We start from the raw sequence: 115,343 nt of genomic DNA on the forward strand, positions 1-115,343 counted from the left end.
CGACGAAGGACACCGACTCGCCATACTTCTGAGGGTCTTTCAGTGTCACCGAAAAATCCCGTTGAAGCCGGTCTTTCACATCGCTGTAAGGGGGGATGTCAGTCAGCGTGAAGGGATCAAAAAAGATGGGAATAGACATGCTGGCACGGGCAAAATCTGCAACGGGCGCATCGTTTTCCGGGCGGTAGAATAAATCGGCGTCTTTAGGAAAGGTCACCTCAACACCCACGGCCATACAACTGGCTTTTACTGCCAGTCCGCCGAACGGGGCGGATTTATCATATGCGAACCGCGGCGGATGGTTCAGAGTAACCGTTTCCGGCAGTGTCCATTTGGATGCCAGACCGGTGAGATGAGCCGCGCCGAAAGGCTTCAACACTTTTCGTTCCATCCAGTCGTAAAAGGTTTGACTGGGGTTTAACCCCCGCTTTGCTGTCAGCCGTTTGTAACCGGAAATCACACCCTTCGTCCAGCGCCAGCCTTTGCTGAACATGTTACCGCCACCGGGATTCTGCACCACATCCCTGACGGCATTAGGTCCGTCGACAAAACTGAAAAATGCCACTTCATCCAGCACATCTGCAATCGCCATGGTTTTAGGCTGATCAGGCGTACCGGCTGCACTCAGCCCTATCGCATTGATTGCACCGGCAGACGTGCCGGCTATTTTACGAAAACGGATATTGCACTGTTCAAGCACGTAGGTATAACCCACGAGACCAAGCCCGAGCATGCCGCCGCCTTCCATCACAAGGTCGACGAAATAGTACTTTTCACCGTCTTTTTCGAAATATACATCTGACCAGGCTTTGCTTTTCAACTCAGCCGGGATTGAATAGGCCGACAATATGTCCTTCACAGACTTAGCCGGTATAGTTTGCGCGTTCATTACAGCCTCCCTGTCCATAATTTGTTCAACATGCTAACGCAGGGTAGGATTAATGCAATGGTCATTCTGTACTAAGCCAATACCATTTATGAATAAAACCGTCTCTGAGATTGAATTAAGACACAGAACCCTGCGTTTACCCCACGGTGAAGATGCGCCACTGATTGGTTCAAAGCAGCACTACCGCGAAGAACTGAAAAAGTGGCAGAAAAAACTGCTGCATGTTCAGCAGGCCATTTATCACCAGAAAAAACGGGCAATTGTGGTTTTCGAGGGCTGGGATGCATCCGGTAAGGGCGGCGCCATCAGGCGTCTGACCGGCCATCTGGACCCCAGAGGGTTTGCCGTGCACCCCATTGCAGCGCCCACCGCTGAAGAACAGGGACGACACTATTTATACCGGTTTCAGACAAGGTTACCCAAGCCCGGCCGTATCGCCATTTTTGACCGTTCCTGGTATGGCCGGGTACTGGTAGAAAGAGTGGAGCAACTGACACCGGATGATGCCTGGCAACGGGCCTACCGGGAAATCAATGAGTTTGAACGGATGTTGTCTGATGACGGTGTCCGCATCATTAAGCTGTTTTTACACATCTCACCCGACGAGCAGTTACGCCGGTTCGAAGAGCGGCTGCATAACCCCTACAAACGCTGGAAGCTCACAGAGGAAGATATACGCAACCGCAGTAAGTGGTCTGATTACGCATCAGCCACCGAAGACATGTTTGATGAAACGGATACCCGCCCGGCTCCCTGGCATCTGATACAGGCAGAACACAAATGGTATGCGCGGGTGGAAGTTTTAAAGAAGGTTGTGAAGGCATTGCGAAAAGGCACCGACATTACACCACCGCCACCGGATGAGAAACTCATCCGTCTGGCAGAGCAAAAATTGGGGATAAGCGTGCCGGATACAGTCACGCCGGAGCCGCAACAGTCAGAGCAGGATAACTAAAACGTCAGCTTGTATTTCTCAAGCTGGTAATAGTAAGGAAGCGCTTGCTCACAAACTTCCTGTAATGTCTCTGAAAGTACCGGTACGGGTTTCCGTGCCGCGGCTTTAAGCCCGGTACTTGCCCACACCGCATTGTACCAGTGCTCTGCCCAGACACCGTCAGCTTTGTTGCCGCCAGCCGGCCAGCTGAGCATGCCCGCATCGTAAGGTATGCCGATGGCTTCACACAGCGCCTGCAGCCCCGTAGCCGGGTCGGTCAGCAAATCGTCACTGTCAATCACCACCGGCGGTTCGCCGTTCAGCGTCATCTGGCGGTTAAATAACTCCGCCTGCTGACGGATGCCGATATCATCCAGTACCGGCTTTTCCCGTTTTTCATTGTAACTGGCAATCACCCTTGCCGGATGACGTAGCAGAAACACGTTAATCACATCATCTGTCCAGGCCAGCGGAAATGCGGGTAACATGTGATGTGACATGTGTTTCTGATAGAAAATATCTTTACCGTCAGGGACCGGACCCAGACATTGCGCAATAACCTCAGAAGCACTCTGTGGTTGCGATGCCAGTATCGCTTCCTGCATCGGGTGCACTTCCCCGCTTTCCTTCAGATACGCCGCGTAAAAGGGCTCGTCAACTACCGCGCAGTCGCTGCGGGCGGCAAACGCATACATCATCGCTGTCGATAAGTTTCTGGGGCCGGACCACATAGCAATACGCATCAGTGTGTCTCCTTAACCAGTTGATAATATGCCTCTCTTATCTGCTGCGTGACCGGTCCCGGGTGCACATCGCCAATTGCTCTGCCATCAATGTGGGATACCGGCGTCTGTGAGCCAAACGTGCCGGTAAGGAAGGCCTCGTCAGCACCATAGGTTTCAACCAGCGAGTAATTACGCTGATGCACCTTCAGTCCAATCCGCTCACACACGTCTATCACTTTCTGCCGGGTGATACCGTTCATGCAGTAATCGCCGGTAGAGGTCCAGACCTCGCCTTTTCGTACAATAAAGAAATTACAGGCGTTGGTGGTGTTTATAAACCCGTTTACATCCAGCATCAGCGCTTCATCGGCACCGGCTTTTTCGGCGGCAATACAGGCCAGTATACAATTGAGCTTGGAGTGAGAGTTGAGTTTAGGATCCTGCGTCATGGGCAGGCCACGCATATGCGGTACAGTAGCCAGCTTGATTGGCCGCGCAATGGACGCTTTGGAGTGCTCACATATGATAACCAGCGTAGGACCGTGCACAGAAAGCGCCGGATGCTGAAACGGCTTTTTCTTTTTGCCCCGGGTGAACATCAGCCTTGCATGTACATCGGTGTGCATGTTATTGGCTTTACGGGTGGCTTCCAGCGCCTCTGTAACCTGCGCCCTGGTCATGCCTAAATCCATGTCGACCACTTTTGCTGCTTCAAAAAGCCGGTCCATATGCTCATCCAGAAAAGCCCATTTGCCGTCGTATAACCGCAAGCCTTCCCAGATGCCATCACCTAACATAAAGCCACTGTCGTATACCGACACTTTGGCTTCGTCGCGGTGAACAATGTCACCGTTCACATAAATGAGAATATCATCATTACGCGCATCTTCCGCTGCGGTGTGGGTAGAGACATCCGCCATACTCATTGATTGTTTTTCCTTTTTTTGTACAGCCAGAAAAACAAAAATACCGGCTGACGACCCGTAAAGTAAAGTCGTACCGCCGGTATTTGCGATGATATTAAGCGATGATTAGTTAAACAGATCTTTCAGCTTGTCTTTGCCTTTCTCCATTAACTTCTCTTTTTCTTCATCGATTTTTTCCTGCACTTTCTCTTTGGCTTTTTCTGCCAGCACTTTTTTCGCTTCTGCTTTTGCCTGCTTGATGGCGTTATCCAGCATCTGATTTACGATAGCCGCACCGACCTGATCAGCCGGTAAACCGTCAGGCTGACCAATGGCACCGGCACTGAACGTTGGCAGAGTGACTTCATACGCTTTCTTATCAATTTTGAAATCACCGGTTTCCAGGTTTTCAAAATTCAGTTTCAGCTTCGCGTTACTCACCGTTACCGCATCCACAATCAGTTTTGGCGCCGGAGCGGAAGATGGGTCTGCAGGCTGGCTGTCGCCCTGAGGCAGGTTAGCCATCAAATTCTTTTTAATGACCATCAGGTTGCCCTGTCCGGATGCGTCTACTTCGTAAAGGATTTCCGGACCGTCTACAGTCACTTCCTGGATGCGGTAAGGCTCTTCGGTAGCCCCGGCGAGATCTAATGTCACACCATCCAGACTGAATGCGTCTTCTTCACTGAATCCGTCAGGGTTTTCTACATCAATGTCAGTGATAGTCAGACGTCCGTCACTGAAAGACAAATCCACAGCCGACACGGTAACCGGCGTAGCCAGATATTTTGTGCCCTGTGTTTCAATTTGTTCGCGGATAAAGTCATTGGCACCACTGGCCAGATAAACCACACCGCCGGCAATCACCACAATAACCAGCAATAAAATAACCAGAACTTTCTTCATTACTTCTCCCTGCATAAATGAGATTAAATACCGCACGGTTCACGGCATTTGCGCGTATTTCCTGTATCAGTGTTTGAACGACTGCTTTACACGGTTTACGGCGTTTAGGTTTTCCATACGACCACTGCCTGTTATTGTGATCACAACACTGCATCAGACAACGTCTTTTTGCAGTCACAAGACTAATTTGAAGAGTAAAGGAAAGCAATGAATAAACTCTCATGGGTGCTGGCATCAGCACCGCTGTTATTTGCTTGCTCCCAGCCGGCAGACAACACCACAACGACAGAATCAAAACCAGCCAGGGCACAACACACTGAGCACCAATCCACGATGGCATCAGGTACGGATTATCACTCATTTTCGAACCCTGACGCGGTGCAGGTAACACATTTGGATCTGGATTTAACCGCAAACTTCGACAACCGTGAACTTACCGGTTCAGTGACGCTGGATTTCGACCGTATTCAACCGGATGCGGACACGTTAATTGTTGATACCCGCGCACTGGATATCAAACAGGTAACCGCAAATGGTAAAGCCGTTGAGTTTACCCTGGGTGAAGAGGACGAAAATCTGGGTTCTCCCCTGTCGATAGCCTTACCTGCATCGGCCAGTGCTGTCACTATCGACTATGTGACATCACCGGAAGCATCCGGCGTGCAGTGGCTTACTCCGGCACAGACTCAGGGCAAAGAACATCCGTTCCTGTTCACTCAGGCTCAGGCCATTCATGCGCGCAGTTTCATTCCGCTGCAGGATTCCCCTCAGGTCAGAGTCACTTACGACGCCCGTATTCATACTCCGGCAAATTTGCTGGCAGTCATGAGTGCGTCGAATGACCCTGATACGCCCCGTGACGGCGATTACAGCTTTACCATGCCTCAGCCTGTACCGTCTTACCTGATTGCCCTGGCCATAGGTCATCTTGAGTTCAAGCCTATGGGTGAACGTACCGGCGTGTACGCCGAGCCTGAAATTCTCGATGCCGCCGCCGCCGAGTTTGAAGACACGGAAAGCATGCTGGAGCTGACAGAAAAAACCTACGGCCCCTACAGCTGGGACCGTTATGACCTGCTGATCCTGCCACCCTCCTTTCCTTTTGGTGGTATGGAAAACCCCCGTCTGTCATTCATCACCCCTACGGTGATTGCCGGCGACAAAAGTCTGGTTTCCCTGATTGCCCATGAGCTGGCGCACAGCTGGTCGGGTAATACTGTGACCAACGCCACCTGGCGGGATTTGTGGCTGAATGAGGGTTTTACCACTTATCTGACTTACCGCATCATGGAAATGTTGTATGGCACAGACCGCTTTAACATGGAAGCGGTTCTGGGCTATCAAAGCCTTGAAGCAGATATCGCTGCACTGCCGGCCAATGATGAAATACTTGCCGTAGATTTACGCGGGCGCAACCCTGACGATGTATTTTCGGATATCCCTTACGAGAAAGGCGCGCTGTTTCTCCGGGAACTGGAGCAAAAGGTGGGGCGCGACAACTTCGACGCTTTCCTGATGCAATACTTTAAGCATTTTGCTTTCCAAAGTATCACCACCGACACCTTCATGGCGTATCTGGAAGATACCCTGCTGAAACAACATGCTGACAAGCTCGACAAGCAGCGTATTGAAGAATGGGTGTTTAAGCCGGGCATTCCTGATGGAGCACCTGTGCCGGCGTCTGATGCCTTTGATAAGGTGGACAGTCAGCGCACTGCCTGGTTAAATGGCGATAAGCCTGCTGCAGACATCAAAACAGCAAACTGGACAACCCACGAATGGCTGTATTTCCTGAATAACATGCCTTCTTCACTGTCAGCTGCGCAGTTAAAAGATCTGGATTCTGCCTTTGATCTTACCAACAGCCATAATAACGAAATTGCGCACAGCTGGCTGATGATTGCCGTACAGAATGAATACAAGCCGGCCTGGCCCCGTTTGCATGATTACCTGGTTGAAATAGGCCGGAATAAGCTGGTGAAACCGCTCTACCGGGCGCTGTCGCAAACACCGGAAGGGAAAGCGTTTGCGAAAAAGGCATTTGAAGAAGCCAAACCCGGCTATCACCCGCTGACGGTACATGCGAATGAAGGCTTCGTAGAGGACTGACATCCTTATTTAGCATTAAATAAATGTCAGAAGGCCGTATCAGCGTAACGTGATACGGCTTTTTTTATCACTTTTGTTCTGAAAACGCCGCCCGTCAGACTTCTTTATAACCAAAGCGAACAAAAACCTTCCCCGATAAAATGTTAAAAACTATAGCCATATGTTTATTTTATGTTAATACTAAGAGTGTACGTTCTTTGACCAGCAGGAGTGTTGACTATGAGCAATCACATATGGGGACTGATCCATCATCCCGATAAAGAATGGCGTTCCATTAATGAAGAACATGAAACGGTCAGCCATTTATATACCCACCATGTACTTTGGTACGCGCTTATCCCCGTGGTTTGTTCCTTCATCGGCACCACACAGTTTGGCTGGACTTTTGGCGGTGAGGAAGTCTTTCAGGTTTCTGTCGCCAGCGGACTGGTGCTGGGCGCCGCATTCTATGCATTGATTTTATTAGCCGTAGCTGCGGTTGGCAGTATTATTCACTGGATGGCAAGACGATTCCCTGAACGCCCGTCACGGGCAGAATGCATCGTATTTGCCGGCTACACAGCAACCCCGTTATTCATGAGCGGCGTATTTGCTATTTACCCTGTGTTCTGGCTTTGTGTTGCAGCGGTGGCAGCGGGTCTGGTGTACACGGCTTATCTGCTTTATGCGGGTACGCCAAGCTTCCTGGGTATCAGCCATAAAGAGGGCTTTATCCTGTCCACGTCGACGCTTTGTATGGGTGTGCTGGTACTGGAAGCCTTAATGATAGTGGCCGTTGCTCTGTGGAGCATGGGCTCGGAGCACAGCATTATGTGGTACTTCTTCCACTAGCATTAAGTGCATTATTCATCACGGATTGAAAAATAGTTTCATTCCTCTGTTACTGCGGGCCCCGGGCCCGCTTTTTTTGTTTCGAATCTTCTCCGGCGGCTGGCCCGGAACCGCTTCTGCCATTACCACACTTTCTTTATTGCAACACCGCGCAGCCCCCGAAAGAAGACATCGATATCAATAAAATGTAAATTTTTTGTTTACAACTGGTCCATTGCGGTTAAATAATAACCTCACGCACACTTCAGGAGGATACTATGAAATTTAAATATTCATTGATCGCAGCAGCAGGGTTGTTTTGCACAACAGCTACGGCAGATGATCTGCAAGGCACTGTGAGCAAAAATGACATCGATGTCAAAATTTCAAAAAATATATACGGACAATTCGCAGAGCATCTGGGCAATAGCATTTATGAAGGTATCTGGGTGGGGAAAGATTCAGATATCCCTAATACCCGCGGGATCCGTAGCGATGTGGTAGCGGCGCTTAAGGAAATCAAAGTGCCTGTTGTACGCTGGCCGGGCGGTTGCTTCGCCGATGAGTACGACTGGCGTGATGGAATTGGCGATCCCCAAACCCGTCCCATGCGCAAAAACAACTGGTGGGGTGGCACACCGGAACCGAACAGTTTTGGTACACACGAATTTTTCGATTTTGCAGAGCAAATCGGCGCAGACGCTTACGTATCGGTTAACGTTGCCTCTTCAACACCTATGGCCATGCGGGAATGGATTGAATACATGACCTCCACCGGCAACGATGATCTTGCACAGGAGCGCAGGAAAAACGGACGTGATGAACCTTTCGACCTTAAATTTGTAGGCATTGGCAATGAAAGCTGGGGCTGCGGTGGTTTCATGACACCGGAATACTATGCCAACCGGTATCGTCGTTTTGCGTCGTTCTTTCATAAGAATGGTAGTAACTTCCATATGAATAACGACAACAAAGCGGTAAGGGTGGCCTCCGGCGCGAATAACCTTGATACCAACTGGACAGATACGGTAATGACCAGCGCGGGCAGTGTGATGGATGCCATTTCTCTGCATTTCTACACTCTGCATAAAGGAAACTGGCCTGAGCGGGATAAAGCTGCAGCAACAGGATTCAATGAGACGCAGTGGAACGGCATTCTTTATCAGGCATCCCGTATGGAAGATGTCCTTAATCAGCATGAGGCAGTGATGGACCGTATCGATCCTGAAAAGCGCATCAGCTTATACGTAGACGAATGGGGTACCTGGTACGCGCCTGAAAAAGGCACCAACCCCGCATTTCTTTATCAGCAGAATACGCTGCGTGATGCGCTGGTCGCCGGGATTACATTTAATATTTTCCACCAGCATGCAGATCGTGTGGGCATGGCGAACATTGCTCAGGCTGTCAATGTGTTGCAGGCCATGATCCTCACAGATGGTGCTGACATGGCAAAAACCCCTACTTTCTATGCCTTCAGAATGTTTACACCCTTTCAGGAATCGACGCGTCTGGACACCCGCTTTACCTCACCGGTGATCAGCAGCGAAGAGGGGGACTATCCTGCTGCGACCTTATCTGCCGCGACGACAAAACAAAATGAAACGGTGATTGGGCTGACCAATGCGTCACTCTCTGAGTCCCATACCATCACATTGTCGCTTAAAGACATTAAAGGCAGTTCGGTAAGTGGCGAAATTCTCACTCATAGCGTACCGGACGCTCATAACGTACCGGGTGAGCAGGAACAGGTAGCACCAGCTCCGTTTAACGGCACAAAGATTAAAGGAGACCAGCTCACTATTGAATTGCCGGCAAAATCAGTGGTGGTGCTTAAAGTGAAATAGTAAAGCGGGTGCCCGACCGACGTTGCTGATGCCTTGTCAGCAACGTTTTCTCCGGTCAGGCACAACTAAATATAACGGTTACCCGCCGAACACCTGGTCAGTCAGCGCCAGCGCGGCTTCTACGGTATCATCCATATCGTAGTATCTGTAGTCTGCCAGCCGCCCGCCGAAGAGGTACTTAGCTGCATTTTCAGGCTTTGCCGCCAGCGCTTTATATTCAGCCAGCATGGCGTTATTTCTGGCATCGTTGATGGGGTAGTAAGGTTCGTTATCTTTGCTGAATTCATGTGGAAACTCCCGCGTTATCACGGTTTTTTCCTGTTTACAGAATTCAAAATGCTTGTGTTCAATAATGCGTGTCCATGGCACTTCAGCTTCTGTGTAGTTAATTACCGCGTTACCCTGATAATTCTCGCAGTCCAGTACTTCGGTTTCAAAATGCAGGCTGCGGTATTCCAACTCCCCTAAGCACTTATCAAAAAATTCATCAATTTTGCCGGTATAGAGCACTTTACCGGCCAGCGCTTCCCAATCCTCACGATTTTCAAAGAAGTTCACACCGGTTCTCACTTCTATGCCTTCGAGCAGCCCGTCAATCAGCGCGTTGTAGCCACCATGAGGGATCCCCTGATAAAGGTCGTCAAAGTAGTTATTGTCGAAAGTAAACCGGAATGGCAAACGTTTAATGATGAAGGACGGGATCTGCGTCGCCGGTCGCCCCCATTGCTTTTCCGTATAGCCTTTAATGAGTGTTTCGTACAAATCTTTGCCACCGAGATATAACGCCTGCTCTTCCAGATTTTGGGGCTCAGTTTGACGGTAAGGGGCACGTTGCTCTTCAATTTTTGCCTTTGCCTCTGCAGGGGTAGTGACCCCCCACAACTGGTAAAAGGTATTCATATTAAATGGCAGGTTATAAAGCTTGTTGCGGTAATTGGCGACAGGAGAATTTACATAGCGGTTGAAACTGACAAACTGATTCACATAATCCCATACCCGCTGATTACTGGTGTGAAAGATATGTGCGCCGTACTTGTGCACATTGATGCCTGCCACGTTTTCACAATAAATATTACCGCCTTTGTGATCACGCTTATCAATGATCAGAACGGACTTTCCGGCAAGGCGCGCTTCTCTGGCAAACACGGCACCGAACAGGCCCGCTCCGACAATCAGAAAATCATATTGTTGTTTTGTCATCAGACAATCCGCTGTTTTGTATATCCGTTAACAGTATATACCCAAAGTTGTTGAAAAGACTGCGCTATCAGGCAAACAGCCCTTTCATAAAATCATAAAAGGCTTCGGTTTTGCGTGTGGTTAAGCTGTTCTGCGGCTTGAGAAACCATACCGGCGCGTCATTATCTGCCAGTGCTTCGGGTAATACTTCCACCAGTTGCCCGCGGGCTAATTCATCTTTAACGGCAATATAAGATTTGATCCCCAAACCGTGACCGGCCAGCACAGCCTGCGTCATGTTGTCGGAGTTCGACACAGTAAACCGCGCGTTCACATTCAGCGTCCGGCTGTGTTCGCCTTCCTGTATTTTCAACTGGCGCTGCCAGGGAAGTACAACCCAGCGATGCGCTGCCAAATCATCAATACTGCGGGGATGGCCGGCCCGGGCCAGATATTCAGGTGCAGCGCACAACAAACGGGAATTGTTTGCCAGTTTCCGGGCAAGTAAGCCTGAGTCAGCCAGTTTGCCTACCCTGATGGCAACATCCTGCTTATCTTCAACCACATTGACGAACTGGTCGTTGATCAGAAAATCCAGCTTAAGATCCGGATACGCCTGCTCAAATTCCATAAGTTTTGGCATTACAAATTTTGAAAATACCCAGGGCGGCATGGTAACCCGCAGAATGCCACTGACAGACGAGCCCCTGGCACCAATCTGATATTCCGCATCCCGTAATGCTTCCAGAATGTCTCCCACCCGTTGGTAAAACACCTCACCTGCCGGCGACAAACCAAACTTTCTGCTGTCACGAAAGACCAACACCGTGGATAGTGCCTTTTCAAGTTTACTCAACCGCAGGCTCACCGTGGCAGGTGACACTTGCTGTACAGACGCAGCAGCGTGAATCCCCTTGTTTTCCACAATGGCGATGAAGGTTTCAAGTTCATTCAGGCTATACATACTTTAAATATCTTAAACACAGGTTTCGATTTACAGGGCTTCTTTTAAGAAATTAAAACATTAAAATCGTTATGTACACCACCATCACAGGAACAACATACATTGAGACATATTCTTTTTATTGCCGTCACCTTACTGGTAACGGTTATGAACAATGCGGAGGCTGACACCATGCCATCACAACCCAAAGTGATCATTTTTGACGTTAACGAAACCCTTCTGGATATGGAAGCAATGCGTGAATCAGTAGGCAAGGCCCTCAATGGTCAGCAATCATTGCTTCCCCTGTGGTTCTCAACCATGTTGCACCACTCACTGGTATCAACCGTGTCAGGGGAATATCAGGACTTCGGGAAAATTGGCGTAGCAGCATTAATGATGGTGGCAGAAACCAATGGCATAGACATCACGGAAGAAGAAGCCAAAACAAGCATTGTGACGCCACTGCTCAGCTTGCCACCGCACCCGGACGTAAAATCAGGGCTGAAAGATTTAAAAGCACGGGGCTATAAGATTGTCAGTTTAACCAACTCGTCCAACTACGGTGTGAAAACCCAGTTTGAAAATGCCGGCCTGACAGACTTTTTTGATGCCCGTTACAGCATTGAAGATATTCAGATTTACAAGCCTGATCTCCGCGCCTATGCCTGGGCACTGAAGCAACTGGGTGTTAAACCGGAAGATGCCCTGATGGTAGCGGCTCACGGCTGGGATATTGCCGGAGCGAAAGCTGCAGGTATGCAGGCCGCTTTTGTAACCCGTCCGGGTAAAGCCATGTATCCTCTGGCTCAGAAGCCCGATTATGTGGTTAACGATCTGCGCGAATTAACAGATATTCTCGACAAGCAGTACGGCCGGTAATCAGAAACATAACGCTTAAAACATCAGGCCCAGGCTCACCACGAACCTTCGGCCTGATTCTCCAATCTTCATCAACGCCGATGCCTCTCCGGTATCAACACTCCGCTTTACCGTTTCGTTGGTGGCATTGTAAATGTCCATACGCAATGTCGCATTGGCCGAAAATAACCAGTTCAGACTGAGATCCACGCCGGTATAGTCTTCCACATAAACATCTGCATTATTGGTTAAATCCCGCTGTTCGGGGAAGCGACTGCGGTAGTTAATGTTTATTGCAGCCTGCCAGGCTTGCCAGCCGGATAACAGTCGTATATTTCCCGTCCAGTCAGAGACACCTTCTGCACGCCAGTGCGCGGCGGCATCTCCCTCAGATTGCAATGATATTTGCGCTTTGGTGACACGGGTTATCGTGGCAGACAGACGGTGACGGAGATACTGAATGTCCGGTTGTCCGAAAGCAATTTCAGCCCCCGCCTGTACACCGGTTATCCGCCCTTCACTGTTATTGGTTCGCTGCAGAGTTTCATATTCTGTGCCCCGATAATTAAGAGTAAGCGCTTGCTCCGATATGTAATCAGTGAGGTGGTGGGAGAATGCCAGCAATTCAGCATCTATGCTTTCACTGTTTACGTTCACAGATGTGGTGAAAGTATCAGCCACAACAGGTTTAAGCAGAGGGTTTCCTGCTTCGGCATAAGGCAGCCCGCCTGAGTTTACATGGATTTTCGGGTTTAAATCTGAATAGTTCGGTCTGTTGAGTGAGCGGGTGTATCCGGCACGCCATTGCCAGAGCGGCGTAAATTGCCACTTCACGGCAACAGAGGGCAACCAGGCGCTGTCGGTACGGGCAAAATGCTGTGCGATAACACTTCCCCCGCTGTTGATACCGGACCCGGTTGTCTCACTTTCAGTGTGAGTGTACCGCATGCCGCTTTCAATCATGAGATCCGGCCCGCTATTATTGGCCCCGAATGGACGCCAGACAGCCGATAAATACGCTTCCATGGCGTTAAACGTAACCGCATAGCTATTCAGCAAATCATTTACTGATGCCTGACCATCAGCAGGAAACGACAACGCGATATCGTACAACTGAAATAAATCGCTTTTTGGGATCAACCACCCGGCCTGCCCGTAAGTAAAAAAGTCCGCTTCAAATCCGTTGGGGAGTGGCATCAGCCATCTGCCATCTAAATCCGGCAACGATGCCAGCGCGGACTCACTTAACTGAATGTCCCGGCGTGTGTAATGATGCACCTGCGTGGCATGCAACCACCCGGCTTCTACATTTGACAAAGGGCCCTCACCCGGCAGCGTAAACGCTACGTCGCCGCCCCACTCTGTCGCAGAATTCTCAACACTAATCCGTCGCTTACTCATTTGAGTGATATGGGAATAGCTGCTGACAAGGCCGGTATTTTCATCAACAACAAACTGATTGAGTTGATGATCTGACACATCCACATCCACCCCGGCAGGTTGCATTGCCACATGCACCCGTGAAATGGGGTCCCGGGTCACACTGTCCGCTCTGCTCTGGCTGTAAAATGGCGTAACGGTAAGGGGCAGCCTGTCACTTTTCCATTCTGCCGACGCCTGAAAGGTATCTGTGGCATAGTCGAGTGTTGACTCCTCGCGGGTAGATTTCATCTCTGCGCGACTGAAATGAAGAGCAGAAATGCTGTTGTTCTGTCCCGTCACGGCAGTTGCCTGCTCATTCACAGGGCTCACCGACAGCCGGTGTTCATCGAAGGAAAAACCGGTATCCGAGCGCAGCCATAAAAGTGATGTTCGCAATGCGTCCACAGGCTGCCAGACCACGTTGGCGTAGTAAGTTGCCCGGGTACGGTCTTCGTTTTCGATAGTCAGTGCCAGACCGTCTGTGGGGACCAGTGTATTGTCTGCCAGCCCCTGCCACTGAAACTGTTCCGGAGCGCCACCGTTTTCGCCCCAGTGCCAGGTTTCAAATTGATACTGGCGCTGCAAACGGTTCTCGTAATTCATCCGGAATACCGCACCCAGCGTGCCGCTGTGGTTACGCAGGTTACCGATTGCGGCAAAGCCAGGCTGATAATTAATACCGGCCTCCGGTGATGCTGCGGTAAGGCGGACCTGCGCACTGTTAAATTCATAAGCCAGGGGATCATCACTCAATAAATCCACCGTTGCACCAGCCGCACCGGCAGGCTGAGCGGTTGCGGCAGTTTTGAACATGGTCACCTGATTAAACAATCCGGCGCTTAACGTATCAAAACGATATTGCTGACCGTATTGGTTGGAATTGCGGATATTCTCTGTATTCGCCAGACGGTGCCCGTTTAGCAGTGTCATCTGATATTCCGCACTTAAGCCCATCGCATTGATGTTAAGTGCTTCACCGCGATCACGGGTGATACTCAGTCCGGGCAAGGCCTGCAGCGCCTCGGCTAAATTTCCTGCTGGCAGGCGGTTGAGCATTGCCCCGACCAGTACCGCTTTCTCGCCTGCCGCCTCAGACTTGATTTGTCTGGCATACCTGGTGGCATTGTCATAATGCTGATTGTAAGCCTCAGGCGAGGTCGTCGACATGTGCCCGGTCACCATCACCTCTTCCAGGGCAATACTGTCTTCACCTGACTGCGCATTGCGGTTTGCAGGTGTCTCAGCGGGCTTGATGATGATGCCTGACTCAGTATTTTGCCATACGAGGCCCACCGGATGCAGGCAGGCAGAAAGCTGTATCTGTAAAGGCTGCGACGTGTCGTAACAGCGCTGAAACTCGCTGTCTGAAAGCGCATTGAAAGCGCTGTTACTTACGGTATTAGCAGAGTAAATGACAGGAACAGAAAACTGCTCAGACAGTGCGGTAAGTCTGGCTGGCAGACTGACCGGGCTAGTGATGGTTGGTGACGGAGCAAGAAATTCAGTAACGGAACCGGCGGCAAACAATAAACGGGGCAGCAAGGCCATCGATATTGCTGTCAGTCCTGCCCTTACCCACATGAATCCTAATCACTCTTAATGCTTAGCTTATTAATCCAAAACAGTGTGAAGTGATTAAATGAAAGATTTATGACAACAGCCGGAGCTGCTGCCATCAACCGTACTGAATACGCTCAATTGCGGCTATTTGCCGTTTTCCGGCTTCGCCAGCACAATGCTGTCCTCGTATTCATGCATCGCCAGACCGTTCATTTGTGCTAACAACCTGGCGGAACCGGCAATGTCAGCGGCTTTAAAGCGGCCACTGATAGGTGCGGCGTTATCATCAACGTGCTGCAAAACAACGGGTTTGTTGCTATAGCGGTTCAGTTGATAAAGCGCATCATTTAACGACACATTGTTCAGGTCAATCCAGCCTGCCTGCCAGTCAGGTTCTGTGGCCGCAAAGGCTAACACGGTAATGCCCCGGGCCGTCACGCTGGCACGCTGTCCTTTAATCAGTTCCACACGGTCACTGCCGTCTGGCATAGACACAGCGACTTTACCGTGAAAAACGTCAATTTGAGTTTGCGAGAGTGATTTGTCCACATTAAACGCCGTACCTAACACCTGAATATTGGCGTTACCTGTTTCTATAGTAAATGGTCTGGCTTCGTCTCTGGCTACTTCAAAGTACGCCTCACCTTTGGTTAACTTTGCCTGCCGGTTTCTGGCCGACTCCGAAAAGTGCAAGCTGGCCCCGCGGTTCATGGCAACCTCAGAGCCGTCAGACAGTTTTACATCTTGTGCATCAACGCTGCTGAATGTCTGCGGTGACGCATAGGCCACTTTCACCGGCAGCTCATCAGGGAATGATTGTTCCTGAATAACGTACCAGCCAATAACGCCCGCACAAAAGCATGCTGCCATTCCGCCCAACCATGCCCACCGTGTTGTATTGCGCGACGTCGTGTGAGACTGATGGTCAGTCAGCGCCTCCAGTAAGGCGGGATCGTCCCAGATAGCTTGTTTAATCGCATCGTTTCCGGCGTCATGGTTTTTATTTATTTCTGTCATAGTAATTTAACCTGCTATCGTACTGTAACGACGACTCAAATGCCGGAACGGGGACGGGGCTTATCGGAAAAACGCGCCTCTATGGCAATTTTTAATGCATCCATTGCACGGGTAATGTGTTTCTTCACCGTTTCTTCATTGAGTCCCAGGGTGGTTGCGATATCTTGTCTGCTTTCATTATGCAGTCTGCGACGGATAAAAATATCCCGGCGCAGCGGCGACATTTCACTTAATACCTGCTTGTAAAGGGCAACACGTTGCTGATTATCCAGCATGGTTTCCAGTGACACTGCTTCGCATTGCGGCTCATGCTCAAGCTCTGCCGGAGCACGTTGTTGTTCCCGGTGATGATCGATAACCAGATGCTGCGCCATGCGATAGCCGTAGGCCAGCGGGTTATCCAGATGTTCATGAAAACTGGTATTCATAGCCTTCACAAGTAATTTCTGAAACAGATCTTCTGCGTCAGCACGTTGCCCTACCGCTTTTATCAGATAGTTTTTCATAGCGTCCTGATTTGCCATCAGGCATTGCAGCAGAACACGATTCTGCTTTGCACAATGCTCAGGCATGTTCATATTCGCAGCCTGCAGATGCGCAGGTTCATTGCTGTCAGTGGTTTTGGCCAGTGCCATAGTTACCCGGTTCTCAGTGGAGTTCAGACAAGACGGTTCACGTTTAAGACGAGCATAATACGTGATCGGGGACAGCTTATTATATGACATTTCAATGACATATTTATGAAGCCCGTGTCTTTAAACTGACATAAAAACTTCACCATAAAATTCGTCCCCGCGGCGTTTTTCCTGTCGTCATGGTTGGCGAATTTCAAAAATTAGTCGCAAAGACATTTACAGGAAAACACACTCATGAAAAAACGCTTATTCCCGTTGTCGCCACTTGCTCTGGCACTGAGCACCCTGATCACCGGCACTGTTGTTGCGCAGGAAAAGGACGATAGTGTTGAGAAAATCGAGGTAACAGGCAGCTACGTGAAGAGCCTTGAAAAGGCGATTGATATCAAACGTACCACGGTTGGTTTTTCTGACTCGATTGTGGCTTCTGATATCGCAGACTTCCCCGAGCAAAACCTGGCCGAAGCGTTACAACGTATGCCCGGTGTCACCATTGAGCGAAACAAGGGTTTAGGTCAGCGCGTTAATGTACGCAGCCTGCCTACCGAATTTACTTTTGTGTCTATCAACAACCTTGCTACTGCCTCAGGCAGCGGTGGCCGCGACGTTGAATTCGACAGTTTTGCTTCTGAAATTATTCAAAGTGTTACCGTTAAGAAATCACCGACGGCTGCGGATGAAGAAGGTGGTATCGCCGGTTCTGTCGCTATCAGTACTGCCCGCCCGTTTGACTATGACGGCCGCCAGATTGTTGCGTCCGTTGAAGGCGCATATAACGATATTTCTGAAGAAACAGATCCTAAGTTCTCTTTCCTGGCCAGCGACACCATGGGCGACTGGGGCGCGTTAGTGTCTTTTGCCTATTCAGAACGTACTAACCGCACAGACAGCAACTCAGGCATTAATTTCCGTCCGCTTTCACGCTTTTTAGAAAAATCAGGCTCATCACAGTGGCAATCAGACCAGGCTGCTGATGTACTGGCCCGTGATACCGGCATTACGATTGCCGACCGCTTCGACAGCGACGAAACCAGCCGTGTTGTATTTATTGATAAAGTGGGTGACCGCTCTTACCTGAGCGAGCAGGAAAAATGGGGCGCCACGGCTTCTGTTCAGTATAAGCCTTCCAGGGATTTCAGCTTAACCTTCGACAGCATGTGGAGCACCTTCGACAACCACGAAGACGAATATGATGCGGCAGCGTATTCCGCTTCAAGTATCAGTTCGTTAGAGCGCATCAATGTTTACGACAGCACGACATTAGCAGATTACGGAATGACGGTTCTGACTGATGTAGATTATGCTGCCACACAGCACGAATTTCTGAGTAAAGAGTACAGCCGTACTACGGATTATCAGCAATACAGCCTGACTATGGACTGGCAGTTTGGTGAGTGGGATGTTTACGGCGTTGTGGGCTACAGTGGTGCTGAGAAAACCGAGGAATCCACCAACCTGAAGCATACGGCTTATCGCCCTACCCGTACCCGTTACACCAGCACAGGCGGTGAAACCATTGCCAGCGATAACCCTGAATCCTTCGATATGTACAACGCGCCGGAAGCGTACACTTTCGATTACTACGAAGTGAATCTTGAAGACATTTCAGACGACAAGTACGCCGCCCAGCTGGATTTCACCCGTAATATGGATTTAAGTTTCTTCCCTGCACTGGCAAAAGTGCAGTTTGGCGGACGCTATACAGATAAATCGAAAACCCGTGATTACGGTACAAACCGCGTAACCGGCCCGGCTGAAGGTGACTCGTCATGGGTAGGTACCCGCACACTCGCTGACAGCGACTTAACCACCATTTCTGACTTAGTTTCAGGCGGTGAGTATTTACCGGAAGTGGCCTCAAAATCAGACTGGGCACAAATTTCAAATGCCTACGCCCGTAGCGAAATGCGTTACGACGGCTTTGCTGTGGATTTTGAGCCGGATCAATTCTACGAAGTAGAAGAAAAGGCAACGGCACTGTACGTGATGGCCGACTTCGAGTTTGATATTGGCAACATGCCGGCCTCACTGAACACGGGTTTGCGTTACATTGACACTGACGTAAATTCATCAGGCTACCACCAGGTACAGAATGACGATGGCTCAACCGGCTATACCTCTGCGCCAGTCTCCAAATCCGGTAATTACAAAGAAACCCTGCCAAGTGTGAACTTCACACTGGATATTACCGATGAGTTATTATTCCGTGCCGCTGCGTCAGAAACCTTCATCCGCCCGGCACTGACTGACATCGCTTACAAACGTACCGTGAGCTTAAATGAATTTAAGTACCGCGACGGTAACCCGGATCTGAAACCTACCTATGCCGATCAGTGGGAAGTGGGTCTGGAATATTATCTGGAAGAAGGCGGTTTACTGGCCGTGTCTTACTTTGAAAAAGAAATCGAAGGCGTTGTGCGTGAATCACTCACCGGTGTGGTGACAGGTGTGACCAAGTACAACGACAACGGCACTGTTGACGGTGTTTACGACTTTGACGTATACCAGAAAGTTAACGCAGAAGGCTCCTATGATGTCAGCGGCCTGGAATTTATCGTTCAGGTGCCTTTCGCCCGCTTCCATGACTTGCTCGACGGATTTGGTGTGAATGCCAACTACACAACACTGGATAACTCTTTAACAGGCGCTTCTGATTTAGGTATTCCTACGCCGCCGGAAGGACTGGCTGACGAAACCTACAACGTAACGTTCTACTACGAAGACGACGTATTTGATGCCCGCGTGTCTTACAACTACAAAGACAAGTACGTGGAATATATCGAGCGTGACATGTATCCGGTATACCGCGATGCTTACGGCCAGTACGATGTGTCTTTAGGCTACCGCATTAACGAAACTTTCAAAGTAACGCTGGAAGGCATCAACATTACCGACGAAGCCACCAAAGGTTACACTATGGACCCGGCCTTCCCGACCATGTATGAGTTCTCCGGTCGCCGCGTCTCTCTCGGCCTGCGGGGTAACTTCTAAGTTTACTGCGTGTTTCTTCCCTGACTGTTAGCCGGGTAATGCCCGGCTTTTTATTCCACATTACCGACCTTTAGGTTCAAAAATCCCCGATAGCCTTTCCGTGAACTCAACGGGATTCTGTAAACACCATTAATTTGTTCAATCAATGTCCCGAGAGCATCACTCCATCTGTCATCTTCCAAATAACGGAGATTCCAGCCATCTGAAGTTTTGGTGGCTTTGATTGTGATTTTACGATCATAAAGATAATCACCATCAATATTCTGATTCCAGAATTTGCCCGCTATTGAGTAGCCTGTCGAAGAAACGGCAACGGAAACCTTAAACACAATAGTTCTGCCATGTTCGATTTTCCGGGTATCAAGAAAGGTTGAGAATAGAACGGGACTTCGTCCGGCTGAGCCGTCTCCCGGGAACAACTGCTCGTATTTTCTAAAAATTGCGCTAAATGTGTCTTTTCTGCGTTCGGTCAACGCAACGCCTCGTAAACCTCGTGTAACGACAGTAGTTTCAAAATAGTAGGAAGCCCGAACTTCTTTTCCATTATCTTTGGCTTTCTGAACTGAAGGAGGTAATGGAAGATTTTCGGATTCAATTACTCCATGTACATAAAAATCACCGAACAAAAACCTGACGAGGTTCTGATATCCTTCCTCAGAATTCACCACTCCGTAGTGCCCACTATGACTCCGGTAGGCAAAAGCTCGCGGTGCGCCTTGCACCGTAGCATTTTCGATTCTTACCAGGCCATCACTCATTTCGCCGGCAAGCTTGCTGGAAATACCGCTGGCTACATCGTAATCCTTGCTATTTGTACCAACAAAGCAGAACACCTTTTCAGGATCAAATTTACCATTTAGTGAATCTACCCGCTTTACCCCCTCTGGCAGGTCCAGATATTTAATCATTTTATCGCGGTTAAAATTGTTTAAATCCCATAATCCGAGGAAGCCCGGCACATTGAATCCGGCCATTTCAATTCCGTTATGGGGTGTGGCATAGGTAAAAAGCTTATCGACAAGCGCCCTGTCACTCTCGTCGCTGATATCGTCATTCTGTAGAAATGCCCGACAAACAAGGCCTCCCATTGAATGCGCGACAAGATGAACTTTAAAGTCATCATGATTTCCGTGTTCAATGCAGACCTGATTTTTAACATCGTGAATTAACTTCTTAAGCCCTCTGGCCGCTTCAATTATTGACTGGACTTTGCCATTTCCAAGATCCTTATCGGCAATCTCGTAATACCGATAGATGATGACACTTCTGGGAGGTATAGCTGTCGTTATTTCAGCACCTTCAGAATATATATCCTGATATTGGTAGTCTTTGATAAGTCGAAGTAGCGGAGATTCAAATATATGCCTGTAAACTTCCCCATCCCACTTCTTCCTTAATTTTGTAGAGCCAAGATTGAAGCCCATATATGGCTTTGAGACGGTTTCATTAATCTCAGATTGTGTCATGGCATAGCCACGAACATAAATGATGGGGTAAAACGGAGATGTTAGCTTTTCCATACCAGGTCCTTGGCTTGAAAATCAGATAGTGTCTTTACTGTTAGTATCAGCCTAACTATTCATCCTTCTGGTTATTAATTCAACAGTAAAATACCCGGTCATTAAAAATTGCAAAAAGAATATTATTCTTACCCGAGTTAATGATTAGTAATTAACTCTCCTAATATTCATTCGTTACCGCGAAGCATTTTATAAAAAATAACCCCCGGCAGTACTCCCGCTGCCGGGGTTTATTTCAGTGCAGTTTAACCCGGCGATCAGAAATCGAAACGGGCACCTGCCTGAACTTGCGTAAAGCTTTCACCCGACGCAGTGGTCGGTTTGCGACCTTCGTCGTTATCAAACGTTTCTATTGCAGTCCACAGGCGGAACCGTTGACACCGGCATCGGACTGGCTGTGGTGTCGGCGCACATTGAGAAAATCACCGATGACATGCTGCTAACCGCAGAAGATACGCTGGCCGAGTGGTCGACGCCTTAATATTCTCCTGGTTCACAGTCAATGTGTGAGCTGCAGCCCAAACCCTCAGCTCACACATTCTCTAACTACCTCTAACGTGCTATTAAATCCTTTATGTCCCTGCTGAATTGCGCAAGGTTTTCCTCAAAGGTATAGGCCATGTGCCCGCCAAAATAAGTGCGCTGCATAACCCGATCTTTTGGCCAGTCAGCATGCCTCAACAGATAATCTGTCGCGCCCGTTGTGGTCAGCGTGTCATAATGTCCCGCTCCTACCATCACGGTCAGATTTGGGTAATATATCATCGCATCTGCAATTCCGTTCGCGTAAGGAAAATTAGCAAACGGACCTGCTTTGGAACCCCAGTCCCAGTCAGCAAGGCTGGTAACAGGCGAAGAGACCGTATAATTGTCTGTTACTGTAAGGCCCAGTAGATTTTTAGCCACTGTGTCAAAAGACTCAAAGACACGCGGATAAATATCAGAAACACCATCTGGTAACGGCGCATCCTCAACCGGTGCCCGCAAGTATCGCCCGTCATTCGCACCGGCCACCAGCCCTTCATATTTCATCAACTCACCGCGAAACTGATTTTTACTGATACGAAGGTCATAGTTAAGATGACTATTCGCATCCAGGCCGGTCAACACTGCCAAACGCTCGGCAATACGCTGCTTTTCTGATTGCGTCGCCTGATTACCTTTCAACAAAACACTGAGATAATCACCATAAGCAAAATCATTCACCTGTGTCATCAGGCTCTCGAAATCCGGCTTTTTACCCGGCAGTTTTTCATGGTACCAACCCAACGCCGCCAGCGTAGGCAAAGACACTACATAGGTCATCACATTGTCATGCCGCTGCGCGGTTTCTATTAAGTTCAATGCCTGCCCGACCAAAAATATGCCACTAAGCTGAACAGAAGATTTTGTCTCACTGAGTTGCTTTGCAATAGCCGCAGCCCGCATGGTGCCGTAGCTTTCACCGAGAATATAAACCGGCGCTTCACTGCGACCATGGCGTTTCAACCAGGCTTCCATAAAAGAAACGAATTCTGCTGCATCGCTGCTGTTGCCAAAATAAGTCTCTGGCGCGGTGTTTTCTCCAAAGCGGCTGAAGCCTGTCCCGGCAGGGTCGAAAAACACAATGTCAGCTTTATCGAGGGGAGAATATTCGTTAGGTACAACGGGAAATAATGACGGATCAGCATTCAGATCATCGCTCACTGCCAGTCGCCATGGTCCCAGTGCCAGCATATGAAGATAGACTGACGGTGATATAGGCCCACCATTAAAAGCAAACAGTACAGGCTTATCGCTTTCTTCAGGTTGCTGAACGTAACTCATACTGACCACTTCCAGTGGTGCCGACGTTAACGGCTCCAGAATGAAACGCTCGACAATTGAATTGAATTCAATGGTTTCGCCGGCAAATTGCCCTTCATGAGTTTTAACCGTGTTTTCCGGCAACTGAGAAGCTGAAGCGCTTTGCAAAATGCCCACTGCCAGAACAGCACTTGTAACGATCATTTTAATATTACTGTTTATCATCAGATGTCGCACTCCCCCAGAGATGAATCATATTCCCAGTGCCATCCGGGCACCGCTTCACGGCGGGGTAAAAAACTCACATCCAGGGTGTTGCTACCTCGCTGAATCTTCATTTTAGTGAGATTTCCCGGCGCATTTTTCATTTCCTCCACGGTATTGATTGAGAGAATCTTATCTCCCTCCATCAAGCCTGCTTTTTCTGCATTACTACCACTGCGGAGTTGAGTAACTTTACCAAGGCGCATAGGATCGAACCCCAGTTCGAAAGGTGCAACTTCATAAGGGGTAGACTTTAAACATCCGAACACGCTCTCTTCGGGCATAATCACTGCACCATTTGTCATTGCAGTAAACGCAGCGACACCATCTTCTCCAAGATATTCGTTTAATATCGCTTTCCAGCTTTCAAGGCCAATGGTCTCGCCAGACTGCTGGCTGTGATAGATATCTAACACCAACGTATCGAGTTTTACCTTGCCCCCTGACGTATTCTTCAGTTGTTGATTCAGCTTCACCAGATAGGTTAATCCACGACCGTAAGGCACTCTCTGCGCCTCATGCTCCTTCCAGAAAAGATCTCCGGCTTCTTTATTTGATAGCTTCAGATACCGGCTGCCATAATAGTTGTCCATTCGTTGATTGAGCTGGCGAATGAACTCATCCCGGTCGATCGCGCCGGAACGTTTAAGCATAACCAGAGAATAAAATTCAGCAGTACCTTCTGTGTACCAGGCAGTAAGCGCATGAGGCTCGTCGCCATTCAACCTTGGCCAGGTATGCGCCAGTTCATGGGCCAAAAGTGTTTGGGTGCCGCCGTCGGTTGTTTCTCCATTTTTGCCGTAACCAAACATAAATGAATGGGCCAGACCTGTACCGCCCCCCGCAGGATAGGGATTAGCACGCCCGAACACTTTGAAAGCACTTTCATCACCATAAAAGTTAGCCATGTACTCAAATAAAGTACGGGTTTGCAGAGCAAGCGCCTCCATGTCGAATGGCGCATCATTTAACCAATACTGTGTGTACTGAGACTCTTGTTCAGGAAGTTGTTTCAACAAACCAGCTGCATAATAGGAAAATCGAACTAACTCAGCAGGGCCAACCTTATGTTGTTTACCTTCACCGGCAGACCATACACCTTTCGAACCCGCAGGCATGTTTGCAAGATCCCAGTCAAGCGTAATGTCGTATGGCGTGGTCGTTGCCGGCAATACCATAAAGTACACGCCCGCTCCCATAACACCGCCATCCTGACTGCGTAAATCAAAAAGCGGGCCGTTACGGGTAGATGAATCCACATTTCTGGGACTAAAACGGTAGCTAACCGTAATGGTACCGGATGTGTCCCTTTCAGGAACAAATTCACGATACTGCCCACTGGGATCCGGATCAGCCTCACGATCAATGAGTGTAAGCACTCCCTTACTATCTGTAACTTTTAGATCAGAAGCATGAAGATTAGCTGAAGGAGTAGCAACCAGTGTGACTGGCATGCTAAGCAGTGTATCGCCCGCATTAACCCCGTCACTTTCGAAACTGATAGTCATTTGAATATCATCAACCATCAGATTACTCATAGCCGGAGCAATCGTGATATTCATATCAGGAAAGTCCGGCTGCTGTGCATGCGTATTCATCGTCAGTGACATCGCTACTGCACATACCACACTAGAGAAAAAACGTTTTTTTAACTGCATTATTCTGCTCCTTCCCCAACGTAAGCCATACACTCAAGCTCTGCTACGGCTCCCATAGCAAGACCGTCAGCACCGAAAGCACTGCGGGCCGGTAGCCTTTCAGGTTCGAAGTAGCTCACGTAAATACTGTTGAACGCAGGCCATTTAGACATTTCATCAATCATTACGGTACATTTGAACACATCGGCAGTGGTCAGGTTGAAGGAAGCTAACGTTGACTTCAGGTTCTCCATCAACTGGGTAATCTGAGTATCAAAATCATCGGAAAGCCCTTTTTTCCCTGCCCCAATAATACCGGACAAATACAGTGTGTTTTCGACCCTCACAGCCTTTGAGAAAGGTGCACCGGCTGATGACGGGTAATAGGTAACGTCATTCGCATCTGCAGTAACCGAAACGCCGGAAAGCCACAGTGTTGCTAAAATTGTTTGAATTTTTAATTTCATGAAAGTGCCCTGATTAACGTTTCAACATCTTCCATCGTGTTGTAAAAAGACGGAGAAATCCGGAACCGGTTTTTATAAACCGTGACTTCCACACCCGCTTTTTGCAGTTTTTCGTAAACCATTTTCCCTTTATCCACACACTCGAATGTAATAATCGGCGAACGGGAGTCTGCTGGTGTCATTGTCTTGTATCCCAGCTTTGGTATTTCCTGATGCAGAGTTTGCAGGAATGGCTGTCGCCAGTTCTCTATCTCCTGAATGCCGAGGTTTTTAAGGTATTCCAGTGAATAAGCCAGGCTCGCGACCCCGGCGCTACCCATCGTCCCGATTTCTACCAGTCCGGCCAGACCACTGCGAGGTTCCGTTTCGATAATCTGATCACCGGCCGGATCACCCGGCAGAAAATGTGTAACGACTTTACCTTCCTGTCTGTAACCAAACTGACTACGTTGCAATCGTTGCTGACTCTCGCGGCGGGCATACATAATGCCAATACCAAAGTCACCCATCAGCCACTTGTAAGTAGAACAGGCAGCAAAATCCACCCCGGAACTATGCAAATCAACAGGTGTAGCACCGGCGCACTGGATGATGTCGGCGTACACCATGGCCCCCTTCGCGTGAGCGATATCGCAGACCGCTTTTAAATCGTGTTGAAAGCCACCGATATTCGATACCAGGGTCAATGCAACCAGCTTCGTCCCGGGTGTGATAGCCTTTTCCAAATCATCAAGCTGAATTTTGTTATCTCTTGCTTCAACGATATGCAGATCCAGCCCTTTTTTAGCCATTTCGTTGTACATAAAGAGTGAGCCGGTAAAGTGATATACATCGGTGACCACCCGTCCGCCCTGATGCAAACCTAATCCTGCAACAACATGATTTTCACCGTGCATCGTGCTGGGTATCCATGCCAGCTCATCTTCACGCGCATTAAATAACTCAGCAAAGAGATCCATTGCTTTAGTGCGATCGCCTGAAAAGCTGACGGAACCTTTATCTGCATCCATCACCCGTCCACTCAGATAATGCTGCACTGCTTTTGCTGCTCCCCGACTGACGGGATGTGTGTAGGCGCCGTTGATGTAGGTTGTCGCCATGGCAAAGTCACGGCGGCTGTTCTTCAAACCGCCCTGCCCTTCAGCGGCATAAGCCGGTGACACCGAAAGCGCAGAAAGACTGGCAGCTACAGGGGCAGCAGCAGCCAGCCCGGATAACAATTTCCGGCGGGAGGCATTTACATTGTTAACGGAAGTCAAAATACTGTCTTTGTTGTTCATAGTGTTACCTCTGCATTGGTCACCGGTGATGCGGGAATACCTGATTCCGGATAAAGGAAAACTTCTCCTTCTATCTCAACCGGAATACTGAAAGGCAGGGTAGCCATGCCCACAGCGCTTCTGCTGTGCTGCCCGCGTTCTTCTCCATATAATTCGATTATGAGATCAGAAAAGCCGTTGATAACGTTAGGGTGTTCTTTAAAATCAGGTGCGGCAGCAACCATTCCGAAAATTTTGCCCCAGCAGGCTATCCGATCCAAACTTCCCAGTGAACGTTTTAAGCTGCCAAGAATGGAAAGCGCCGTTAGCTGAGCAGCACGGTAACCATCCTGTACTGTCAATGTGTCGCCAACTATGCCGGTCATAGCAGTAGGCGTTCCGTCCGGAGCCTGAGGGCCATGACCGGAAATTAACGCACGGTCTCCCACTATTCTTACCATGCTAAAAGGCAGCTTCACGCCAGCCGGCGCTTTCATGGCCGGTGGCAATGTATACCCAAGTGCACGTAAGCGTTGTTCAATATTATCCATAGTGTTGTTATTACTTACCTGTAGAGCTGACAAACGAGATACGTTTCGCGAAGGGCTTTACCCCGAGAGCAGTATAAATTTCTGCTGGCGAATACACCTGATCATCTTTCACCACAAGACGGGGACGCCGGACAGCTGAGATGTCTTCCAGAGGGTTACCATCAAGAATGACTAAATCGGCTTGTTTTCCCGCTTCAATACTACCCACCCAGCTTTCCTGCTCCATGTACTGTGCACACCCAAGTGTGCCGGCAATCAACGCTTCAGCAGGCGAAAGACCGGCTTTTACATAGAGTTCAAGCTCGCGGTGAACAGTGAAGCCGCTGGTATCATCTGTACCGGGCAATAACTGAATTCCGCGTTCGTGTAATCTTTTAAGGACTTGAAGTAATTTGCTAAAGCTCTCCCGGTAGGCGGTATCTACTTCCGGCGTCAGACCAGGTACAAAAGTACGCTTGCGGTAACGCTGATAACCAATGGGCATATGAGACAAGTACGGAGCGTCCGCTTCACTGACTTCTCCGGCGCGGCTTAACATCAGACGCTCCAGAATCACCGCGGTAGGGTCCAGAGGAACACCTTCTTTTTCCATATGATCCATGGTGCGCTGGACAGGCTTGCTATCGAGGTCCAGATTCGCAGCCCTCTGCATTGCGGTTAAGCGCAGTGGCGTGCGTGTATCCTCTTCAGGCGTCAGCAACCAGCCCAGCATAAGCTGGTTGATATGGGTTATTTCGTCATAACCACTGCTGATCATGGCATCAGGGTTTGTGAACGCCGGAATATGCCCGGTAACCCCCATGCCCAGTTTATGTGCTTCAGTGGTAATAGCCGGTACCCAGTCAGGATCCATGGAATTGTAGATTTTTATCTGCCAGAAACCGTTTTCATGGTACCAACGCACCTTCTCAAGTGCTTCTTTTTCGCTGTCTACCACAAAGCCTAGTCGCGCAGAATAAGGACTTCGCCCTTCCAGAAAACCATTCTTTACAATGCGCGGACCCGCCAGGGTTTTCTCATCCATTTGCTTAATCAGATCCAGCAGAAAAGGGTTGTTATTGCCCATGTCTCTGGTGTTCGTCACTCCGGCCGCCAGATACCACAGCCCGCTGTCTAACGTGGTGTGAGAGTGCATGTCGTTAAGACCGGGGATAACGGTTCCACCTTCTGCATCGTAGTAAGGTAAATTCTGCATATTGGTGCTCTTACTGCCGGTATCTAAGATTGCACTGATTTTTCCGCCATCAACTACAATGTTCACCGGCCCTTTGCGGGTGCCTGATTTCGCATCGAAATACCAGGCATTACGCACAACGTATTTCCCTTCATGCCTGTGCGCCAGCTGCTTTTGCAATGCCTGAACACGCTGCATTTCAAGCTCACCGTATAAGTCTGACAAGCGGGTAAGCTCACTTTCCAGCCCTTCACGGATTGAGAGTTGGTTCGTACCCAGCACCGCTACCGGTAACATATCGTCGTCCAGTAGCACATAGTCAGGCGTTAGCCCTCTGCCTGTCATACGATAAACAGTAGCGTGAAAATTACCGGGTAACTGAACGTTCTGCAGTTTAGCCACCGTTAACTCACCGGCAGGTAACACCGCAAGACGGTGCTCCGGTGCTGCCCATACGGTTTTTACATATTGCGTAGTCTCCCAGGGTGTACTGTCATTAGTGATATACAGTACTGGTTCCGTTGCGGAAACCTGGCCGCTGTCGGCCTGGCTTTGCCAGATTGCACTGCCGGCATCCCAGCGATAACTTTCCGTAACCTGTCCTCCCATGAGAGAACGCCCGCTGATTTCCCAGTTAACCGGAATACCCTCTCCGCTGAGACTCACTTCAGCATGCAGTTTGGGCCCGCGTCCATTGTTATCTACATGGTAGTCAACAGACACCGAATTCTCTTTTTCATCGAATTTGACAAACCCTACTTTCTCACCGTTTGCCATTACCGTCAGGGTTGTAGCACTAGCCAGCGCAGAGGTTGAAAACAGTCCGGCCATAACAGGGAACAAAAGAGCAGTTCGAAGCCTGCGGTTTATTGTGAATTTAACTGTCATGGTTTCAGAAACTCCTCCATGATATTTTCCAGTCTGGGCAGTTCAGCGTCTTCGGCAAAAACGGAATGCCCGCTGGCAATAATTTCGTAAGTCACCTGCTCAGGTTTAAGTCCGCTGTGCATCAATGCATACCATGGCGACAAAGCAGGCACCGCAAGGTCGTAATAACCTGTCACCACGAGTACTTTCATATCGGGGTTATTCTCCACCTGAGAGGCAATGTTAGGGGTAGGATTGAAATAGAAATTGGGCTCTGTCCATGGCGAATCAGAGTTGCCGTATCTCCACTGGCCATTTACTTCCAGGGAAAGTGATACATAGGGCAGGTCATTTTCTATGCCCACTTCCCGTTTCAGATATTGCTTAATTGGATCAGACTGGATGATCAGCGAGTTACCGAGTCCCAGAGACGGATCATTCATCGCCGATACCCTGCCGTTGTCTTCTTCAGGCAGTGGCGCAATCATCCGGGCATCGAGCCGGCCAAATTGCTTGCCCTCAGGCTTGAGCAGGTTCATTCTGAAAAACTCACCATCAATTTTCAGATCATGGTCCAATATCACATCACGACTTAAACCCAGAAAGTTAGCCATTTTTCCGGCTATTTCATAAGCGTCTTTGTCTGTCAGCTCTCCACCTTTCAATAAGGCATCTACATAGTCTGTCATTGCGAAGGATTTTGCTGCAGTGTAAACAGCTTCGTGATCCATGCCCTTCATGCTACCCATACCATGCTCAGCCGCTGCCACAGCAAAGGTAGGTAAACTGAACAGATAGGGCATGATGTTTCCCTGTACCCCTTCGTTGCCACTGGCATCCAGAAGGGGTGAAACCAACAACACGCCGCCCAGTTTAAAATCAAAAGGCTGCCCTAACATTTGTGCCAGGCGGTAACCACCGTAGCTTTCCCCGGCCAGAAATACGGTGGCATCTTCGCGGCCATGTTTTTTCAGCCAGTGTTCAATGTATTCATTAAACACCTGCGCATCGCCTTTCGGTGTCCAGAAATCTGCCGGGCTTTCCGCTTTCATCGACGGTTTGCTGAAGCCGGTTCCCGGCGGGTCAATGAACACAAGGTCTGCAAACTTCAGTGAGGTCGACGGATTCAGTATAAATTCATCCTCACCGTCGCTGTTTTTTACCTTACTCCATGGTCCGACACCGCTGAACTGCAACGTAGATGCAGATGAACCGGGACCACCATTGAAGGCAAACAAGACTGGTCGTTCCTGTTTTGAATCGACGATATAAGCGGTAGAACTGATTGAAGTATTTTCATTAATGGCCATTTCATTGAACACCGCTTTATAACGGTAGTCCTCACCGTCAATGGTGTACTGCTGCGTTTGACGGGTATCAATCCAGTTTGTTTGTGCCTGCACCGCGCTGGTAATCAACGCTGCACCTGCAAGACAAAAAAATGTGCGTTTTAAAAACATGAAATATCCTCATTGCTACCGGTGAATGTCCATTCGTAGCTGGTTGTCAGCGGGCCGGCAGGAATAAATGAAATGACCTTATCGCCACCTGATCGCTTGACGGTCAATGTTATGGGTGAGTGCGGCGTGGACTGCTGTGCATCGAGGCTGATGGTATTAAGGACAACATCTCCTTCCTCCAATCCCGCTATGGCAGCCGGCGACTGTAAATTTAGTCCGTGGATTATCCGCGGTGCCTGCATCAAACTACCAATATCGAACCCCAGTTCAAATAGAGGTGTACTGGATTTGTGTAACGTGAAGCACTGCCCCTGCGAGGCATTGTTTGGTACCAGCAACATGCCGTTTTGCATGGCATCAAAGTCCTGCCTTGCGTATTTACCGGTTATGCTGGTCAGGAGGTTGATCCAATCTTCCTCTTCCACCGGTTCACCGGCTCTGAACATAGCAAGAAATTGATTGAGCACGGTATCCAGCGATTGTGACCCTCCGGTGGCTTCGCGAATACGCCCGTCAGTAATAAAAAAGTACATTGCCCCACGGTTGTATGGTTGCAAGCGGGCCCGCGCATCCGTCCAGAAAGCAGCGGTTGCATCGGCCATTGTCATGTCTTTTTTAACGTTGCTGTAGTATGTGAGCAAGGTTTCATTCATCCGCGACGTATATTCCTGCGGACTCAGCATTCCAAGTAAGTACGCTGCACGGTCCTGATAATAGATTGCCAGTCCTTCCTGAAACCAGGCTTCATCTGCAAGACCATGAAGGAAAACGTGAACCATTTCATGCATCAGAATTTGCTTTAGCTGCTGCTCTGAGTTTTCTTTTTTTGCCGCGACCATCAGGGCTTCCGGCAAAGCAGTCCCACTTTGCATGATCAAGGGGTTATTGCGGAACAAAACCGTAAACGGCTGCAAACCCGGCGTATCATAGAATTCACTCAGCTTTTTGTAGGTAGCTGATGACCACTCAAGCAATTCGCCGGTTCCGATAGCATCAAAATGCTGCAAGGATGCAGCGTTAAAGGGCGAGTCACTCTCCGGCAGGCTTGTCAGGTCACCGGCCATAAAATAAGTCACTAATAACCTGTTCAGAGGAAAGTTCTCACCTTCAGGTAAGCTGTTAATTTGTGTAGAAGGCCATGGAAACGCTGCTAAATCCCAGTTCACTGTTGTATTAAACAGACGGTCATCTTCAGCCAGAATCAAAAAGGTAATTCCGGCTCCACTTATACCCTTTTCATCAGTCCGTAATTCCCAGGTCGGACCGGTGTTACGCTCTTGCGACACCGCAACAGAAAAGCTCAGTATGGCGGTACCGTTTATAACCCGGTTACTTCTCCAGCTAACTGGATCGCTCACTTTTAATGTCGCGGGTTTAGTCTCTTCTTCGACCAGGGGGATAACACCTTCGCTGTCGGTGAGAGTCAGCTCTGTGATTCTGTTAGCAACATTCTTAAGAGGCCCCACTGTTCGCGAGACTGAGAATACCGGCGCAGAACCTTCCAGACCGCTATAAACTTCAGTGACCTGTATCCCTTTTAGTTTGGTATCACTAAACTCCGGGGTCAGAGTTATGCTGAGCGAGGGTACTTCTGCCCTGCAGGACAAGCTGGTGAGCAGGACGATTAACAGAGAGATAATTTTTCGCATAATGGACTTACCAGAAATAAAAGAAAGAAAAATCAAAATAGCCGGCCGGATAACCGGCCGGTTTATTTTTCTTAAAACTGATAAGCCAGAGTTGCACCAACAGTGCGAGGCTGAATCAATGTGGGACCGTAAGTAACATCAGTCCCCAAAGCAGCAGAAGAACGGCGGTTTGCAGTGACATAGCCTACTTCGTCAGTGACGTTATTAACGTAAAGTGTGACTTTCCAGTCATCTTTGGAGAAGTTAGCACTCAGATCAGCCGTGGTATAGCCGGGCAGTTGGATACGGGGCAGTTCAGCAGATTGCGTAAACTCCATCTGACGGTCATCGGTATACCGCAGTTTCGCTTCAAGCGAGAGGCTGACACCATTATTCAGCTCTATGAAATGCGAAACAGCCATGGTACCGCCATGTTTACCGGTGAACGGCAGCTGATCACCGTCCAGTCCATACGCCGTAGAACCTTCAACGAAACCCGGAATATCTTCAGCCAGTTTGGCATCAGTAAAAGAATAATTAACAGCAAACAACCAGTCTTCAGCGAAGTCATAATCAAGGCTCAACTCAATACCCTGACTCACGGCTTTACCCGCGTTCGCTGTATAGGTTGAACCGTATTCCAAATCAAGCTGAGTTAACTGTAAGTCACTCCAGTCGATGTAGAACAAGGCGGAATCCATTCGCAGATCGTTATCAAGGAAACTACCCTTAAAGCCGAGTTCGTAGCTGACCAGTTCATCAGACGTGTAGCTTTCCGGTGCATTGGCCAGAAGATTACTGTTACTTCCGCCTGCACGGTAGCCTGATGCAATACGAATATAACCCATCATATCTTTTTCAAATTTATAACGGGTGGACAGCAAGTAGGTAAAAACACTGTCGTCACTTTTATTGGTCGTTGTTGATGCAGAAGAAAGCATGCCGCCCGCTTCACCAAAGCCAGACAGTTCGTTCTCTGCGTAGCGCCCGCCTGCAGTCACATCAAGTTTATCAGTAATCGCGTAAGTGACGTTCGCAAAGACAGCTGACTCCTCGTACTCGTTATCACCAAGAGAAATCAGCAGCGGCACACCGGTAAATACTTCTCCGGAGTCATTGTCCCCAAGATAGAAATTTTGTGTGCTGTTTACATCCTCTTTGGTATAGAACAATCCAACTTGCCACATCAGTTGTTGTTCCGGAGAAGATAAGCGCAACTCTTCGCTGATTTTATCAACATTGTACCGGTTATCGATTTGAGCCCCGGGGTTCTCAAACGTTAGCCCCAACATACCCGCAAATACCGGCGCCAAATCCCCTATTGTTGTATAACCGACATCTTGCTTTGCTGCTGACCGGTGCTCGCTGTAGCCGGTTATGGAGTCAAATGTCGCCCACCCCAAATCCGCATTCAAACGCGCGGAATAGAATCTTGTGGTGCCTTCGAATTTGTCTGCACCCACCATTCTTGTATGAGAATACTGTCCCTGCTCTGGCGTTAAATCGTAGCTTGAATCGATGGTTGCTGACTGGCCCTGACCATTATTTTGAATCATGGCTGAACCGCGGAACGATACCTTATCTGTGATCTGCCACAACGCAGCAAAGCGGCCGCCTTCAGCAGTCGTAGAATTATCTGCGCCGTCACGGGTGTTGGTAACGAAGTAAGGATCTTCACGTTTAAATACGCTGGCACGAACAGCAAACTCATCAGTTACCGGAGTACTTCCCGATAAGCGCAGGCTGTATCCATCGCCGCCGTGAGCTGCCGTAGCACCGCCTAATTCCATCCGGCCTTCGCTGTAAGTTAGATCCGGGTCGCGGGTAATATATTTAAGCAAACCACCCATTGAACTTGCACCGTAAAGTGTACCCTGAGGACCGCGCAAAACTTCAATTTGTTGTAAATCGGAAGGGTCCAGATCAGGAGATACTCCGGTATTTGTGGCGGACCCGTATGGCACATCATCAATGGTAGTGCCGGCTGTGGGGCGAATACTGATACCCGCATCGGTTCCGATACCACGCATGATAATAGCACTGCTCATCTGACTTTGGATGTAACTCAGCCCCGGGATCTCAGTGTAAAAATCTGCCAGCTTTGCTTTGCCGGATTCGGCCAACTTTGAAGCATTAAGTACATCAATTGAAATAGGTACATCCTGCAGGCGCTCTGAACGTTTCTGTGCTGTAACGACAATGTTCTCAACTGCATCATCATCCGTGGTCTGCTCAGATGTCTGTGCATAAGCCGGAGTTGCGGTCATGACTATCGTTGCAGCGCCTGCAGCAGCAATAATAGAGCGCGTAATCGCATTTAGCTCAACGCTTTCGATAATTTGTTTAAACATGTTTTCCTCAGATTTAACACAATGTTGAATTTTTATTACTAAAGCTAATAGTAATTCTGTCTGTCGCTATAATTGCTCCAGCAGGCAACAAAGCTGATATTTTTCTATTTTAGGAGTTATTTCATGTTCAACCTTTCATTATTAATTTAGTAAAAGTGTTGAATCATTTTTAATCAGCTTCATTAAAATTACACATAATGTTGAAACAATCAAAGGTTTTATTGTTGAAATAAACAAATTGTTTAAAGTGAAATTCCAGGTACACTATTATGTGTAATTTTTGGTATTTTCCGGAGGAGCCATGGACAAAGTAAATCAAAGTAAGGCATCCGTGGTGCGATCACAGTTCTGTGATATGGAGCGTCAGCTGGTCATGTCTACATTGCAAACTGTGGTGTCAGTACTCGAAGAAGTACTCTACGAAAATATCGAAGTGGTATTGCACGATCTGACTCAACCGGAGAGATCCGTAGTAGCGATTGCAAACGGACATGTCACAAACCGTTCGATCGGCGATTCAATACTGGCAGGCCCGAAAGATGACAAAGGCTTTGAAGATGCAAAAGAGAGGGCATCATCAACAGGTCAGCAAAATAGTATTATTTCAGACTACCGCACGGTGAACAGCGAAGGTGTCGAACTTCACTCTGCTACGGCTATATTCCGGGACAGCGACGGCATTCCGTTTGCCGGCTTATGTTTCAATTCAGATACTACGGTACCGGAAATGGCCCAACGCTGGTTAAACGCAATAGTAAATAAAACACCGCGTTCATCACCCCCGCCAAAACCCGCTGAAAAAGTAGAAAAACTGATGGACGACATTATTACGTCTAATATTCAGCGATACGGAAAATCGGTAGAAGAAATGAACCGCGAACAAAAGCTGAGCGCAGTAGACGCGATGCAGAAAGGTGGACTCTTTTTCGTTCGGGGTGGTGTGAACAGGGCAGCCAAAGCACTCGGCGTGACCCGGTTCACTATTTACAATTATCTTGAAGAATTGAAGAACCGGGCCGGCGAGAAGTAATACTCCTCAATCAGGCATCATTAAATCTTCATCCCAACCGTAGTCGTATATGTGGATAGACTGGCCCACCAGCTTCCACTCATTATCGAAGCGCTCCAGTAAACGGATTTCATAGGAATAGGTTTTATCGCCATCAGCGGCGGTGGCAACTTCGTGGTGGCTTACCCAGGCCGAATCACCCACAACACTGAAGCGATAGTCAGTATGTTCGAAGGTGCCGCCCTGTCCGGCAGAGCCCGGAGGGGGTGCAACAATGACTTGCGGGGGAATGTCCATCACGCTGCCATTAGCGTTAGACACTAAAATCCGGCTGTAAGGCTGGATGTTCCAGCAACTGGCGTGGGCTTCAAGATCACCGGAGCGCCATGTTGCCGATTTCTTTTCCAACAACGCGATAATCTCTGCTTCATCCGTGGTGTAGCTGGCGAATGCGGTTGTGCTTACCAGCAAAAGTCCTGCAATCAAAAACTTCATTGTTCGTCCTGTTTTTATCCGTTTTTTTAAGAACATAACGGCATTAACAGATGATGTCACGGTGAATTTGTGCGTTTTTACTGCACAAACAGTGCAAAAATTCTTCCGGCTGAGCCCTTTTTGCCACAAGGATTATTGTAAGCGAAGAGAAAATAGCTGTTCAGCTACTTTGAAATTACGCCCCGGCGAGTTTTGCAAACTCATGCAAACCGGTAACGTGATAGTCTGCCGAAGCATGCCTCTCAACACCGGCACGTAAAATCTGTACTGTCTTCATCCCCAAAGCATTTCCTGCTGCGATTTCAGACTCTGCACTGTCTCCGATCACCCAGACATCTTTAGGGTCGACCCCGTACTTATCGTAGGCGAGCGCAAAATAATGCCCTTTTCCTTTACGTGGAGGCTCTCCCGGGTCGTCAAAATATATATCGCTGAAAGCCGCTTCCACGCCCAGCCCTTCAATTTTAGAGCGTTGAAACTTTTCAAAGCCCGATGTCACCAGAATTTTCGTGCCCCCATCTCATTAACGAACAATGTATCTTCATACCCCGACATTGACCCCGTTAATTCCAACTGCCTGAAATAGTCGAAACTGCGCTGCTCAGCCTCCTCAGAAAAAGAATAGGCAGAAGCAATCTTATCCAGTGGCTTGCGCCAGAAATCGAATTTCATCGAGGAAAATTCTTCACCGGATAAATGATGTTTTTCCAGTCTTTCCAGCTCGTCAAACAAAGGAGCGAGCAAGTTTTCCCCCACCGCATTACCGGGAGCGAGACAGTTGTCGAAGTCAAAAATGATAAATGGGCGGGATATCGTCATAAAACCTCATTAAATCTGTGTAACTGCGGTAAGCCGGGCTTATGTTTCCGGCACGCAGGCCGTTATAGGAATGAAGCACTTAGCTGCAAAACTTAGTCTCAGCGGCTTAAAGGCAACGTGCATAGGTATATTTACAGATAACCCTCTACGCCGGATTCTGCTCTACCATAAACAAGTAGTATTACGGTGTATTTAAATTATCGACTGACAGGGTAAGAAATCGGGCAGGCCAATGCGTTATCAGGTATCCAGACAATCCGGATTCACGCTTATTGAACTGATCATCGTCATCATTATGCTTGGCGTATTATCGGTCACGGCATTCCCGCGCTTTGTGAACCTGTCATCTGAAGCCAATGCTGCTGTTATTAATACCCTTGCCGGCGCACTGAAATCCACCGCGAACATTGCTCACACTAAAGCCATCATCGCCAAACGGAACGGCGGATTTAATAATGGTTTTGATTTTGATGGTGTCTATTTCGACAAAGGCTATCCGCTGGCGCTTTCGTTCGGTGACAGTGACGGCATTCCGGAAATCATGGAACTGATGAGTTTTGGTGCCGATGATTTTACCTGGGCCGATAATTTCAACGGCCAGTCTGCCAGCGGCGATCTCACCCGTGAAATTTACATCACCGTTCGCAGTAAAATTAGCCAGGGTGTGGGGCATAACGAAGTGGTTGCCACGGCCTGCTATGTTTCCTACGAAACTTTTGTTAACACTTACCAGCCACCTGAAATTATTGTTGATGTTTCAGGGTGTTAACCTCCCACTACCTTCTTTCAAAATAGTCAGGCCTCCCTGCTGACATATTACTTCTAAGCCAGAATCGTTAATCCGAACGTTCGTTTAAAGGAAAGAACTTGTAACGGCATGAAAAGTCGTTTGTTATTTCTTACGTGTGAAAAGAAAAGGCAAGCAAACTGAAATAAGCGGGATAAGAATTAAAAGCGGGAAATTGTGCAGAAGAACGTTCGGCTAAGCGCTGACTGGCAATTTTATCCATTGATTTAGTCAAACTGACTGGTTACTATCCCTCTGACTTATTAACAATATTATTACAAGAGTCATGTCAGAGAATCATGGATAAAACCCTCTTCAACTTACATGATTTGGTTCTCCTTCTTATCGCTTTTGAATGTCTGGTAGTAGCTATTTACATTGGCTTTAACCGGTCCGGAAGAAGTTTTCCAACCAGCCTGCTTATCGCTTTTTTTGTAGTGCACGCGTGTATTGCAGTGCATGAGCTGGTGTTATGGGGAAGCACTTTCCGCTACTGGGTACTGGAGTCATCGCCCAACTACTTTTTCACTTTGAATTTTGCCTACTGGCTGGACGGTCCGCTGCTGTTTTTGTTTGCCTGCGCGGTGACACAGCAGGATTTTGCACTGAAGCGGTGGCACGGCTTTTTTTTACTGCCCTTGCTGGTGTTTGGCGTTTTCATTTACCAGCATTTTTATGCGCTACCCTACGATGTCAGGGTGACATTGATTAAAAACTACAGCTTCGCCGACTTTGACTATGTGTTTATGGATTTGTTGGCAAAGCTTATCCGGGTAGCCTTTGCTGTCTATGCCGTGCTGCTGATTTTAAAGAGCGACAGCCAGATAAAGGAAAAATACAACGTACCGGCCTGGCTGCCGAAAGTATTGATGGTGCTGACAGGGATCCTGGCATGGGAAACCATGCTGAGCGCCATCAAAGTGTACCATTCACTGTACGGCTTCCCGTATTACGAAGTCGTTGAGTTGATAGGACTGGCGTCCTATTACATGCAATTCGGGCTGCTGAATGTTGTTATTTTTATGGCTGCATCCCACTTTTTGCGGGCTCAACCGGTGAAAGCCAAAACTGTTCAGCGGGAGCCGGTCAGCGAAGCACTTATCGGCCGGCTTGAAAGTACCATGGAAAGCGAGAGACCTTATTTAAATCAGAATTTATCGTTTGAACGCCTGGCTGAGAAACTGGACATCCCGGTCAAAGAATTATCAAACGCCATTAACCGGCATTATGAAGTGAACTTTTACGAGTTTATTAATAATTACCGGATACAGGAAGCCAGGCAAATGCTGGAAGACCCGGCACACAATGACAAGAGCATCACCAACATATTTTACGATGCCGGATTCAACAGCAAGTCTGTGTATAACACGCTGTTTAAGAAAAAATTCAATAAAACGCCCAGCCAGTACCGTAACGATTTTAAAAATAAACAGGCCAGGCAAAGCGCGTAGTTAAGCGTTATGTAGTGAGCCAGTCATTTCATGTCGCTTCTTCATGCGCATCAGTGCAAAAGGAGTAACATGAAGGACACGCAACAACTTACCTCGGTGGTCATTGCAGGCGGTGGTACTGCAGGCTGGCTCACAGCCTGTATCCTGGCCGCTAAGCACCGGCCGGGTAACTTATCAATCACAGTGATTGAATCACCGGACATCCCTACCCTCGGGGTTGGAGAAGGCACCTGGCCTACCATGCGTGGCACGCTGCAAAAAATCGGCATTGATGAAGCGACATTTCTCAGCGCTTGCCACGGTTCGTTCAAACAGGGCACATCCTTTCACCAATGGCGTAAGCCGGAGGCATCGCCTCATCAGTATTACCATCCTTTTTCCTTGCCGTTTAATTACTTTGACACCGATTGTGCGGCATGGTGGCAGCGGTATCAGCCTCAAATGGATTTTGCCAGTGTAGCCACATCGCAGGGAGCCATTTGCGATCGTAACCTTGCCCCTAAGCAAGCAGAAACGCCACCGTTCGCCGGAGTAGTGAATTACGGCTACCACCTCGATGCGGTTAAATTTGCCGGTCTGTTAAAGAACCACGCCACGTCAGAATCGTGTGTTACCCATATTACCGGTCACATCAGCTCAGTCATCCCGTCCGAAGACGGCGGTATTCACAGTATGGTGCTGGATAAGACCGGCAGGGAGATAGAAGGTGACATATTTATTGATTGCACCGGGTTTTCTGCCCGTCTCATCGGAGAACACTGCGGTGAGCCACTCATTTCCTGCAAACATATACTCGCTAATGACAGTGCTGTAGCCGTGCAGTGCCAATACGCTGCAGATGATACACCTGTGGCATCAGTTACCCGCTCTGTTGCGCAGTCAAAAGGCTGGATATGGGATATTGCCCTGCCGGAGCGAAGGGGAGCGGGCTACGTGTACAGTTCACAGCACTGCACTGCTGAAGAAGCGATCCGGACGCTTCATCGTTATGCCGGCAGCGACAAATCACTGCGGGATGTTTCTTTCGGTGAGTTTTCTGGCAAAGCAAAATATTTTAACTTTGAGCCAGGCTACCGGCGTTCGCCGTGGCAGAAAAATTGCGTAGCCATAGGCACTTCGGCAGGCTTTCTGGAACCACTCGAAGCATCTGCGCTGGTTATGATCGAACTGGCTGCTACTTTGTTATCTGAACAACTCCCGCGGTATACAAATCAGATAGCGCCGGTCGCCAGACAGTTCAACCAGCAGCTCGCAGGAAAATGGTCGCGGATTGTTGATTTTCTCAAGCTGCACTATGTGCTCAGCGACAGAGATGATTCTGCCTACTGGCAGGAAATGCGTAAACTGTCTTCCTGTTCTGAGCAACTTCAGGACTGGTTAAGTATGTGGTCGACCCGCAGCCCAAACGCCTCAGACTTTAATTTACGCGATGAGATATTCCCCGCTGCCAGTTATTTGTATGTGTTATATGGCATGGATTTCAACACCGCCTTTCTGCCCGGTTCCGCTGATCATGATTCTTCAGGACATCAGCATGCCTGGCACAAACAACAGCAATTAACCCGTCAGCATCTTGCCGGTCTTCCCGCGAACCGCGCACTCTTAAATCAGCTTACCGGCGCCCGTAAATATCAGGTGAACAGATGAATAATAAAAAACAACGCGTTGTCATTGCAGGTGGCGGCACCGCAGGCTGGATGGCTGCCGCTGCGCTAACCCGTTTATTGCATAACCGCGTAGACGTAACGTTGATCGAAAGCAGCGATATCGGCACTGTCGGTGTGGGAGAAGCGACTATACCGACACTGGTGTTCTTCCATCAATTACTGAAAATTGATGAGAAGGCATTTATGGCGGCAACAAATGCGACCTTCAAACTGGGCATTAACTTTGAAAACTGGCGGACCACACAGGACAGCTACCTTCACGCTTTCGGTGCTACCGGAGAGGATTGTTGGGCTGCAGGCTTTCAGCACTTCTGGACCAGAGGGAGACAACTGGGCCTGAGCGGAGATTTTGGTCAGTATTGCCTCGAACGGGTAGCCGCCGAAGCGCACAAGTTTGCTCACCTTCCCAAAAATGGATTGAATTATGCGTTCCATATCGACGCAGGCCGTTACGCCGGGTTCCTGCGTCAACTCGCTGAACAGGCTGGCCTGAAACGTATTGATGCCAGAATAGAAAAGGTGGTTACCTGTCCCGCTGACGGCTTTATCACTCAGCTTCAACTGGATAATGGTGACCGGATAGATGGTGATTTGTTTATCGACTGCACCGGATTTCGCGGCGTATTAATTGAAGAGACACTGCATACCGGCTACACAGACTGGTCGCACTGGCTGTTGTGCGACAGCGCCGTAGCCGTTCAGACAGAGAGTCATGCACCACCTCTGCCGTATACCCGGTGTATTGCCCATGAGGAAGGCTGGCAATGGCGGATCCCTCTGCAAAACCGCACAGGCAATGGTCTTGTATTCTGCAGCAAATATTTGTCTGATGATGCAGCGACTCAACGGTTAACCGGCAATATTGAAGGCGCTGCGCTGAACGACCCGAAGGTCATTAAATTTCGCCCCGGCCGCAGGGTGAAACAGTGGAACCGGAACTGCGTCTCATTAGGGCTGGCAAGCGGCTTCATTGAGCCTCTTGAATCCACCAGCATCCATTTAATTCAGCAGGGTATTGTCAGACTACTGCGCATGTTCCCCCACGGAGAAGTGCAGCAGTCCGTTGTTGACGAATTTAACCGCCAGAGTGTGGATGAGATTGAACATATCCGCGATTTTATTATTTTGCATTATCATGTGACAGAGCGCACCGACTCAGCCTTCTGGCGTCACTGTAAGCAAATGGACGTGCCTGATTCACTGGCGCGGCGTTTAACCATTTTCAGAGAATCGGGTCAGATCCACCGCAAAAATAACGAACTGTTTGATGATTCCTGGCAGCAGGTGATGATAGGTCAGGGACTTTTGCCTGAAGCCTACCACCCTATCGCCGATATGATGAGTGAACAGGAATTACAGAATTTCCTTACTCATATCAAAAGCAATATCGACCGCACAGTTGCCGGCTTACCCACTCACAGTCAATACCTGAATTCATTGTTTAACCGGACATGAATACCGCCCAGAAGTATTAACATCAAAGCGGACGCTGAGGACTTTGCCCCGTGCAGACAGCTCAGCGCTCCCTGATTTCTTGTGTTTCCCCACATAAATCCAAGGTTTTACTCACTTTACCACACCCAATCAAACTATTGATTTTTAACAAATCTTATTTAAAAGAACGTTCGTTTCGTGAATCAGAACGTTCGAATTCACGGTTTTAGCGCCATTAAAACGACTTATTTTTTGTGCAGGCGTAATCTCCCCATGCTTTTCAAAATTGTTAATGAAAAGTTTAAAAAATGCGTGCAAAACGGGCACAACTCAAAAGCTATCGCAGGGAGAAAATAATGAAAACTCGCCCCTTTAATAAGAACAGGATTGCCTTATCGGTTTCTCTTGTTTTGGGTTCGGCGATGATCACCAGCACACAGGCTCAGGAAGCAGCGGCTGACGATAATGTAGAAGTTATCGAAGTTAGCGGTATCCGTGGCAGTATGATTCGCGCCATGGATTTAAAGCGCTCGGGTGAGGGTATCGTCGAAGCTATTTCTGCAGAAGATATCGGTAAATTCCCGGACACCAACCTGGCTGAGTCACTTCAACGGATCACTGGTGTATCAATTGACCGCTCAGACGGCGAAGGCAGCCGGGTCACTATCCGTGGCTTTGGCGCTGACCGGAACCTGGTACTGTTAAATGGCCGGCAGATGCCAACGCCGACCCGCTCTTTTGACTTCGCTGATCTGGCTTCAGAAGGGGTGAGTACAGTTGAAGTTTACAAAACCGGGCGGGCTTCCATCGCCACCGGTGGTCTGGGTGGTACAGTAAACATTATCACTCCCCGTCCGCTGGCGAACCCGGGTCGTCAGGCCACTTTTGGCTTTAAAGCAGTGAATGACGATTCAACACAAAAAGGTGATAAGTGGACGCCTGAATTCTCGGGCCTTTACTCAGAAACCTTTATGGATGACAAGTTCGGTATTGCGCTGACAGGCAGTTACCAGAAGCGTGACAGCGGTAACAGCAACGCTTCTGTGGCATCCGGATGGCGCTCGTTTATTTCCGGTCAGGATGAAGGTGGCTGGGGTAATTTGCCGGCAGAAGATCCTGACAACTCATACCTGAATAAACCGGCTGACGGTGTCACCTATGCTGTCCCTCAAAACCTGGTGTATCAATTTAATGAAGCTTACCGCACCCGTATTAATGGCCAGCTAACGCTGGAATATCAGGCTACGGATAAACTGAAAACCAGGCTGGATTATACCTACTCTGAACGCAGTATTGACCGCGAACTGACCGATATGTCGACCTGGTTCTCGTTCAACTACAATAACGCCACAATGGTCTGGTCTGAGCCCAATGAAGAAGGGATTTCTTACCCCATCCAATATCAGGATACAGACAACTACAGCGCGGACGCAGCCAGAGGTACAGGTACCGGCATCAATTCCGGACGGGGATTTTCAGCAACCAAAAATACCAATAACTCTATTGGCTTAAATTTAGAGTATCAGGTCAACGACAACCTGGTGGTGGAGCTGGATTATCACGACGCCTCTGCTAAGCACGAACCCAACAGCCCTTACGGCAGCTGGGGCTCACTGGCAATGATTTCAAATAACCGTATCCGCACCACGGTAGATTTTTCTCAGGTACTGCCTGTACTGAGCATTGAATACCCTGAAGGTGTTGACGGTTTCGAGCCGGAAGACATGATTGGTGCAGGCAGTAACTTTGGTAATAACCACGAGCGTACTGATCTGGAGCAAATTCAGGCCAGCGGTAAATATTATTTTGATGCCGGCATCATCGAAAGTATTGATTTTGGTATCGCTCAGACAGAAACCAATAACCACTCAAAATATGCCAGTGCTACCCGCGGTACATGGAGTGGCGTAGGTGAGCCGGAAGACTGGGAAGACAGCTGGTTTACCCAGCGTTCTTTAGGCGACATGTTCGACAACATTGCAGGTCATGCCGACCCGGATCTGGAACCCTATTATATCGACTGGGATTTTGAGCAGATTGCCGAATATACCGCGGCCACGTTCTACAACGAGAATGACACGGAGTGGCCTTGTGGTCCGCGTTTCTGCGGTGGCACGAATTACACAACAGATCGCTATACCGATGAAAAAATGCAGGCGGTTTATGTGCAGGCAAATCTGGTATTCGACATAGGCGATATGCCGGCAGAAATTATCACCGGTGTGCGCTACGAGAAAACAGAAACCCGCGCGTCTGCGCTGGTACCAAGCTACGACGGTATCTCCTGGAGCAGTACCAACGAGCTGGTATTGCAACCCACCGGCGAATCCGTCTTTACTGATGAGTCAGGGGAATACGATAACTGGCTGCCCAGCATCGATTTCAAAGTCGATCTGACCGACGATGTGGTCGCCCGCGCGTCTTTCAGTAAGACGATTTCAAGGCCTGGTTACGGTGACATGCAGGGAGGTAAAACCCTTGGTGGCCAGATCACCACCATTCAGGGTTCAGGTTCCCGCGGTAACCCGGCACTGCTGCCTCTGGAATCCACTAACTACGACTTATCGCTGGAGTGGTATTACGATGAGGCCAGCTATGCTGCAGCAGGCTGGTTCAATAAAGACGTAACCAACTTTGTGGGCAGACGCACTATTACAGAAACTGCGTTTGACTTACGTAACCCCGCACAGGGCCCGCGGGCAGATGCCGCAAGGGCAGCCGGTTTCACCGGTAACGCTGAAATTCGTCAGTACATTCTGGAAAACTATTTAGACAGCGATCCGAATGTGTATCTGAACGAGCACGGAGATGTGGTTATTGATGCCAGCCCTGAAGATGACCTGGCACAATTTGAAATTAATATCCCCTTCAACCAGCGCGATAACAATGTAAATGGCTGGGAAGTCGCCATACAGCATATGTTCTGGGACAGCGGCTTCGGCGTAAACGTGAACGGTACGATGGTAGACGGCGATCTCTACTACGATAACGCGTCTATGGAGCCGCAATATGCCCTGACCGGCTTAAGCGATTCAGCAAACTTTATCGCATTTTATGAAAACGATAAGTTGTCTGTACGTGTTGCTTATAACTGGCGGGACAAGTTTCTTGCATGGATTGGCGACGGCTCCGGGGATAACCCGGTTTACACTGAAGCCTACGGCCAGTGGGACGTTAACATGAGCTACGACGTAACCGGAAACCTCACCGTATTTGTGGAAGGCATCAACCTGACTAACGAATATCAGCGTCAGCACGGTCGTCATGAACAAATGTTGATCAACCTGAGACAGTCGTCACCGCGTTATAACTTAGGTATGCGGTATACCTTTTAAATAATAATAACAACGCCCTGCGCTGCATGAAGAGCATCCCCCAACCACATTGCTCTTCGTGCAGCTTTTTGCGTTTAACAGCAAAGTAAAAGGAGGCACTATGGCCACGCCCGTTGCTTTAAACAATGTCACCCACAAACACTTACGTGTTATCCCTTCCCATTCAACAAAAACCAATGAATCCACCATGATTGCCCGTGTGCAGCCTTTCGAATTCAGAAGTTTGCAGCACGAATATCCCATTGTTTTTTACAAAGACGAACAGCAAAGCTTTCATGCAGTTGTCCTTTTGGGTCTGGAGCAAAATGAAAACTTATATCTCAGCGATACCGGCTGGGACGCTAAAACCATTCCCCTGATGATAGAACGGCAACCATTTTTAATCGGGCAGCGCCCTGCCGGTGAAAACGCAGAGCGACAAACGGTTCTGCTGGTCGATCCCGACAGCCCTAAACTCAGTGAAACAGAAGGAGAACCCTTATTCTTAGATCACGGAGGGCACAGCGAATATTTGCAACGCATGACTGACATTCTTTGTGCGATTCAGGAGAAGGAGGAAGAGACGCAGTATTTTATCAACACGCTTGAGCGTCACGAATTACTCGAAAGCTTTTTCCTTGATGTGTCACTGGCGAACGGCGAAAAACACCGGCTGACAGGTTACTACACCATCAATGAAGATAAATTACGGGAACTGGCAGAAGATGTGGTCGTAGATTTACACAAAGCAGGAAGACTTCAGCTGATTCATTTCGTGATTGCCAGTCAGGCGAACTTTGCTGATCTCATCGACAGAAAGCAGGCCCGTGAGATTGAATAGTTCACCGGCGTTACCTCACTGCGAGACTGTCACACTGCCTCCCGGCAGTCCGCTTCCGGACTGGTTATTAAACCGCAGCGTTCCGGTTAAATTAGATAACTACATTAAACACTGGCCGGCTGTTGAACATAGCCGGAACAGTGACCGGTCGCTGTGCGGGCATCTTTTACAGTTTTACACCGGCGAACCCATGGGGTTTTTCTTCGCTGACCCCCGCGCCAGGGGACGTTTCTTTTACAATGATGACATGACGGGATTTAACTTTGAAAAGGTGGCTGCTGATCTGGGCCTGTTTTTAAAAAAGTTGCTTGAATCAACTGAACTGAATGCGCCTCCCGGCATGTATATCGGCGGCACGCATTTACCGCACTATTTGCCGGGCTTTTGTGCGCAAAACCCGCCGGTTCCCGTTCCATCCGGCAATGTCAGAAACGGACTGTGGGTCGGAAACCGTACACGTGTAGCGATTCATCAGGACTTACCGCTGAATATTGCCTGCTGTGTGGCCGGGCGGCGTAAATTTACGTTATTTCCGCCGTCGCAAACACCACATTTATACATTGGTCCCCTCGATTTCACCCCTTCCGGACAGCCGGTAAGTCTGGTTGACCTGCATAACATCGATCATGACCGCTACCCGCTTTTTAAGCAGGCATTACAACATGGGCTTGTCGCAGAACTCAGCCCGGGTGATGCCCTGTTTATTCCGTCAATGTGGTGGCATGAAGTGGAAGCTCTGGCTCCGTTTAATGTGCTGGTAAACTACTGGTGGCGTACCACACCTGCATATGCAGACGCCCCCGTTCATGCTCTCCATCATGCACTGCTCAGCATTGCCGGTTTACCTGCCGGTGAAAAGCAAATCTGGCAGGACGTATTTAACCACTATGTCTTCAATGATGACGCCAACGCCTTCGATCACATCCCGCCTTCAGCCAGAGGCATACTGGGTGACATGGATGAAGATCGCGCCCGCCAGTTAAGAAGTTTATTGTTGCAATCATTACAGCGTTAACACTGAATTCCCCAGATCTACACCGCCTCAGAGAATATGCACAGGTTTGCGTATTTTCACGCCTGTAAGAGCGTTCTGACCTTAATCCGAACGTTCTGATTGGCATTTTCGCGCCCATGCGGAATCTTCTTAAAGCGGATTTTGGTTAACTCCTTGTTGCAAACTTGTTGAATCAAGCGCATCGACAAACCCAATGGAGCAACTCGGAGAGAACCGGTGAAAACAACAAATAAACAGAATAAGTTTACGCTTACCAAACTTGCACAGCTTATTGCCTTAAGCGGACTGGCACTGAACATGGCAGGCTGTGGCGGCCTGGATGAAGCCAGCGGCGCTGATGACCATAATGGTGAAACCGTTTATGACTTTGCCCCACCTCAACCTTCAACAGGTGATGAGCAGTACAGTCTGTTGAAACAAGATCGCGAACGGTGGATGAATGCACAGGGCGAAATCGTCTCTCTCCGGGGTGTTAACCTGGGCAATTGGTTAATGATGGAAATGTGGATGCTCGACAGTGGCGAGAATCCTGTGGGTGAAGGCATTGAAGATCAGTGTACTTTTGAAGCAACCCTGGATGCCCGCTTCGGGCAGGAAGAAAAAGCCCGTCTTATGGATGTATACCGCGATAATTACATCACAGAGCGGGACTGGGACATCATGCAGGACGCGGGATTCAATTTAATTCGTTTACCCTTCCCCTATCAACTTATCGAAGACGACGCGAACCCTATGACACTGCGGGATGACGCCTGGCAATATCTCGATTATGCCATCGCTGAAGCAAAGTCGCGGAATATGTGGGTTGTCCTTGATTTACACGGCGCGGCAGGTGCACAGGGATGGGAGCACCACAGTGGCTGCGCCGGTAAAAATGAATACTGGGAAGGCGACAACGTTGAGGAAAACCAGGCCCGTACCCGCTGGCTCTGGAAGCAAATCGCTACCCGTTATAAAGATGAACCGGCTGTTGCGGGTTACGGCGTATTAAACGAGCCATGGGGAACTGACGCAGAAACCCTGGCTACCAATGTGACAGAGCTTTACAACGCCATCCGTGAAGTCGACCAGACCCATGTTGTCATTCTACCGGGTCACAACAGCGGCATTGATGCCTATGGCGACCCGGAAGCAGCGGGAATGACAAATGTCGCTTTTGAAATGCATTTTTATCCCGGCATCTTTGGCTGGGGAGAAATTGGCTACGACGTACACCGCGACTGGCTTACATGCGGACAAAACGGTACAACCGGCGTATGCGAGTGGGATGAGAAAATCCGTCAGCTCGACACCCCGTTTCTGATTGGTGAAATGCAGCCCTGGGCCGGCCTTGGCGAACTGGGTGGTCCGGTAACCCGGGCCACATTCGACCGGTATAACTCCCTTAGCTGGGCGGCGACAGCCTGGTCTTACAAAGTACTCAGCACAAATGGCGGTCAGGGTAACGGTACCTGGGGTTATGTGACCAATAAAGGCGAACGCCTGCTTGCCAAAGCGACCACCTGGACGTGCGACGACTGGAATTCCACGCTGGCTGAAGCATGTGAGACACCGGCGAAAATAGTGACGCCCACAGATACCGATCAGACGTTCTACCTGATCATTAAATCAGGTGCGCTGGGCGGACAACATGATGTGCAGTTCGATAATCTGGAGTTAATTGCTCAGTCTGATGGTGAAGATGTACTTTCAAACGGAGCCTTTGACACTGCCGCAGACTGGATAGAATGGAGCGGCACCAATACAAGTCCTCAGGATGATAACCTCAGCGTTGAAGTAGGATATGCCAGTGGTGATGACAACGTACTGCGCCTTTCTGCCACAGAGGGTTTCTCAAATGGCGGTGTCTACCAGGCCGTTGAATTAAAAGGTGGTGAATCGTACCTGTTAAGCGGAACCTTTGCCGATGTGAATTCTGCTGATATGTGGGCTGAGATCTATCTTTTACCCGCACCGCCTGAAAATGGCGAAGATATCAGCGCCGCCGCCATGACTAAAATCGATCTGAATAACGATTCAAAAGAAGCCATTGAAGCTTATTTTGAAGAGATGTCCACAATCGAATACGAGATAAACCAGAGCGTATACGATGCACTCACGGCCAGTGAACCGGCCAGTATTTTCAATTTTCCTGATGCCCCGCAGTCACTGACTCTGGAGAAAACGGAAGCCGGAATGAGTCTGGTCTGGATGAATGTGAGTGATGCAACTTACAACGTTTACCGCACAACCTCCTCTGGCAGCAACTATCAATTGATTGCTGAAGATTTGGATACAGAAATGTATCTGGATGACATCACCGCAGAAGGAGTGACTTACTACTACATCGTTACCGCCGGTAACGGCGAGGAAAGTTACCCGTCAAACGAAGTCGCCACTGAAATTTTCTATGCAGATATCCCCGGCCGTATTGAAGCCGAGCACTTCAGCGGACAATCAGGCTTCCAGGTTGAAGATACGCAGGATGAAGGAGGCGGCCAGAACCTGGGCTACACCGATGCCGGTGATACCCTGACTTACAACGTTAATGTGACACAGGCTGGCGAGTACACACTTACTTTGCGTGTAGCAAGCTCAGGAGGCTCTGAAGGCATTGCATTCACAATGAATGGAAACAGCGTTGGCAGCATAGCCGTTTCAGACACCGGAGACTGGCAGAACTGGGCGACTATATCGACCACCGTCACACTGGAAGCCGGTGAACAGGAACTTCAGCTTACCGCACTTGGCGGTGCCTGGAACCTGAACTGGATGGAGTTTACAGCAAACTAAGCCCTTAGTTTGACCCTGTTGCCGGTAAGCTCCGCGCGCTTACCGGCTTTTTATTTAACCGGGATTTTTTATTACTATGCATCGATTGCTTCTCTTCATAGCTGTAGCAGGTTTTTTAGTCAGCTGCGGAAATACTTCAAACCACTCAGCACCTCAGGCCGTTGTTTCCACTGAGTGGCATCCTAACGACAAGCAGTGGTACAGCGAGCCCTGGCCGGAAGAGGCGGTGCCCCGCCGTCTTGAAAATTTACCGGTGCAGGCTGTAAGCCGCACGGATGCCGAAGACCTTATCGTGCTGGACCCTGAACAGCAATATCAGCGCATTTTGGGCATTGGCGCATCGCTGGAGCATTCCACCGTTTATGCAATCCGCAAAAATAAGACACGGGCAGAGCAGAAGGCACTGCTTGCTGCACTCATCGACCCGGTGAATGGCATTGGTCTGAATCTGTTCAGGATCAGCATAGGAACATCAGACTTCTCAGACGGCACTTATGCTGAAACCTCACCGGACAATGAGAAAGGCTGGTACAGTTTTCAGGATACACCGGAGAGTGCGTTCTCTATTCAACGCAATATTGAGCTTGGCATTACAGACACGCTTCAGATGGCCATAGAAACCGGAAATGAAACGCATAATCCGGTGAAACTGGTGGCCAGCCCGTGGAGCCCGCCCCGCTGGATGCGGGAGCGCAATGATATGGTACAGGGCGGTACGCTGAAACCTGAGTTTTACGAAGCTTACGCCCAATATCTGCGAGAGTTTATCGAAGCTTATGCGGCTGAAGGGATACCGGTTTATGCCCTGACCTTGCAGAACGAACGGCAATTTGAACCACCCGCCTATCCGGGCATGGTACTGTCCTGGCAGCAGGAGCGGGACTTGTTAATTGCTGTGTATCACAACTTCCACAATGTAAATCAACACCATGGTGCTGAACTGAACGTGAAACTGTGGACGCTTGACCATAATTTTGACTACTGGCAGCAAGCGGTTACCCAGCTTGATGACTTCCTTGAAAAAGGGCTCTATCACTACATCGACGGCACGGCATTTCACCATTACGCCGGAGATTCATCGGCCATGGCCAGTGTCCATCAGGCGCATCCGCAAAAAGACGTTATTTTCACGGAAGGCAGTGTATGGGGTGTGGGGGATGACAATCTGAACAGGGGCTTTCAGTCAGTTATCAGGCATTTCCGGCACTGGTCTACAGCGTACATTTCCTGGGTAACCATGCTGCCGCAAAATGTGGATGAAGCTAATCAGGGTCCCTACAATAAGCCGGGGGTCGTAGGTCCCACAATGCTCATCCAGGAAAAAGGTGACAGCAATAACTGGTACAAAACGCCTGAATACTGGCTCACCGGACAGTTTTCTAAGTTCATCCGGCGGGGTGCCGTCCGCATAGGCTCATCACCGGAAACCATCAACCATATGGAAAACGTCGCGTTTCAGAATCCCGACGGCTCTGTGGTAGCCATTGCCACCAATCCCAATGATACAGAGCAAACTTTGTCCTTCGCATTACATGAAAAGGTATGGCAAATCATTGTGCCGGCGAACAGCATAGCGACAGTGAAGTGGTAGGTTTACCTGTGCAAAATCATCGTCTGCAGCTTAATCATAGGGCTAAGTGTCATATCCTGAAAATTGGTCACGAGAAAACCCGTGTTGTGCTGATAGACGATGCTTTCTCAGAGCTTGCTCCCGTGCAGGACATGGCAGCAGCATTAACCTACGAACAGGAAAGCGCCACCTGGTATCCCGGCGTCCGTGCACGTTGTCCTGATGTGTTGAGGGAAGCGTTACTGCAAATGACCACAGGGTTGATTAAGCAGGCATATCACCTTGCTGATCATGAAAAGCTGGCTGACCAGGGTTCCTGGATAAGCATTGCCAGTACGCCTGCTAAGGAACTGCATCCTTTGCAATGTGTGCCTCACTTCGACTCACAACATAAAACCGACTTCGCCATTATGCTGTATGCAGGCCGGCGCAGCTTTCAGGGAACAGGATTTTACCGGCATAATCCAACCGGTTTTGAAAATATTACGCCGGACAGATGGCCGGACTTTGAAGCAGCAAGGACTACTTATACGCCCGAAACCGGTCACCGGAAGCAGGACTATTTTCACCATTCAAACGATGAGTATACGTTGATGGGAAAAATAGACTACCGCCCGAACCGCTTACTCATTTATCCCGGTACATTGCTGCACTCAGGATTGATCGACGCCGGCGCTGACCTGGACACTTCCCCGCTTTCCGGACGCTTAACCGTTAATATTTTCGCCGGAGCAAACTGAGCACTTATCAGGGCCCGCGTATTGTCCGGCAGGCCCCGATAATCATACTGCTATTGTACCGGAGAGAACCACCAGGACTGACTGTCTCCGCCCGTTGCAGCGGCAGTTCTTATATTTGCGCCGTTACCTGTTCCCTGAGCCTCCAGTGCTGACTGACCGGCAACAGAACATACCCTGAACGAACCGTTTGGTAACGATTGCAGCGCCCAGCGCTGATTATCACTTCCGAAACACGACCACTGATGCACGTTATCCGAGCCGTTATCTGCATCTAAGCAAGAACCACTGTTCTGACTGATAAATTCATACACGTTACTGCCAACTTCTACGGCCTGCCAGCGCTGGTTCGCAGCGTTTAAGTTATCCCACACCTGAATATTAGCGCCGTCTGCAACAGAGACATTTGCCACATCCATGGCACGGCCACTGGCAACATTGCTGATAATGTACGTTCCGTTTGCCAAAGCGCCGCTGCCACTGCTGTTACAACTTGTGGTGGTCACATCAGGTTTTACTCCGTCGTAAAAATCCTGATGCCACGTGTGACTGGCATGCCCGTTACGCACATTGTTTTGTGCAAAGTCGAGCATTGCGTCATACAGATGGACAGGTGGCGTGCCACCGTTGTTGATATAGGCTTTCACCTGCTCATAAGCATTATTCGTGGGGATGGTCCACAAAGTGCGGTCGTGGGACATTTTCTTAAATGACCATGGGAAATAACCCGCCAGATTTTGCTTTGCCCAGTTGGTGATGGCCAGCAAGTTACCGTTATCTGTTTCCCCGTATTCTCCGATAATAAGAGGAATATTCAGATTATTTGTAATGTTCTCACGTCCCTGTGTATCGGCGAGCGGGCCGTAATGATGGATCTGGTAAACCAGCTTATCGTCCCATTTGTAGTTAATGCCGGTACGCGCCTGCGTATCACCGTTACTCCAGTCAATTTTTGAAAGATCAGACCCCCACCAGCTACCCTCAGCAACAATGATATGGTTGTTGTCCACTTCTCTTATGGCGTTTCGCATTGTGATAAACGAAGGAAGCAGTTCGTACTCCCGCCCGTCCTGCGGCACCGGCTCGTTAATCAGATCATACCCCCACACCACAGGTTCATCTTTATACCTGTTCGCAATATGACGCCAGATGGTGGCTGCAATCTGCACGTTATTGCCATCCCAGAACGTCACGGAATCGCGGGGCTGACTGGCATTGGAGTTAACATTGTCAGCATGATCACCCGGATTCTGATAGCCGGGAGCGCCGTGCATGTCGAGCAACACATACATGTCGTATTTTCTGCACCATTCAATTAACCGGTCAAAATACTCAAAGCCATTGTCACGGAGCTGATTATTCCACCAGAACAGGTTGTAATTAAACGGAACCCGTACTGAATTAAATCCCAGGCCTTTCAAATCGGCTATCGCCTGTTCATCCACGTAATTCAGGCGCCATTGATACTCAAACTCTGCAGCTTTATCAGAACTGCCCAGCGCGCCGGCAAGTTCATTGAAAAACTGTGTATGAGTACGGTAATTGAAGTCGCCCATCATCAGATAGCCTTCCCAAACCAGCCAGTTCCCCAGGTTGATACCACTCAGAAACAGTTCGTTACCCTGCTCATCAACAATTTTATTACCCTGAGTGCTGACAAAATTCGCATAGGCCATATGCGTGCTACTCAATGCGATAACCGCACCGCAGGCGGCGTGCTGTACAAATTTCTTCAGTTTGCGGGGGAAAGCCGCTGTCAGTAATGACGGACCGGATTCATGTAAAGTTGTTATTTTCATTGGATATCCTGCTTTTTATATTATCGGGATTAACCTGCGCCAGTGCAGGCATTATGAAATTAACAACTTAGTTACAAGCATGCGTTCGACAGGGCAGCAAAATATACAATCCGAACGTTCTGATTGCGGTTTGCTTTCAGGCAAACGTTTAATCGCAGACACAAAAAAGGGCGCTGAGCGCCCTTTTGAATTTACCGAAAGCCGCGTTTAGTTGCGACCTTGAAGGCGTGTCCAGCACAATCCTGCCAGCATCATCAGTGCAACAACAAACGTGGACGGCTCTGAAACAGTGGTGGTCACTGCGTCTGCATTCAGCGTGTAACTGAATGAACCAAAGCTGAAACCTTCATTCCCACCTACAGCCAGCGTGTACCAGCCACTTGTAAGTAATCCCGCATCGAGGTCATTAGTCCCTGCCGCAGGTACGAAAGCGTCGGTACCAGTGATATACGTTAAACTGCTACCCCAGAAATCAGAGAAGTCACCAGCATTGTCAAACAGGAAACCGGGATCCGTCGCCAGTTCGCCTGAATACAGGCTCATACCCATTGATGTAAGAAGTGTATCCAGTGAGAAACTCAGTTCAGTGTCAGCAGATAATTCGAACGTGTAAAAATCAATTGCTGAAGTATCACCGTTTAACCAACCGCTTTCGTCACTCAGAGAGCCGCTTGCAGTGCCCGGAATGCTCAGGTTCATAATGGCTGCATTCGCCTGAACAGCAAGTAACATTGATGCTAAAAATACCAGTGCTTTCATGTTTATTCCTTAAAGTCTGAAAAGGGGCAGCAACGTGCCCCCGTATTGTTTTATTAAATTTTTATGCTTATTCCGGCTTACAGCGCGCCGTTTTCCCACGGGCCGGTAATCGCGAACGTGACACCCGGAGACTGGATATTCACGAATAACCAGCGGCCATAGAAACATGCACCACACCACTCACGACTGGTAAAGCTGCGGCGGGCAGAACCATCTGTGCTGGTGCCCACGCTGTCGGTAAAGTTGGCTGAAACGCCGGGGTAAATGTTGTCGATAACAGCAAGATCACCCTGATCCAGCTCCATGCGGTTTTCACAGAACGTGAAGGTTTCGCCGCTTTGCGTTAAACCCACCAGACGCTTGGGATCAGAGCCACCGTCTTCACACATCAGGATGCTGCCACGGGGACTGACAGCAATATTGTCAGGACCATCGACTTCTGACGTGCTGGTAGATTCAAATACAACCGTGAGTTGCTGACGACGAGGGTCGAAACAGAAAATTTGTCCCAGACCGGCTGCGCCGCCGGAAGTAGAAACGAAGTAGATTTTACCGTCGTCATACCAGCAACCTTCACCGCGAAGAATGATGGCAGCGTCGCTGGCCTGACTGAAACAGGACTCACTGAACGCGTCAGGATCAGGGATTTCCTGCCAGCTTACGTTGTAGGTTGAGCCTTCAACCAGTCCGCCACGCAGGTCAACACGTGATGTGTTATCCAACACCATTGCGTAAAGCGTACCGCCAGATTTCAAATCTCCCCACTGGCCTGCCGGTTCGAATTTATAAAATGCAGAGGTGCCCGTGTCTTCCGTCATGTAAACAAAGCTTGTTGCCGGGTCCACTGCCACAGCTTCGTGGGTGAAGCGACCCATCTCACGGATTGGCTGACCGTCTGATACACCAAAACCCGGAACTTCGAAGATATAACCGTGATAGATACCCTGAGCAACCTGGAAGGTCTCTTCACAGGATAACCACGAACCCCATGGTGTAGAACCACCGGCACAGTTACGGATTGTGCCGCCAAGACTGTTGTAGGAAGACAGGAACTTACCATTTACTACATCAAACATCAGGTTGGTAGTACCGCCATATTGCGCAGGATTGTAGATACCACGGCCGCCCACAGGGTCACACTTATGGCCTTCGCCCTCACTTAATTCATGGTTGCGCACAAGACACACTATATTTTGCTTTGCAGCAACCACTGCCATACCGTCATGGTCGGTTGGTGTCGGGTTACGGTCAGACTGGATCTGACCTGTCCAGCCGTAGGAGGTATATTCAAAGCCGTCCGGTAAAGCCAGCAACTCCAGACCTGTTGCTTTACAGGCTTTCATGCTCAGTGGGCCGTAAGAAGAAGAAAATGGCAGAGTCGCAGCCTTGGCAGACAGCGATGCCAGTGCTGTACTGGCAGCAACAACAGAACCACCTTTTACAAAATCACGACGGTTAACCGTCGCTTCGGACAGAATCATCCCGGTTGTATCTTTAGACATTTTTTTGCACCTGTTCGATTGGTTTTAGAAGTAGGAACCCCGACCTCTGAAAGGGGACAACATCCGGTCTTGCAGGGAACCAATCTACGGAGCAAAAATGACACTCAGACGCCATTTTCTTGACGAGCAGGCTACATGTTCGTGACAGATTTTTTTAAACTATATTTCAGCAGCTTCCTGCGCCGCCTGTGCCCGCCGCTCTGTCATAGCAACAAGGTAAACAGATACTTCATAAAGCAACACTATGGGCGTACCCAGTGCTATCTGGGAAATTAAATCAGGTGGGGTAATTAAGGCAGCGACAAGGAATATCAGCACAATAGCGTGGCGCCGGTAGTGTCTTAGTGTTTCTGCCGTTACCATGCCGGTTTTAGCCAGGATAAGCAGAAATACCGGTAGCTCAAAACTCAGTCCGAATGCCAGAATGAGCTTAATCACCAGCGACAGATATTCACTGACTTTTGCTTCCAGTTCGACTCTGATGGCCTCATTGCCACCTGCGGTTTCGAAACTCATAAAAAACTGCCATGCCATCGGCATCACTACATAAAACGCAAGCGCAGCGCCGGTAATAAACAAAACCGGGGTCATAATAAACAGCGGCAAAAAACCTTTTCTTTCGTGCTGATACATACCCGGAGCAAGAAAGCGCCAGACCTGGATCAGAATAAGCGGCACCGAGAAAAACAGAGCAGTAAAAAATGCCAGCTTCAGGTAAGTAAAGAATGCCTCCTGCAAGCCGGTATAAATCATTCTCCGCTCACTGCCTTCTCCGAATTGTTCAAGCAATGGCTGTTGCAGGAAATGATATATGTCAGCGGAGAAATAGTAGCCGGCGCCGAACATCACCATAAAAAACGCCAGGCAGTAAAGCAGTCGGGTACGAAGCTCAATAAGGTGAGTAAGTAAAGGCGCGGTGGACTTATTGATCTGTTCGTCATTCATTGCGCTGCTCCTTCGCCTTACGCGCTTCATCAGCCTGGTTGCGCGCCTCGTCAATTTTGCTCCGGCGCTCAGCATGTTGCTCTGCAGACATTGAGCCCGGCGTAAAATCTGCCGGCAGATTTCTGATATCTTCAGGCAAAAACGCTTTCCAGCTTTCGTCACCCGGTTGCGCTTTGCCGTTCACAATATTCACTTCTTTCGTAAGCTGATTCATGCTGCCCTGCATGCCGGCATACATGCGCTTCAGCTTTGCGGTAAAGCGTCCGAAAATTTGAAACAGCTCAGGTAAATCTTTCGGGCCGATGATAATGAGGGCCAGCACACCCACGAAAAAAAGCTCAGTCCAGCTAAGATCAAGCATGGGGTTGACCGGCTTTCACCGGTTGCTCTGATCCACGTTTGGATTGCGTGGATTCTGACTCTGTCTGACCGGCAGGCGCTGCTGCATCCAACTTTTGTTCTTCCTCCTGCAAACCCTGTTTGAAACTGCGGATACCGGAGGCAATATCGCCCATCAAGGCAGGAATACGACCACGACCGAACAGTAGTACTACGATTAGCAGTACCAGTAAAATCTGCCACAGATTCAATCCCATTACCCGTCTCCTTTGTCAGTGTGAAAGTCCATGCTGTCCGGGAACTGTGACTGCCACGTGACGAAATGATGAAGATATGATGAGAGCGGATTTTTAGTTAATTCAGGACAAATCTTAATGACTAGCTCATATTATTTATTGAATTAATTCACCAAGTAAATTAACTTATTTATCACAATTCCAGTGTTGTGATGAATAAGGATCCTGTCATTGAAACGGTTTACTTCTGTTGTATCGAAAAGCAGTCTGGCGCTGCTGGTTTTTGCGAGCTCTCATGCACTCAGTAACACACCGCCGCCGGTGGATGAATTTACCGGCAAGCCCAGAGTGTTTGTTTTCACTGATATGGGCAACGAGCCGGACGATCAGATGTCCATGGTGCGCCTGCTGACCTATTCCAATGAACTGGACCTTGAGGGCCTTATTGCAACTACATCTACCTGGCAGAAAGAAAAGCGGGAAACAGACACCATAGCCGGTATTATTTCCGCTTACGGCGAAGTACGCAGCAACCTGATGAAACATGCTGACAGCTGGCCGGAAGCAGCGTATCTGCAAAGTCTGGTTAATGTAGGCCAGCCTGGTTACGGCATGGCCAGTACAGGCAAAGGGCAATCGTCCCCGGGTTCTGAAGCGCTGATTGCCGCCGTTGATAAAAACGATCCGCGACCGGTTTGGGTAACAGTGTGGGGTGGCGCAAATACGCTGGCGCAGGCACTGATGGATGTGAAAGCGAACCGCTCAGAGTCAGAACTTAAAGCGTTTGAGAGGAAGCTCCGCGTTTATTCTATTTCTGATCAGGATGATGCCGGCCCGTGGATCCGTAAGCACTTTCCGGATGTCAGCTATATCGTAAAACCTTCGTCACCCGATGGCGGTGAATATGCTTACGCTACCTGGACAGGCATCGCCGGTGATGAATACTATCAAAACGGCAAAGGTGCTGACTTCACCACCGTATCGAATGAATGGCTGGAAGAAAACATCCGTAAAAAAGGCCCGCTGGGCAAGCATTACCTGAGATATGCATTCATTATGGAAGGTGACACTCCGGCCTTTCTGGGATTAACCGCTAACGGACTGAACAGTTTCCGCAGCCCGTCCTGGGGCGGCTGGGGAGGACGCTATGTTTACCGTCAACCCTACGGAGAAACACATTCAATCTGGACTCAGGGCGGTGACTGGTTCCCCCGTGTCACGTCTGCCGATACGGTTACAGGCAAAGACGGTGAAACTGTAGCCTCTGATCATGCGACCATCTGGCGCTGGCGTGAGCAGTTTCAGCATGATTTTGCAGCCCGCATGGACTGGACTATCAAGCCCTATGAGGAAGCAAACCACCATCCCGTCGTATCGGTTAACGGAAACACCGGTACAGAGGTCATTTACGCTGATGTAAAACAGGGTGAAACGCTGGTCCTGGATGCCTCTGCCACAGAAGATCCTGACGGAAATAAACTGTCCTGGCACTGGTTCCATTATGAAGAAGCAGGCTACAGCGGCATGCCGGGCACCCCGGCGCTGGCGGCACTTTCACTGAAAAATACCGGCAGCAAAAGCGAAGTTACCGTGACTAAAGCATGCAGAGAGATGTGGCACGATACGCCGGTACCCTGTGATAACGGCGGTGAAGCTCACGTTATTCTCGCAGTAACAGATAACGGCACACCGGCACTGACCAGCTACCGGCGAATCATCATTAAAACCAGAGAATAATAATTCTGCAACGTGGCCGCAGCTAAACTAAAAAGCTGCGGTTGGTCAATTCCAGTAAGCCCCGCGTGGCAACGTCAGTATCCGGCTCATAAGTGATAGCAAGGCGGGATGCAATGGCCTGGGTACTGCCATGACGCTCAAGCGCTTCTTTAATGGCGGTCCCCAGGTACTCGTGCAGGATGGCCGTTTCACCGTTTAAGTAGATGTGCCGCACATCCAGCATGGCCATCAGCTGCACAGCAACATGCCCGAGGACATCTCCTGCCTGATTAATGATGGCCTGCATGGCCGGATTGCCTGCATTGAGCAGTTCACTGATATGGTGCAGCTTTTCAACAGGCGTTGCGCCTTTCAGCGTAATACCGGCCTGCTCAGCCTGCTCGAAAATCGCGTTGTAGGTGACGTACTGCTCTGCGCAGCCACGGGCACCGCAGTAGCACACAGGGCCATGTTTATCGTAAGTCAGATGGCTCACTTCCGGAGCAAGACCATCCGGTCCGGCAATTAACCTGCCATCAACGCATATACCGGTACCCAGACCATAACCCAGAAGCAAAGCAATGTAATTGTCTTCAAACTGATTAAAGGCGTTAAAATAGAACGTCGAGCACCAGGCAATATTATACACATGCACAGGCACACCCAACGCTTCTTCTAACATAGATGCCAGCGGCACGTTTTGTTCATCCAGTAATTGCGACTGATAAATAATGCCGGTGTGCTGCGCTATTTTTCCCTGAGTAGCAATACATACCGACTTAAGTACATTTACTTCAATACCATGGCCGGCGCATAGTGAACTAACCAGCGCCTGCAGCTTTGCGGAGAATACGGACGGGGAAAACAGGTTTCCTTCCTTGAAGGATACCTGCCATGGCTGATTCAAAGAACGGTGAACTTTGCCTGAAACATCCTGCAAGTAAGCACTTACACCTTCAATCGAAACGTACATTGCAACACTGAAGTAATGTCCCTCATTCAGTGCCAGCTCTGTTGCCGGCCTGCCTGTACGATCTGAGGAGTCAGTGTCAGCCCCCGGGTTCTCACGAATAAGACCCTCTTCAGCCAGCATTCTGGTTACTTTAGTCAACGCCGGTTTACCCAAACCGGTAGCCTGCGCCAGCGCTACCCGCGAGTACGGTTGTTGACGAAGTAGTGCGACGACTTTATTTTTTCCGTTCAAAAGCTGATATTTCGATAGTGTCTATAGTTAAAACAAGGCCGTTTTCACAAACCACGCAACAGGCGAAAAACCTGCGTAAGCCTAGAATACCTTATCCGCCGCTTTTCAAAACCGGAAATTCATATTCAGTTCATCTGATCTACGATGGCGCTGAGCATCTGTGTCTGTTTTCCCGATAAGCGGCGTACTATGATTCACATCACATAAACCGGCAATCTCTCTGTTCAAAACCGTAAAGGAATTCCATGAAAAAGCGTATATCGGCTTTGCAAATTGGCACTAAACCGCAGGGTACTCAGGCAACATTAGAGGCCATCCTCAGTTTTGAAAGCGCTATTAAAGAAGCACAAACCGATTTAGTGGTGATGCCCGAGGCTTTGCTGGGTGGCTATCCTAAAGGAGAAATCTTCGGCACCCGTCTTGGCTACCGTTTACCGAAAGGCAGAGAATCCTTTAAGCAGTATTTTGATGAAGCCATCGCCGTCCCGGGACCGGAAACCCGTGAACTGGCTGATTTGGCGGCTCGCCTGAATACGAACCTGGTCATTGGCGGTATCGAAAAGCAGGGCTCGACGCTTTACTGTACTTCTCTTTATTTCACGCCGGAAGATGGCCTGGCAGCAAAGCACCGCAAACTCATGCCCACCGGCACTGAACGCCTGATTTGGGGGCAGGGTGACGGCTCTACCCTGCCCGCCATCAATACCTCAGCCGGGCGGATATCCGGTGCAATCTGCTGGGAAAATCACATGCCTCTGCTTCGTATGGCACTTTATGGCAAGGGTGTCGATATCTGGTGTGCGCCCACCGTGGACGAGCGGGAGATATGGCAATGTTCCATGCGCCATATCGCTCACGAAGGCAGAATGTTTCTGGTCAGTGCCTGTCAGGTGCAACCGTCTCCGGACGCATTAGGCATCAAGGTCGAAAACTGGGACGAACAACGCCCGTTAATTGCCGGCGGCAGTGTTATTGTCAGCCCCATGGGCGACATTCTGGCAGGGCCGCTTAAAAACGAAGAAGGTCTCATCACCGCAGACATTGACCTTGAAGATTTAAAACGCGCCCGCTACGACTTCGACGTAAACGGCCATTACGCCAGACCAGATGTCTTCAGCCTGCACGTAGATGAATCTGAGAAAAGGTCGGTGGTATACTCTGGGTAAGAAGCACTAATCAGGCAACCAGTTACACGAAAAAGCACCGCAGTAATTCTCTATCAGCGGATAAATCAGGATCTGCATCGTGGGGATAAACGCCTATGATGTTTTTTCCGATAGCGTCCCATGCTGTTGCTTTCCTCTGCCCGGAAAATACCGGATGAATGACTAATTCATCATTCTCGCACAAATCCAGACTACCGGGCATGGAGTACTCAAACTCTGCGTTTATATAGCCGATATCATTTCCTGAAGGTTTACTTATAACTCTTCCTATAATTCCGGTCTCTAATAAACATCTTTCAAATCTGTCAGGAGATACTTCGACTTCTCCTTTCATACCCTGCAGAACTGACTTGCCGGTGTTAAGAAACTCCCTGCTGTCATAAAATTTTCGTAAATCCTTATACGTAAAAAGCAGGGGAATATTAGGCAATACCTTTTTCCTTATCGAAGAGGCTTCAGGAAACATTTTACTGTAGGCGACAATAATTTCTTCGGCCATCAGAGCTTCTTTACGTCTTACCGCTCCGAGTACAATCTGTGCATCCAGGTTGGTAATAGATTTATTGTTTCTTATCGACATAGCTAGAATTTCGTTAAATACGTCGACAATTTGTCTTGGCAGAACTTGAAAGTGTCTTAAGAAATAAGCTTTAGTACTTTCTTCAAGACCCCTGCCGTTCTTTATTTTAGTAGGTAAAATTTTGTCGAAAAATTCCAAAGCCCCCTTCCGGGTGTAAATTGGAAACTGTATTAACTCGTCGTATGGTCCACCCAGAATTGGCTTCTCGTCTTTCCAAACATGCAAGTGAAGTAAAAAGCGATGCGCAACTAAAGAAAGTAGTTCCCCTACAGTCCAATGTAGTAGATGTAAGCGACCGAAATCTTTGACGGGGTTCTTTGCCAACTCCTTAAACGCGAAGAACTGTTCCGCAGGAATGCAGTATCTAAGCTGCACATTTATCGCGCCTTCATTTATCCTTCCAGCTAAATTTAGAAGGCCCTTAATCGCGATTGCCTTAGCAATCTGCAGGTTTGGAGCGTTCTCAATATTAATGTCATCTAAGACATCTTCTTCATTATCAAAGAGAATAATAGCTGTCAGATTATGCTCTCCCAGAGTATTCGAGAGCTTCATTTCTAAATCATCAATTGCCTGTGTTTTATCTTCCAGTAACCATGCTACTGACGATAATTCTGCGTGTTCCGCGCCCAAATTATTCGTTACGAGCTTCGAAAGCTTATTCTTTGCAAAAGAAGTAACAGCAGAAATACCAATGTCTTTAAATTCTTTAACTGGGAGTAGTTGGTAGAAGTCTTTTAGAGTTTTATCGGAAAATAGGGTTTCACCACACTTTAGAATGACGGCGGAGAGAAAGATCCATTGCCAGATATATGATGCTCTTTCAGCCCTTATATCAATTCCGTTATCCAACAGGTTTGATATAATTTGCTGGACTTCGCCAATAGCTTGCCACTGTCTGATAGGTAGAGCTGTCACACCACTTTTAAAAGATAAATTATTCAAATAAGTTGTTTTTCCGGCTCCTTTTCGCCCTACAATGATTGAAGGACGCTCTCCCTTCTGTTCGTAAATAAATCTCGAATGGCCATCAAATAAGTATTGATAAAGCTCTTTATCTTGATTCCCATGTAGCTCGAGCACCGAACCGCCAATTGGCTTTTCTGACGTAAGAACTTCATCTCTGAGCCTTACTTTTATATTATTTTCAATAGAAGTTGTCGCATATCTGAATCGTTCTTTGTTCATATCAACGTCCTTGTCATAAACAACTGTCATCAAATCAAAATAGATTAAATTTTAGACTACATCCTGTTAATGAAATGATCAAATATCAGTTCTTTGTATATACGTGGAAGGCAATGAAACACAGCTAAAACTAAACTCACGCCGGCAAAGTTCACAAGTATTAGAGGACAGCTAGCTATTTCACTTTGTTTTTTCGCAAAAAAAAGCAGGTCTTCAATTCAAGACCTGCTTCCGGATATAAAAGTATTTTCTATATTTGTCTAAATTAGAGATTTTTGCATTTTCCTGATCCTCTACTCCACTGTTACCGACTTCGCCAGGTTACGGGGCTGGTCCACGTCAGTGCCTTTGATCAGCGCTACGTAGTATGACAGCAGCTGCAGCGGCAGGGTGTAGACGATAGGTGCGATGGGGGCTTCGCAGTGCGGAACATTGATTACCCGCATGGTTTCGTCGCTGGCAAAGTGTGCATCTTTATCTGCGAATACATACATGATGCCGCCGCGCGCACGTACTTCTTCTACGTTGGATTTCAGTTTTTCCAGCAGCTCGTTGTTGGGCGCTACTACGATGACAGGCATTTCTTCGTCAATCAGTGCCAGCGGGCCGTGTTTCAGTTCTCCTGAGGCGTAAGCTTCTGCGTGAATGTAAGAAATCTCTTTCAGCTTCAACGCGCCTTCCATAGCAATGGGATACTGGTCGCCACGGCCCAGGAATAATGAATGGTTCTTGTCGGCAAACTCTTCCGCTAAATCTTCAATACCTTTGGTAATCGCCAGGGTTTCTTCCAGCTTGGCTGGCAAACTGTGAAGAGCACTGACGATGCTGCCATGATCTTTGTCTGACATGCCATTGTGCTTACCCAGTGCCAGTGTAAGCATGAGAAAAGCGGTTAGCTGAGTCGTGAAAGCCTTGGTCGAGGCAACGCCAATTTCTGCGCCTGCGCGGGTCATAAAGGCAAGATCGGATTCCCGTACCAGCGATGAGCCGGGTACGTTACAGATGGTCAGGCTGGCCATATAGCCGAGATCTTTGGCCAGACGCAGAGCGGCCAGCGTGTCGGCTGTTTCACCGGACTGGGAAATAGTCACCAGCAGGCTGTTTTCATGTACTACCGATTTGCGGTAACGGAATTCAGAAGCGATTTCGATACCACAGGATACATTCGCGTACTGTTCCAGCCAGTAGCGGGCAGTCATACCGGCATGGTAACTGGTACCACAGGCGATGATCTGAACGTGTTTAACCTTTGAGAAAATCTCATCGGCACCGTTGCCGAAAATGTCCGGTAACAGCCCTTTTTCGTCCACCCGCTGTTGCAGCGTGTTACGCACAACCGTTGGCTGCTCATGGATCTCTTTGAGCATGTAATGACGGTAACCCGCTTTATCACCTGCATCGTGTTCGATATTAGATTCAATGACTTCACGCTCAACCGGATTGCCGTTAACGTCAAAAATGCTGACTTCCCGACGGGTAATTTCAGCGACATCACCTTCCTCAAGGAAGATAAAGCGGCGAGTCACCGGCAGCAGCGCCATCTGGTCTGAGGCAATAAAGTTCTCGCCCAGGCCAAGACCAATCACCAGCGGGCTACCGGAGCGTGCCACAACTACCCGTGACGGGTCTTCACTGTCCATAATTACCGTACCGTAAGCACCGTGGAACTGCTTCACACTGTTTTGTACTGCTTCAAGCAGGCTCACACCTTTTTGCATTTCAGCATGTACCGTGTGTGCAATGGTTTCTGTGTCGGTGTCACTGGTGAAGGTATAACCTTGAGCTTTCAGTGATTCACGCAAGGCTTCGTAGTTTTCAATGATACCGTTGTGTACAACGGAGATACGCTCTCCGGAGCAATGAGGGTGCGCGTTACGTTCGGTTACGCCGCCATGGGTTGCCCAGCGGGTATGCGCGATACCGGTAGATCCCAACGCTTCACCGTTCGCCACAGCATCTGCCAGTTCCTGTACCTTGCCGGTACGACGGATGCGGGTAAGTTCACCGCCTGATTGTAATAACGCCACACCGGCGGAATCATAACCACGGTACTCAAGGCGCTTTAAGCCTTCCAGTAAGATTTCGACTACATTACGCTCTGCTACAGCGCCGACTATTCCACACATGGTTATTCTCCGTTTGCCGGGGCAATCATTACGGTGACGCCCTGCTGTTCAATTTGTTGTTTAATTGGTTCGCTGATGTGCTCATCGGTTATGAGTACATCAATGTCTTCCCACGCCAGTTCAAGGTTAGGCATGCGGAAGGTAAATTTCTCTGACTCAGCCAGTACCACGACTTTTGCCGCAACACCGGCCATGGCTTTGGAAAGCCCGGTCAGTTCGTTAAACGTGGTACTGCCTCTTTCGACATCCAGCCCGGACGCACCGATGAAGGCCAAATCAAAGCTGTAGGCACTGATCATTTTCTCCGCCATATTGCCCTGAAACGCCTGCGAGTGTGCATCCCACGTTCCGCCGGTCATGAGTACGGTGGGTTCGTTATCTGCGATCGTTAATGCGTTGGCAGCACGCAAAGAATTGGTCATGACAACCAGCTTTTTGTGGTTAAGAAAAGGCACGACAGAAGCGGTAGTGTTACCGCTGTCGAGGATCACTTTCGCGCCGTCTGTCACGAGCGAAGCAGCTTTAAGACCAATGGCTGTTTTCGCTGAAGCCGGTGTGGCTGAGGTTTCGCTGTCAGATCCTGAATCTGCCCCGGAAGACGGAAAAGGCGCAGCACCGCCAAATTCACGCAGCACTCGCTTCCCGCCGGCAAGCACGGCAAGATCTTTACGGATAGTCACCTGTGAGGTATTGAATCTGGCGGCCATCTCATCCACATGGACATGGCCGGCCTGATTCACCCATTCAACGATTTCATCGCGTCGTTGGCGGGTATTTCGCTTTTGCATTTCGAAACTTATAAATTACGACTTGAAACTAATAAAGCAGTTAAGGTTTCGACTTGCAAGATATTTTAGTTATTTCCTTTCATATTTACGTATACAGGCATGACTTTGCCCGTTTCCGCACTTTCGATGGCCAGTTCAATAAGTTTGATCACCGGTATGACCGTCTCCCCGTCTGCAGGCAATGTGGCACCGTTACTGACAGCTTCACCCAGTTGGCGGTAGAAAGTGACATATTCACCGGCGAGTGTAGGAACAATATTCGCTCCCTGCGCCGTAGCCAGTTCACCGAAGGCCTCTTCCGGCTCACGGGCCCATTGCCCGTTATCGAAAGTGAGCCCTTGCTTTAACTGATCTTCCTGAGGATCCAACCAGAATTTCCGGAAACTTCCTTCCGTACCCTGTAATTCAAAACGTAAGGTACGGTTGGCCTGAAATGGCGAACTGCCCAGCTGTACAGTCAGGTTGTTGTAAAACAGAGTGAGGTCGAAGCTGTCGTCACTTTGTCCGCCTTCACGGGCAATCTGAATAACACCGTGGATCTGTTCCGGCACACCGAACAGTTGCAGCGCCTGGTCGATAAGATGCGGACCTAAGTCCCAGAAGATGCCTGCACCCGGGCCGGCGTTTTCCCGCCAGCGGTCCCGTGGTTGCGGGCGGAACCGGTCAAACCGGGAAACCAGACGCTTAACGTCGCCCACACTGCCGTCGCTGATCAGTTTTTTCAGCGTAAGAAAGTCACCGTCAAAACGACGGTTATGAAACACGCAGAGTTTTTTCTGTTTCTGCGCTGCCAGTGCAACCAGCGCTTCCGCCTCATCACCGGATAGGGTAAAGGGCTTTTCCACCAGCACATGGCAGTCGTTCATCAGCGCCTGCCGGCTTTGCACTTCGTGATAGGAATTCGGTGTGGTGATGACAGCCAGGTCAAAGCGCTGATCAGCGAACGCCTTTCCCATTGAGGCATACACCGGCACGCCCGGTAACACGGCAGCAACGTCGTCCGGACGGGATGACACTACGCCGCTTACGGTAAATTCAGATAACTGATTTAAAAAAGGGAGATGAAATGTAGTGGCGGAAAAACCGAAGCCCACCAGAAGAGTGCGGATCATGAAAAGTCCTGTGAATCTGTCAGTGGAAGCACCTTACCTTAATCAGCCCGAAGCCACAAAGCACAATGCCCGATGGCGGTAACAGTAAACAGCGTTTCATCGATAAACACCGTAGTTACGTAACAAAAAATGATGACAAGCGTTGAAAAACAAGGCAATAGTAAAAAGCTAATAAATAGAAAAGAACAGGCAGACGGATTGATACCGTCCTGAGGAGAAGTAGATGGCAAGCAGCAGAGAAGTAACCTTACGTTTTCTGGCAGAACCGGGTGATCAGAATTTTGGCGGAAAAGTACACGGTGGCGCAGTTATGCGCTGGATTGACCTTGCGGCCTACGCCTGCGCGGCAGGCTGGAGTGGAAAATACTGTATTACTGCTTATGTCGGCGGGATCCGGTTTGTAAAACCTATCCTTGTCGGCAGCCTGGTAGAAGTGACAGCGAAGATTATCTATACCGGCACCACGTCAATGCATCTTTCCATTGATGTCAGCGCGAGAGATCCCAAAGAACAGGATAACGCGAAGACGACACACTGTATTGTGATTATGGTGGCCGTCGATGAAAACGGAAAACCGGCTCCGGTCCCGGAATGGAAACCGGAAACGGAACGGGATATTTATCTGCGGGATTACGCTATCCGTCTTGCCAAAATGCGTACTGACATTCACGAGGAAATGTCGAATACGCTGGCTACTTTGGAATGATATGGCGATGTAATGACCTGGCAGACGGAAGATATTGATAAATCAGCCTGCCAGTTCAGTAAGCACTTACTTTTTTACTGGTCTGGGCCAGTTGGCAATCACACGTTGCTTGCTGCGTGCAATTGCCAGCGCCTTATCTTCTACGTTTGATGTGATGGTTGAACCGGCACCTACCGTTGCTCCCTCGCCAATCGTAACCGGCGCCACCAGCGCTGAATTAGAGCCGATAAAAGCATTTTCACCGATGATCGTTTTGGATTTATTTACCCCGTCGTAGTTACAGGTAATCGTACCTGCACCGATATTCGCACCGGCTCCCACTTCAGCATCGCCAAGGTAAGTCAGGTGATTAGCTTTCGCACCTTCTCCTAACACGGCTTTCTTCATTTCCACAAAGTTACCTACTTTGGCGTTAGCTTTCATCACTGCCCCCGGGCGTAAACGGCCGAAAGGCCCTACAGTACAATTCTCGCCTACTTCCGCTTCTTCAATGATTGAATTGGCTTCAATTACCGCACCGTCAGCTACCGAACAATTCCGTAAAATACAATTCGCACCGATTTTTACGTTGCAGCCAAGCGTTACCTTGCCTTCGAAAATTACGTTAACGTCTACCGCCACATCATTGCCGGTAATCACTTCGCCGCGAATATCGACACGTGCAGGATCGGCCAGCGTTACACCATCCATCATCAGCGCATGTGTCTGACGGGCCTGTAAGGCTCTTTCCAGAGCTGCCAGTTGTGCACGGTTATTTACGCCTTCCACTTCTTCAACAGCATCCGGTTGGGCAGACTGAATTTGTTTGCCTTCCGCTGCTGCCATGGCAATAACGTCTGTAAGATAATATTCGCCCTGAGCATTATTGTTGCTCAGATTACCCAGCCAGCGTTTTAAATCACTGGCCGCCATCATCATCATGCCGGTATTGATTTCTTTAATTTCACGCTGGGCATCAGTGGCATCTTTGTGCTCAACTATCGCAGTGATGTTGTTGTTCTCGCGAACAATACGCCCCATACCTGTAGGGTCGTCGAGTTCAACGGTCAGCAAGGCAAGATCGCATTCTGCTTTCACCGCAGCCAGCCGCTCCAGCGTCGCTTTCTGAATTAACGGCGCATCACCTACCAGCACCAGCACATCTTCGTCGTCTTTGATGTGAGGCACAGCCTGCTGAACCGCATGACCTGTACCCAGTTGCTCTGCCTGCAGGCACCAGTTCAGATTGTTGCCCGTTACCGCTGCCTGAAGCTGATCGCCGCCATGTCCGTAAACCAGATGCACCGCACTGGCATTAAGCGCCTCAACCGTATTGATTATACGCTGAACCATCGGGATCCCACCGACAGGATGGAGAACTTTAGGTAATGAGGACTTCATACGGGTGCCTTTACCGGCGGCGAGGACGACTACAGAAAAAGCCATGGATTATCCTTAAAACAATGCTGCACATAAAATTGACGGCCTAGTGTAACCACATGCAGGTGACAAGTCAGCGACATCATCAGCTATTTTCGCAGGGGAAGCGTTATTCTTTAGTATCGGGCAGCCCGGAATCGACGAATCCGGGTAGTAGTTTCATTGGTGAAAAGGTATACTGCGCGCTCATATCTTAGTCATCTATCTATACAGAAACAGGCCAGGGAGAGCAGGTAGTCTGTGAAAACGTTCAGGACACTTCACCGCAGTATTTTACTGTTATTTGCAGTGGTGGTGATAGCCATCGTGACGCTCGTTCACTTCAGTGTAAATAAAATTGTGGCGGAACAAAGCCGTGCGCAACAGCAATCGTTGTCGCCCGCAATTTCTCTTATCGTCAATCAGTTACTTAAACCCCTTCATGTGTCTGAAGCTCTGGGCCATTCACGTGAACTGGTAGATTTGATGGATAAAGATCAGGTAAACGAAGAAGACATTTTCACAGCGCTCTCCCGCCTGGAGGAAGAGTTCGGCCTGTACTTCTTTATCGCCAGCGAAAAAGCCCGCATGCAGTACAACTCAGACGGCTCCACCATTCCTCTGGTGAAAGGTGAAGTAAGCTGGTATTTCAAATACAAAGAACGTCCGGAAGACCGTGTGGCGGATATCGGTAAGTGGGAAGACACCCATTTTTATATCGATATTAAAATTTACAACGAGAAGAAAGAGTTTCTCGGCTTCTTTGGTGTAGGGAAAAGCCTGAAAAGCTTTATCAGCATCTTCGATTCCTACAAACAGCAGTATGGCTACGACTTTCTGTTTGTGGATGAAAAAGGCGATATCATGTTGTCGTCAGATGCCAACCTGATGGCTGAATATTCCGATTTTACCAACCTGAATGAACTGACCTGGTACGCCAGTCTGCCTGTTGATGTAAAAGATCAGCGCGCATTGAATAACCGGCTGGTGACAATCAATCAGCAGGAGTATCTGATTGCAGAGGTAAAACTCAACCAGTTCAACTGGACCGTGTTCCTGCTGAGTCCGCTGAATAAACGCCAGGCGGATATTTCACAAGCATTTGTCATCAGCGTAGTGACCCTGCTGGTTGTGGTGTTCTCACTGTTTTTGATGATTTATCACCTGCTGTATTATTTCCGCAAAGACATGCAGCCGGATATGGTCATTCGTAACACCCAGCGCCTGCCGGATCGTCAGAAAATGGAGGCGGAGTACCGTACCCTCCTCGACAATCACTCATCTGTCAGCGTCATCATAGTGGGCGTGGATAACTTCCCGACAATCAACGATACCTACGGCCGTAATACCGGTGATGAGGTGTTGGACAAAGTGTCAGGCCATCTGCTGACCAGTATCCGCACAAAAGACATTCTGGGCCGCTGGAGCAGCGAAGAGTTTATTATTCTGCTACCGGAAACCGGCCCCCACGAAGCCATGGATATTGCTGAATCCTTACGTTCGGGTATTGCCAGTATGGACACCAGCGACATGCAACCGCAAATTCAGCTGACCGGTTCATTTGGCGTGTCCTTCTCGGCATCCAGTAAGCCGCTGAACGAATTAACGGCCAACGCAGAGGATGCCTTATATCAGGCCCGGCGCGACGGCAGTAACCGCGTGTGTAAGCAGTTAATCAGTTAATGATGTAAGGCTCAGGAATGCCTGTCACCGGGACGGAGTAGATAAATAGACTTCCGCTCCCGGGCCAGTTATTTAAGTCATCAGATGACAACCCCTTGCGGGCGCTCGTTACGGCAATATGCTTCATATCCGGTCCCGCAAATGCCACCGACGTGACTTTAGGTACGTCGATGCTCAGTTTTTCCAGAAGCCTGCCCTGCTGACTAAATTTAAAAACACCAAATCCATCCCAGCCCGCAACCCAGATATTATTCTCCGCGTCCACAGTAATGCCGTCAGGAAAGCCATTTTCTTCGGTAAACCTGATAAATATTTCAGCCTCACTGTAATTTCCCGAAGCATTGAGCTTCAGACGGTAAATTGTTCTTGCAGCAGAAGAAACGGAGTACATAAATTGTCCGCAGGGGCTGAAAGCGGGACCATTCGATACAACAAAATCCTGTTGCACAGTCTTCACCCCGCCGTCACTGCCAAGAGCAAACAACTGCCCGACCGGTGAAACTTCCAGATCGTCCATTGTGCCAAAGAACAATCGACCGGTGCGGTCCACTTTAGCGTCATTTAGCCTGATATTTTTTGCATTAGCGGGCAGTGTCCAGAGTACAGTTTTTGTTAAGAATGCCGGGGTCAGCAGGCAGATCTTGTCTTCAAAGCCGGCTATAAAGTTGCCATTCTCACACTCTTTCAACCAACATATTCTGGAAGCGGTGTTGTACGTTTGATGTTTGCGGGTTTGCCAGTGAAGCGTGTGAATTTTGCAGCCCTGAATATCTACCCAGATAATCTCCTGCCGGCCAGCGGAATAAAAAACACCTTCGCCCAATATGCACCGGCAGTCGACGACATCAACCAGCTGTGCTCCCTGCATGTTTAATTTACCTGTAGAAGATTTACGGAACTAACTGTCAAAAACGATAAGAAGGAGGGCTGAAAGAGTTGCTATCATCAATATCAACAAACGAATGACTTTCTCATTGAGCTTCTTGCTTATGAAAAAAGATAAAGCCCATCCTGCAATCAAAGCCGGCGCGCACTTCAGAAACAATTCCAGATCGTCATGCCCTGCCTTACCGTTCCACCATAACACGCTTATGCCGAAAAAATTGATATAAACGAAAAAGATACTCAGATTGGCCTTAATGGTTTCAGGATCTTTAGACTGATAAAGCAAGCCCATCGGCGCTCCGCCGGCCGACGTAGTGGTGCCCATAAAGCCAGAGAACATGGCTGCGATAAGATTCGAAAACATAGACACTTTCGGCATGATTCCAATAGCCGACAGCGCAACAGCAATGAGAATAGATATGCCAAAGAGGAGTTGGTATTCGTGAGCATCGATAAGCGTAAGAACACTGCCTGCGATTAATACACCAGCTGTTCCGCCGGCGATAGAATAGCCGGTCATACGCAAATCGATTTCTCCCCGGTGTTTGACCGAAAGCAGGGATGTCAGCAACAACGCATTTAAAATCATAGGCCCGGGAACCAGTTCAGGCATGAGGAAGTAAACCAGCGGCGCTGACAATAAACCGAGCCCAAACCCTATAACGCTTTGCAAACAGGAGCCAACGATTAATATCAGATAAACAAGGAAAAACTCGGTCAAAGCAACTAAAAACCTATAATTATTTACGACAAAATAAACTGATATTTACTTTTTAATATTATATTACTTTTTATGAGAATTGCAGTTTACCGTCAACAACCTTTTTTAAATAATTAATATTGAATTATTTAAATCAGGTCCAACCAGCGTCAACAGTAAGAGTTTGCGCCGTCATCATCCGGCTTTGATCTGACGCGAGGAACAACGCGGCGTCAGCAATGTGAGAGGGGCGTAGCGTTTCGTGCAGGCACTGCTCTTTTTTAACTTCTTCTACAATATCAGGATCGGCCCAGTGACTCATCTGACGTTCAGTCATAACCCAACCGGGAATGAGGGTGTTTACACGAATGTTATCACCACCCAGAGCACCGGCCAGACTGCGCGTTAAGCCTTCAATAGCAGCCTTGGCTGTAGTGTAAGCGGGCATGCAGCTTTGTTTCATGCGCCAGCTTGCCGAACCCATATTTATAATGGCTCCGCCACCCAGTTGCTTCATTTGCGGCGCCACGCTTTGAGCGGCAAAAAATGACGGGCGAAGATTTACAGCAAAGCGGTCATCCCAGTATTCAACCGATAATTCTTCTACAGAATGGCGGGTATCGTCAGCAGCGTTATTGATAAGTACAGAGATATAACCAATCTCATCACCCGTTCTGGTAATAATCGCCTTCAGCCGTGCAATATCACGAATATCACAATGAAAAAAAGTCACATCATGCTGATACTGACCCGCGAGTTCGCTTACCAGGGCTTCACTCTTTTCCTTTGCCATATCAACGAATACAACTTTTGCATTCTGCGCTGCAAATTGTCTGACAATAACTTCGCCGATCCCCGTACCGCCGCCGGTAATGAATACGACTTTATCCGCTAAACCGGGATAAATGGCTTGTTGCTCGCGAGAATGATTCATAGCCAACCTGACAGGTTAATTTCGAGACATCAATGAAATACAACATTCGCTTTCAAGCGTGTTGCCTACGCGCTTTTCGACTGGGCAATCTCAGTTTCAATAAAGGTCATGGCTTCATCAATAAGGTAGGCCATCATATTTTTTGCACGCTCGGGTTCACCTGCAACGATGGCAGCGTAAACTTTTTCATGCTCTTCTACGATGGTTTGTTTATTACCTTTTGCCGGTGTAGTGTGCTGAATACTGACATTCAGAGCCGTGGTTATGAATTCACGGAGCTGATAAAAGAAGCGGTTGCGTGACGCAAACAAGATAGCGGTATGAAAAGCAAGATCGCCTTCATGCAAACTACCTTCCTGCTCATTCACTGCTTTTCTCATTGTGTTTAACGCATCATTGATTTTAGCGATGGCGTCTTTGTCACCCTGACGGGCTGCAAGTGCTGCCGCCTGAGGTTCAATTGCCATGCGCATTTGAAGAAACTCTTTCAAAACCAGCAATGAAGGGCTACTTTCCAGCATCCAGCGCAAGACACTGGTATCATAAAGATTCCAGTTTGACGCGGACTCGACCCGAATCCCCTGACGGGGCCGAGAAGAAATCAAACCTTTGGCCGCCAGCATTTTAACCGCCTCACGCACAGCAGTACGACTGATGCCATACTCTTCACACAGCTGTGCTTCAGTTGGCAGGCCGGTACTGGCATTGTATGAACCACCAATAATAGCCTTGCCCAACTCATTAGTAACACGTTGAGACAAATTAAGATTTTCAATGCGTGCCATGCGGATTCCTTCTAAATCTGAAGCCCTATAATACTACGATAATACCTGGTCGTCATTGTTCTCAGACCAGTCATCTGTTTTTACTTATCAGTAACTCCCCTGCGGCCAAAAATTTCATATATCACATTTACTTGCTGCCAACCTTAACCTTTATTTTACAAGCTCTTCCCATTCAATTAATTATCATATAATATTTCTATATCTCAATTTGCACCTGTCCGTCAGGGATGTCATATGGATATAAAATGGTAGAACTTAGTACTCTCGACTGGTTAGTCCTCGCTGGATTTTTCGTTCTTCTGCTCGGCGTGGTTATCATGTCTATGCGCCAGAAAGAAGAAGATACCGCCGACTATTTCCTCGCAGGAAGAAACGCAAGCTGGATAGTGATCGGCGCGTCTATTTTTGCCTCCAACATTGGTTCAGAACATCTGGTGGGTTTGTCAGGTTCCGGCGCGCAATCAGGCATGGCTCTCGCGCATTGGGAATTACAATCGTGGATCATCATTTTATTGGGCTGGATTTTTGTGCCGTTCTACTGGAGCAGTAAGGTATACACCATGCCTGAATTCCTCGAACGCCGGTTTAACGCTTCCTCACGCACATTTTTATCTGTTATCTCGCTGGTAAGTTACGTACTGACCAAAGTGGCAGTAACAGTCTATGCAGGCGGTATCGCGTTTAAAACTATTCTGGGTATAGAAAGTATCTGGGGCATAGATTTCTTTTGGATTTCAGCACTGGGCCTGGTCATCATCACCGGTATCTATACCGTTCTGGGCGGCATGAAAGCCATCATGTGGACTTCAGTATTACAAACACCGGTACTGATTATCGGGTCGGTTGTTATTCTGTGGGTGGGTCTTGATAAAGTCGGTGGCTGGGCTGAAGTTGAGCGCCTGAATGCTGAGCAGATGCACCTGATCCGTTCCGCTTCAGATCCTGATTTCCCCTGGCCGGGCATCATATTTGGTTCATTTATTATCGGTTTCTGGTACTGGTGTACAGATCAGTACATTGTACAACGTGTGTTGTCAGCCAAAGGAATTAAAGAAGCCCGTCGCGGTACTATGTTCGCCGGTTATCTGAAATTGCTGCCAGTCTTCATCTTTCTGGTTCCCGGCATGATTGCATACGCACTGAATGCGAAAGGCATTATAACTTACGAAAGCGCAGACCAGGCGTTTCCGACTCTTGTGTCGGAGCTGTTGCCTGCTGGTGTTAAAGGCATCGTTATCGGTGGTCTGGTAGCGGCTTTGATGAGTTCGCTGGCGTCACTGTTTAACTCGTCTGCAACGCTGTTTACCATCGACTTCTACAAGAAGTTCAAACCCGAGTCGAGCGAAAAACACTTGCTCCGTGTAGGACGCCTGGCCACCATCGTAATCGTTTTCCTGGGCATTCTTTGGATCCCGGTGATGAGCCTGATTGCCGATGTTCTTTATGAGTATCTGCAAAGCGTACAATCGTTAATAGCACCGGGTATCGCGGCGGTATTCCTGCTCGGATTAATCAGTACCCGTGTCACACCCACCGCCGGATTTGTCGGATTAGTATCGGGCTTTGTACTGGGTATGATACGTCTTGTTATGCTGCCATTCCGTGACAGCCTGGCGGGCACATCCGTAGAATGGGTAGTTACGATGAACTGGCTGTACTACTGCATACTGCTGTTCGTTGTAGTGGTGGGCATTATCATTGTTACCAGCATATTTACTAAGCCTGCAGATAAAGAAAAGTTGGCAGGTCTGACATTCTCGACGCTAGGAAAAGGTACCTATAAAGAAGTTATCGACAGCATCGATAAATGGGATTATATCCATACCGCAGGTATCATCGGAATCACCGCCTTTATCTATATTCGTTTCTGGTAAGACATTTATCGTAAGACGTTTACCGTAAGACATATAAGCCCCGAGAACTTCGGGGCTTATTCATTTCCCACCGCACACTTCATATCACCGCTCCGTGAAACCCTAGCGGCATGTAACTGTCCAGTTTGGCAGTGGCTACCGGGCCGTCCTGAATATGTTGGGCATTAAATACCGTGCAGTAAGTCGCGCCTTCGGCAAAGTTTAATGCCGTATTTACCAGATAGCCTTCACCATATTTTGTCCCTGAAGGTATAAATAATGGCTCTTCGACAATAACATTGTTGCCGAAGCTGTAACGATCCAGCGCGCCTGTTTCGGTATTGATACTGGCAATACTGTTGTATTCGCCGTGGGGTAAACCTGCCGTCGCATGCACGCCGTATTGTATTGCAGTTTTACGCCCGGTAAACCGGCTGTCGAACTGCACAAATTCCATATCGGTTGACGTTTTGTTCAGCGTGGCATTTTTGCTGTTCAAATCAATGACAATTTGTGCAGCGGTGCTGCGGCGATGCCGGGTTGCTGAATCAGCTATAACCTCTATAACACCGTTTAACATGACATCGGCATTTTCGTACCAGCAGGCATTAACAACAAGGGTATTACCCTGCTGCCAGGCGTTGCCAAAATGGAAAACGAAGCCTGCATCGAAGGGGAGTTGCAGGGTTGGTGTCAGCGTATTTTTATCCACTACCAGCAGTTGCCCGTGTTGTTCGCCCTGCCATTGCATACTATCAATCAGTGTTACGCCGGCACCTTTTTTAACAGGCGGGAAATAGAAGACAAGATGATTGTCGGTAACAGCAAAATCATGCACATAGCTTTGTGGTGCAGGAACCATTTTGTACTGCAGTAATTTACCCCGCGGGCTCATCTGATAAATAATAATGGCAGACTGGCCGAAGAAAGACAGATCACCAAAATTCCAGATATTGCCAAACCTGTCGGTGTGGGGATGAGCAGAGAACGGTATGCCATCTAATGCCGCATCAAAGGAAACCTGACCGTTTGTTTCTAACGATGACGGGTCAAGTTTGTACGGCATGGCCGCTTCCCACAGTGCCCACAGTTCATTATTAACAGGTAAAAGAGCGATGTTCGCGGTATTCACGGATTCCGCATTTTTCGATGGCCGGCTGTTTTCGATTACAGAGCCTGCGCCATTGTAGAGAAACCGCCCGGCCTCACTCTCGGCCTTAAATTTCTGCGTTTTCACAAACCGTCCGGAATGAGTAAGCCCTTTTTTATCGAACGCATAGCGATGAACAAAACCATCACCGTCAAACCAATGGGTGTAGCGCTGCTCTCCTAATACTGCGCGCGCCGGACCATTGCGGTAAAACTGTTTACCCGTCAGCATGTCCGGTAGCTGTCCCTGCCAGGTAAAATGTCGCGGGGCGATGTCTTCACTTAAGCCCTCCCATCCGCGCAACAACGGATGACGCGCCAGTTCCCGTTTAAATTGCTGATAAAATGACTCAACTTCACTGCCAAAAACATTGACACTAAACCCGCTAGCCAGTGAACTACAGCCAAGCAATCCCAATCCTTTGATAAAGTCACGGCGATTCATAGCGTTTACTCCATTGTGATGGTCAGGCTGACATTGGCTTCTGTTACCGCAAAAGCAATGTCGTCAAAAGAAGGCGGCCCCATGACGTGAGGGTTTGTGCTGAATCCATAAGGTTCCGTAGGAATGCCGAGCAGGTTGCTGTTTAAGGTGTTATTACCATCGAGATCCTGAAACACCATCACGCCATATTGCCCTTCAGGTACGTCGGCAAACACTGTGTTTTGGTTTCCTTTGTACACGGTAATAATCTGGCTCTGGAAATGTTGCCGGTTTTTCATTGCGGACGATGAGTTATAAAGCGCCACATATAACTGACCAGATTGATGACTAAGATCAGAAAACGTAATGTCTATATTTGCTGCTCCGGCTTTAAAGCCAGTGAGTGATACTAACAGGGTGAATGTAGAGACTAATACTTTCATGATGGTGTCCTTTTGGTTAAGTTAACCTCACTGTAGCCAACTGGTTTACAACTAACAGGTGCCAAAAGTCATGACTTTCAGCACCTGATTAAAAAACACCATTCACTTACTGTTTCATTACGCCAGCAAGGACTACTGCACCAATGAAGCAAACTGAAAGAAACACCACACTGCTTATTGCCGGGTTACTGGGATGGCTGTCTGTCATGCTCATCACCCGGGTACGGGCCACTTTTGAATTGGCTGAACTGGTCTACTATGCCGGTTTTGGCCTTTTCTTACTTGGCTTTGTGCTAATCAATACGTTGACCTATGTGTTGGACAATAAACGACTTGCAACAGGCTACATGGCCGTACAGGTGTCAGGTTTTTTCCTGGTATTTATCACTTGCCAGACAACCGACGGGCTTATTTTACTGGTGATTTTTGCCGGACAACTTCCCTTTTTTGCAACCCAACGCCAGGCAATGGCAACACTACTTGCTATAAACGGTGTTTGCTTTCTTCTCTATCATTTACTCTGGCAGAAAGGGTTATCGCCCTCATTGATTGCCATAGCGCTGAATCTGGCTTTTCAGTGCTTTGCACTCGCGGTGGCGCACATTGCTGTAAAAGAGGGTAAAGCACGACTAGCCTTAGAGCAGGCAAATGCCGAATTGATGTCCACCCGCTCGCTACTGGAACAGACCTCACGCCAGTCAGAACGATTACAGCTAAGTCGTGATCTGCACGATATATGTGGTCATCAGTTAACAGCTTTATTACTCAATTTAGAATTTCTGAGTCAAACCGTACCGCCGGATAAACAACAGCAAGTGCAGGAAACCAAAGCCATTGCCCGGGATTTACTGCAACAAATCAGAAGTGTGGTGAAAGAAAACAAACAGACCGCATCGTTGAATTTAAACGCCGCTATAGATTCGCTTTTTGAACATTTGCCACAGGTTAACGCCAACTTTGAGAGCCGCCTGGCGAAGCCACTCCACTCGAATCATCACGCAGAAGTATTACTACGTATCTGCCAGGAAGCGGTGAGTAATGCATTACGTTATGGAAGTGAAAAAACGATAACCATTGCCCTGCAGCAGCAAGACCATCAACTCACTATGCGTATTGCTAATCCTTATTCAGGGACAACACAAGTTAGCCTGGGTGGATCGGGTCTGGCTAATATGCAGGAACGCGCGGCCCAGTTACATGGTCACGTGACAATTTCAACCAGGGATAAAATCTGGACTGTCACAGTGACATTACCCTATCAGGAGAAGCACTATGATTAACGTTGCCATAGCCGATGACCAAATTCTTGTGCGCCAGGGTATTGCCAGCTTACTCTCGTTGCGTAATGACATCACCATAACGTGGCAGGCTAATAATGGTGAAGAGGCGTTAGCTAAACTCGATGAGCGTCCCGTGGATATTTTACTCATCGATATTCGTATGCCGGTGAAAAACGGTATTGAAACAGTAAAAGCATTGCGACAGGCACAAAACAATACACCTGTTATTGTCCTTACCACGTTCGATGACCCTGCGCTTTTCACACAGGCTATGCACGCCGGCGCCAATGGCTTTTTACTGAAAGATGTGGACACCGCAAAGCTTCACGACGCCATCGACATTGTGCATCAGGGTGGCATGCTGGCCGAGCCTGTGCTGCTAAATCAACTGAGCGATGAACAACTTTCTACGTTTGCCGATCCAAACATTGAGCCGCTGAGTGAAAGAGAACTGGATATTCTTAAACTCATTGCAGGCGGTTATTCAAATAAGGAAATTGCAGATACCGTTTTTCTGGCAGAAGGCACCGTAAAAAATCACGTATCTAATATTCTGGCTAAGCTGCACACCCGCGACCGGACCCGCGCAGTGCTAAAGGCATTGAGTGCGCAGCTCATTTAGCGCAGCTAGTCTGAAGCAGCCTCAGCGAAAACAGGAAATCCGTTCTCATTCCAGGTTAATACCCGGGCACGGGCATGACGGTTGGGATCGGTTAATGGTGTACCTTTCAGCGCTTCATAATCGCGGCTGTGATATATCATCAAATCTATTTCTCCGTCTTCACCTTTCACAAAGCTGTTGTGTCCGGGACCATAGCGCCCGGCTTTGGCGTTAGTGGTAAATACCGGCTCGCTTTTCTTATGCCAGCTTTCGGGGTCAAGTAAGTCAGCGTCGTTATTTGCCCACAACAACCCCATTGCATAACGATGATCAGTAGCACTGGCAGAGTAGGTGATAAACAGATGCTCACCGTGACGAATGACAGCCGCACCCTCATTAACTTTGTATCCCAGCACTTCCCAGTCAAGTGTTGGTTCTGACAGCAACGTTGCAGGTAACTTGAGCGTAGTTGGCGACGTCATTTCAGCAATCCATAACGCTGAGTTGTAAGTGCGCGCTTTGTTTTGTTGTGCCCACACATAATAACGTTTTCCACGGTGTGTAAACGTTGTGCCATCCAGCGCGAAGGTGTCCCAACCTGACTCAATGCGCCCGGCTTCCTGCCATTCCCCCTGCATAGGGTCAGCACTGGCATTCTTTAACGCATACATGCGGATACTGAACGGCTTATCAATGTCACCGGCAGCAAAGTAAATGTACCAGTCGTCATCGACTTTATGCAGCTCCGGCGCCCAGATATTCACACTCATTTCTCCGCGCTCATGCTTACGCCAAATGACTTTTGGTTCAGCAAGCTTGAGATCGTTTAACCGGCAAGACTGACGCAGTTCAATTTCATCAAACTTTGGCGACGTACCAATGAAGGTGTAGCATCCTGTGTCATCGTGTCTGACTAACATAGGATCTGCGCGCTGCAGTACAATGGGGTTATCAACAGGGGGTGAAGTATTCTGGGTAACTTGTTCTGCGGCTTCTGCGACCGCGTATGACGCTGCAACCGACAGCAGGGTAGCGAAGGCAAACGATTTAAGTCCCGGCATGGTATGTCCTTTCCAATTTGAAAACCAATTATTAATATTGTATTACATATTTAACATGAACCCTGATAAACTGCACACACTAAATTGTGTGATTCGAGAGTCGTTATGATAAATGGATTGAAACAAATCGCGTGGTCTTCTGCGTTGGCTTTGCTGGCCGGATGCAACACTGTTAGCGCAAAGCAGGTAGAAGTGCATGACCCTGTGATGACAAAAGAGGGTGACACCTATTATGTCTTCAGTACCGGTCCGGGTATTACTTATTATTCGTCGAAGGATATGGAAAACTGGACGCTCACCGGCCGGGTTTTTGCTGACGAACCCAGTTGGGCTGACCGTATAGCTCCCGGCTTTAACGGCCACCTCTGGGCACCGGACATCTATCAAAAAGACGGTAAGTTCTATCTGTATTACTCCGTCTCCGCCTTCGGTAAAAACACGTCGGGAATTGGTGTCACAGTAAATAAAACCTTAGATCCCGCCTCTCCTGATTATCAATGGGTAGACCAGGGCATTGTGGTAGAATCGGTCCCTAACCGTGATTTCTGGAACGCGATAGACCCGGCCATCGTAGAAGATGATGAGGGCACACCGTGGATGAGCTTCGGGTCGTTCTGGGGCGGCCTTAAGCTGGTTAAACTCGATGATGACATGGTACGTCTGGCTGAGCCACAAGAATGGTATACCATTGCCAAACGTCCTGGACGGGACACTAACGATGACGCCGATCCGGGCGAAGGCGCTATCGAAGCCCCCTACATTTTTAAGAAAAACGGTTATTACTACCTGTTCGTTTCCTTTGATAAGTGCTGCCGCGGGATGGACAGCACCTACAATATCCGCGTAGGCCGCAGTAAAAACGTTGAAGGGCCATACATAGATAAAGACGGTAAATCACTCAATGACGGCGGTGGCACGCAGGTGCTGGGCGGAAATGATGATTGGGTAGCGTTAGGTCACAATGCGGCTTACACCTTCGATGGCAAGGACTACCTGGTATTTCACGCTTACGAAACCGCAGACAACGCATTGCAAAAATTACGCATTCTTCCCATCCACTGGCAGGACAACTGGCCTGAAGTGAATGCTAGTGATTTAAATACCCGGACAACCACCTTAATCAAGAAGTAGTATCCGCACCGCCCTCGTCACTTCCATTGATGAGGGCGTTTTTGCCACGTGAGCGTACGATAGAATTTACCCCATACAAAGCATACCGCCTGTTATTTTTACTTTGATAATCAACTATATAAAAACCAAATATTAAAGTATGAATAAAATAATCATAAATAGTATTTTTATATTATAAATGTGTTTCTTTTTTGTTAGCTTAAAGTTTGTGCATTCTACGATATCAGTAATAGATGTCTGTCCTTGGGTCTGAGAAATCGTATAGCTGCAGGTGCACACAAATACTTTTTACTCTTAACTTGGAAGATTACTATGACGGTTAAAAAACAAATCCTTTTGGGATTCATTGCCATATTGTACTGCGCAGTAAGCCAGGCTGCCCTATCCCCAGGTCGCTACGTTATCGTTTCAAAATTGAACGGAAACGCCCTTGATGTGGAAGATATGAGCACATCCAACGGTGCAAATGTGATGACTTGGTTGACTTTAGGCTACGATAATCAACAGTTCGATGTAGCCGACTTAGGTGACGGAACGTATTCAATCCGTGCTGTACATAGTGGGAAGTCACTAGATGTATGGGAATGGAACAGTAACGATGGTGCCGATATAAGGCAGTTCGACTATACAGGTGCAGATAACCAGCGCTGGTGGATAGAAGAACGGGGCAACAATTATTTCTCTATCATTTCAAAATTCAACAATCGTGCAGTTGACGTTTTTGAAATGAATATGTACGCAGGAGCGGACGCCAGATTATATGGATATTGGGGAGGCGACGGACAACTCTGGACATTCCAGAAAGTTGGCAGCTCAAGTGAGTGCTATGCAGGGGCAACATTGTCGAACCGGTTTGTCAATTGCGGCGGCAAGACCATTGGTCTGAGCTGCGCCAGTGATAGCGAAACTCAGCCGGCCGTACTCACACTTCAGAACGCTTCAATCCGGAATGTACGACTCGCTGCGAACGGTGGCTCAGACGGTATTCACTGCACAAGTGGCAACTGTACGTTAGCCGATGTTGTGTGGGAGGATATTTGTGAGGATGCTGCTAGCAACAAATCTGAAGGCGGGACGATGACTATCGCCGGAGGCTCTGCATCCAATAGCAACAGTGGCTACGGCGGTAGCCCGGATAAAATCTTCCAACACAACTCTAAAAACAGTACCACCTTCATTGCCGGCGGATTCAGCGCTTACGGCCAAAACGGAAAACTCTACCGATCCTGTGGAAATTGCTCGAACAACGGCGGCCCGCGCAACGTGTATATTTATGATGTATTCATTCACGGCAGCATTGGTTCTGTTGCAGGTGTAAATAGTAATTTTGGCGATAAAGCGACAATCAGAAACCTATTTATAGAGAATTATTCACAGGGCAATCCGCCAGTTTGTGAGGAGTATTGGGGAGTGCAAAGTGGAGAGTCATCCCCGAAATGGGGGGAGTTTTGGAACTCTGCTTACTGCGATGTTTCGCCGTCTGATGTGAGTGGTTTTTAGTCGATACAGATAGACTTTTAACTTCGCGCTAGCTCAAGAGAGAAAAGCCTCGTTAGAACAAAATAACGGGCATACGTATTCCTGAGCTGGCAAATTGCACGACAAACATGCTCGCACTACTGTAATGGAGCAACATATGTACTCAATATTTCTACGTCAAATAATTACTACGCTTTGCCTTTTCAGTTCATCACTGGTTGCCATCGAACTTAACGGCACGACGGACATACACGACCCATCAACCATCATGCGAGACGGGAACACATACTGGACCTTCGGTACTGGTGCTGGAAATGCCACACTACCTTTAAATGCTCTCTATTCAACCGATATGGTTAACTGGCAGCGGGGCAGTTCACCTATCGCACCTGGAGGTTACCCCAGTTGGATAGATAACAAGGTAACCGGATTTGATGGCAATTTCTGGGCACCGGATGTCATTAAAATGAAGGGGAAATATTATCTCTATTATTCTGCCTTTTCAGCGACGCAAGGCATGCAATCTGCGATTGGCGTGATGGTTACTGATTCCCTAAACAATCCCAATTGGCAGGATTTGGGAATGGTAGTATCAACGCAGGATGAGCCTCTTTCTGCGCAGGGACAACCCGTCAACACGATAGACGCTGGTTTGTACCGGGATACCCAAGGGAAAGTCTGGATGATATACGGTTCTCATTATGCAGGGTTATTTATTCGTCAAATCGACCCGGATAGCGGGTTGCTATTCGATAGTCAACGCTACGACGCAGTTGGTAATAACGGCGACTGGAATGAGTTTGAAGCAGCGCAGGTACAATATTTACATGGCTACTACTACCTTTTTGCTAATCTAGGGGATTGTTGTGCTGGTAGCGACAGTAATTACTATATCGTTATGGGACGCTCTACATCGCCAACCGGCCCCTTCTTAGACAAAACCGGTACTGATATGTGGTCTTATGGTGGAACAAATGTATTGTCGACAAGCGGAAACTATATCGGGCCAGGGCATTTCGGTTATTTACGCCATGGCGCCCAGGATTTCGTCACCATTCATTATTACGACGGCACCACCGCATCTGGCTGGCCTGCAAGGTTAGATCTATTGAAATGGGAGACTGGCAGTGATGGATGGCCACAATTTCGAAGAGACTTTAGTTTAGGCGGTGATACGCACCTTTCAGATGGCAGGGTTACCATTACGTCCGTGTTAAGCGGTAAAGCTCTGGAGGTGGAAAATGCTGGCACTGCAAACGGTGATAACATCATTCTCTGGGACTATTGGGGAGGAACGAATCAGCAATGGGAACTTACCCATATCGGGGGTGGTTATTACACAATAATCAACGCCAACAGCCTTCAATCTGTCGATGTTTATAATTGGAGTATGCAGAACGGTGGCCAGATATCTCAGTGGCCGCTTTGGGGCGGCGAAGGACAACGATGGCTTCTTGAGTATGCCGGTAATGGCCGATTTGCGATTAAGAGTTACTGGAGCGATTTAGCACTGGACGTATTCAATATGGATGTCAATGCTGGCGCTGATGTCGTTCAGTGGGAGTATTGGGGCGGTGATGGCCAGCTATGGTTAATTAATTACGTAGATTGACCATCTTCAATATCTGGAGACGTTATCGTTACGTTTTCACTTTTCGAGTGGGGCTCACCGGCGTTACGCAACTGCCGGTGCGCCCTTTCTAATTATTTAATGCTCTGAGCTTAGTCGCCTTACTCTGTATCAAAATCAATTAAACGCACATCGACGATCATCACAGCATTAGGGCCAATTTTTCCGCTGTTCCCTTTCTTTCCCCACGCCAGTTCAGGGGGGATCACAAACTCGTACCGTGCCCCTTTCGGCAAAAGCTGAAACGCTTCTTTCAATCCTTCAATGGCTTCAGAAAGGTGGAAATTCTCAGGTGGCCCTTTCTTGTATGTATCATCCACGACACTGCCGTCCGCCAGCAGAATGCGCTGATGCACCTTTACCACGTGGGTCAGATCAGGGCATGCCTCGTTTGTGTCGTCGATAACGCGGTACATTAATCTTGACCCCGTTTTAATAACGTCATCTCTGGCTGCATAACGCTCAAGGAATGCTGCTGTCAGATTCCTGTTTTGCCCTGCCGAGCCCTTTGATTGTTTCTTTTGCTTATGTTTTGCCATAGCTTCTGTCTGTAAAATAAAAAACGCCGCACCTGATATATTCAGGTACGGCGCTGTAGCGTAGTGTAAATCACTCTGAAATTAAACGGATACCGTAAAGGCCACCGGCTACTGAGTCTTGCTCAGCTTCAAATTTCAGGGTGAGTACTTCTGCGTTTTGTAAAGACACGGGCAATGGATAGTCAACCTGATACAAATCTTCCTCTGAAGCATGCACAGGTAAATCGACTGTTGCCAGCGTCTCACCGTTGATCAAAATGCGAAAACGCCTGTTCTGATCCCCTTTGAAGTAAGTCAGCCTTAAGGTCTTCGCTCTCTTTTCCGGATTTTTTAGTTCATAGCTAAACCAGGCTGTGGCATCCCGCCAGTGATTACCATTGTTTACGCCAGCACGGGTTTGCTCACCGCGGAAGTTGTGCTCAACCTCCGGCTGCTGTTCTCCGGGGTTGATAGTATCAACCGTTATTTCCCTTAGCGCTTCTTTCTCAGCAGCCTGTGCTTTAGCATTTTCCACGAAGGCGGAGAAACCCGCCTCACTCAACTGAGGCATATACACTTCGTAGCGACTGTCATGCAAACGGAAAAACGGAATCAGGGTGACACTGTCTACATCGGGTTTATTAGCAATAGCGATATTTTCTGAGGCAACGAATGACAACGGTGCATCCTGCACACGTTTCAAACCCGCCAAAAACGTATCGGGATCTCCCAGCATGACCGGTAGCGCCTCAGGAGGACATACCTGGCCAGACGCGATATGCCCCATGCGGCTGTCGTCAGCGACAAAATTAAGCTTCTCGTTGGCAAACGCCTGCACCTTCGTGGCTAAAACAACAGGACCATACAAGATTGAATAATAATCCTGTCCGTCCGGCAACTGTTCAACGTAAGGTTTCGCCGGTAGTGAAAAGCTGATGACATCTCCATCTTTCCAGGGTCCGGTGAGGGTAATAAACCCTTCATTCTCAGCCACATCAACGGCTTCGCCATTCACTTTTACCGCCATGTTGTCTGTTAACCAACCGGGCTTGCGTATGTTTAAGGTGAAGGGCTTTGCATCACTGCCGGCATTCAGCGTCACGGTAACGTTGTTGTCATCCGGAAACTGCGTTTGTTGAGTGATGGTCCAGCCTTGTTCCTGCCAGTTCAGTTGTGAAGGCAGGAATAAGTTAATCCACAAAGCGTCGTCTTTATGGGTATAGGCTAACTCGCCATACTTGCTGTGATTTTCGATACCGGAGCCCACACAACACCACATAGAATCCTGGACGGATGAATACATCCGGTAATGACCCGGGCGCATAGGCGTGAAATACACTAACCCGCCATGATCAGGATGCTGTGAAGACAGAATATGGTTGTACATCGCGCGTTCATAAAATGCCAGATACCGGGCTTCACCCGTACGCAAATACAGCATTTTACTTAGCTTCATCATGTTGTAAGTGTTACAGGTTTCAGGCCCCTCAACGTCTTCGACCATAGGAGTGAAATCTGCTTTATCGTGAAAGTGCTCACGAACACTGTTGCCACCAATTGTGACGCTGCGCTCTTTTGAAACCGTTGCCCAGAAGAAATCAGCGGCATCTTCCCATGCTTTATTGTCAGAGACTTCGGCCACCTTCAAAAACCCAATCACTTTGGGGATTTGCGTATTGGCGTGCAGACCCGTCAGTTGATCGGTCTTCTGCTCAAGCGGAGTAAGGATACGTTGGTGTGAAAACTGTTTAGCTAATTTTAAGTAGCGCGGATCCCGGCTTATCAGCGCCATATCGCCGAACACTTCGTTCAGTCCGCCGTGTTCTGAATACAACATTTGTTGGATCTGTTCATCAGATAACGAGTCTGTCACAGACAACATCCATTCGCCTGACGCCAGCAACATACGTTTGGCTTGCTCACTGCCGCCAATCTGATAAGCATCGCGCAAGCCATGAAAAATTTTATCAATGTTGTACAGAGGCACCCAGCGGTCATTCAGGCTAAAGAGGTCAGCTTTAATCTCACCGTTGCGGATTTCATCCCACATGGCTTTGCCATCTGGTATTCCGCCTAAGTAACCACCTGTGGCTTTCTGCGCCCGGGCCAGCTCACTTAACATATAATCAAGGCGATCTTTAATCTGAGACGAGCCGGTTGCTGCCCACGCCAGACTCAGCGCAGACAGGTAGTGCCCGCCAATGTGACCATCCAGCCCGGTATTTTCCCAGTTACCATAATTCTCAGCTTTTGGCTTTAAGCCAGCTTCTTTCAGGTACGGTGCCAACAGCCGGTCAGGGTCCATTGCCATGATGTATTTAACATTAGTTTGCTGGGCATGGAGGAATGGCCCGTCAGTCACCTGAACCTGCGCTAACGGGAAGTCGAGCTGCTGCTTGCTAACCTCATGAATGACGGTGGCCGACGCCGTTTCAGTCGCTTCTTTTTGCGCAGACGTTGTCTGTGACGGCTTACCACAACCGCTCAGCAGGGCTGCAGAAATTGCGGCGCACAGCAAGGTGCGCCAAAAGACAGGAGTTGTTTTTGCCATAGTGTCACTTTACGGCTGACCTGGTTTACCAAAATCAGGCATGCCGTTATCATCCCATTTGACGAGCTTAACAAAGGTATGACGATCCGGATTCCATAGCGGGTCGCCTTCGATTTCCGTGTACTGCCGGCAGTGATAAACCAACACATCGTCACCGTCTTCAGACCGGGTAAAACTGTTGTGGCCGGGCCCGAACATGGTCACGGATTCATCGGTCCGGAATACCGGCTCCTGCAACTTTGTCCAGCTGTCCGGATTCATCAGATCGGCGTTCTCGTCTGCGTAAATCAAACCCATACAATAGTTTTCATCGGTAGCGCTGGCAGAATAAGTCACAAAAATTTTGCCATTCTTCTTCAACACAGCAGGCCCTTCGTTTACCCAAAACCCTCTGATTTCCCAGTCCAGCTCAGGTTTAGTCAGCATGACGGGCTCGCCACTGATAGTGGTTGGAGAAGACATGGGAGCAATGTAGAGGTTCGAATTACCTTTAATTCCCGGTCCTTTTTGTGCCCAGAGGTAATACAACTGATCGTTGTGATAAAACGTCGTCGCATCTAAACAAAACGTGTCGATACCGGTATCGATTTGTCCGCAGAATGTCCACTCGCCTTCTACCGCGTTGGCATCTGCGCACGTGATTGCATACATACGGTGCTGAAAGAGATCTTCTTTGATTTCACGGCTCGGTGCTGCGGCAAAATAAACATACCAGGCGCCATCGTTGAAATGAATTTCCGGTGCCCAGATTAAATCAGAATAAGGACCAGTATCCGGCTTTGTCCACACCATGCGCGTTTCTGCAGTGGCAAGCTCATCCAGCGTCTTAGCGCGACGAAGCTCAATACCTTCATAAGAAGGCACTGATGCGGTGAAGTAATAATAGCCGTCGGTGTGCTTATAGATAAAAGGGTCTGCACGCTGAGGAATGAGCGGCGTGTTGGAATTCATCATGACTGTACTCCTCTGGTCATGTTTTGACTGGATAACGTGGTTTCTTCCGCGGTATGACTTTCTCCCGGCGCTTTCACTTCTGCATCAAGAGTTGCGGCCAGGCGCTGATATTCAGCATCAGTAATGCGGTAGCGGTTCATCAACCAGCCCACGAGAAAATGAAAGACGCCCGGGATTACCGTTAGCATCAGTGCGAGACCGGTTAGCGTGAAGTCACTTTGCACTTGTTCAGGTGCATAATCGAAATACGCTAACAACCAGCCGACCATGGCGCCGGCGAAACCCATTCCGGCTTTCTGACAAAACGAAATACCACCGAAAGATAAGCCTGCGACACGCTTTCCGGACTTGCTTTGTCCGTAATCCACGGCCTCTGCGATAGCTGACCAGAAAATAGGTGCGTGGAGATCTACCACAAATGAAATTGAGAAATAAAGAATGAACGCAGCCAGTACATCGCCCTGACCGACGGTAAAGAACATAATGGCACTGAGTACACCCACCGCCATCTGGCTGAAGCGGAACAGTTTTACTTTACAATAACGCTTGGTGATCCAGGTTGAAGCCACCATCGCGAGGATAGCCGCTACCACACCCGTAGCCATGAAGTTCGCCTGCATATCCGCGCCACCGCCCAGATAGTATTTGGCGTAGAAAATAGCAACCGACCCGCGCACAACATACCCGATAGTGCCTAATACACACACGCCACAAAGGATGAGCCACTGATCGTTCTTCATCAGCAACCCGAACTGTTCTTTAAAGGGCTTTTCGTCTACCCGGTGTTCGAGACGTTCGTTAGTGGTGAAAAAGCAGAATAGAAACATAAACACAGCAAGAACCGCCATGAGCCCCATGGCAACACGATAGCCCTCTGCAAGGTTACCGTCCCAATAGTCCGCACCAGCCAGCTTCGGTACAATAATCGTGACCATGAACGCCGCTATTTTCGCAAAGAACAACCGGTAGCCATTGGCTGACAGTTTTTCCTTCGGATCCGCCGTCATTACACCAATTAATGAGATATACGGGATGGTGACAGCAGTAAACATCAAGGTGACGAAGATATAGGTTGAATACGCCCACACAAGCTTGGCGTTGTAGTCTACATCCGGCGTACTGAAGGTAAGAAAAACGGATATTCCGAAAGGGACGGACAGGAACAAAAAGTAAGGGCGATAACGGCCCCACCGGCTGGTGTATTTATCGGTAATGGTGCCCATGAGCGGGTCACTGACAGCATCGAGAAAGCGCACGAGCAGGAACATCAGCGCCATATCTGAAGGCTTTAAGCCATAAATATCGGTGTAGAAAAAGGTGATGATGAGCATCATGGAGGAAATGACCACATTCACGGCCATGTCTCCGGCACCGAAACCGATTTTTTCAAGTTTTGATAATTTCTGAGAAGTCATTGGGGGTTTCCGGTTTGCAAACCAAATGTTAACGCAACAAATATACTATTATCATACCAATTAAACTACAACCTTTATTCGATATAGATTCAGCTGATTTAAAAAGGGATAGTGATAAAAAGAAGGGATGATTGAGTCTCAATTCATCCCTTCCTGAAGATACAGTTAACCTTTGTGGATTAACAGTTCAATTACATTCTGTAGCGGATACCTGAATCCCTGGTGATGAAAAAGCGACCTTTACGGCCGCTTCATTAAACCGGGAAAGCAGCACTAGATCTTAAAGCGTGCACCAAGAGCGAATGTACGACTGTACAGAGAACTTCCGAAATTGTGTGTATCAGGATACTGGTAGTAACTCTGATAAATCTCTTCGGTTAAATTCGTCGCATCAAACGTCAGCGTCAGGTTCTCTGTAACGTTATATGTCAGCTGAAAATCCATGGAACGTTCAGGTTTGCGATACACTCCCAGAGGGTTGGCAAACAAACGGGCTTCGTAATTATTCAGGAAGTCATCGCGCCATACGTATGACAGTCTCATGCTTAACTCATTATTGTCGTAAACAAGCACACCTGAATATGAACTGTCCGATACGCCAAAGATTGGTTGGTTGCTGTACCCGTTAAGCTCACCGGTTTCACGATCAAAAATGGGAATATCCTGGCTGGAATCAAGCAAGGTATAGCTCGCCTGAACACCCAGACCGTCTAACAGTCCCGGCAAATAATCAGGGAAGTATATTGCGCCGAATTCCCAACCATCCAGTTTACCATTTGACGTATTATCCGGCAGGCTGACGATATAGGTGTAAGGTTCATCATCTGTTGGTCCCTGATAGTCCTGAGCAACGACAGAATCGTAAACAAAACCTTCGATGTCACGTGTGAAGTATGTCGCATACAGAGAGCTTTCCGGAGCAAAATACCACTCAAGTGAAAAGTCGATATTAGTAGATTCGACAGGCTTAAGATTCGGGTTACCACCTGTCGCTGTACCGTAACCAATGTCAGTAACATCCGGGAAGTATCTGACATAAGAATTAAGCTGCGACATTTCCGGCCGGCGTATTGTTTCGGTGTACGCTGCGCGTAACATCAAATCCTCAGCCAGCTCATAACGCAGTACTAAGCTGGGCAAGAGTGTATTATCACTTCGCTCTGCGAAGCTCTGAGGAGGAAGACTGGTATCTTCAGTAAAGAAGGTCATGTCTGCATCGTTCATTTCATAACGGAGACCAAATTGCCCGTCTAAAACACGTCCGGCAACTTCAGTATTGAAATCCACCTGCCCGTAAAGAGAAATGGTTGTTTCCTCAATGTCGAAGTTATAGAAAATTTCGGGGTTTGCCGGCAGTCCGGCTAATTCACGGTATTGCTCACGGTTATTGAATGCATAATAACCATTTGCAGCAACCCATGATGAAGGAAAGTTGGCATTGCCATCAAAGAAGTTACTGTTTGTGTATTGCAGGTTCTCATCATAATCAGTGAGCAAACCGCCTACAGCAGACCCCACATAATCATAAGCCCCTTCTTTAGCAGTCCTGCGATCTATAAAGCTTCCGAAACTCACTTTCGTGAATATGTCATTCTCAAGGAAATATTCACCGTCTACTGTCCAGGTAATCGCATCACCCTCTGAAGCCGATGCATTGTCATAAGCCTCACCTACAGAATAAAGAGATGCATCTGCAGGGTCTGTTTCAGGGTATTCAAGTGAAGGGATGCCGCTGCCGTCATTCACATTCATGAAGACGCGGGGCTGCACAGTTGTTCCACGAAGCGCAAAGAATTCCGTTGTATACTCGGATTTCTGATAGTAGATCTCGGATTTAAGGCTAAGAAAGTCAGTAACTTGCCAATCCCCGCCCAAAGCGAACAGATAAGTATCTGTCTTCGCTTTCGACACATCGCCAGAAGTAAAGTTAAACGCATCATTCACATATCTGGATTGGACGATGTTCGTGCCATCGATGAGTGTAACAGGATCATTCGGATCTACGTTACCCCACCAGTCTACAAACTGGAAAAATAGCGAGTTAAAGGATTCCTGTTCATAACCGTTATAAAACGCTTCAAACGTGTAGGTGGAATCACTGTCAGGCGCCCATTGCAGGGAGAGATTAACGGCCGGACGTTCACGCTTTCCGGTAAAATCCGAAGCAAATATTGCATCTCTGCTCAAATAATATTCAGCGTCAGTACCGTTCAGATTCAGTGTTGAGCCGGGCGCAAAAGACAGACCGGCATCCAGTCCGGGAGACCAGCATTCCGGTGAACATTCCGCCGGAAAAATACGTTGGAGCGGACCATACTCAGCGCCGCCTAACATCGCACCAGTAGGTGAAGAGGATGTAAAAGGCACCATGGCGCCGGCTGTAATGCTTTGATCCCTGAAATTAGTACGGGTGTAGGCTACGTTTAACAACGCACCAAACTCGCCATTGTCACCCAGGTCCCAGCGATCAGATGCCAGCATGCTGATTTGCGGGTCAGTTTTATCGGCTTGCTCCTGATGAACAGCGCGTCCGGCAAATACAAATGTTTTATCATCAAAATTAAACGGTCTTTGTGTTTCTACATCAATCTGGCCGGCAATACCGCTACCGATTTGTGATGCTGAACGTGTTTTATAAACACTGACATTGCGTAGTAAAGCGGCCGGAATATCAGCAAGAGCAACCATCCTGCCTGAAGCTGTAAAGACGTTCCGGCCATTTACAGTCGTTGTGACATCGTTCAGGCCACGTATCGTAACCGTATTAACTTCACCGGCACCACGGTCGGTAACCTGAACACCCGTTACACGCTGTAATGCTTCAACTACGTTGTTATCCGGAAACTTACCAATATCTTCAGCTACAATGGCATCGACGATTTGAACATTATTTCTTTTAATATTAATCGCTTTACTTAAACTGGCCCGAACACCCGACACTTCAATTACTTCAATGTCATCAGATTGGTTACCAGCGTCATTTGATGTATCGGACGGTGCTGTCTGCGCAATTGCAGCATTGCATGACAGTGCAAATAAAACAGCACTGGCAAGGTGTGTTCGGTTAAACATTTAGATAAGTACTCCGGTTGAGATGTCGCTAAAATGGTCTGCAATACCCGAAAAAAAACAGGTACATTGCTGAGGCAATCAGCACGTCGGGTAGCAGTTCTGCGAGACCATTTTCCCTGTTAAAGATTTGTTACCCTGCTTTGATAATATTGTATGATATATTTCCTGTCAACAGGATTAATTTAACGAATTATAAACAAGCAGATAAAGACAGGGTCAATGCATTTTCCCGGTCGGTATTTTGGTTGGATTATGAAGAATTTTTGCTTTAATTCAGCCGGATAGAGATGATCTTTCTCAAGAAATCGTAAAATATAAAGCTTGACTTGTAGCTTAGTTTCAAAAATTAAGCGGCTCTCAAGTCCAGGCCTTTAGCGTATTTCTGCATTAAAACCACAAATAAATACTACAATAGTATATTAATTTGCTGAAACGCGTTCTTTTAAGGGCATGTGTCCATATTATGGTCTCCACAAAATGCACAGGAAAACAAGCTCACCGCACTAAAACCGTAATAAAGTTACACAATAAAAAAAGCCCGGTCTGGCCGGGCTGAAATAAAACGTGAATTAAATCCGGTGTTACAGTTGATACCTCACACCCAGCGCATAAGTGCGGCTGTAGATCCCGCTTGAGAAGTTATAAATATCAGGATACTGATAATATGCCTGAAAAACTTCGTCAGTAAGGTTGGTGGCATCAAACGTCAGCACCAGATTGTCGTTCACATTGTACGAAAGTTGGAAATCTAAGCTTTGTTCCGGAGCACGATACCGCGCCAACGGGTTTGCAAAGATGGCAGCTTCGTTGTCGTACCGGAAGGCATCGCGCCATACGTAAGACAAACGGGTACTGAATTTTTCCCTTTCATAAGCCAGAACAACACTCAATGATTCATCAGAGACGCCAAACATTTCTACTGTTTCGTAGCCGACAGGGTCCGGGTTAGTCGGATCTTCAGGATCGAAAATCGGCAAATCCTGAGACGAATCTAATGTTGTGTAGCTAGCCTGTACGCCGGCCCCCTGAAGCCATGCAGGCAGATCATCGGGGAAATAGACCAGACCAAGTTCAATACCCTCTAAACTACCGTTCGCTGAGTTAGCCGGTTGGGTAAGAATATGTAGCAACTCACCAATGTCTTCACCAATTTCGTCAGTGTCATCCGGATAGTCGTAATACACTTCAGAGCGGGAATTTACCACAAGGCCATCGATATCCCGTTTAAACCAGGTGGCATAAATTGCGTTACCCTCGCCGAAGTAGTATTCCAGCGAGATGTCCAGGTTTGTTGAGATTACCGGCGCAAGTGCCGGGTTGCCTGATGAAGCCGTTCCCGTTCCGACAGACGTCACGCCTTTGGTGTACGTGGTATAAGGGTTAAGTGAACCGAAGTCCGGACGACGCATGGTTTCTGTGTAAGAGAAACGCAGCATGTAGTCATCCCAAAAATTATAGCGGGCAAGGAACGTGGGAAGCACTTCACGGCTTTCGTTTTCGCCGCTGTCCTGCTCCACAATCTGGTTAACCGTGTCTACGCGTACAAAGCTGTAAGGTGTGCTGGCATCGGTATAGCGCACACCGACTGCACCATCCAGAAAGCCGCCGGGCACATCGTATTCATACTTTGCCTGTACGTATAAATCTAATGTGGTTTCGTCAGCTTCAAATGTAGGTCGTAAGATAAGCGACGCGCCGCCGGTAAGGTAATCATCCACCGGCTGGCCGCTTTCGTCAGTAAATCCGTAAAGTTGTCTGAAGTAATCAAGGTTATCAACCATGTAGTCGACATTTCCGATTAGCCAGCCATCAGGAAATTCTGCCCGGCCATCAAAGAAATTTTCAGTTCTGTCGAGGAATTCATCCGGCATATCTGTCATCGGAATATCGTATTGATTCACGACCACATTCGCTGTGCGACTTTCGTTACTTAATTCCCGTTTTTCGTACAGCAAGCCAAAATCAACCTCCATGACGCCGGCAAAATCTGTCAGCCAGTTTGCATCGAGATATAACGCATTTGACGTACCTTCATCACGGGAGCCGTTGTCCCATGCCGGTCCCATCGAATATAAACGCGGGTCGTACAAATCGGATTCGTCAACATCGCCGGTCGCAGGATTATCATGGAACGTTAAGCCTGCAATGCCTTCTCCGGTATTAAAGTCGGCAGTCATTGCATAGTAATCGTGCAGCAGGCGAATCGCGAAGAAGTCGGAAGTGAACACACTCTTTTGCGACACAATCTCTGCCGATAAAGTAAGGTCGTCAGTAAGAGACCATTCGCCACCTAAAGCAAACATCAGGGTGTCTGTCTGGCGCTCATCAACGTCTGTACTGTTGAAATCGGTCTCCCATACACCATAGCGGGGATCGCCATCATAGACAGTGCGCTCTTTCACGATGTTTGTACCTTCATAAAATACAATATCGTCATTGAAGTCTATGTTGTAAGCAGAGTCGGGGTAGGCAAAAAACAGACTGTTTCTTACCCGTTCACGGTAGCCGTTGTAAAACACCTCAAACACGTAACTGGAGTAATCATCCGGTGCCCACTGAAATGATAAATTCAGCGCAGGCCGTTCCCGCTTACCGGATAGATCGGACGCAAAAATAGCATCTCTGGACAAGATATAGTCATTTTCATAGCCGTTAGTATTCAGGGTAGAACCAGTGGCAAACGGTAAGCCGTTTTCCAGGCCCGGCTCCCAATAGGCCGAATTGATCCGCTCGTAGGCAGGGAACTCGCCACTATTCCCAAACCGGTCAAGCCCCTCACCTTCCGGACTTGCAGTAAAATACGGAAACACAGCACCGGCGGTAATCCCCTGGTCTCGCCAGTTCGTGCGTGCATAAGCTATATTCACCAGCGCACCGAACTTACCGTAATCTGTATCCCAGTTATTGCTGAGCATCACACTCAGGTTAGGATCAACGGTGCCTTCCTGATCAGAGTATATTCCGCGGCCGGCAAAGGCGAACTTACTTCCTTCGAAATTGAAGGGACGGTTGGTAATTACATCAACCTGACCGGCAATACCGCTTGGCACTTTGTCAGCCGAGCGTGCTTTGTACACATCAACCCGGTTAATCAGCGATGCCGGCGTATCAGCCATGGTATAAAAACGGCCGGTGGAGATGTACATTTGCCGCCCGTTCACGGTGGTAGTGATATCGGTTAAACCGCGAATTGACAACGTCCCGACTTCACCCCGGTCACGGTTAGTTACCTGAACACCGGGCACACGCTGTAAGGCCTCTATCACGTTGTTGTCAGGAAACTTGCCGATATCTTCGGCAACGATAGAATCGACGACTTCAATTTTTTCCCGCTTAATATCCAGACTTTTTGCCAGTGATCCGCGAATACCGGAGACCTGAATGACTTCTACAATATCCTCTTCACTGTTTTCTGTTTGTTCATTTTGTTGTGCAATGGCTGCGTGGGTGAGCGTCATTAAAGACGCAGCCACGGCCGTGCTTAATATAGTGGGTTTAAACATGGTTTTCTCCCGGATTCTCTGTGACCCTATTTCTCGGGTCTTATTTTGTTGTCCTTTGACCGGGAGACATCCTCCCGGCCTCACCCGTTTCTTAGTTGCTGCCTTCTGCAAACAGCGCCTGTACATCGTCAGCAGACAGCGGGTCGTCGTAGATCACCAGCTCGTCCATCAAGCCCGAAAAGTTTGCATCCCAGGGGAAGAGATTCGTAGCCAGCGAGAAGCCCGAATTTGCTCCGGATGCTGTAAATACATCAGGGAAGTTTTCCAACGTGCTGACCAGTTCACCGTTGATGTATCCGTAGAAGGTGCCTTCATTGACTACAAAAACGATATGCGTCCAGCTACCGGTAGGAATTTGCGCATTTAAAGTGCCGTCAAACCATTGCTCGCCTGACCACACCATGGTGTCACCGGAGCCCGGACCAAACGGGACCAAACTGATCCAGCTGTTAGACGCGGCATAGCCAAAGAAAGTGGTCGTAAACTGGTTCAACGAGGCAGGGTTCAGCCACATTGATACTGCATAGCTGTAATCTGAAATAAGGCCATCTGGTAACTTGACGCCCGGTCCCTGATCTCCTTTGAACTCCGCTGCCATACCGGCTACACCGGCCTGATAAGTCAGCGACGTATCAGCAGGGACAATAAGGGGCGTGTCAGCAGTTTTAGTGGCTTCTTCGCCGGCAGCAAAGTTACCTTGCGCGTCTTCGAGGTTCTCCTCGAAACTAAAGCGTGCAATGGCTTCAGGCGGGGTGTTTGAAATGACATTGGCAACAAAAGACTTTGACACCGACTGGCCCGCCAGAGATATTGTGGCAGTCAGGGTCACTTCTGCATCCGCTTCACCACGGGCCGGACGGGTGACTTTTCCGGTAGCAGGATCGATAACCGCAGTGTTACTTGATTCCCAATTCAACGCCGAAGCAAACGGCCCGGTATGCGGTAATGCAATATCGGTAATAACGAAGTCCAGGTTGCCAAGCTCCAAATCTGCCTGAGCAATATTCACCAGTGCTTCTGCTGGTAACTGCTCAACATCCAGCGCTGAAATTTCAGCTGCAGACAAAGCTTCATCATAAATTTTCAATTCATCATACTGAGCATTCAGCGGTACATCCCAGAAGTTAAGACCAAGGGAGATGATTGCGCCTTCAGGTCGTACAGTAAAAATATCCCTGACAGACGACGCTGTTCCCACCAGTGCGCCATCATAGAAAATGCTGACGAAACCCTGCTCTACCGAGAATGCCACGTGATGCCACTCATTGAGCGGGAAAGCAACGCCTGTGAGTCCGTCAAACCAGCTGACAGCCCCTTCATCATCCACGTAGTTAGCCCAGACCATAAGCTCTGCATTCCAGCTGACAGGCAGGAAGCTGATCCAGCGATCGGTTTGATTTGCCGCGAAAAATGCAGGGCTAAAGAACTGCGTTTGTGCGGTATTCAGCCAGAAAGAGACGGTGTACTGATAACTGTCAATGAGGTTGTCTGGCAATAATATGCCGTAAGAACCATCCAGGTTAACGGCACGACCCTTTGCACCATCCGAGAATACAGCACTGGCACTGGTGAACGAATTGACGTCCGTAACAGACTGCGCATCGTCATAATTCATCAGTGAGTCATCCAGGCTGTCCTCGAAGGAGTACCATGCTGTGCGGTTGTACGTAGAACGGGCAATCACTTTGACGTCTTTTGTTACAGAGAGCGCTTGTCCGTTTATGTCAACGTTGGCTGTGAGCGTAACGACCTGATCGCCCTCATCCACGTTAGGCCGGGTTACTGCACCTGAAGCAGATATAAATTGCGGGTGGCTGGACTCCCAGGAGATAACAGCTCCCCGTGCACCAGTGCTTTGCAAAGACAGGTCGTTTTTCACCTCCAGCATGGCATCAGGGTTTGCCGGATTAGCAAATGCAACATCAATGGCGTTGCTGATGTCATCAACCACGTCAGCAACAGACTGCTCAGGCAGTTTCGCTGCCAGTAAACTCTCACCGGCACCGCTTAATGCAGAGATGACAACTTCAAAACGGGCGTCTTCCACGTTCCACTGCCATTTGGCGACACCTTCATAAACCGTGTCATCATCGAGGGTAAGGCGGATCCGCGACGGGTCGTCACTGTATAGTTTATATGTACCTGTCAGCTGCCCCTGAATACTGCGCCCCTGCGAATTTAAGGTAACGTAAACAGATTCGTGTTCGTCGCCATTGCTGTCGTTGCTTTGCAGAATAAGACGGTAATCTCCTGCAACATCCTCTGCATCAGTGACATTCTCTCCGTCAACCGGCGCGTAGCGATGTGGCGAAACGACTAACCAGCCATCGTTGTTAATCCACATCTCATGCACCCGCACGGCATGCGCTTCCGGATTGTCGTAGCGACCTTCTTCATCAGGAAAACGGGTATGGGTGAACAGCAAATATTTATTCAGCTCCTCATCATATAAGGCTGAATTATGGCCCGGCGCGTTGTAACCGTACTGACTTGAGGTTTCCCCGAAGGCCGATGACCACAGATGACTACCAAGGAGTTTGTTACCGTAATTGTTTGCTACGGTTGCGCCTGTCATGTCATTACCTGCCGCATCCAGGTAAGGGCCGTCCGGTGTTCTTGAGCGGGCAACACGGATGTTATAGCCGTCACCGGCTGCAAATCCGGCGTTTGACCAGAACAAATAGTAATAATCGCTGTCAGGGCTGTAGATGACAAACGCACCTTCAATGGCGTTGTAGTTGCCGCCCACAAGGTGTTTACCGTAACCTTGCCCGGCTTCCGGCATACCTGTTTGCTCATCCATCGTCAGTACAAAAATACCGCCGGAGTAAGAGCCGTATACCATCCACAGATTACCGTCTTTATCGTAAAACGCTGCAGGGTCTATTGCATTGGGATGTACAGCCGGATTATAGGTTTCCACGCCGTCTACGGGGTAGGCGGCCAGTTCGGCTTCATCATGATAGCCCGATCTGAGGAAAACACCTTTATCAACGTAAGGACCCTCTACAGAGTCGGATGTTGCCAGACCCAGATATGAGCGGTGCCAGCAAACTTCGTCACGCTCGGGTGTGTCAGGATTATCCTGTGCACAGTGATTATAATAAAACCAGAACTTACCATCAGGGGCTTGTATAACATCAGATGCCCAACTGCCGGTAAAATCATCGGTCCACGCGATACCTTCCGCAAACTCCGTGGAATAAGTGTTAAATAACGGAGATTCATCCACCATATTATTGGCGCTTAATGACGAGATATATTCCCACGTCTGAAGATCTGTTGTTTTCGCGGCCGCCAGATGTGAACCGAATATGTAGTAAGTACCATCAGCCTTCACAACAGACGGGTCATGTACGCCAATATCCATATATGCACTGCTATCGGTAATAGCAGCCGCAGGATTGGCCAGCGTCTGGTTTTCAACAACCGTGATGGTTTCGGGGGGAGTGCTGTCTTCCCCTGAACCGCCACACCCTGTGACACAGAGGATGCTGCTCACGATGAGCGCCGATCTAGGTTTCATTCTCGTTTTCCCTCAAGATTATTATTGTGCCCTTTACGATGAAGAGCGTTGTCATACGACGAATGGCAAAGTAAAGTGACCAACATCGCAATAAAGTAATACAATAGTATTTTTAAAATTTTTACATCGTCTACATTAATATTACAATACTATTAAACAGTTTTTTTACATCTATCCTAATAACCAATAGCTGTTCCGAACGGTCAGCTTTGAGGAAAAATAAAAAATATCGAATTAATATCAACATGTTATACGTAAATAATCGCCACGCCCGATATTGTTAAAAATTTGGTATGGTGAATTCAGGTCACAACAAGGAATTTACATGAAAAGCGTATTGTTATCGTCTGCGGCTCTGCTTCTTAGTGGACAAGTATTCGCACAGAATCCGATCATTACCGATGTGTTCACTGCCGATCCGGCGGCCATGGTGCATGATGGTACGGTATACCTTTACACCGGCCACGATGAGGCGCCCAACAACGATGTCTTTTTCGAAATGCACGACTGGCTGGCGTTTTCTTCCACCGATATGGTGAACTGGAAGTCACATGGTCCCATTATGAAAGCCACTGATTTCAGCTGGGCGAAAGGCGATGCCTGGGCGTCACATATGATTGAAAAGGATGGCAAATTTTACTTTTTCACCACCGTCCGTCACAAAGACGACAAACCCGGCTTTGCCATTGGGGTAGCGGTATCAGACTCTCCGACAGGTCCTTTTAAAGACGCCATTGGCCATGCCCTTGTCACAGATGATATGACCAGACAGACCCCGAATGACTGGGATGACATTGACCCGGCAGTTTATGTTGAAGAAAACGGTGATACCTACATGTTCTTCGGAAATCTGGTACCGAAATACGTCAAATTATCAGACAACTTGCTGGAACTGGATGGCGAGATAAAAGTTATCGATGTCCCCAATTATACAGAAGCTTCCTGGGTTCATAAAAAAGGCGATAACTACTACTTTTCCTACGCTTGCGAGTTTCCGGAAAAGATTTGCTATGCGATGAGTAAAAGTATTCACGGCCCGTGGGAGTATAAGGGCATTTTGAATGAAGTGGCGGGCAATACCGAGACGAATCACCAGTCTATTATCGAATTTAAGGGCCGGGATTACTTCATTTATCACACCGGTGCTCTGCCACCAAAAGGCGATAAGCCAAGTGGAGGCCGGTTTCGCCGCTCAGTTGCCGTAGAGCCGCTTCACTACAATAAAGACGGCTCGCTGCAGCGGGTCATTATGACAACAGAAGGTGTTACTCAACCAGCCAGGGAAGATTAATATGCAACGTAAACTACTGAAAATTTCACTGTTAACTGCGTCGATATTGGCGGGCAACGCATTTGCTGCCAATCATGAAGTAACAATCAGCGCGAACCTGCAAGACCGTGGTGCTGTCATTAATAAGGATATTTACGGCCAGTTTGCCGAGCATCTCGGCCACGGTATTTATGAAGGATTATGGGTCGGTGAAGACTCGGAAATCCCGAACACAAAAGGGTTCCGGAATGATGTTGTCGGGGCCCTGAAAGACATCAAAGTACCGCTGATCCGCTGGCCGGGTGGCTGTTTCGCCGATGAATACCATTGGCGCGAAGGGATTGGCCCCAAAGATGAACGCCCGGTAAAAGTTAACACGCACTGGGGTGGCGTTGAAGAAACCAATGCTGTGGGTACTCACGAATTCTTCGATTTAGCAGAGCTCATTGGTGCAGATGTCTACATTAACGGAAATCTGGGTAGTGGTACCGTGCAGGAAATGGCGGAATGGGTTGAATACATGACGTCTGATAAAAACTCTACCCTGGCCAATGAGCGACGCGCTAACGGACGCGAAGAACCCTGGGACATTAAATACTTCGGCATTGGCAATGAATCATGGGGTTGTGGTGGTCACATGGACCCTGATTACTATGTAAACCTGTATCGTCAGTACGCCACGTTTATCAAAACCCCTAAGGGCAAGAGGCCTCTTCTGGTGGGTAGCGGTGGCGACACAGATAATACGGAATGGACAGACGTTCTGAGTGCAAACATAGACCGTAATATGGATGGTATCAGTTACCACTTCTACACCCTTCCCACCAGTGACTGGCAGAAAAAAGGGCATGCTACAGAGTTCGATAACGCCATGTGGTTCAAAACCATGGAGCGCACTTATCGAATGGAAACTTACCTGAAGAATAATATCGACATCATGGATAAGAATGATCCTGACGGTAAGCTGGGCTTTTATGTGGATGAATGGGGTACATGGTACGACGCAGAAGAAGGACGGGAGCCCGGTTTCCTATATCAGCAAAATACCCTTCGTGATGCTGTGGTAACCGCAGTAAATCTGAACCTGTTCCACGAATACGCCAGACGTGTTCATATGACGAATATCGCGCAGATGGTGAATGTATTACAAGCGATGATCCTAACGGATGGCGCAAATATGGTGAAAACGCCTACCTATCATGTTTATGGTATGTACACGGTATTCCAGGACGCCACATCCATTCCTTTCAAACTGGATACATCGCGCTATTCAATGAACGGGGAAGATTTACCGGCTGTGACAGGTTCACTGGCAATGGGCACGGATGGCCATATGTATCTGGCCTTAGTTAATATGGACCCGACAGAAGATGCCGACATTGACCTGAACTTTGATGGCAAGGTAAACAAAACCTTATCCGGCAGTATTCTCACCGCCGGTAACATTACCGCAAAAAACACTTTTGACGATCAACATAACTTAGAGCCAAAGCCCTTTAAAGCGAGTGCTGATAAGTTGGTGCTTCCGGCGAAATCTGTGGTTGTACTGACGTTAAACTGATTAGACAGTATAAACCAAATAAAAACGGGCTGGTGTGTATTCACCAGCCCGTTTTTTTTGCTCCTGTACGGTCATAAAAAAAGAGAAGGCACCGCCCTACAACCGGATACCTTTCTTCACCAAAAAACCTGCGACAATGCGTCTAAGGCGTTATTGCGGCTCCCGCAAATGAAACACCTGGCACTTTGTGCCTAAATCAGGTTGCTGGGCTATATTAGTTCCGTCAGCTAACCCGCAATCACTTACACCCATGGCTTGTTTGGTGTAGCGGTTGAATAACATCACACCACCGGCATCTGCAGGGCTGATACGCCACTGTGCTGTGGGCTCACCGCAACTCACCATAGACAAATTCGCACCGGGAACGACGGCATTGTCATCTGTACCAATGCACAGCGCATCGTTACCTGCCGTTTTTAAACTAACGTAACCGGTATCTGTGGGCACAAACTGCCAGAATTGCGCAGGTGTTTTATTGAAGCCCCGCTGCTCTACATTCGCACCATCCGACAGCGCATCATTGCGAACAGACAACGCTTTACCGCTTTGCTCGCTCAGGATCACCACGTCACCGGTGGGCCGGAGCTGCCATTGTGAACAGGCACTGTCTTCATTTTGTTGAAGTACCGCCTGATTTTCTGAAGCAGAACATCCAGCCACGGCAAGAGGCTTACCAGAGTAGCGGTTCTTCAAAGTTACATTGCCGTCGATACCGCTCTCTACTTTAAACTCCTGGCAGAAGTTATTTCGCCACGCAGCCGATTGCACCCGGGCATTCTCACTGGTACTGCAATTCGCCACTTCAAGAAATTTACTGTCTTCACGGTTGGCAAGGCGCACAAAGCCATCTGAAGTGGCATCCAGGATCCACTGTCCGTTAGTTGCTGCACACTGACGCTGCACCGCACGGTTGTCTTGCGGATCAGAAGAAATATCCAGACATAAATCGCTCGTTGCATTCACTAACTGATAGCGCTGTCCCTGTACTCTTGTTACTAACGGACCGTTTTCTCCGGAAGGAGGAGGCACAACGACTCCCGGGGTTAACGGTTCACCGAAATCAGGTAATCCGTCCTGTTGCCACTCAAATTTTTGCGCCCGCAAAGAGCGGGTTGCTGAGCAACCATGCTCCACGGAATCATTACCGTGATAAACCAGCCAGTCTTCCCCGCCATCCGGAGAGGTGAAAAAGCCATTGTGGCCGGGACCGAATACCTTATCTGTCCGCACAAATACCGGATCATCAAATTTCTTCCATGCTGCGGCATCCATCGGATCATCACCAACCAGCTCAAGCATACCCAGTTTGTAATCCGGGGTATTACAGAAGCTGGCAGAGTAAGTCATAAATGTACGACCATCGTGCTGCAGAATTTCAGCGCCTTCAGTTACCTTGCGTCCGCTGATTTCCCAGTCCAGTTCAGGCCGGGTAAGCACTGTGTGAGGCTGGTCAGCCTTGAGCGTCCACGGGTTTTCCATTTCAGCAATGATGTTCATTTGCTGATCACCGCGCCATTGCGAATAAATCACATACAATTTCCCTTTGTATTCAAGGTAATTGCCGTCGATATTCCACACATCGGGCATCAGCGCGCCTTTATACTGGTATGGTCCCATCGGATCATCGCCGGCACTTTCCAGCACGTTCAAATGCTGAAAGTCCAGCGTACCGTCTCTGCCTGCCGTGTACATCATGTACCAGCGATAGCCGTCTGGTCCTTTGAGACGGTGAAACTCAAAAGCCCAAAAGTTACAGCAGCGCTCAGACTCGGTAGCCGACCACACATTCACCGGCTTTGCATCGGCAAGACCAGCAAGTGTCGGTGACTTGCGCATTACTAATTCAGACGTCCAGGTTGTGGTAGTAAGGTAGTAATTACCATCCCAGTATTCCAACCACGGATCCGCACCATTTGGGAAAAGCGGATTTGTGAACGTACCACTTTTTCGAATATCACTGTTATCTGCAGTTTCACCGGTCGGCGTAGCCGGCGTCGATGAGCATGCAGTCATACCGAAAGCCACCAGCAATGACGCCGCCAGCGTTCTTAACTTCATAGATTTCATTGAGTCACTCATTCCCTTCTACTTCGTACCAAACTCATAAACAATGCGTGTGGAGTACACTTCACCCGGATTGAGTACAGTGCTGGCAAAGTCAGGTTGATTGGGTGAATCAGGATTATGCTGAGGCTCAAGACAGAAACCGGAACGCAGTGTATGGGTCATACCTTCCTGCTGAGTGCTGCCATCAAGGAAGTTACCTGAATAAAACTGCACTGCAGGTTCCACGGTGTAGACTTTTAACGTACGACCTGTTTGCGGCTCATAAACATTTGCTGCTTCGATTAACTCATCGCCCGGCGCGTCCTTAATCACAAAGTTATGATCGAAGCCCTGACCAAGAGCCAGCTGCTTGTCTTTAACGTTAATGTCTTTTCCAATCGCTTTCGGCTGTGTGAAATCAAACGGCGTTCCCTTTACAGATGCAACTTCACCGGTGGGGATCAGACCGCCGTCAACCGGCGTGTACCGGTCGCCGTTAATTTGCAGTTGGTGATCGAGAATGTCGCCTTTACCCTGCAAATTAAAATAAGAATGCTGAGTAAGGTTCACAATGGTGGGCTTATCTGTGGTCGCAGTGAACGCCATATCCAGCGTATTGCTGTTGGTCAGAGTGTAAGTCACCTGCGTATTTAATTTCCCGGGGTAACCCTGATCGCCATCCGGGCTGATAAGCGTCAGTACAACCCCGGCACTGTTTGCTGTGGCAAAGGGAGCCATCTGCCACACCTTCTTGTCAAAACCCTGTACGCCGCCATGCAGATGGTTATCACCATCGTTGGTTGCCAGCTGATATTCCGTGCCATTCAGAGTAAATTTTCCATCAGCAATACGGTTTCCGTAACGGCCGATAATGGCACCGAAGTAATAACCAGCAGATAAGTAGTCTTCGAGTGTATCGAAGCCCAGCACAATATTGCCGGACTGGCCGCTGTTATCTGGTGTGACTAAACGGGTAATGGTACCGCCGTAACTGATGACGTCAGCTTCAACGCCGTTGCTGTTCTTTAAGGTGACCTTATAAACCGGCGTGCTGTCTGGCATCGTACCGTACCAGGTTGTGGTAGCAGAAGGTAGATTGTTCACGTTGTCGACTTCCTGTGCCTGTGAAGGGCTGAGCACCAGACTGGTCATGAGCAACACGGCCACTTTCACGCTGGTTTTAAAACTGCCCTGAAAAAAAGAAGAAATAGTTTGATGTTGATATTCGGATACAGACATGACACACAGTTCCCTAACTAATTTTATACTTTTATATTACAAATAAGATAGGGAAAGCAAGGGGTGATTCTGAATCCGTTTAAAAAATGTTAAATCCGGACTTTGCCGTCTTTGACCAGGATACAGTCCATTCCCGCCCGTTGAGCGGCTTCCAGACCAATCTCAGTGTCTTCAAAAACAACGCACTTCTCAGGCGCAACACCCATTAACTCAGCGACTTTCAAAAACGTCTCCGGGTGCGGCTTACCATGTGTCACGTCTGTTGCTGTAACCAGTGCGTCTAATTTATCTAACAGACCATGATGGTCTAACAGATGCAACGCGTGATTTCTCTCTGAGCCGGTGCCAATGCCGACCTTCATATCCGGCAGGTAGTGGTGAAAGATATCGACCGTTTCTGCAATGAGTTCCGGCATTAAATCCATAGCTTCCCACACGTTACGTTTGTGCAAAGCAACTGTATCAGGACTGTGTGTAAGCCCGTGTTTTTCATTCAGGATCTCTACCGTTTTACGCGTCGGCACACCGCCCAACCCGTGCATGTATTGTAAATCGAAAGGAATACCAAACTCTTCACAGGTCAGTCGCCAGGCTTCCATGTGAGCACCCATAGAATCGATTAGTGTGCCATCCATATCAAACACGATGCCTTCGTAGGCACTTAAATCCACCATTTCAAATCCTCAGTTAGTACGCTGTCAGACCCGGACACAGGAAAAAGAAACTGACGCACAGGGCGTCAGTTTCGATAAGGGAGACGGCTCCACCAGCATCATACCAGGGCACGGTATATAATGCAGTATCGCCGCCTTGGAGCTTTTACTTAAATGCCTTGTTTAAGCATGTAGTATGCAGCATTTGAGCGTAATTCAGACTTAAACGAGCGAATTGTTGTGTCAGCGTCGATGACCACAGTCTCTACACCAGCCATTTCTGCATAATCAATGATCATGTCTGTCGTCACAGCCTGGCTATAGGCTGTATGGTGCGCACCACCTGCATGGATCCATGCAGCTGCAGCTACTGACAGGTTAGGTTTGGGCTCCCACAGTGCTGAAGCAACTGGCAAGTGAGGCGTTTCTGCAGGTTGTTTAACCGTATCCACTTCATTAATCAGAATGCGGAACCTGTTACCCATATCAATCGGAGATACGTTGATCGCCGGCCCTTGTTTTGCTTCAAATAACAAGCGGCCAACGTCACATTTAACACCAATAGTGTGGCGATGGACTTCCAGGCGGGGCTTCGCTGCAGCGATTGACGGACAAACCTCCAGCATATGTGCACCTAAGGCCTGATCTTTTGCACCAAAATTATAGGTATAGTCTTCCATGAACGAGCAACCACCTTCACGGCCTTGTCCCATTACCTTCATAATGCGAACCATCGCAGAGGTTTTCCAGTCACCTTCGCCACCATAGCCATATCCGTTAGCCATCAAACGCTGTGTCGCCAGTCCCGGCAAGCCGGTTAAACCGGACAAGTTTTCAAAGCAGTTAGTAAAGGCTTTGTAGTTACCGCCATCCAGAAAACGCTGCATACCTAATTCCAGGCGGGCTTCGTTTTTCAGCATGTCAACGTTATAGCTTTCTTTCCACGTGGCGTCGGAAATTACGTAGTCCTGATGATATAAATCTAACTGTGAGGCAATATCTGCATCAGATACAGCGTTAACAACATCAGACAACTCACCTAATCCGTGAGCGTGCACTTCATAGCCAAACTGAATCTGTGCCGCTACTTTATCGCCCTCAGTTACCGCAACCTGACGCATGTTGTCACCGAAGCGGGCAACTTTAAGACTCTTACTTTCAGCCCAGCCCAGCGCCGCACGACACCAGTCATCAATCTGATCCTGTACTTCCGGGCGCTGCCAGTGTCCAACTACCACCTTACGGTCTTTGCGCATGCGGGTGCCGATGAAGCCAAATTCGCGGTCACCGTGTGCACTCTGGTGCGTATTCATGTAGTTCATATTAATGTCGTCCCATGGCAGGGCGGCATTAAACTGGGTGTGTAAGTGCAACCACGGCTTTCTTAATTCACTTAAACCGGCGATCCACATTTTGGCCGGAGAAAACGTATGCATCCACAAAACCAAACCAACACAGTCAGCACTCGCATTTGCCTGCTGGCACACCGCGTGAATTTCATCCGGTGATTTTACGGTTGGTTTGAATACCATTTTAACAGGCAGCTTGCCGCTCTCATTCAAACCGGCAACAATGGCCTGGCTGTTTGCTGCAACATTTTCCAGTACTTTCGGGCCATACAGGTCCTGAGAACCTGTGACAAACCAAACTTCTTTCGTCTTCGTCGTCATTTTTAAATCCTCTCTATCGTCACGGTGCTTATCAGCTTTGGCCGTAATAGGCATTTTTGCCGTGTTTGCGTAAATAATGTTTGTCCATAACCGCCCGTTTTAACGGCGCTGCATTTTGATCCAGCGTGCGCGTTAAATAAGCCATTCTGGCAATCTCTTCGAGTAATGCGGCGTGATACACCGACTGAGCAGCACTTTTTCCCCAAGTAAAGGGGGCGTGACCAGCGACAATCACCATGGGTGCTTCAGCGGGATCTCTGTCTGCATAGGCATCGGTAATCTGCACGCCGGTTTCTTCTTCGTAGTCACCGTTTACCTGCTCATCCGTGAGTTCACGGGTGCAGGTAATATCGCCATATACATAATCAGCGTGGGTAGTACCCAGGCACGGAATGCTCTGTTTAGCCTGAGCCCACGCAGTGGCATAGGTGCTGTGGGTATGAGTAACACCACCAATGCTGTCAAAAGCACGGTATAAATGCGTATGGGTTTTGGTGTCAGATGAAGGCCGCATCGTGCCCTCAACAATGTTGTTTTCCAAATCAACCACAACGATGTCTTCAGGCTTCATATCTTCATAAGCCACACCGCTGGGTTTAATTGCTACAACCCCTTTATCGCGGTCGATTTGTGACACATTACCGAATGTATAAATCACAAGATTACGGCGTTGAAGCTCCATATTGGCTTCAAACACTTCACGTTTCAGTTCCTTGTAACTCATGGATTTCCTCCGTCTACATAGGCACCCAGGGTTTGATATTTCCGGTACAGTTCATCGTAAATTCCTGCACGCTCCGGATTGGGTAAGTACTGTTTGCACACAGGTGACGCCATCACCACCTGCGCAGCTTCCACTGTTTCGTAAGCACCAGCGGCAACAGCAGCCATAATGGCAGCGCCAAGGGCACAGCTTTGCTCACTTTCCAGCACGTCAATCGGGCAATTCCAAACGTCTGCACAGGTTTGCATTACGTAGTCTGATTTTTTCGAGATACCGCCGATAACAACAACGGATTCAATGGGCACACCCTCGTTGCGGAAACGTTCGGTGATGGCGCGCGCGCCGAATGCTGTGGCTTCTACCAGCGCTTTGAATAATTGCGGAGCGTCGGTACCCATCTTGATACCGGTAATGGCCATAGACACGCTTTGATCTGCATCGGGAGTACGGCGACCATTCACCCAATCTAATGCAGTCACGTCTGTGGCTTTCACTGGCAGTTGTGCAGCAGCCGAAGAAAGACGTATCAGCGCACTGTCTTCAATACGTTTAACCAGATCAATCTGTCCGGAGTCAGTCAGCTCAGAGAGCAACTGTCGTGTTGGCCAGAGCACGACGTTTTTAAACCATGCATAAAGATCACCGAAAGCAGACTGACCGGCTTCCAGGCCAATCATGTCCGGAATCACTGAGCCATCTACCTGACCGCAAATGCCTTTTACACAGGTGTCGCCCAGGTGTGCTTTTGATGTCACCGTGATATCGCACGTAGACGTTCCCATGACTTTGGTCAGAACGCCCTGCCGCACATTGGCTGCAACCGCCCCCATGTGGCAGTCAAATGCGCCATAGCCCACAGCAATACCGCCCGGCAGGCCTAGCTTATCTGCCCATTCTGCAGTCAGCTGTCCGGCCACCTGGTCGCTGACTCGGGTAGCGGGGTTGATATTGTTCACCATGCCATCCAGCAACGGATCGATACCGGTAAAAAATGCATTCGGCGGAAAACCATCCCACGCTTCGTTCCACATCATCTTATGACCGGTTGCACAGCGTCCCAGCGTTAGCTTGTCGGGATGCGTTGTGCCGCACATTAAAGCCGTCATCCAGTCGCAATGTTCAACCCATGCGTAAGTTGCTTCTTTCACGGCCAGATCTTGTCTGAAAATATGCAGTGCTTTCGCCCAGTACCACTCCGACGAATAAATGCCACCCATGTGAGACAAATAGTTCACATCGTTATTGTTCGCTGCCTCAGTAATTTCTTTGGCTTCCTTGATTGCTGTGTGGTCTTTCCACAGCACGAACATGGCATTCGGGTTTTCTTTGAATGAGTCAGTCAGTGCCAGAGGCACGCCCTGCTCATTTATCGCAACGGGCGTTGAGCCTGTCGTGTCGAAACTCATGCCAATGACTTTGTCAGCTGTACCGGCAGGCACCTGTTCCCATAAACCGCGTACAACCGCGATCAGACTATCGATGTAGTCCTGAGGATGCTGACGATATTGGTCTCTGGAGGGTTCGCAATAACGCCCTTCAGCCCAACGTGGATAATTGATTAGATGACTGGCTAATTCGGCGCCGGTTGTCACATCAACAAGTAATGCGCGAACCGAGTCAGAGCCGTAATCCAGTCCCAACGTATAGCGAGACATAATTACCTTTCAATGATTGTTAACAACGATAGTCATTGCATTTATTTGTATGATAATATCAACAATGTCGGGTTGTAAAGGTAATATAAAAATAATATTAACAGGCCGGTTTAGCTCTCACCTGCTTATAAAGGCTAAATTTCGTACAAAAAGAGGAATTACGGGAGCGAAGGGCAGAAATTTCAGATTCATTTATCATTTAATATGTTAAGGAAGGTCATGACAAGTCAGTTAGAACAACTTAAAACGATGACAACAGTAGTTGCCGATACCGGAGATTTTGAGGCGCTGAAGAAATATCAGCCTCAGGATGCGACAACCAACCCGTCTCTGTTACTCAAAGCCATGAAGCTGGAAAAATACCGTTCTCTGGGATTAGAAGCCATTGAATGGGCAAAGCAACAGAATACGACTGGTGATATGGTTAAAATCGCAGCCGATAAACTGGCTGTTCTGATAGGCGAAAAGCTGTTATCTCAGGTACCGGGCCTGGTATCGACAGAGGTAGATGCACGCTTGTCTTTCAACACCATGGAAACTGTTGAAAAAGCGAAAACACTCATTAGCCTGTATGAAGAACAGGGCGTAGATACATCCCGCATACTGATAAAAATTGCAGCCACCTGGGAAGGCATTCAGGCTGCACGGATTCTGGAATCACAAGGCATTCATTGCAATCTTACTCTTGTGTTCAGTTTCGCTCAGGCCAGAGCTTGTGCTGAAGCTTCCTCCTATTTAATTTCACCTTTCGTCGGGCGTATTCTTGACTGGTACAAAGCAAATCATCCTGAAGGTGATTTTGAAAAAGAAAGAGATCCCGGTGTGAAGTCTGTAAAAGCCATTTACGACTATTTTAAAAGCCATGGATTCAGCACTATTGTTATGGGTGCCAGCTTCAGAAACATTGATGAAATCACCGCTCTCGCCGGTTGCGACAGACTGACAATAAGTCCCGCCCTTCTTGACGAGCTGGCCGGCGTAGACACGCCTCTTGTACGTCAACTATCGCCTGCTACAAATGTAGTGCCTCAAGACAAGGCGCTGACAGAACACGATTTTCGCTGGCAAATGAATGAAGACAGAATGGCAAGTGAAAAACTAAGTGAAGGTATTCGTCAGTTCGCCCTGGACCAGGAAGAACTTGAGTCTTTGCTCAGTCACCTCGCAAATTAGAAGTAGTTACCCTTTCTGCAGACATGCAGAACCCAACCTTTAGCCCTTTTTTAAGGGCTTTTTTTATGTAAAAAAAGCGCCCTCAGGTTTCCCTGAAGACGCTTTACCGGATAGAAATAATTTAAACTAGTAACGCTTTCGCTTTCTCAGCGATATTTTCAGCAGTAAAGCCGAAGTGCTTTAACAACACACCACCTGGTGCAGACTCACCAAAGGTAGTCATACCAACTACATCTCCTGTGTGCCCCACATATTTGTACCAGTAATCTGCATGAGCAGCTTCCACAGCCAGTTTAGGTACAGACGCCGGTAATACAGCTTCACGGTAAGCTTTATCCTGTGCATCAAAGTACGATGTGGACGGCATAGACACCACGCGTGCTGACAGACCTTCACTTTCTAATGCTGCGGCCGCTTCCATAGTGACACCCACTTCAGAACCTGTGGCGATCAGTATAATTTGAGGATCGGCAGCATCTTTCAGAACATAACCGCCTTTGGCGATGTCACCAATTTGCGCTTCGTTCCGTGGCATAGCTGTAGTGCCCTGACGGGAGAACACAAGCGCAGAAGGGCCGTTCTTTTTCAATGCCTGACGCCATGCTTCAGCGGTCTCTGTGGCATCACACGGACGCCAGGTAGACAAGTTCGGTGTCATCCGTAAGTTTGCCATCTGTTCAACAGGCTGGTGAGTCGGACCATCTTCTCCCTGGCCGATAGAATCGTGGGTGTACACAAAGATGTCTTTTGCATTCATCAATGACGCCATGCGTACGGCGTTTCGCGCATACTCCATAAACATCAGGAACGTCGCACCGTAAGGCACGAAACCGCCATGCAGTGCAATACCATTCATAATTGCACTCATGCCGAATTCCCGCACACCATAATAGATGTAGTTACCGGCAGGATCATCCTGCAAGCCTTTTGCATCGGGCCATAAGGTTAAATTCGAACCCGCCAGATCGGCTGAACCACCAAGTAACTCCGGTAATTGCCCGGCGAAAAAGCCTATAGCATTTTGTGACGCTTTACGTGTAGCAATTCCTTCCGATGCTTCCTGGCATGACATCACAAACTCATCAGCATGCTTATCAAAATCAGCAGGCAGAGATTTTTCGATGACACGACGTGTAAACTCTTTCCCTTCCTCAGGGTACGCTTCACAGTAACGGGCAAACAATGATTGCCACGCCTCTTCTTTTTGAGCGCCCAAGGCTTTTGCGTCCCACTCCTGATAAACCGGATCAGGGATTTCAAACAGTGCGTGTTCCCACTTCAGGAAAGCCCGCATTTGCGCTATTTCGTCATCTCCTAAAGGGGCGCCGTGACAATCATGGCTGCCAGACTTGTTAGGCGAGCCGAAACCAATCACGGTTTTACAGCATATAAGCGTCGGCTTTGTAGTTTCGCTTTGAGCCTGTTCGATGGCCGCGCTGATAGCGGCGGCATCATGACCATCAACATTAGCAATAACATGCCAGCCATAGGCTTCAAAACGCTTCACCGTATCATCGGTAAACCAGCCTTCCACATGACCATCAATGGAAATGCCGTTATCGTCGTAAAATGCAATGAGCTTCCCGAGCGCTAATGTACCTGCC

Annotated in this window: 86 protein-coding genes (2 of these 86 running past the window's edge); 31 read left to right on the forward strand and 55 right to left on the reverse strand. The window is 48.5% G+C overall.

Features of this window, described 5'->3' with window-relative positions; all coding sequences use genetic code 11:
• On the reverse strand, positions 1 to 889 hold the 5' portion of the coding sequence (locus J3369_RS20130) for a patatin-like phospholipase family protein (protein ID WP_349590327.1). Its footprint begins 449 nt before the window's first position; 889 of the gene's 1,338 nt are visible here — the first part of the coding sequence; it begins with the start codon at positions 887 to 889; the stop codon falls past the left edge of the window.
• Positions 890 to 977: 88 nt separating this feature from the next.
• Here J3369_RS20130 and J3369_RS20135 point away from each other — a divergent pair, with 88 nt between their 5' ends.
• A complete protein-coding gene (locus J3369_RS20135) occupies positions 978 to 1,844 on the forward strand; it encodes a polyphosphate kinase 2 family protein (protein ID WP_349590330.1) in 867 nt (288 codons plus the stop codon).
• Here the strand turns inward: J3369_RS20135 and J3369_RS20140 are convergent.
• The 3 genes from J3369_RS20140 to J3369_RS20150 all read right to left on the reverse strand — a co-directional run bounded on the left by J3369_RS20140 (position 1,841) and on the right by J3369_RS20150 (position 4,359).
• Positions 1,841 to 2,566, reverse strand: coding sequence for a sulfotransferase-like domain-containing protein (locus tag J3369_RS20140; protein ID WP_349590332.1), 726 nt, complete (start codon positions 2,564 to 2,566; stop codon positions 1,841 to 1,843). The two genes, J3369_RS20135 and J3369_RS20140, sit on opposite strands and share 4 nt — an antisense overlap.
• On the reverse strand, positions 2,566 to 3,474 hold the full coding sequence (locus tag J3369_RS20145) for a D-amino acid aminotransferase (protein ID WP_349590334.1): 909 nt from the start codon (positions 3,472 to 3,474) through the stop codon (positions 2,566 to 2,568). The genes J3369_RS20140 and J3369_RS20145 overlap by 1 nt, the downstream gene beginning before the upstream one ends.
• Positions 3,475 to 3,579: 105 nt before the next feature.
• A complete protein-coding gene (locus J3369_RS20150) occupies positions 3,580 to 4,359 on the reverse strand; it encodes an AsmA family protein (protein WP_349590336.1) in 780 nt (259 codons plus the stop codon).
• Between the two features lie 207 nt (positions 4,360 to 4,566).
• Here J3369_RS20150 and J3369_RS20155 point away from each other — a divergent pair, with 207 nt between their 5' ends.
• The 3 genes from J3369_RS20155 to J3369_RS20165 all read left to right on the forward strand — a co-directional run bounded on the left by J3369_RS20155 (position 4,567) and on the right by J3369_RS20165 (position 9,125).
• Positions 4,567 to 6,468 carry a M1 family metallopeptidase gene (locus J3369_RS20155; protein WP_349590338.1) on the forward strand — a complete coding sequence of 634 codons (1,902 nt, stop codon included), beginning with the start codon at positions 4,567 to 4,569 and terminating at the stop codon, positions 6,466 to 6,468.
• A 219-nt stretch (positions 6,469 to 6,687) separates the two neighbouring features.
• Positions 6,688 to 7,299, forward strand: coding sequence for a Yip1 family protein (locus tag J3369_RS20160; protein WP_303572268.1), 612 nt, complete (start codon positions 6,688 to 6,690; stop codon positions 7,297 to 7,299).
• A 257-nt stretch (positions 7,300 to 7,556) separates the two neighbouring features.
• Positions 7,557 to 9,125, forward strand: coding sequence for an alpha-N-arabinofuranosidase (locus tag J3369_RS20165; protein ID WP_349590340.1), 1,569 nt, complete (start codon positions 7,557 to 7,559; stop codon positions 9,123 to 9,125).
• Positions 9,126 to 9,203: 78 nt separating this feature from the next.
• Here J3369_RS20165 and glf read toward each other — a convergent pair whose 3' ends face one another.
• Both glf and J3369_RS20175 read right to left on the reverse strand, forming a co-directional pair.
• The gene (gene glf, locus J3369_RS20170) at positions 9,204 to 10,325 is read right to left on the reverse strand and encodes a UDP-galactopyranose mutase (RefSeq protein ID WP_349590342.1); all 1,122 of its coding nucleotides are present in this window, start codon (positions 10,323 to 10,325) and stop codon (positions 9,204 to 9,206) included.
• A gap of 67 nt (positions 10,326 to 10,392) precedes the next feature.
• A complete protein-coding gene (locus J3369_RS20175; RefSeq protein ID WP_303572271.1) occupies positions 10,393 to 11,268 on the reverse strand; it encodes a LysR family transcriptional regulator in 876 nt (291 codons plus the stop codon).
• A 147-nt stretch (positions 11,269 to 11,415) separates the two neighbouring features.
• On the opposite strand from J3369_RS20175, the gene J3369_RS20180 reads away from it, so the two are divergent.
• Positions 11,416 to 12,129: a haloacid dehalogenase type II gene (locus J3369_RS20180; RefSeq protein WP_303572585.1), complete on the forward strand. Its 714-nt coding sequence runs from the start codon at positions 11,416 to 11,418 to the stop codon at positions 12,127 to 12,129.
• Positions 12,130 to 12,144: 15 nt separating this feature from the next.
• Here J3369_RS20180 and J3369_RS20185 read toward each other — a convergent pair whose 3' ends face one another.
• The 3 genes from J3369_RS20185 to J3369_RS20195 all read right to left on the reverse strand — a co-directional run bounded on the left by J3369_RS20185 (position 12,145) and on the right by J3369_RS20195 (position 16,742).
• Positions 12,145 to 15,111 carry a TonB-dependent receptor domain-containing protein gene (locus J3369_RS20185; RefSeq protein ID WP_349590345.1) on the reverse strand — a complete coding sequence of 989 codons (2,967 nt, stop codon included), beginning with the start codon at positions 15,109 to 15,111 and terminating at the stop codon, positions 12,145 to 12,147.
• 123 nt (positions 15,112 to 15,234) lie between these two features.
• Complete coding sequence (locus tag J3369_RS20190; RefSeq protein WP_349590347.1) at positions 15,235 to 16,107, reverse strand: FecR family protein; 873 nt, start codon at positions 16,105 to 16,107, stop codon at positions 15,235 to 15,237.
• 35 nt (positions 16,108 to 16,142) lie between these two features.
• Complete coding sequence (locus J3369_RS20195; protein WP_349590349.1) at positions 16,143 to 16,742, reverse strand: RNA polymerase sigma factor; 600 nt, start codon at positions 16,740 to 16,742, stop codon at positions 16,143 to 16,145.
• A 234-nt stretch (positions 16,743 to 16,976) separates the two neighbouring features.
• Here J3369_RS20195 and J3369_RS20200 point away from each other — a divergent pair, with 234 nt between their 5' ends.
• Entirely contained in the window at positions 16,977 to 19,733 is a 2,757-nt protein-coding gene (locus J3369_RS20200) for a TonB-dependent receptor (protein WP_349590351.1), read from the forward strand.
• Positions 19,734 to 19,783: 50 nt separating this feature from the next.
• On the opposite strand, the gene J3369_RS20205 is transcribed toward J3369_RS20200, so the two are convergent.
• A complete protein-coding gene (locus J3369_RS20205) occupies positions 19,784 to 21,253 on the reverse strand; it encodes an alpha/beta hydrolase (protein ID WP_349590353.1) in 1,470 nt (489 codons plus the stop codon).
• Positions 21,254 to 21,605: 352 nt separating this feature from the next.
• On the opposite strand from J3369_RS20205, the gene J3369_RS20210 reads away from it, so the two are divergent.
• Entirely contained in the window at positions 21,606 to 21,734 is a 129-nt protein-coding gene (locus J3369_RS20210) for a hypothetical protein (protein ID WP_349590355.1), read from the forward strand.
• A gap of 71 nt (positions 21,735 to 21,805) precedes the next feature.
• Here J3369_RS20210 and J3369_RS20215 read toward each other — a convergent pair whose 3' ends face one another.
• The 9 genes from J3369_RS20215 to J3369_RS20255 form a co-directional block, all read right to left on the reverse strand.
• Complete coding sequence (locus J3369_RS20215; RefSeq protein WP_349590356.1) at positions 21,806 to 23,242, reverse strand: S10 family serine carboxypeptidase-like protein; 1,437 nt, start codon at positions 23,240 to 23,242, stop codon at positions 21,806 to 21,808.
• A 20-nt stretch (positions 23,243 to 23,262) separates the two neighbouring features.
• Positions 23,263 to 24,960, reverse strand: a complete 1,698-nt coding sequence (locus J3369_RS20220) for a hypothetical protein (protein ID WP_349590357.1) — start codon at positions 24,958 to 24,960, stop codon at positions 23,263 to 23,265.
• The gene (locus J3369_RS20225; RefSeq protein WP_349590358.1) at positions 24,960 to 25,406 is read right to left on the reverse strand and encodes a RidA family protein; all 447 of its coding nucleotides are present in this window, start codon (positions 25,404 to 25,406) and stop codon (positions 24,960 to 24,962) included. Before J3369_RS20225 ends, J3369_RS20220 begins: the two co-directional genes overlap by 1 nt.
• Positions 25,403 to 26,686: an aminotransferase class V-fold PLP-dependent enzyme gene (locus J3369_RS20230; protein ID WP_349590360.1), complete on the reverse strand. Its 1,284-nt coding sequence runs from the start codon at positions 26,684 to 26,686 to the stop codon at positions 25,403 to 25,405. The genes J3369_RS20225 and J3369_RS20230 overlap by 4 nt, the downstream gene beginning before the upstream one ends.
• A complete protein-coding gene (locus tag J3369_RS20235) occupies positions 26,683 to 27,216 on the reverse strand; it encodes a RidA family protein (RefSeq protein ID WP_349590363.1) in 534 nt (177 codons plus the stop codon). The genes J3369_RS20230 and J3369_RS20235 overlap by 4 nt, the downstream gene beginning before the upstream one ends.
• Positions 27,217 to 27,226: 10 nt before the next feature.
• Positions 27,227 to 29,278 (reverse strand): amidohydrolase family protein, encoded by a 2,052-nt coding sequence (locus J3369_RS20240; RefSeq protein WP_349590365.1) that lies wholly within the window; start codon positions 29,276 to 29,278, stop codon positions 27,227 to 27,229.
• Positions 29,275 to 30,717: a S10 family serine carboxypeptidase-like protein gene (locus J3369_RS20245; RefSeq protein ID WP_349590368.1), complete on the reverse strand. Its 1,443-nt coding sequence runs from the start codon at positions 30,715 to 30,717 to the stop codon at positions 29,275 to 29,277. Before J3369_RS20245 ends, J3369_RS20240 begins: the two co-directional genes overlap by 4 nt.
• Positions 30,708 to 32,366 (reverse strand): M61 metallopeptidase family protein, encoded by a 1,659-nt coding sequence (locus J3369_RS20250; RefSeq protein ID WP_349590370.1) that lies wholly within the window; start codon positions 32,364 to 32,366, stop codon positions 30,708 to 30,710. The genes J3369_RS20245 and J3369_RS20250 overlap by 10 nt, the downstream gene beginning before the upstream one ends.
• Positions 32,367 to 32,437: 71 nt before the next feature.
• Positions 32,438 to 34,696 carry a TonB-dependent receptor gene (locus tag J3369_RS20255; protein WP_349590372.1) on the reverse strand — a complete coding sequence of 753 codons (2,259 nt, stop codon included), beginning with the start codon at positions 34,694 to 34,696 and terminating at the stop codon, positions 32,438 to 32,440.
• 301 nt (positions 34,697 to 34,997) lie between these two features.
• Here J3369_RS20255 and J3369_RS20260 point away from each other — a divergent pair, with 301 nt between their 5' ends.
• Positions 34,998 to 35,726, forward strand: coding sequence for a helix-turn-helix transcriptional regulator (locus J3369_RS20260; protein WP_349590374.1), 729 nt, complete (start codon positions 34,998 to 35,000; stop codon positions 35,724 to 35,726).
• A 6-nt stretch (positions 35,727 to 35,732) separates the two neighbouring features.
• On the opposite strand, the gene J3369_RS20265 is transcribed toward J3369_RS20260, so the two are convergent.
• The 3 genes from J3369_RS20265 to J3369_RS20275 all read right to left on the reverse strand — a co-directional run bounded on the left by J3369_RS20265 (position 35,733) and on the right by J3369_RS20275 (position 37,019).
• Positions 35,733 to 36,200 (reverse strand): Cif family virulence factor, encoded by a 468-nt coding sequence (locus J3369_RS20265; protein WP_349590377.1) that lies wholly within the window; start codon positions 36,198 to 36,200, stop codon positions 35,733 to 35,735.
• Between the two features lie 175 nt (positions 36,201 to 36,375).
• Positions 36,376 to 36,699 carry an HAD family hydrolase gene (locus J3369_RS20270; RefSeq protein ID WP_349590380.1) on the reverse strand — a complete coding sequence of 108 codons (324 nt, stop codon included), beginning with the start codon at positions 36,697 to 36,699 and terminating at the stop codon, positions 36,376 to 36,378.
• Positions 36,696 to 37,019: a hypothetical protein gene (locus J3369_RS20275; protein ID WP_349590383.1), complete on the reverse strand. Its 324-nt coding sequence runs from the start codon at positions 37,017 to 37,019 to the stop codon at positions 36,696 to 36,698. Before J3369_RS20275 ends, J3369_RS20270 begins: the two co-directional genes overlap by 4 nt.
• Before the next feature lie 232 nt (positions 37,020 to 37,251).
• On the opposite strand from J3369_RS20275, the gene J3369_RS20280 reads away from it, so the two are divergent.
• From J3369_RS20280 to J3369_RS20325, 10 genes are all read left to right on the forward strand, one after another.
• Positions 37,252 to 37,788, forward strand: coding sequence for a pilus assembly FimT family protein (locus J3369_RS20280; RefSeq protein WP_349590385.1), 537 nt, complete (start codon positions 37,252 to 37,254; stop codon positions 37,786 to 37,788).
• Between the two features lie 317 nt (positions 37,789 to 38,105).
• Positions 38,106 to 39,257 carry a helix-turn-helix domain-containing protein gene (locus tag J3369_RS20285; RefSeq protein ID WP_349590387.1) on the forward strand — a complete coding sequence of 384 codons (1,152 nt, stop codon included), beginning with the start codon at positions 38,106 to 38,108 and terminating at the stop codon, positions 39,255 to 39,257.
• Positions 39,258 to 39,326: 69 nt separating this feature from the next.
• On the forward strand, positions 39,327 to 40,904 hold the full coding sequence (locus J3369_RS20290) for a tryptophan halogenase family protein (protein ID WP_349590389.1): 1,578 nt from the start codon (positions 39,327 to 39,329) through the stop codon (positions 40,902 to 40,904).
• Complete coding sequence (locus J3369_RS20295) at positions 40,901 to 42,379, forward strand: tryptophan halogenase family protein (protein WP_349590391.1); 1,479 nt, start codon at positions 40,901 to 40,903, stop codon at positions 42,377 to 42,379. The genes J3369_RS20290 and J3369_RS20295 overlap by 4 nt, the downstream gene beginning before the upstream one ends.
• 335 nt (positions 42,380 to 42,714) lie before the next feature.
• Positions 42,715 to 45,693: a TonB-dependent receptor gene (locus tag J3369_RS20300; RefSeq protein ID WP_349590393.1), complete on the forward strand. Its 2,979-nt coding sequence runs from the start codon at positions 42,715 to 42,717 to the stop codon at positions 45,691 to 45,693.
• A 100-nt stretch (positions 45,694 to 45,793) separates the two neighbouring features.
• Positions 45,794 to 46,513 (forward strand): SapC family protein, encoded by a 720-nt coding sequence (locus J3369_RS20305; RefSeq protein WP_349590394.1) that lies wholly within the window; start codon positions 45,794 to 45,796, stop codon positions 46,511 to 46,513.
• The gene (locus J3369_RS20310; protein WP_349590397.1) at positions 46,500 to 47,528 is read left to right on the forward strand and encodes a cupin-like domain-containing protein; all 1,029 of its coding nucleotides are present in this window, start codon (positions 46,500 to 46,502) and stop codon (positions 47,526 to 47,528) included. Before J3369_RS20305 ends, J3369_RS20310 begins: the two co-directional genes overlap by 14 nt.
• Positions 47,529 to 47,744: 216 nt before the next feature.
• A complete protein-coding gene (locus J3369_RS20315; protein ID WP_349590399.1) occupies positions 47,745 to 50,300 on the forward strand; it encodes a carbohydrate-binding protein in 2,556 nt (851 codons plus the stop codon).
• A gap of 76 nt (positions 50,301 to 50,376) precedes the next feature.
• Positions 50,377 to 51,891 carry a glycoside hydrolase family 30 protein gene (locus tag J3369_RS20320; RefSeq protein ID WP_349590401.1) on the forward strand — a complete coding sequence of 505 codons (1,515 nt, stop codon included), beginning with the start codon at positions 50,377 to 50,379 and terminating at the stop codon, positions 51,889 to 51,891.
• Positions 51,843 to 52,610 carry a DUF6445 family protein gene (locus J3369_RS20325; RefSeq protein ID WP_349590403.1) on the forward strand — a complete coding sequence of 256 codons (768 nt, stop codon included), beginning with the start codon at positions 51,843 to 51,845 and terminating at the stop codon, positions 52,608 to 52,610. The genes J3369_RS20320 and J3369_RS20325 overlap by 49 nt, the downstream gene beginning before the upstream one ends.
• A 50-nt stretch (positions 52,611 to 52,660) precedes the next feature.
• Here J3369_RS20325 and J3369_RS20330 read toward each other — a convergent pair whose 3' ends face one another.
• From J3369_RS20330 to tatA, 6 genes are all read right to left on the reverse strand, one after another.
• On the reverse strand, positions 52,661 to 54,406 hold the full coding sequence (locus tag J3369_RS20330; RefSeq protein WP_349590406.1) for a cellulase family glycosylhydrolase: 1,746 nt from the start codon (positions 54,404 to 54,406) through the stop codon (positions 52,661 to 52,663).
• A 207-nt stretch (positions 54,407 to 54,613) separates the two neighbouring features.
• Positions 54,614 to 55,165 (reverse strand): hypothetical protein, encoded by a 552-nt coding sequence (locus J3369_RS20335; RefSeq protein WP_349590408.1) that lies wholly within the window; start codon positions 55,163 to 55,165, stop codon positions 54,614 to 54,616.
• A 77-nt stretch (positions 55,166 to 55,242) separates the two neighbouring features.
• The gene (locus J3369_RS20340; protein WP_349590411.1) at positions 55,243 to 56,667 is read right to left on the reverse strand and encodes an alkaline phosphatase PhoX; all 1,425 of its coding nucleotides are present in this window, start codon (positions 56,665 to 56,667) and stop codon (positions 55,243 to 55,245) included.
• A gap of 159 nt (positions 56,668 to 56,826) precedes the next feature.
• A complete protein-coding gene (tatC, locus tag J3369_RS20345) occupies positions 56,827 to 57,612 on the reverse strand; it encodes a twin-arginine translocase subunit TatC (RefSeq protein WP_349590413.1) in 786 nt (261 codons plus the stop codon).
• Positions 57,605 to 57,973, reverse strand: coding sequence for a Sec-independent protein translocase subunit TatA/TatB (locus tag J3369_RS20350; RefSeq protein ID WP_303572311.1), 369 nt, complete (start codon positions 57,971 to 57,973; stop codon positions 57,605 to 57,607). The genes tatC and J3369_RS20350 overlap by 8 nt, the downstream gene beginning before the upstream one ends.
• Entirely contained in the window at positions 57,966 to 58,208 is a 243-nt protein-coding gene (tatA, locus tag J3369_RS20355; protein ID WP_349590416.1) for a twin-arginine translocase TatA/TatE family subunit, read from the reverse strand. Before tatA ends, J3369_RS20350 begins: the two co-directional genes overlap by 8 nt.
• 210 nt (positions 58,209 to 58,418) lie before the next feature.
• Here tatA and J3369_RS20360 point away from each other — a divergent pair, with 210 nt between their 5' ends.
• Entirely contained in the window at positions 58,419 to 59,924 is a 1,506-nt protein-coding gene (locus tag J3369_RS20360) for a DUF1593 domain-containing protein (RefSeq protein WP_349590418.1), read from the forward strand.
• Positions 59,925 to 59,946: 22 nt separating this feature from the next.
• Here J3369_RS20360 and J3369_RS20365 read toward each other — a convergent pair whose 3' ends face one another.
• Positions 59,947 to 61,107, reverse strand: coding sequence for an ROK family protein (locus tag J3369_RS20365; protein ID WP_349590420.1), 1,161 nt, complete (start codon positions 61,105 to 61,107; stop codon positions 59,947 to 59,949).
• Between the two features lie 245 nt (positions 61,108 to 61,352).
• Here J3369_RS20365 and J3369_RS20370 point away from each other — a divergent pair, with 245 nt between their 5' ends.
• Entirely contained in the window at positions 61,353 to 62,273 is a 921-nt protein-coding gene (locus J3369_RS20370; RefSeq protein WP_349590422.1) for a carbon-nitrogen hydrolase family protein, read from the forward strand.
• Positions 62,274 to 62,295: 22 nt separating this feature from the next.
• On the opposite strand, the gene J3369_RS20375 is transcribed toward J3369_RS20370, so the two are convergent.
• From J3369_RS20375 to J3369_RS20390, 4 genes are all read right to left on the reverse strand, one after another.
• Complete coding sequence (locus J3369_RS20375; protein WP_349590424.1) at positions 62,296 to 64,041, reverse strand: P-loop ATPase, Sll1717 family; 1,746 nt, start codon at positions 64,039 to 64,041, stop codon at positions 62,296 to 62,298.
• 293 nt (positions 64,042 to 64,334) lie between these two features.
• Positions 64,335 to 66,167, reverse strand: a complete 1,833-nt coding sequence (glmS, locus tag J3369_RS20380; protein WP_349590426.1) for a glutamine--fructose-6-phosphate transaminase (isomerizing) — start codon at positions 66,165 to 66,167, stop codon at positions 64,335 to 64,337.
• Between the two features lie 2 nt (positions 66,168 to 66,169).
• Positions 66,170 to 66,955, reverse strand: a complete 786-nt coding sequence (locus tag J3369_RS20385) for a DeoR/GlpR family DNA-binding transcription regulator (protein ID WP_303572318.1) — start codon at positions 66,953 to 66,955, stop codon at positions 66,170 to 66,172.
• A 65-nt stretch (positions 66,956 to 67,020) separates the two neighbouring features.
• A complete protein-coding gene (locus tag J3369_RS20390; protein WP_349590429.1) occupies positions 67,021 to 68,067 on the reverse strand; it encodes a Gfo/Idh/MocA family oxidoreductase in 1,047 nt (348 codons plus the stop codon).
• A gap of 223 nt (positions 68,068 to 68,290) precedes the next feature.
• Between J3369_RS20390 and J3369_RS20395 the strand changes: the two genes are divergently transcribed.
• On the forward strand, positions 68,291 to 68,773 hold the full coding sequence (locus J3369_RS20395; protein ID WP_119503009.1) for an acyl-CoA thioesterase: 483 nt from the start codon (positions 68,291 to 68,293) through the stop codon (positions 68,771 to 68,773).
• 66 nt (positions 68,774 to 68,839) lie between these two features.
• On the opposite strand, the gene glmU is transcribed toward J3369_RS20395, so the two are convergent.
• The gene (gene glmU, locus J3369_RS20400) at positions 68,840 to 70,198 is read right to left on the reverse strand and encodes a bifunctional UDP-N-acetylglucosamine diphosphorylase/glucosamine-1-phosphate N-acetyltransferase GlmU (protein ID WP_349590432.1); all 1,359 of its coding nucleotides are present in this window, start codon (positions 70,196 to 70,198) and stop codon (positions 68,840 to 68,842) included.
• Positions 70,199 to 70,432: 234 nt separating this feature from the next.
• Between glmU and J3369_RS20405 the strand changes: the two genes are divergently transcribed.
• Positions 70,433 to 71,854, forward strand: coding sequence for a sensor domain-containing diguanylate cyclase (locus J3369_RS20405; RefSeq protein ID WP_349590436.1), 1,422 nt, complete (start codon positions 70,433 to 70,435; stop codon positions 71,852 to 71,854).
• Here the strand turns inward: J3369_RS20405 and J3369_RS20410 are convergent.
• The 4 genes from J3369_RS20410 to J3369_RS20425 form a co-directional block, all read right to left on the reverse strand.
• A complete protein-coding gene (locus tag J3369_RS20410; protein WP_349590439.1) occupies positions 71,847 to 72,722 on the reverse strand; it encodes an SMP-30/gluconolactonase/LRE family protein in 876 nt (291 codons plus the stop codon). The genes J3369_RS20405 and J3369_RS20410 overlap by 8 nt on opposite strands.
• 30 nt (positions 72,723 to 72,752) lie before the next feature.
• Complete coding sequence (locus tag J3369_RS20415; protein WP_119503013.1) at positions 72,753 to 73,460, reverse strand: sulfite exporter TauE/SafE family protein; 708 nt, start codon at positions 73,458 to 73,460, stop codon at positions 72,753 to 72,755.
• Positions 73,461 to 73,593: 133 nt separating this feature from the next.
• On the reverse strand, positions 73,594 to 74,373 hold the full coding sequence (locus J3369_RS20420; RefSeq protein ID WP_349590444.1) for an SDR family NAD(P)-dependent oxidoreductase: 780 nt from the start codon (positions 74,371 to 74,373) through the stop codon (positions 73,594 to 73,596).
• A 65-nt stretch (positions 74,374 to 74,438) separates the two neighbouring features.
• A complete protein-coding gene (locus tag J3369_RS20425; protein WP_349590446.1) occupies positions 74,439 to 75,158 on the reverse strand; it encodes a FadR/GntR family transcriptional regulator in 720 nt (239 codons plus the stop codon).
• A gap of 245 nt (positions 75,159 to 75,403) precedes the next feature.
• Between J3369_RS20425 and J3369_RS20430 the strand changes: the two genes are divergently transcribed.
• Positions 75,404 to 77,032 carry a sodium:solute symporter gene (locus tag J3369_RS20430; RefSeq protein ID WP_119503016.1) on the forward strand — a complete coding sequence of 543 codons (1,629 nt, stop codon included), beginning with the start codon at positions 75,404 to 75,406 and terminating at the stop codon, positions 77,030 to 77,032.
• A gap of 79 nt (positions 77,033 to 77,111) precedes the next feature.
• On the opposite strand, the gene J3369_RS20435 is transcribed toward J3369_RS20430, so the two are convergent.
• Both J3369_RS20435 and J3369_RS20440 read right to left on the reverse strand, forming a co-directional pair.
• The gene (locus tag J3369_RS20435; protein ID WP_349590449.1) at positions 77,112 to 78,605 is read right to left on the reverse strand and encodes a carotenoid oxygenase family protein; all 1,494 of its coding nucleotides are present in this window, start codon (positions 78,603 to 78,605) and stop codon (positions 77,112 to 77,114) included.
• A 5-nt stretch (positions 78,606 to 78,610) separates the two neighbouring features.
• On the reverse strand, positions 78,611 to 79,027 hold the full coding sequence (locus tag J3369_RS20440; protein WP_349590452.1) for a DUF2141 domain-containing protein: 417 nt from the start codon (positions 79,025 to 79,027) through the stop codon (positions 78,611 to 78,613).
• 143 nt (positions 79,028 to 79,170) lie between these two features.
• On the opposite strand from J3369_RS20440, the gene J3369_RS20445 reads away from it, so the two are divergent.
• Positions 79,171 to 80,307, forward strand: a complete 1,137-nt coding sequence (locus J3369_RS20445) for a sensor histidine kinase (RefSeq protein ID WP_349590455.1) — start codon at positions 79,171 to 79,173, stop codon at positions 80,305 to 80,307.
• Positions 80,300 to 80,929, forward strand: a complete 630-nt coding sequence (locus J3369_RS20450) for a response regulator transcription factor (RefSeq protein WP_349590458.1) — start codon at positions 80,300 to 80,302, stop codon at positions 80,927 to 80,929. Before J3369_RS20445 ends, J3369_RS20450 begins: the two co-directional genes overlap by 8 nt.
• 5 nt (positions 80,930 to 80,934) lie before the next feature.
• On the opposite strand, the gene J3369_RS20455 is transcribed toward J3369_RS20450, so the two are convergent.
• Positions 80,935 to 81,969, reverse strand: a complete 1,035-nt coding sequence (locus J3369_RS20455) for a glycoside hydrolase family 43 protein (RefSeq protein ID WP_349590461.1) — start codon at positions 81,967 to 81,969, stop codon at positions 80,935 to 80,937.
• A gap of 105 nt (positions 81,970 to 82,074) precedes the next feature.
• On the opposite strand from J3369_RS20455, the gene J3369_RS20460 reads away from it, so the two are divergent.
• From J3369_RS20460 to J3369_RS20470, 3 genes are all read left to right on the forward strand, one after another.
• Entirely contained in the window at positions 82,075 to 83,100 is a 1,026-nt protein-coding gene (locus J3369_RS20460) for an arabinan endo-1,5-alpha-L-arabinosidase (protein ID WP_349590463.1), read from the forward strand.
• A 312-nt stretch (positions 83,101 to 83,412) separates the two neighbouring features.
• Positions 83,413 to 84,600, forward strand: a complete 1,188-nt coding sequence (locus tag J3369_RS20465; protein WP_349590465.1) for a pectate lyase — start codon at positions 83,413 to 83,415, stop codon at positions 84,598 to 84,600.
• Between the two features lie 136 nt (positions 84,601 to 84,736).
• A complete protein-coding gene (locus J3369_RS20470) occupies positions 84,737 to 86,191 on the forward strand; it encodes a family 43 glycosylhydrolase (RefSeq protein WP_349590468.1) in 1,455 nt (484 codons plus the stop codon).
• A 119-nt stretch (positions 86,192 to 86,310) separates the two neighbouring features.
• Here the strand turns inward: J3369_RS20470 and J3369_RS20475 are convergent, their stop codons facing one another.
• The 7 genes from J3369_RS20475 to J3369_RS20505 form a co-directional block, all read right to left on the reverse strand.
• On the reverse strand, positions 86,311 to 86,748 hold the full coding sequence (locus J3369_RS20475; RefSeq protein WP_349590471.1) for an FKBP-type peptidyl-prolyl cis-trans isomerase: 438 nt from the start codon (positions 86,746 to 86,748) through the stop codon (positions 86,311 to 86,313).
• Positions 86,749 to 86,818: 70 nt separating this feature from the next.
• On the reverse strand, positions 86,819 to 89,278 hold the full coding sequence (locus J3369_RS20480; RefSeq protein WP_349590474.1) for a beta-L-arabinofuranosidase domain-containing protein: 2,460 nt from the start codon (positions 89,276 to 89,278) through the stop codon (positions 86,819 to 86,821).
• Between the two features lie 9 nt (positions 89,279 to 89,287).
• The gene (locus J3369_RS20485) at positions 89,288 to 90,229 is read right to left on the reverse strand and encodes a glycoside hydrolase family 43 protein (RefSeq protein WP_349591100.1); all 942 of its coding nucleotides are present in this window, start codon (positions 90,227 to 90,229) and stop codon (positions 89,288 to 89,290) included.
• Positions 90,229 to 91,647 (reverse strand): MFS transporter, encoded by a 1,419-nt coding sequence (locus tag J3369_RS20490; RefSeq protein WP_349590477.1) that lies wholly within the window; start codon positions 91,645 to 91,647, stop codon positions 90,229 to 90,231. Before J3369_RS20490 ends, J3369_RS20485 begins: the two co-directional genes overlap by 1 nt.
• 273 nt (positions 91,648 to 91,920) lie before the next feature.
• On the reverse strand, positions 91,921 to 94,719 hold the full coding sequence (locus J3369_RS20495) for a TonB-dependent receptor (RefSeq protein WP_349590479.1): 2,799 nt from the start codon (positions 94,717 to 94,719) through the stop codon (positions 91,921 to 91,923).
• Positions 94,720 to 95,300: 581 nt separating this feature from the next.
• Positions 95,301 to 98,222, reverse strand: a complete 2,922-nt coding sequence (locus J3369_RS20500; protein WP_349590482.1) for a TonB-dependent receptor — start codon at positions 98,220 to 98,222, stop codon at positions 95,301 to 95,303.
• 91 nt (positions 98,223 to 98,313) lie between these two features.
• Complete coding sequence (locus J3369_RS20505) at positions 98,314 to 101,748, reverse strand: LamG-like jellyroll fold domain-containing protein (protein WP_349590485.1); 3,435 nt, start codon at positions 101,746 to 101,748, stop codon at positions 98,314 to 98,316.
• 325 nt (positions 101,749 to 102,073) lie between these two features.
• Between J3369_RS20505 and J3369_RS20510 the strand changes: the two genes are divergently transcribed.
• Positions 102,074 to 103,039: a glycoside hydrolase family 43 protein gene (locus J3369_RS20510; RefSeq protein ID WP_349590488.1), complete on the forward strand. Its 966-nt coding sequence runs from the start codon at positions 102,074 to 102,076 to the stop codon at positions 103,037 to 103,039.
• A gap of 1 nt (position 103,040) precedes the next feature.
• Positions 103,041 to 104,579, forward strand: coding sequence for an alpha-N-arabinofuranosidase (locus tag J3369_RS20515; RefSeq protein ID WP_349590491.1), 1,539 nt, complete (start codon positions 103,041 to 103,043; stop codon positions 104,577 to 104,579).
• Positions 104,580 to 104,729: 150 nt separating this feature from the next.
• Here the strand turns inward: J3369_RS20515 and J3369_RS20520 are convergent, their stop codons facing one another.
• The 6 genes from J3369_RS20520 to J3369_RS20545 form a co-directional block, all read right to left on the reverse strand.
• Positions 104,730 to 106,658, reverse strand: coding sequence for an RICIN domain-containing protein (locus tag J3369_RS20520; RefSeq protein WP_349590494.1), 1,929 nt, complete (start codon positions 106,656 to 106,658; stop codon positions 104,730 to 104,732).
• A 6-nt stretch (positions 106,659 to 106,664) separates the two neighbouring features.
• Positions 106,665 to 107,864, reverse strand: a complete 1,200-nt coding sequence (locus J3369_RS20525) for an aldose epimerase family protein (protein ID WP_349590497.1) — start codon at positions 107,862 to 107,864, stop codon at positions 106,665 to 106,667.
• Between the two features lie 89 nt (positions 107,865 to 107,953).
• Positions 107,954 to 108,538 (reverse strand): beta-phosphoglucomutase family hydrolase, encoded by a 585-nt coding sequence (locus J3369_RS20530; protein ID WP_349590500.1) that lies wholly within the window; start codon positions 108,536 to 108,538, stop codon positions 107,954 to 107,956.
• A gap of 149 nt (positions 108,539 to 108,687) precedes the next feature.
• Complete coding sequence (gene araA / locus J3369_RS20535; RefSeq protein WP_349590503.1) at positions 108,688 to 110,187, reverse strand: L-arabinose isomerase; 1,500 nt, start codon at positions 110,185 to 110,187, stop codon at positions 108,688 to 108,690.
• A 31-nt stretch (positions 110,188 to 110,218) separates the two neighbouring features.
• Positions 110,219 to 110,911: an L-ribulose-5-phosphate 4-epimerase gene (locus tag J3369_RS20540; protein WP_119503033.1), complete on the reverse strand. Its 693-nt coding sequence runs from the start codon at positions 110,909 to 110,911 to the stop codon at positions 110,219 to 110,221.
• Positions 110,908 to 112,566: a ribulokinase gene (locus J3369_RS20545; RefSeq protein WP_349590506.1), complete on the reverse strand. Its 1,659-nt coding sequence runs from the start codon at positions 112,564 to 112,566 to the stop codon at positions 110,908 to 110,910. Before J3369_RS20545 ends, J3369_RS20540 begins: the two co-directional genes overlap by 4 nt.
• Before the next feature lie 219 nt (positions 112,567 to 112,785).
• Between J3369_RS20545 and tal the strand changes: the two genes are divergently transcribed.
• A complete protein-coding gene (gene tal, locus J3369_RS20550) occupies positions 112,786 to 113,739 on the forward strand; it encodes a transaldolase (RefSeq protein WP_349590509.1) in 954 nt (317 codons plus the stop codon).
• A 121-nt stretch (positions 113,740 to 113,860) separates the two neighbouring features.
• Here tal and tkt read toward each other — a convergent pair whose 3' ends face one another.
• Positions 113,861 to 115,343: the 3' portion of a transketolase gene (gene tkt, locus J3369_RS20555; RefSeq protein ID WP_349590512.1), read on the reverse strand. The gene runs 509 nt beyond the window's last position; 1,483 of the gene's 1,992 nt are visible here — the last part of the coding sequence; the start codon falls outside the window, past its right edge — the gene reads right to left on this strand; the stop codon is at positions 113,861 to 113,863.

Origin of the sequence: Alteromonas sp. NFXS44 (genome assembly GCF_040148705.1) — a bacterium.
Taxonomy (GTDB): domain Bacteria; phylum Pseudomonadota; class Gammaproteobacteria; order Enterobacterales; family Alteromonadaceae; genus Alteromonas.

Bases quoted from the DNA above. Each gene is read 5' to 3' on its own strand.
- J3369_RS20135 (WP_349590330.1), top strand. From the start codon at position 978: ATGAATAAAACCGTCTCTGAGATTGAATTAAGACACAGAACCCTGCGT.
- J3369_RS20140 (WP_349590332.1), bottom strand. From the start codon at position 2,566: ATGCGTATTGCTATGTGGTCCGGCCCCAGAAACTTATCGACAGCGATG.
- J3369_RS20145 (WP_349590334.1), bottom strand. From the start codon at position 3,474: ATGAGTATGGCGGATGTCTCTACCCACACCGCAGCGGAAGATGCGCGT.
- J3369_RS20150 (WP_349590336.1), bottom strand. From the start codon at position 4,359: ATGAAGAAAGTTCTGGTTATTTTATTGCTGGTTATTGTGGTGATTGCC.
- J3369_RS20155 (WP_349590338.1), top strand. From the start codon at position 4,567: ATGAATAAACTCTCATGGGTGCTGGCATCAGCACCGCTGTTATTTGCT.
- J3369_RS20160 (WP_303572268.1), top strand. From the start codon at position 6,688: ATGAGCAATCACATATGGGGACTGATCCATCATCCCGATAAAGAATGG.
- J3369_RS20165 (WP_349590340.1), top strand. From the start codon at position 7,557: ATGAAATTTAAATATTCATTGATCGCAGCAGCAGGGTTGTTTTGCACA.
- glf (WP_349590342.1), bottom strand. From the start codon at position 10,325: ATGACAAAACAACAATATGATTTTCTGATTGTCGGAGCGGGCCTGTTC.
- J3369_RS20175 (WP_303572271.1), bottom strand. From the start codon at position 11,268: ATGTATAGCCTGAATGAACTTGAAACCTTCATCGCCATTGTGGAAAAC.
- J3369_RS20180 (WP_303572585.1), top strand. From the start codon at position 11,416: ATGAACAATGCGGAGGCTGACACCATGCCATCACAACCCAAAGTGATC.
- J3369_RS20185 (WP_349590345.1), bottom strand. From the start codon at position 15,111: ATGTGGGTAAGGGCAGGACTGACAGCAATATCGATGGCCTTGCTGCCC.
- J3369_RS20190 (WP_349590347.1), bottom strand. From the start codon at position 16,107: ATGACAGAAATAAATAAAAACCATGACGCCGGAAACGATGCGATTAAA.
- J3369_RS20195 (WP_349590349.1), bottom strand. From the start codon at position 16,742: ATGGCACTGGCCAAAACCACTGACAGCAATGAACCTGCGCATCTGCAG.
- J3369_RS20200 (WP_349590351.1), top strand. From the start codon at position 16,977: ATGAAAAAACGCTTATTCCCGTTGTCGCCACTTGCTCTGGCACTGAGC.
- J3369_RS20205 (WP_349590353.1), bottom strand. From the start codon at position 21,253: ATGGAAAAGCTAACATCTCCGTTTTACCCCATCATTTATGTTCGTGGC.
- J3369_RS20215 (WP_349590356.1), bottom strand. From the start codon at position 23,242: ATGATCGTTACAAGTGCTGTTCTGGCAGTGGGCATTTTGCAAAGCGCT.
- J3369_RS20220 (WP_349590357.1), bottom strand. From the start codon at position 24,960: ATGCAGTTAAAAAAACGTTTTTTCTCTAGTGTGGTATGTGCAGTAGCG.
- J3369_RS20225 (WP_349590358.1), bottom strand. From the start codon at position 25,406: ATGAAATTAAAAATTCAAACAATTTTAGCAACACTGTGGCTTTCCGGC.
- J3369_RS20230 (WP_349590360.1), bottom strand. From the start codon at position 26,686: ATGAACAACAAAGACAGTATTTTGACTTCCGTTAACAATGTAAATGCC.
- J3369_RS20235 (WP_349590363.1), bottom strand. From the start codon at position 27,216: ATGGATAATATTGAACAACGCTTACGTGCACTTGGGTATACATTGCCA.
- J3369_RS20240 (WP_349590365.1), bottom strand. From the start codon at position 29,278: ATGACAGTTAAATTCACAATAAACCGCAGGCTTCGAACTGCTCTTTTG.
- J3369_RS20245 (WP_349590368.1), bottom strand. From the start codon at position 30,717: ATGTTTTTAAAACGCACATTTTTTTGTCTTGCAGGTGCAGCGTTGATT.
- J3369_RS20250 (WP_349590370.1), bottom strand. From the start codon at position 32,366: ATGCGAAAAATTATCTCTCTGTTAATCGTCCTGCTCACCAGCTTGTCC.
- J3369_RS20255 (WP_349590372.1), bottom strand. From the start codon at position 34,696: ATGTTTAAACAAATTATCGAAAGCGTTGAGCTAAATGCGATTACGCGC.
- J3369_RS20260 (WP_349590374.1), top strand. From the start codon at position 34,998: ATGGACAAAGTAAATCAAAGTAAGGCATCCGTGGTGCGATCACAGTTC.
- J3369_RS20265 (WP_349590377.1), bottom strand. From the start codon at position 36,200: ATGAAGTTTTTGATTGCAGGACTTTTGCTGGTAAGCACAACCGCATTC.
- J3369_RS20275 (WP_349590383.1), bottom strand. From the start codon at position 37,019: ATGACGATATCCCGCCCATTTATCATTTTTGACTTCGACAACTGTCTC.
- J3369_RS20280 (WP_349590385.1), top strand. From the start codon at position 37,252: ATGCGTTATCAGGTATCCAGACAATCCGGATTCACGCTTATTGAACTG.
- J3369_RS20285 (WP_349590387.1), top strand. From the start codon at position 38,106: ATGGATAAAACCCTCTTCAACTTACATGATTTGGTTCTCCTTCTTATC.
- J3369_RS20290 (WP_349590389.1), top strand. From the start codon at position 39,327: ATGAAGGACACGCAACAACTTACCTCGGTGGTCATTGCAGGCGGTGGT.
- J3369_RS20295 (WP_349590391.1), top strand. From the start codon at position 40,901: ATGAATAATAAAAAACAACGCGTTGTCATTGCAGGTGGCGGCACCGCA.
- J3369_RS20300 (WP_349590393.1), top strand. From the start codon at position 42,715: ATGAAAACTCGCCCCTTTAATAAGAACAGGATTGCCTTATCGGTTTCT.
- J3369_RS20305 (WP_349590394.1), top strand. From the start codon at position 45,794: ATGGCCACGCCCGTTGCTTTAAACAATGTCACCCACAAACACTTACGT.
- J3369_RS20320 (WP_349590401.1), top strand. From the start codon at position 50,377: ATGCATCGATTGCTTCTCTTCATAGCTGTAGCAGGTTTTTTAGTCAGC.
- J3369_RS20325 (WP_349590403.1), top strand. From the start codon at position 51,843: ATGGCAAATCATTGTGCCGGCGAACAGCATAGCGACAGTGAAGTGGTA.
- J3369_RS20330 (WP_349590406.1), bottom strand. From the start codon at position 54,406: ATGAAAATAACAACTTTACATGAATCCGGTCCGTCATTACTGACAGCG.
- J3369_RS20335 (WP_349590408.1), bottom strand. From the start codon at position 55,165: ATGAAAGCACTGGTATTTTTAGCATCAATGTTACTTGCTGTTCAGGCG.
- J3369_RS20340 (WP_349590411.1), bottom strand. From the start codon at position 56,667: ATGTCTAAAGATACAACCGGGATGATTCTGTCCGAAGCGACGGTTAAC.
- tatC (WP_349590413.1), bottom strand. From the start codon at position 57,612: ATGAATGACGAACAGATCAATAAGTCCACCGCGCCTTTACTTACTCAC.
- J3369_RS20350 (WP_303572311.1), bottom strand. From the start codon at position 57,973: ATGCTTGATCTTAGCTGGACTGAGCTTTTTTTCGTGGGTGTGCTGGCC.
- tatA (WP_349590416.1), bottom strand. From the start codon at position 58,208: ATGGGATTGAATCTGTGGCAGATTTTACTGGTACTGCTAATCGTAGTA.
- J3369_RS20370 (WP_349590422.1), top strand. From the start codon at position 61,353: ATGAAAAAGCGTATATCGGCTTTGCAAATTGGCACTAAACCGCAGGGT.
- J3369_RS20375 (WP_349590424.1), bottom strand. From the start codon at position 64,041: ATGAACAAAGAACGATTCAGATATGCGACAACTTCTATTGAAAATAAT.
- glmS (WP_349590426.1), bottom strand. From the start codon at position 66,167: ATGTGTGGAATAGTCGGCGCTGTAGCAGAGCGTAATGTAGTCGAAATC.
- J3369_RS20385 (WP_303572318.1), bottom strand. From the start codon at position 66,955: ATGCAAAAGCGAAATACCCGCCAACGACGCGATGAAATCGTTGAATGG.
- J3369_RS20390 (WP_349590429.1), bottom strand. From the start codon at position 68,067: ATGATCCGCACTCTTCTGGTGGGCTTCGGTTTTTCCGCCACTACATTT.
- J3369_RS20395 (WP_119503009.1), top strand. From the start codon at position 68,291: ATGGCAAGCAGCAGAGAAGTAACCTTACGTTTTCTGGCAGAACCGGGT.
- glmU (WP_349590432.1), bottom strand. From the start codon at position 70,198: ATGGCTTTTTCTGTAGTCGTCCTCGCCGCCGGTAAAGGCACCCGTATG.
- J3369_RS20410 (WP_349590439.1), bottom strand. From the start codon at position 72,722: ATGCAGGGAGCACAGCTGGTTGATGTCGTCGACTGCCGGTGCATATTG.
- J3369_RS20420 (WP_349590444.1), bottom strand. From the start codon at position 74,373: ATGAATCATTCTCGCGAGCAACAAGCCATTTATCCCGGTTTAGCGGAT.
- J3369_RS20425 (WP_349590446.1), bottom strand. From the start codon at position 75,158: ATGGCACGCATTGAAAATCTTAATTTGTCTCAACGTGTTACTAATGAG.
- J3369_RS20430 (WP_119503016.1), top strand. From the start codon at position 75,404: ATGGTAGAACTTAGTACTCTCGACTGGTTAGTCCTCGCTGGATTTTTC.
- J3369_RS20435 (WP_349590449.1), bottom strand. From the start codon at position 78,605: ATGAATCGCCGTGACTTTATCAAAGGATTGGGATTGCTTGGCTGTAGT.
- J3369_RS20440 (WP_349590452.1), bottom strand. From the start codon at position 79,027: ATGAAAGTATTAGTCTCTACATTCACCCTGTTAGTATCACTCACTGGC.
- J3369_RS20445 (WP_349590455.1), top strand. From the start codon at position 79,171: ATGAAGCAAACTGAAAGAAACACCACACTGCTTATTGCCGGGTTACTG.
- J3369_RS20450 (WP_349590458.1), top strand. From the start codon at position 80,300: ATGATTAACGTTGCCATAGCCGATGACCAAATTCTTGTGCGCCAGGGT.
- J3369_RS20455 (WP_349590461.1), bottom strand. From the start codon at position 81,969: ATGCCGGGACTTAAATCGTTTGCCTTCGCTACCCTGCTGTCGGTTGCA.
- J3369_RS20460 (WP_349590463.1), top strand. From the start codon at position 82,075: ATGATAAATGGATTGAAACAAATCGCGTGGTCTTCTGCGTTGGCTTTG.
- J3369_RS20465 (WP_349590465.1), top strand. From the start codon at position 83,413: ATGACGGTTAAAAAACAAATCCTTTTGGGATTCATTGCCATATTGTAC.
- J3369_RS20470 (WP_349590468.1), top strand. From the start codon at position 84,737: ATGTACTCAATATTTCTACGTCAAATAATTACTACGCTTTGCCTTTTC.
- J3369_RS20475 (WP_349590471.1), bottom strand. From the start codon at position 86,748: ATGGCAAAACATAAGCAAAAGAAACAATCAAAGGGCTCGGCAGGGCAA.
- J3369_RS20480 (WP_349590474.1), bottom strand. From the start codon at position 89,278: ATGGCAAAAACAACTCCTGTCTTTTGGCGCACCTTGCTGTGCGCCGCA.
- J3369_RS20485 (WP_349591100.1), bottom strand. From the start codon at position 90,229: ATGAATTCCAACACGCCGCTCATTCCTCAGCGTGCAGACCCTTTTATC.
- J3369_RS20490 (WP_349590477.1), bottom strand. From the start codon at position 91,647: ATGACTTCTCAGAAATTATCAAAACTTGAAAAAATCGGTTTCGGTGCC.
- J3369_RS20495 (WP_349590479.1), bottom strand. From the start codon at position 94,719: ATGTTTAACCGAACACACCTTGCCAGTGCTGTTTTATTTGCACTGTCA.
- J3369_RS20500 (WP_349590482.1), bottom strand. From the start codon at position 98,222: ATGTTTAAACCCACTATATTAAGCACGGCCGTGGCTGCGTCTTTAATG.
- J3369_RS20505 (WP_349590485.1), bottom strand. From the start codon at position 101,748: ATGAAACCTAGATCGGCGCTCATCGTGAGCAGCATCCTCTGTGTCACA.
- J3369_RS20510 (WP_349590488.1), top strand. From the start codon at position 102,074: ATGAAAAGCGTATTGTTATCGTCTGCGGCTCTGCTTCTTAGTGGACAA.
- J3369_RS20515 (WP_349590491.1), top strand. From the start codon at position 103,041: ATGCAACGTAAACTACTGAAAATTTCACTGTTAACTGCGTCGATATTG.
- J3369_RS20520 (WP_349590494.1), bottom strand. From the start codon at position 106,658: ATGAGTGACTCAATGAAATCTATGAAGTTAAGAACGCTGGCGGCGTCA.
- J3369_RS20525 (WP_349590497.1), bottom strand. From the start codon at position 107,864: ATGTCTGTATCCGAATATCAACATCAAACTATTTCTTCTTTTTTTCAG.
- J3369_RS20530 (WP_349590500.1), bottom strand. From the start codon at position 108,538: ATGGTGGATTTAAGTGCCTACGAAGGCATCGTGTTTGATATGGATGGC.
- araA (WP_349590503.1), bottom strand. From the start codon at position 110,187: ATGACGACGAAGACGAAAGAAGTTTGGTTTGTCACAGGTTCTCAGGAC.
- J3369_RS20540 (WP_119503033.1), bottom strand. From the start codon at position 110,911: ATGAGTTACAAGGAACTGAAACGTGAAGTGTTTGAAGCCAATATGGAG.
- J3369_RS20545 (WP_349590506.1), bottom strand. From the start codon at position 112,566: ATGTCTCGCTATACGTTGGGACTGGATTACGGCTCTGACTCGGTTCGC.
- tal (WP_349590509.1), top strand. From the start codon at position 112,786: ATGACAAGTCAGTTAGAACAACTTAAAACGATGACAACAGTAGTTGCC.